87 protein-coding genes and 2 riboswitches (2 of these 89 cut by a window edge) are annotated in these 115343 nt (G+C 40.6%); of the genes, 37 read left to right on the top strand and 50 right to left on the bottom strand.

Going from position 1 to position 115343, the window contains the following annotated elements; genetic code table 11:
• The 7 genes from P4S60_RS06795 to P4S60_RS06765 form a co-directional block, all read right to left on the bottom strand.
• Positions 1-850: the 5' portion of a GNAT family N-acetyltransferase/peptidase C39 family protein gene (locus tag P4S60_RS06795; RefSeq protein ID WP_337115441.1), read on the bottom strand. The gene continues 254 nt to the left of window position 1, outside the view; only the first 850 of its 1104 coding nucleotides appear in the window; it begins with the start codon at positions 848-850; the stop codon falls past the left edge of the window.
• Positions 850-2244 carry a RimK family protein gene (locus P4S60_RS06790; RefSeq protein ID WP_337115440.1) on the bottom strand — a complete coding sequence of 465 codons (1395 nt, stop codon included), beginning with the start codon at positions 2242-2244 and terminating at the stop codon, positions 850-852. Before P4S60_RS06790 ends, P4S60_RS06795 begins: the two co-directional genes overlap by 1 nt.
• 200 nt (positions 2245-2444) lie before the next feature.
• On the bottom strand, positions 2445-2921 hold the full coding sequence (locus tag P4S60_RS06785; protein ID WP_337115439.1) for a transcription elongation factor GreAB: 477 nt from the start codon (positions 2919-2921) through the stop codon (positions 2445-2447).
• Between the two features lie 76 nt (positions 2922-2997).
• Positions 2998-3918, bottom strand: a complete 921-nt coding sequence (secF, locus tag P4S60_RS06780; RefSeq protein ID WP_337115438.1) for a protein translocase subunit SecF — start codon at positions 3916-3918, stop codon at positions 2998-3000.
• Positions 3915-5726: a protein translocase subunit SecD gene (gene secD, locus P4S60_RS06775; protein ID WP_337115437.1), complete on the bottom strand. Its 1812-nt coding sequence runs from the start codon at positions 5724-5726 to the stop codon at positions 3915-3917. Before secD ends, secF begins: the two co-directional genes overlap by 4 nt.
• Positions 5727-5799: 73 nt before the next feature.
• Entirely contained in the window at positions 5800-6171 is a 372-nt protein-coding gene (locus tag P4S60_RS06770) for a hypothetical protein (protein ID WP_337115436.1), read from the bottom strand.
• Between the two features lie 198 nt (positions 6172-6369).
• Positions 6370-7416, bottom strand: coding sequence for an NAD(P)-dependent alcohol dehydrogenase (locus P4S60_RS06765; protein WP_138600590.1), 1047 nt, complete (start codon positions 7414-7416; stop codon positions 6370-6372).
• 210 nt (positions 7417-7626) lie between these two features.
• Between P4S60_RS06765 and P4S60_RS06760 the strand changes: the two genes are divergently transcribed.
• The 3 genes from P4S60_RS06760 (at position 7627) to P4S60_RS06750 (ending at position 11484) form a co-directional block, all read left to right on the top strand.
• On the top strand, positions 7627-9369 hold the full coding sequence (locus P4S60_RS06760) for an ABCB family ABC transporter ATP-binding protein/permease (RefSeq protein ID WP_442961500.1): 1743 nt from the start codon (positions 7627-7629) through the stop codon (positions 9367-9369).
• Between the two features lie 74 nt (positions 9370-9443).
• The gene (locus P4S60_RS06755; RefSeq protein WP_337115435.1) at positions 9444-10157 is read left to right on the top strand and encodes a YebC/PmpR family DNA-binding transcriptional regulator; all 714 of its coding nucleotides are present in this window, start codon (positions 9444-9446) and stop codon (positions 10155-10157) included.
• Positions 10158-10209: 52 nt separating this feature from the next.
• Positions 10210-11484 carry a protein kinase gene (locus P4S60_RS06750; RefSeq protein WP_337115434.1) on the top strand — a complete coding sequence of 425 codons (1275 nt, stop codon included), beginning with the start codon at positions 10210-10212 and terminating at the stop codon, positions 11482-11484.
• Between the two features lie 35 nt (positions 11485-11519).
• Here the strand turns inward: P4S60_RS06750 and P4S60_RS06745 are convergent, their stop codons facing one another.
• The 7 genes from P4S60_RS06745 to glk all read right to left on the bottom strand — a co-directional run bounded on the left by P4S60_RS06745 (position 11520) and on the right by glk (position 19323).
• Entirely contained in the window at positions 11520-12641 is a 1122-nt protein-coding gene (locus P4S60_RS06745) for a sterol desaturase family protein (protein ID WP_337115433.1), read from the bottom strand.
• A gap of 189 nt (positions 12642-12830) precedes the next feature.
• Positions 12831-13172, bottom strand: coding sequence for a hypothetical protein (locus P4S60_RS06740; RefSeq protein ID WP_105174040.1), 342 nt, complete (start codon positions 13170-13172; stop codon positions 12831-12833).
• Positions 13173-13328: 156 nt separating this feature from the next.
• Positions 13329-14333 (bottom strand): type I glyceraldehyde-3-phosphate dehydrogenase, encoded by a 1005-nt coding sequence (gap, locus tag P4S60_RS06735; protein WP_337115432.1) that lies wholly within the window; start codon positions 14331-14333, stop codon positions 13329-13331.
• A gap of 18 nt (positions 14334-14351) precedes the next feature.
• Entirely contained in the window at positions 14352-14972 is a 621-nt protein-coding gene (locus tag P4S60_RS06730) for a bifunctional 4-hydroxy-2-oxoglutarate aldolase/2-dehydro-3-deoxy-phosphogluconate aldolase (RefSeq protein WP_063705675.1), read from the bottom strand.
• A 34-nt stretch (positions 14973-15006) separates the two neighbouring features.
• Complete coding sequence (edd, locus tag P4S60_RS06725; protein ID WP_105174039.1) at positions 15007-16857, bottom strand: phosphogluconate dehydratase; 1851 nt, start codon at positions 16855-16857, stop codon at positions 15007-15009.
• A 431-nt stretch (positions 16858-17288) separates the two neighbouring features.
• The gene (locus P4S60_RS06720; RefSeq protein ID WP_105174038.1) at positions 17289-18302 is read right to left on the bottom strand and encodes a LacI family DNA-binding transcriptional regulator; all 1014 of its coding nucleotides are present in this window, start codon (positions 18300-18302) and stop codon (positions 17289-17291) included.
• A 22-nt stretch (positions 18303-18324) separates the two neighbouring features.
• Positions 18325-19323, bottom strand: a complete 999-nt coding sequence (gene glk / locus P4S60_RS06715) for a glucokinase (protein ID WP_105174037.1) — start codon at positions 19321-19323, stop codon at positions 18325-18327.
• 415 nt (positions 19324-19738) lie between these two features.
• On the opposite strand from glk, the gene P4S60_RS06710 reads away from it, so the two are divergent.
• The 3 genes from P4S60_RS06710 to P4S60_RS06700 all read left to right on the top strand — a co-directional run bounded on the left by P4S60_RS06710 (position 19739) and on the right by P4S60_RS06700 (position 24040).
• Positions 19739-20758, top strand: coding sequence for a LacI family DNA-binding transcriptional regulator (locus P4S60_RS06710; protein ID WP_337115431.1), 1020 nt, complete (start codon positions 19739-19741; stop codon positions 20756-20758).
• A 193-nt stretch (positions 20759-20951) separates the two neighbouring features.
• Positions 20952-23138, top strand: coding sequence for an OsmC domain/YcaO domain-containing protein (locus P4S60_RS06705; RefSeq protein WP_337115430.1), 2187 nt, complete (start codon positions 20952-20954; stop codon positions 23136-23138).
• 182 nt (positions 23139-23320) lie between these two features.
• Positions 23321-24040 carry a hypothetical protein gene (locus tag P4S60_RS06700; RefSeq protein ID WP_337115429.1) on the top strand — a complete coding sequence of 240 codons (720 nt, stop codon included), beginning with the start codon at positions 23321-23323 and terminating at the stop codon, positions 24038-24040.
• Positions 24041-24048: 8 nt separating this feature from the next.
• Here the strand turns inward: P4S60_RS06700 and P4S60_RS06695 are convergent, their stop codons facing one another.
• The 9 genes from P4S60_RS06695 to P4S60_RS06655 form a co-directional block, all read right to left on the bottom strand.
• A complete protein-coding gene (locus tag P4S60_RS06695) occupies positions 24049-24468 on the bottom strand; it encodes a hypothetical protein (RefSeq protein WP_337115428.1) in 420 nt (139 codons plus the stop codon).
• Between the two features lie 22 nt (positions 24469-24490).
• Positions 24491-24895 (bottom strand): hypothetical protein, encoded by a 405-nt coding sequence (locus P4S60_RS06690; protein WP_063705687.1) that lies wholly within the window; start codon positions 24893-24895, stop codon positions 24491-24493.
• Between the two features lie 199 nt (positions 24896-25094).
• Positions 25095-25988: a sialate O-acetylesterase gene (locus P4S60_RS06685; RefSeq protein ID WP_337115427.1), complete on the bottom strand. Its 894-nt coding sequence runs from the start codon at positions 25986-25988 to the stop codon at positions 25095-25097.
• Between the two features lie 60 nt (positions 25989-26048).
• Positions 26049-28448 carry a glucan 1,4-alpha-glucosidase gene (locus P4S60_RS06680; protein WP_337115426.1) on the bottom strand — a complete coding sequence of 800 codons (2400 nt, stop codon included), beginning with the start codon at positions 28446-28448 and terminating at the stop codon, positions 26049-26051.
• A 12-nt stretch (positions 28449-28460) separates the two neighbouring features.
• The gene (locus tag P4S60_RS06675) at positions 28461-29945 is read right to left on the bottom strand and encodes an MFS transporter (RefSeq protein ID WP_337115425.1); all 1485 of its coding nucleotides are present in this window, start codon (positions 29943-29945) and stop codon (positions 28461-28463) included.
• Positions 29938-31812 (bottom strand): alpha-amylase family glycosyl hydrolase, encoded by a 1875-nt coding sequence (locus P4S60_RS06670; RefSeq protein ID WP_442961499.1) that lies wholly within the window; start codon positions 31810-31812, stop codon positions 29938-29940. Before P4S60_RS06670 ends, P4S60_RS06675 begins: the two co-directional genes overlap by 8 nt.
• A 94-nt stretch (positions 31813-31906) precedes the next feature.
• On the bottom strand, positions 31907-33757 hold the full coding sequence (locus P4S60_RS06665) for a glycoside hydrolase family 13 protein (RefSeq protein ID WP_337115423.1): 1851 nt from the start codon (positions 33755-33757) through the stop codon (positions 31907-31909).
• Positions 33758-33759: 2 nt separating this feature from the next.
• On the bottom strand, positions 33760-35250 hold the full coding sequence (locus P4S60_RS06660) for a tryptophan halogenase family protein (RefSeq protein ID WP_337116833.1): 1491 nt from the start codon (positions 35248-35250) through the stop codon (positions 33760-33762).
• A 110-nt stretch (positions 35251-35360) separates the two neighbouring features.
• A complete protein-coding gene (locus tag P4S60_RS06655) occupies positions 35361-38150 on the bottom strand; it encodes a TonB-dependent receptor (RefSeq protein WP_337115422.1) in 2790 nt (929 codons plus the stop codon).
• Positions 38151-38832: 682 nt separating this feature from the next.
• On the opposite strand from P4S60_RS06655, the gene P4S60_RS06650 reads away from it, so the two are divergent.
• Complete coding sequence (locus P4S60_RS06650) at positions 38833-40458, top strand: alpha-glucosidase family protein (protein WP_337115421.1); 1626 nt, start codon at positions 38833-38835, stop codon at positions 40456-40458.
• 61 nt (positions 40459-40519) lie between these two features.
• Here the strand turns inward: P4S60_RS06650 and P4S60_RS06645 are convergent, their stop codons facing one another.
• Positions 40520-41068, bottom strand: coding sequence for a TIGR00645 family protein (locus P4S60_RS06645; RefSeq protein WP_119851937.1), 549 nt, complete (start codon positions 41066-41068; stop codon positions 40520-40522).
• 238 nt (positions 41069-41306) lie between these two features.
• On the opposite strand from P4S60_RS06645, the gene P4S60_RS06640 reads away from it, so the two are divergent.
• Complete coding sequence (locus P4S60_RS06640; RefSeq protein WP_063705707.1) at positions 41307-41549, top strand: hypothetical protein; 243 nt, start codon at positions 41307-41309, stop codon at positions 41547-41549.
• Between the two features lie 65 nt (positions 41550-41614).
• Here the strand turns inward: P4S60_RS06640 and P4S60_RS06635 are convergent, their stop codons facing one another.
• The 4 genes from P4S60_RS06635 to P4S60_RS06620 form a co-directional block, all read right to left on the bottom strand.
• The gene (locus P4S60_RS06635; RefSeq protein WP_337115420.1) at positions 41615-41800 is read right to left on the bottom strand and encodes a YrhK family protein; all 186 of its coding nucleotides are present in this window, start codon (positions 41798-41800) and stop codon (positions 41615-41617) included.
• 9 nt (positions 41801-41809) lie between these two features.
• Entirely contained in the window at positions 41810-42265 is a 456-nt protein-coding gene (locus P4S60_RS06630; protein WP_119851939.1) for a carboxymuconolactone decarboxylase family protein, read from the bottom strand.
• A 135-nt stretch (positions 42266-42400) separates the two neighbouring features.
• Complete coding sequence (gene topA, locus P4S60_RS06625) at positions 42401-45061, bottom strand: type I DNA topoisomerase (protein WP_337115419.1); 2661 nt, start codon at positions 45059-45061, stop codon at positions 42401-42403.
• 308 nt (positions 45062-45369) lie between these two features.
• Positions 45370-48795, bottom strand: a complete 3426-nt coding sequence (locus tag P4S60_RS06620) for a hypothetical protein (RefSeq protein WP_337115418.1) — start codon at positions 48793-48795, stop codon at positions 45370-45372.
• A 192-nt stretch (positions 48796-48987) separates the two neighbouring features.
• Between P4S60_RS06620 and P4S60_RS06615 the strand changes: the two genes are divergently transcribed.
• The gene (locus P4S60_RS06615) at positions 48988-50319 is read left to right on the top strand and encodes a dicarboxylate/amino acid:cation symporter (protein WP_063705719.1); all 1332 of its coding nucleotides are present in this window, start codon (positions 48988-48990) and stop codon (positions 50317-50319) included.
• A 74-nt stretch (positions 50320-50393) separates the two neighbouring features.
• Here P4S60_RS06615 and sohB read toward each other — a convergent pair whose 3' ends face one another.
• Both sohB and P4S60_RS06605 read right to left on the bottom strand, forming a co-directional pair.
• On the bottom strand, positions 50394-51410 hold the full coding sequence (gene sohB, locus P4S60_RS06610; protein ID WP_337115417.1) for a protease SohB: 1017 nt from the start codon (positions 51408-51410) through the stop codon (positions 50394-50396).
• 113 nt (positions 51411-51523) lie between these two features.
• A complete protein-coding gene (locus P4S60_RS06605; protein WP_337115416.1) occupies positions 51524-53956 on the bottom strand; it encodes a VolA/Pla-1 family phospholipase in 2433 nt (810 codons plus the stop codon).
• A 228-nt stretch (positions 53957-54184) separates the two neighbouring features.
• Between P4S60_RS06605 and P4S60_RS06600 the strand changes: the two genes are divergently transcribed.
• Entirely contained in the window at positions 54185-54928 is a 744-nt protein-coding gene (locus tag P4S60_RS06600; protein WP_337116832.1) for a YciK family oxidoreductase, read from the top strand.
• A gap of 60 nt (positions 54929-54988) precedes the next feature.
• On the opposite strand, the gene pssA is transcribed toward P4S60_RS06600, so the two are convergent.
• Positions 54989-56314 carry a CDP-diacylglycerol--serine O-phosphatidyltransferase gene (gene pssA, locus P4S60_RS06595; protein WP_105174023.1) on the bottom strand — a complete coding sequence of 442 codons (1326 nt, stop codon included), beginning with the start codon at positions 56312-56314 and terminating at the stop codon, positions 54989-54991.
• Positions 56315-56602: 288 nt separating this feature from the next.
• Between pssA and trxB the strand changes: the two genes are divergently transcribed.
• The 4 genes from trxB to infA all read left to right on the top strand — a co-directional run bounded on the left by trxB (position 56603) and on the right by infA (position 59381).
• A complete protein-coding gene (gene trxB / locus P4S60_RS06590) occupies positions 56603-57553 on the top strand; it encodes a thioredoxin-disulfide reductase (protein ID WP_063705728.1) in 951 nt (316 codons plus the stop codon).
• A gap of 105 nt (positions 57554-57658) precedes the next feature.
• Positions 57659-58375 carry a leucyl/phenylalanyl-tRNA--protein transferase gene (gene aat, locus P4S60_RS06585; protein ID WP_105174021.1) on the top strand — a complete coding sequence of 239 codons (717 nt, stop codon included), beginning with the start codon at positions 57659-57661 and terminating at the stop codon, positions 58373-58375.
• A complete protein-coding gene (locus P4S60_RS06580) occupies positions 58368-59072 on the top strand; it encodes an arginyltransferase (protein WP_337115415.1) in 705 nt (234 codons plus the stop codon). The genes aat and P4S60_RS06580 overlap by 8 nt, the downstream gene beginning before the upstream one ends.
• 90 nt (positions 59073-59162) lie before the next feature.
• Positions 59163-59381, top strand: coding sequence for a translation initiation factor IF-1 (infA, locus tag P4S60_RS06575; protein WP_002962494.1), 219 nt, complete (start codon positions 59163-59165; stop codon positions 59379-59381).
• A 173-nt stretch (positions 59382-59554) separates the two neighbouring features.
• Here the strand turns inward: infA and clpA are convergent, their stop codons facing one another.
• Positions 59555-61819 (bottom strand): ATP-dependent Clp protease ATP-binding subunit ClpA, encoded by a 2265-nt coding sequence (gene clpA, locus P4S60_RS06570; RefSeq protein WP_063705738.1) that lies wholly within the window; start codon positions 61817-61819, stop codon positions 59555-59557.
• 71 nt (positions 61820-61890) lie between these two features.
• Positions 61891-62199 (bottom strand): ATP-dependent Clp protease adapter ClpS, encoded by a 309-nt coding sequence (gene clpS, locus P4S60_RS06565; RefSeq protein WP_161804337.1) that lies wholly within the window; start codon positions 62197-62199, stop codon positions 61891-61893.
• A 209-nt stretch (positions 62200-62408) separates the two neighbouring features.
• Between clpS and cspD the strand changes: the two genes are divergently transcribed.
• Positions 62409-62624, top strand: a complete 216-nt coding sequence (gene cspD, locus P4S60_RS06560) for a cold shock domain-containing protein CspD (protein ID WP_036968098.1) — start codon at positions 62409-62411, stop codon at positions 62622-62624.
• A gap of 436 nt (positions 62625-63060) precedes the next feature.
• Entirely contained in the window at positions 63061-65283 is a 2223-nt protein-coding gene (locus tag P4S60_RS06555) for an NADP-dependent isocitrate dehydrogenase (RefSeq protein ID WP_337115414.1), read from the top strand.
• Positions 65284-65479: 196 nt separating this feature from the next.
• On the opposite strand, the gene P4S60_RS06550 is transcribed toward P4S60_RS06555, so the two are convergent.
• The 5 genes from P4S60_RS06550 to P4S60_RS06530 all read right to left on the bottom strand — a co-directional run bounded on the left by P4S60_RS06550 (position 65480) and on the right by P4S60_RS06530 (position 77650).
• A complete protein-coding gene (locus P4S60_RS06550; RefSeq protein ID WP_337115413.1) occupies positions 65480-67756 on the bottom strand; it encodes an ATP-binding protein in 2277 nt (758 codons plus the stop codon).
• 9 nt (positions 67757-67765) lie between these two features.
• On the bottom strand, positions 67766-69034 hold the full coding sequence (locus P4S60_RS06545) for an ABC transporter substrate-binding protein (RefSeq protein WP_337115412.1): 1269 nt from the start codon (positions 69032-69034) through the stop codon (positions 67766-67768).
• A 121-nt stretch (positions 69035-69155) separates the two neighbouring features.
• Positions 69156-71174, bottom strand: coding sequence for an ATP-binding protein (locus P4S60_RS06540; protein ID WP_337115411.1), 2019 nt, complete (start codon positions 71172-71174; stop codon positions 69156-69158).
• A gap of 162 nt (positions 71175-71336) precedes the next feature.
• Positions 71337-77471 carry a M4 family metallopeptidase gene (locus tag P4S60_RS06535; protein ID WP_337115410.1) on the bottom strand — a complete coding sequence of 2045 codons (6135 nt, stop codon included), beginning with the start codon at positions 77469-77471 and terminating at the stop codon, positions 71337-71339.
• A gap of 2 nt (positions 77472-77473) precedes the next feature.
• Complete coding sequence (locus P4S60_RS06530; RefSeq protein ID WP_337115408.1) at positions 77474-77650, bottom strand: hypothetical protein; 177 nt, start codon at positions 77648-77650, stop codon at positions 77474-77476.
• Positions 77651-77849: 199 nt separating this feature from the next.
• Between P4S60_RS06530 and P4S60_RS06525 the strand changes: the two genes are divergently transcribed.
• The 3 genes from P4S60_RS06525 (at position 77850) to P4S60_RS06515 (ending at position 81356) form a co-directional block, all read left to right on the top strand.
• Positions 77850-79148: a diguanylate cyclase domain-containing protein gene (locus tag P4S60_RS06525; protein WP_337115407.1), complete on the top strand. Its 1299-nt coding sequence runs from the start codon at positions 77850-77852 to the stop codon at positions 79146-79148.
• Between the two features lie 90 nt (positions 79149-79238).
• Complete coding sequence (locus P4S60_RS06520; protein WP_062564533.1) at positions 79239-80132, top strand: TIGR01777 family oxidoreductase; 894 nt, start codon at positions 79239-79241, stop codon at positions 80130-80132.
• 81 nt (positions 80133-80213) lie between these two features.
• Positions 80214-81356, top strand: a complete 1143-nt coding sequence (locus tag P4S60_RS06515) for a GGDEF domain-containing protein (protein WP_337115406.1) — start codon at positions 80214-80216, stop codon at positions 81354-81356.
• A gap of 17 nt (positions 81357-81373) precedes the next feature.
• On the opposite strand, the gene P4S60_RS06510 is transcribed toward P4S60_RS06515, so the two are convergent.
• On the bottom strand, positions 81374-82324 hold the full coding sequence (locus tag P4S60_RS06510) for a LysR family transcriptional regulator (protein ID WP_337115405.1): 951 nt from the start codon (positions 82322-82324) through the stop codon (positions 81374-81376).
• 109 nt (positions 82325-82433) lie between these two features.
• Between P4S60_RS06510 and P4S60_RS06505 the strand changes: the two genes are divergently transcribed.
• Together P4S60_RS06505 and P4S60_RS06500 are read left to right on the top strand one after the other, a co-directional pair.
• On the top strand, positions 82434-83375 hold the full coding sequence (locus P4S60_RS06505) for a sodium-dependent bicarbonate transport family permease (RefSeq protein WP_337115404.1): 942 nt from the start codon (positions 82434-82436) through the stop codon (positions 83373-83375).
• An 83-nt stretch (positions 83376-83458) separates the two neighbouring features.
• The gene (locus P4S60_RS06500) at positions 83459-83878 is read left to right on the top strand and encodes a hypothetical protein (protein ID WP_147386602.1); all 420 of its coding nucleotides are present in this window, start codon (positions 83459-83461) and stop codon (positions 83876-83878) included.
• Positions 83879-83890: 12 nt separating this feature from the next.
• Here the strand turns inward: P4S60_RS06500 and P4S60_RS06495 are convergent, their stop codons facing one another.
• The 3 genes from P4S60_RS06495 to P4S60_RS06485 form a co-directional block, all read right to left on the bottom strand.
• The gene (locus tag P4S60_RS06495) at positions 83891-84271 is read right to left on the bottom strand and encodes a hypothetical protein (RefSeq protein WP_337115402.1); all 381 of its coding nucleotides are present in this window, start codon (positions 84269-84271) and stop codon (positions 83891-83893) included.
• A gap of 113 nt (positions 84272-84384) precedes the next feature.
• Positions 84385-84972, bottom strand: a complete 588-nt coding sequence (locus P4S60_RS06490; RefSeq protein WP_337115401.1) for a hypothetical protein — start codon at positions 84970-84972, stop codon at positions 84385-84387.
• A 72-nt stretch (positions 84973-85044) separates the two neighbouring features.
• Positions 85045-85230 (bottom strand): hypothetical protein, encoded by a 186-nt coding sequence (locus tag P4S60_RS06485; protein WP_199529728.1) that lies wholly within the window; start codon positions 85228-85230, stop codon positions 85045-85047.
• Between the two features lie 265 nt (positions 85231-85495).
• Between P4S60_RS06485 and sbcB the strand changes: the two genes are divergently transcribed.
• Positions 85496-86941 carry an exodeoxyribonuclease I gene (sbcB, locus tag P4S60_RS06480; RefSeq protein ID WP_337115400.1) on the top strand — a complete coding sequence of 482 codons (1446 nt, stop codon included), beginning with the start codon at positions 85496-85498 and terminating at the stop codon, positions 86939-86941.
• A gap of 39 nt (positions 86942-86980) precedes the next feature.
• Here sbcB and P4S60_RS06475 read toward each other — a convergent pair whose 3' ends face one another.
• Positions 86981-87862 carry an NAD(P)-dependent oxidoreductase gene (locus P4S60_RS06475; RefSeq protein WP_337115399.1) on the bottom strand — a complete coding sequence of 294 codons (882 nt, stop codon included), beginning with the start codon at positions 87860-87862 and terminating at the stop codon, positions 86981-86983.
• A 114-nt stretch (positions 87863-87976) separates the two neighbouring features.
• Between P4S60_RS06475 and P4S60_RS06470 the strand changes: the two genes are divergently transcribed.
• Both P4S60_RS06470 and P4S60_RS06465 read left to right on the top strand, forming a co-directional pair.
• The gene (locus P4S60_RS06470; RefSeq protein ID WP_063705772.1) at positions 87977-88492 is read left to right on the top strand and encodes a glutathione peroxidase; all 516 of its coding nucleotides are present in this window, start codon (positions 87977-87979) and stop codon (positions 88490-88492) included.
• The gene (locus P4S60_RS06465) at positions 88458-89441 is read left to right on the top strand and encodes a 2-hydroxyacid dehydrogenase (protein ID WP_337116831.1); all 984 of its coding nucleotides are present in this window, start codon (positions 88458-88460) and stop codon (positions 89439-89441) included. Before P4S60_RS06470 ends, P4S60_RS06465 begins: the two co-directional genes overlap by 35 nt.
• A gap of 105 nt (positions 89442-89546) precedes the next feature.
• On the opposite strand, the gene P4S60_RS06460 is transcribed toward P4S60_RS06465, so the two are convergent.
• On the bottom strand, positions 89547-90872 hold the full coding sequence (locus P4S60_RS06460; RefSeq protein ID WP_337115398.1) for a sodium-dependent transporter: 1326 nt from the start codon (positions 90870-90872) through the stop codon (positions 89547-89549).
• Positions 90873-91019: 147 nt separating this feature from the next.
• Between P4S60_RS06460 and P4S60_RS06455 the strand changes: the two genes are divergently transcribed.
• Positions 91020-91757: a 4'-phosphopantetheinyl transferase family protein gene (locus P4S60_RS06455; protein WP_337115397.1), complete on the top strand. Its 738-nt coding sequence runs from the start codon at positions 91020-91022 to the stop codon at positions 91755-91757.
• Here the strand turns inward: P4S60_RS06455 and lysC are convergent.
• On the bottom strand, positions 91734-93113 hold the full coding sequence (gene lysC / locus P4S60_RS06450; protein WP_337115396.1) for a lysine-sensitive aspartokinase 3: 1380 nt from the start codon (positions 93111-93113) through the stop codon (positions 91734-91736). The two genes, P4S60_RS06455 and lysC, sit on opposite strands and share 24 nt — an antisense overlap.
• 81 nt (positions 93114-93194) lie before the next feature.
• A riboswitch (Lysine riboswitch) is annotated at positions 93195-93367 on the bottom strand.
• 88 nt (positions 93368-93455) lie between these two features.
• Positions 93456-94706: a sodium:proton antiporter NhaD gene (gene nhaD / locus P4S60_RS06445; protein ID WP_105173999.1), complete on the bottom strand. Its 1251-nt coding sequence runs from the start codon at positions 94704-94706 to the stop codon at positions 93456-93458.
• Positions 94707-94854: 148 nt separating this feature from the next.
• Here nhaD and P4S60_RS06440 point away from each other — a divergent pair, with 148 nt between their 5' ends.
• From P4S60_RS06440 to P4S60_RS06420, 5 genes are all read left to right on the top strand, one after another.
• Positions 94855-96129 carry a hypothetical protein gene (locus tag P4S60_RS06440; protein WP_337115395.1) on the top strand — a complete coding sequence of 425 codons (1275 nt, stop codon included), beginning with the start codon at positions 94855-94857 and terminating at the stop codon, positions 96127-96129.
• 2 nt (positions 96130-96131) lie between these two features.
• Positions 96132-96677 (top strand): condensin complex protein MksE, encoded by a 546-nt coding sequence (locus P4S60_RS06435; protein WP_063705788.1) that lies wholly within the window; start codon positions 96132-96134, stop codon positions 96675-96677.
• A complete protein-coding gene (locus P4S60_RS06430; protein ID WP_337115394.1) occupies positions 96677-99463 on the top strand; it encodes an ATPase in 2787 nt (928 codons plus the stop codon). Before P4S60_RS06435 ends, P4S60_RS06430 begins: the two co-directional genes overlap by 1 nt.
• 122 nt (positions 99464-99585) lie before the next feature.
• Positions 99586-100140 (top strand): DUF4136 domain-containing protein, encoded by a 555-nt coding sequence (locus P4S60_RS06425; RefSeq protein ID WP_063705792.1) that lies wholly within the window; start codon positions 99586-99588, stop codon positions 100138-100140.
• A gap of 163 nt (positions 100141-100303) precedes the next feature.
• Positions 100304-102142, top strand: a complete 1839-nt coding sequence (locus P4S60_RS06420; protein WP_337115393.1) for a TonB-dependent receptor plug domain-containing protein — start codon at positions 100304-100306, stop codon at positions 102140-102142.
• Positions 102143-102311: 169 nt separating this feature from the next.
• On the opposite strand, the gene P4S60_RS06415 is transcribed toward P4S60_RS06420, so the two are convergent.
• On the bottom strand, positions 102312-102560 hold the full coding sequence (locus P4S60_RS06415; protein ID WP_054562006.1) for a YkgJ family cysteine cluster protein: 249 nt from the start codon (positions 102558-102560) through the stop codon (positions 102312-102314).
• 158 nt (positions 102561-102718) lie between these two features.
• Between P4S60_RS06415 and P4S60_RS06410 the strand changes: the two genes are divergently transcribed.
• The 6 genes from P4S60_RS06410 to P4S60_RS06385 all read left to right on the top strand — a co-directional run bounded on the left by P4S60_RS06410 (position 102719) and on the right by P4S60_RS06385 (position 112222).
• On the top strand, positions 102719-103891 hold the full coding sequence (locus P4S60_RS06410; protein WP_337115392.1) for an efflux RND transporter periplasmic adaptor subunit: 1173 nt from the start codon (positions 102719-102721) through the stop codon (positions 103889-103891).
• Positions 103892-103894: 3 nt separating this feature from the next.
• Positions 103895-107047, top strand: coding sequence for an efflux RND transporter permease subunit (locus P4S60_RS06405; protein ID WP_337115391.1), 3153 nt, complete (start codon positions 103895-103897; stop codon positions 107045-107047).
• 158 nt (positions 107048-107205) lie between these two features.
• Positions 107206-108822, top strand: coding sequence for a L,D-transpeptidase family protein (locus P4S60_RS06400; protein WP_337115390.1), 1617 nt, complete (start codon positions 107206-107208; stop codon positions 108820-108822).
• Between the two features lie 8 nt (positions 108823-108830).
• Positions 108831-109694 (top strand): D-Ala-D-Ala carboxypeptidase family metallohydrolase, encoded by an 864-nt coding sequence (locus P4S60_RS06395; RefSeq protein WP_337115389.1) that lies wholly within the window; start codon positions 108831-108833, stop codon positions 109692-109694.
• Positions 109695-109803: 109 nt separating this feature from the next.
• Positions 109804-110757: an alpha/beta hydrolase gene (locus P4S60_RS06390; RefSeq protein ID WP_337115388.1), complete on the top strand. Its 954-nt coding sequence runs from the start codon at positions 109804-109806 to the stop codon at positions 110755-110757.
• Positions 110758-110779: 22 nt separating this feature from the next.
• Positions 110780-112222: a serine hydrolase domain-containing protein gene (locus P4S60_RS06385; RefSeq protein WP_337115387.1), complete on the top strand. Its 1443-nt coding sequence runs from the start codon at positions 110780-110782 to the stop codon at positions 112220-112222.
• A gap of 50 nt (positions 112223-112272) precedes the next feature.
• On the opposite strand, the gene ribB is transcribed toward P4S60_RS06385, so the two are convergent.
• Together ribB and P4S60_RS06375 are read right to left on the bottom strand one after the other, a co-directional pair.
• Entirely contained in the window at positions 112273-112926 is a 654-nt protein-coding gene (gene ribB / locus P4S60_RS06380) for a 3,4-dihydroxy-2-butanone-4-phosphate synthase (protein WP_288345980.1), read from the bottom strand.
• Positions 112927-113032: 106 nt separating this feature from the next.
• Positions 113033-113180: riboswitch (FMN riboswitch) on the bottom strand.
• A gap of 47 nt (positions 113181-113227) precedes the next feature.
• Entirely contained in the window at positions 113228-114166 is a 939-nt protein-coding gene (locus P4S60_RS06375; RefSeq protein WP_337115386.1) for a LysR family transcriptional regulator, read from the bottom strand.
• A gap of 102 nt (positions 114167-114268) precedes the next feature.
• Between P4S60_RS06375 and P4S60_RS06370 the strand changes: the two genes are divergently transcribed.
• Positions 114269-114925: a nitroreductase family protein gene (locus P4S60_RS06370; RefSeq protein WP_138625179.1), complete on the top strand. Its 657-nt coding sequence runs from the start codon at positions 114269-114271 to the stop codon at positions 114923-114925.
• Between the two features lie 37 nt (positions 114926-114962).
• Here the strand turns inward: P4S60_RS06370 and P4S60_RS06365 are convergent, their stop codons facing one another.
• Positions 114963-115343: the 3' portion of a S66 family peptidase gene (locus P4S60_RS06365; RefSeq protein ID WP_337115385.1), read on the bottom strand. The gene runs 663 nt beyond the window's last position; 381 of the gene's 1044 nt are visible here — the last part of the coding sequence; its start codon lies off the right edge, out of view — the gene reads right to left on this strand; its stop codon occupies positions 114963-114965.

Below are 115343 nucleotides of genomic sequence, written 5' to 3'. Positions count from 1 at the left end.
CAATGGAGACCAAGGTTAACTCTTGATACCTCACAGGCAGTTTTGCAGCGATTGCTTCAGCCACAAACTGATTGTGTACGGTATGCAAAATGGCTTTTTTCTTTTCGCTTCTTACCCCGTCAATAAACAAAGTATCACGGGTATTTAAAACTACATCAGCTTTAAAACCACGTTTCATTGCAGCAAGTGCTAACCCTAGAGGATGGCAACCGCCATGCCCTGAAGTCATGAAGATAGTCGTGGCTTCACGCCATATATCCAGCTCTTTGAGTTGGCTCATTGCGGTATCATTCAAGGATGACATTGCCATTAATAGCGCCGCAGGACCACAGGTAAACTCGGTTGTTTGCTGATACCAAGGCGTGTGCTTATCGGCATTAAATTCGATATTACGACGAATGTTTTTTTGCATTCGATGGGCATCACTATGGTCATCATAATAATCACTATAATGACCAAACACCTGGTAACCCAGTTTTTCATATAAACGAATTGCTGATTGGTTGTTTACCGCAACTTCTAAACGCATGTATAAACGACCCCGTTTAGCCGTTTCATTTTCAAGCGCAAGTAGTAACTTTGAAGCAATACCTTTACCTTGCTGAGATTGCAAAACCGCCAGTGAATATAACCGAGCAAGGCGCGTCCCTTTGTGGCACCACACTAAACCATAACCAACCAGTTGATTATCTACCTCAGCCACCATCAATAAGCCGTGGCTTGCGCTGATCCAGCGTTTTAAACTACGGCTACTTAATCTATCTTGGCTAAAGCTTTGCTCTTCAATGGCGACAAGAGCCGTCAAATCCGTTGCATTGGCAAAGCGGATTTGACAAACAGATGCGTTCATTAACCGCGGCCTCGTGCTTCAAGGCGTTGTTTAAACTCATCCATAATGATCATATAAAGCTCATCACCTAAATAGGCATCTTCGACTTTGTGGTCGATACTCGGGTTGTCATTCACTTCTAACACGTATGCTTTACCTTGATGCTCTTTAACATCAACACCATACAAACCTTTACCTACCGTTTTACAAGCTTTTAATGCTGCATCAAGTACCACTTTAGGTAGCTCAAACGTTGGCAAGGTTTCAAAACCACCTGAGAAAAAGCGTTTTGCATCATGGTTGTAAATTTGCCAGTGATTTCGAGCCATTAAATAACGACACGCATAAATTGCACGGCCATTTAACACCCCGACACGCCAGTCGTATTCGGTGTACATGTACTCTTGTGCAAGCACAAGTGCACTAAACTCAAACAGTTCTGTTAACTTAGCAACTAACTCATCACGATTAGCAACTTTAAATACGCCTTTTGAGAAAGAGCCTTCTGGCATTTTTAATACCAGTGGATAGCTGAAGTTTGCTTCTAAACTTTCAATTGTCTCTTTACTTGTATCAGCCACAACGTGAGTTTTTAAACTCGGCACTTTTTGATAATTAAAGGCATCGTGCAAATATACTTTATTACAACAGCGCAGTATTGACTCTGCATCATCAATCACCACTAAGCCTAAGCTTTGTGCTTTACTTGCTAAGCGATAAGTTGGATGGTCGATGGCCGTTGTTTGACGAATAAAAAGCGCATCAAATTGCGCAATACTGGTAATTTCATCAAATGTAAGAGCTTGAGCATAAATACCATGTTTAGCGGCAGCTTTAATAAATTTTGCAATAGCATCTTTATCACTTGGCGGCACTTTTTCTTGGTGATCAACCAATATAGCCATATCCCAACGGTAACGACGTTTTTTATCGTGAATGCGCCACACTGACTCGGTAAAGCTACTGAGTTGCTTTACAAACTCTGTAAAGGCAGTGTCATCTAATGATGCAATCGTACCTTGCTTCACAACTCCTTGCTCATCACACACCAAAATAGGCGCAGGATATTGTGAGAATAATACTTTGGTTGCTTTACTTTGCTGCTCTTGATCTGTGTGACCAAAAAAGACAGTGCCACCAGCGAGCTCTTTATGACGCGTGCTGTGCTCATCGCTACGGAGCGCATTAATTGTTTTTACACTCGGTAATACTTGATGCTTTCTCGCTTCAGCAAGCAAAGAACAATAATAACCTTTACTTAAATACTGCCCTGTATCACACAAGTTTAAAATGCGCGTTTTTGGCTCATTATGTTTTGGGTAATCACGTAAGTAGGTGTCAAAGGTAATGACATTTTCGAAATTTTGAGCAATACGTTGCTCATTGTTATCAACCACAATCAAGGTTTTAAACACGACTTTTCCTAAATTAAGTCTTATGAAAAAAATGAAAACACCCAACCAATTAAGTGAACGCATGAGGCTAAACTTCACTTAACTAGATGGGTGCTTATAAGCATTAAGCTTGATGTGATTTATAGAGGTTTTTTTACTTTGTGACCAACGAGATATTTTTTACCTTAAGATGAAATTTATTAATTAATAAACTTTCTATATCAGAGTATTTCACTCACGTTGTAAAACTGCTTATTTCCTGCAATAGTCAGTGTTACTTCATCATCAATTTGCTTGCCAATCAGTTGTTTACCTAACGGCGCTTCTCGGGTAACAACATAAATCGGTTGCTCTTTTACGGTGACCACTAAGCCACCAGCACTTGGGCCCATAAAGAACCACTTTGCGTTATCTTTCTCATCGATAAGACACACTAATGCACCTTCACGAACCTTATTAAATTCGCTTTCTTTAAACACCGTATTGAATGCCTGAATATCACGGTAGCACCCATTAACTCGCTCAGCTTGCCCTTGCGCTAAATAAGCGGCTTCTAAACCCAAGGTATCGTATTGAGTTTCAGCAACACTTTCTTCGTGAGTTGCTGCATCATGGGCCGCTTTTGCCGCTGCTTTAGCGTTTTGCAGTTGTGCCTCAAGCGCAAAGCGAAAATGTTCAATTACGTGTGTTTTATTCATATCAAAGCAGTTAAAACAGAAAAGCCGCTATTCTATGGAAAAATAGCGGCTGATGAAAGTAAGTTATAAAACTGACTTACGGCATCTCCATATAGGCTTTGGTTTTATCATCCAGTGTTTGGGTGTAATTTTCTGAACTTAACCCCAATAACTGCGGCAAGGTCGCGGCGATACAAATCGATGAGAATGTCCCCACCACAATGCCCACAAATAACGCGATAGCAAAACCCGTTAATGCAGCCCCTGCAAGCAGCCAAATACAGGCAATGGTCGCAAGTGTTGTGCCTGAGGTGATCAATGTACGCGTTAACGTAGAACCAATTGCATCATTAATCACAACATGGGTATTAATGCGTTGATTGTCAGGCTGAATACGTAAAAGCTCTCTGACTCTGTCGCCAACAATAATTGAGTCATTTAATGAATAACCAATAATAGCCAGTAAACTCGCCAGCACGGTTAAATTAAACTCAAGCCCTAGCAAGGAAAACAAACCAAGCACTAAGATTAAATCATGTAACAGTGCAACCACTGAACCTACTGCGAGTCGCCATTCAAAGCGCACGGCAAGATAAACCATAATTGCAATCAGCGCCGCAAATAAAGCTAAACAACCTTGTTCAAAAAGCTCATCACCCACTTGTGAGCCTAAAAATGAGCTAGATAATACGCTATACTCTACACCTTGCTCATTCAGCTCTGCTTGCCAAGTACTGGCTTTACTAGCCTCTGGTGTTTCTCTTAAAACAAAGTGATATTCTCCCGCTTTACTGATGGTTAATTTACTCGCAACCTCAGAGCTTAACTTTGCTTTTAAATCAGCAATTGACGTGACTGACGTTGTGTTAATTTCACTGATGTAGCCACCTGTAAAATCAAGGCCAAAATTTAGCCCTTTTACAGATAAAACACCTAAGCTCACGATGACTAAAACACAGCTTAGCAATAACCCTAAAACGCGTGCTTTACTCGCTGCTGTTAATGTTGACCAACTCATGCTTTAGCCCCCGTCAAATTGGTTAGTTTAATGTAGAGTGTTTGGCTAAGCGCTTTTGAAATATAAACGCCAGTAAAAACACTGGTTAATAGCCCAAGCGCTAACGTGATTGCAAAACCTTTCACCGGTCCATATCCAATGGCGTATAGGATAATTGCTGTGATCATGGTTGTTACATTGGCATCAAAAATGGTCGTAAATGCTTGGTTATAGCCTTGTTCAATCGCTTGATAAGTGTGTCGACCTTTGCGTTTTTCTTCTTTTATTCGCTCAAAGATAATTACATTTGTATCCACTGCCATACCTATCGTCAGTACTAGCCCTGCAATACCCGGCAATGTCAGCACAACACCCGGCAATAAAGACATTAAACCGACTAAAGCCGTTAAATTAAGCAGTAAAGCAATATTGGCAATCAGCCCTAAGCGACGATACCAAAGCGCCATAAAGGCAAGGGTAATACCGATACCCAACATTAATGCAGCTAAGCCGTGCTCAATGTTTTCACTGCCTAAGCTTGGGCCTATGGTTTGTTCTTGAACGATTGTCACTGGCGCTGTGAGCGACCCTGCGCGCAGTAAAAGCGCTAAATCGTAGGCTGCTTGCGGGCTTTTCATGTTAGTAATGCTAAAACGCGAGCTTAAATGCTGGGCAATGTTTGCCACATTGATCACTTCGCTTTTTTTCACAACGTCGCCATTTGCATCCCGTGAGTATTCAGAATACACCGTGGCCATAGGCTTACCTATGTTGTGCTTAGAAAAAGCAGACATCGCATCACCACCTTGCGAATCTAAACTAAGCTGAACTAAAGGCTTGCCCCATTCATCTTTGCCAACACTGGCATTATTGATGTGATCACCTGAAAAAATCGCAACAGGGTTTAAATTAACAACGCCACCGCCTTGTACATTAAACGCTTTACCACCTACTTCGACGACCTGGTAAAAATCGAGGGTCGCAGTTGCACCAATAATACGTTTCGCTTCTGATGGGTCTTGCACACCGGGTAACTCAATGCGAATGCGCTGCTTACCTTGTCTTTGCGTTACCGCTTCAGTGATACCAAGCTCTTCAATGCGACCACGCAGGGTTGTTATGCTTTGCGCCATAACTTGTTTATTGAATTCGCTTTGGCTTTGCTCATTAAAATGCAGTAATACCGTGGTTAGGTTATTCGTTGTTGATTTAGTTTGCATCAGGCCTTTGAATTGACCTTGTAACGTTGAAACGAGCCCTGCAAGTTGCCCCTCACCACTTGGTAAAATTTGTAGCTCAACCCCTTCTTTTACAACACTTGTCCGAATACCACGGATTTTGTCTTTGCGAAGCGTCAATTTAGTTTGTTGATACACGCTATTTAAGTGCTCTTGCATTGCCTTATCTAGGTCAACATCAAGCACAAATAACACCCCACCATTTAAGTCGAGTCCCAATTTAATCGGTGAAAGCCCAAGCTGCTGAAGCCATTGTGGGCTTGTTGCATGCTCAACAATTTTAGCCTCTAGCTGTGGATATTGCGTTTTAATAAAACTCAGCGCATTGGCACTTTGAGTCGGCTCAGCTAATAATATAGCCAGTTGTGCTTGGCTATCATTGGCTTCAGTCACTTCAAAACCATGTTGATTTAGTGACGTTGTCACACTTTGCAGCGTCACTGTTTGATCTGGCAAGCTAATGTGCAACCAAGATTTGTTAGGGTAAAGGTTAGGTAATGCGCTAACTGCTAATAAAATACACGCCGCTATCATAGCGACATAACTCATTTTTAGACGACGCCATAGCGCCGGCTTTGATTGATATGACATACATGACTTCCTTCCGGCATTGTCAGCCGGTAAAAATTAATTCCAAAAAATAAAAAGTAACGAAGGAAGTCGTTTAACTATGGTAGGTCGTATTGGCTTTGTACAAGAGATTAGCGTCTTTCCAGCCACTAATGCGGGATTTACGTTGAGTGGCTAACGCATACCACGGGAGCACACGCACAGCACCTGACGGCGCTAAAAAGTGCTCTTTTCCCCAATCTTCAGCAAAAAACTCGATTAATAGCTCGTAATCAGGATCAACCTGACTATGATAAAGAAATAATGATGAATTACTGGCAGTTAAACGCGGCACTAGGGTATCAAACCCCGATGGTTCTACCGGCTTAGGATGTTCGACTGTATGAGTTTGGGAAATAACTGGGGTTTTAGTCAGCTCGACTTGGAACAATTTAGTCGCAGCAAAGTGTGACTGAGTGTCAGGCATAGCCATACTCTGTGCACTAAAGAACACAGTAAATAGCAAGATAATGACTGAGAAAAACCGTAACAAGAACTGACCAATAAATTAAGTGGATAACATGACTATAATGAGGACAAAAAAATAAAACACAAGTTATTACTTAAATAAAAGTGACTAAAACAAAAGCGGGCCTAATTAAGCCCGCTTAGTAATTTAACTTTGTTAAACTTCTAATGATGACATGTCGATTACAAAGCGTGAGGCCATATCACCTTGCTTTAATTTATCGAATGCGTCATTAATTTGATCCATTTTGATCATTTCAACTTCAGGTAAAATATTATGTAACGCACAGAAATCTAAGATTTCTTGGGTTTGTGCAATACCACCAATCAATGAGCCTGCAACACGGCGACGCCCCATTAATAATGGCACTGAGTTAGACTCAGCAAGCTCACCTACTTGACCAACCAATACTTGCGTACCATCAATATCCAAAAGCGGAATATACGGCGTAAAGTCGTGTTTTACAGGAATAGTATTAATGATCACATCAAATTGATTAGCATGCGCTTGCATGGCAGCTTCATCGCTCGATACCAATAAATCTTTTGCGCCATAAGATAAAACCTGCTGTTTTTTCTTATCACTACGGCTAATTGCCGTAACATGTGCGCCCATTGCAGCTGCGATTTTAATTGCCATGTGGCCTAAACCACCAAGCCCAATCACACCAACACGGCTACCAGGGCCCACATTCCACGTGCGTAGTGGCGAATAGGTTGTGATACCAGCGCATAGAATTGGTGCACATTTAGCAAGGTCTAAGCCTTCTGGCACGCTCAATACAAACTCTTCACGCACCACAATGTGTTTTGAATAACCACCTTGAGTGAGCTCACCACTGATACGGTCTTGTCCTGAGTAGGTGCCTACCATCCCTTCGCGACAAAACTGCTCTTCACCGTGATGACACTGGTCACAGCTTAAACAGCTATCAACCATACACCCTACAGCAACATTATCGCCTACTTTATATTTTGTAACGCCACTGCCTACTTCAAGAACACGGCCAACAATTTCATGGCCTGGTACGACAGGATACTGAGTCCAGCCCCAATCGTTTTCTGCGGTGTGTAGGTCTGAATGGCACACGCCACAATACAGAATTTCAATTGATACATCTTCATCACGAAGTGCACGACGTTCAAAATGATACGGCTCTAATGGTTTTTCAGAATCATGTGCTGCATAACCGACGGTTTTCATGCTTACTCCTTAATTTTCTTCGTGTTTAACTCATGCATTTAACTAATTTGCTAATGCGCTGGTGTATACTGCACTCAGTATAGAGGTAAATTAGCAAATTACACTTGCCTAAAACACGAAAGCTTTTGCCTATTTTTATCAAATTGATTTAAAGAGAACCCCATGCGTGGAATGAGCCGCAAAGAACAGGTGACTCGATCGCCTGATGCAATGAACTTATCACAAAGCATCAAAACACTCTGGCCCTATTTAATGACCTTTAAAGGCCGCGTTATATTAGCCGTTTTAGCGCTTATTGCTGCAAAAGGCGCCACATTGCTGATGCCTTGGGCACTAAAAGAAATAATTGACGCGGTTGATGCGAGTATCAACCCGCTTTTAAGCGTTCCTATTGCCTTGCTGATCGCCTATGGTTTGCTGCGCTTTGCTAGTGTATTTTTTGGTGAAGTACGCGATGCATTATTTGGCCGTGTTACAGAGCATGCAATGCGCCATATTGGCTTAAAAGTTTTTAAACATTTGCATAATTTAGAGCTTGCCTTTCACCTTGATAGGCAAACAGGAGGTATCAGTCGCGATATAGAGCGTGGCACAAGTGGCCTCAGCTTTTTAATGCGCTTTTTGATGTTTAACATCGTGCCAACACTATTTGAAATAATCACTGTAGCGATTATTTTTGCGACCTTGTTTTCGCCTTGGTTTGCATTAGTCACCGTGATCGCAGTTGCTATTTACATTGCTTTTACTGTGATTGTAACGCAGTGGCGTAACCGATTTATTCGTGAAGCAAATGCTGCCGATAACAACTCAAACACCCGTGCAATCGACAGCTTACTAAATTACGAAACCGTTAAGTACTTCAACAATGAACACTATGAAGCGAGCACCTACGACGGCTTTTTAGCTAAATGGGAGCAAGCAAGGCTTAAAAATCGTTTATCGTTACTGGCACTTAATTCAGGGCAAGCACTTATTATTGCCGCGGCTATTACAGCACTAATGTGGCTAGGTGCCAGCTCAGTGGTCAATAAAGAGCTGACAATAGGTGAGCTTGTGATGATCAATGCTTATATGATCCAGTTATTTTTACCACTTAACTTTTTAGGTTTTGTTTATCGTGAGATACGCCGAGCGCTGACTGACCTTGAAAACATGCTGGGGCTGTTGAATCGAAAAGCCGCCATTAGCGATGACAAAGATGCAAAACCATTAAAAACAACCAAAGCAGCTATCCGATTTGAAAATGTGTCGTTTAGTTACGACAAACAAAGACCAATATTAAATAAATTAAGTTTTGAAGTTACTTCAGGTAGCAAAGTGGCGATTGTGGGTGCCAGTGGCGCAGGTAAAAGCACTCTAAGCCGCCTACTCTACCGCTTTTATGATGTTGATGCGGGTAAAATTTATATCGATGAGCAAGCAATCAACACAGTGACCCTTGAAAGTTTGCGCCAAGCTATTGCCATCGTACCGCAAGATACCGTGCTATTTAACACCAGCATTCGCGAAAACATCGCCTACGGAAATCCAACGGCAACCGAAGATGAAATTGATCAAGCCATAAGCCTTGCCCATTTAGATGGATTTATTGCCAGCCTAGATAAAGGCGATAAAACCCTTGTTGGTGAACGCGGTTTAAAAGTATCAGGCGGTGAAAAGCAACGCATTGCAATCGCCAGAGCCATTTTAAAAGGTTCACCCATTTTATTATTTGATGAGGCCACATCGGCGCTAGATTCGCATTCAGAGCAAGCTATTTTGAGTGCGATGCGTGAAGTCGCACAAAGACATACCAGCTTGGTTATTGCTCATCGTTTATCAACAATTACTGACGCAGACAAAATTATTGTTATGAAACAAGGACAGGTCGTTGAACAAGGTCAGCACCAACAGCTACTTGCGGCGAATGGTGAATACGCACGAATGTGGCAGTTACAGCAAAGCGATGAATAAACACTGTTAACTAGTAGGTTAAATGATTAGAATAACCGCTTTATTTTTATCTATAACAAAAAGGCAACACGCAGATGGGCAGAGCTTATCAAAACAAAAAAGACTCAATGGCAAAAACTGCGGGTGCAAAAACCAAAGTTTATTCAAAGTACGGAAAAGAAATTTATATCTGCGCTAAGAATGGTGGTGTTGATCCCGATGGCAACTTAGCGGCGCGTCGCTTAATCGATCGTGCTAAAAAAGACCAAGTACCTACGCATGTAATCGAGCGTGCAATCGATAAAGCCAAAGGTGGTGGCGGTGAAGATTACGTAGCAACTCGCTATGAAGGTTACGGCCCGGGTAACTGTATGATTATTGTTGACTGCTTAACCGACAACAACAAACGTACATTCGCTGACGTACGTGTTTGTTTTACTAAAGCGAATGCAAAAATTGGTGCGCAAAACTCAGTATCACACTTATTTGATCACCTTGCTATTTTTGTGTTTGATGGTGATGATGACGAAGCTGTTTTAGAAGCACTAATGATGGCTGATGTAGATGTAACTGATGTAGAAGTTGAAGACGGTAAAATTACCGTATTTGCTCCACACACTGAATACAACAACACCCGTACAGCACTTGAAGAAATGGGAATTACTGATTTCCACGAAGATCTAATTGCTTTTGTGCCGCAAGTAGAAGCACCCATTGAAGGTGAAGACGTTGAAGTCATGGAACGCTTTTTAGCCATGCTAGAAGACTGTGACGACGTACAAAACGTTTACCACAACGCACAGTTTTAATAAAAAAGGCCAACCAAGTTGGCCTTTACCTTTTAGCCCAAAGGAATCAACATTGAATACCCTCGAAGAGTTAAAAGCCGGTTCTCTACAAGGTTGTACACGGCTTCAGCTTGTTGCAAAACTAACCGAATTCCCAAAAGAAATTTATACCCTAGCCGATACGTTAGAAATCCTCGATTTATCTAATAATCAGCTAAGTGATTTACCTGACGATTTTTACAAACTAAAAAATCTCAAACGGCTGTTTTTATCATTTAATCAGTTTAAACATATTCCAGACGTACTAAGACAATGCCCAAACATAATCATGGTGGCATTTAAAGGTAATCAAATTACTGAATTTAAAGCGCACTGTTTGCCAACGCAGATTGAATGGTTGATCTTAACGGATAATCAAATTCCCGCTTTACCTGATTCATTTGGTCAGTATAGCAAGCTAAAAAAGCTCGCACTGGCAGGTAATCAGTTAACACATTTGCCAGGGTCAATGGCTAATTGTAAAGAGCTTGAGCTAATACGTTTAAGTGCCAATAAGCTTACACAAGTTGAAGATTGGCTTTTAGCTTTACCGAAACTTGCTTGGCTTGCCTTCTCTGGTAACGATTTAAATCGCTCAACTAGCTTGCACTGTGAGCTGTTTAGTCAAATCGCCCTGAATGAAATCGATGTTAAACAGCAGATTGGCCAAGGCGCATCTGGGGTTATTCATTTGGCCAATTGGCATCAACAGCCTGTTGCCCTTAAGTTATTTAAAGGCGACATCACCAGTGATGGCTATCCACTTGATGAGCTAAATTGCTGTTTAAAAGCCAGTGAGCATCCAAATCTCATTAAAGCATTGGGCTATGTTGATGAAGAGTCACAACTTGGATTAGTGATGGAGCTTATCAGTAAAGAGTTTAGTAATCTTGGTTTGCCACCTTCCCTTACAACTTGTACCCGTGACACATTCGAAGACAACTGCCAGTACGCGCCAGAAATGGTGCTAAAAATTGTTAAGCAAATGGCCAGTACCCTCGCTCATTTGCATCAAAAGCAAGTAAGCCATGGTGACATTTATGCCCATAACAGCATGATCAATTCACAGGGCGAGTTATTATTTGGTGACTTTGGTGCTGCAACAGACTTATCAATGCTGACGCCTGATCAACAGCGGCTATTAGAAGGCATTGAAGTGCGCGCCCTTGGTTATTTCATTGATGATCTACTGACTGTCGTGAGTGAAAAAAACGACATTACCAAGCTGCTTTCTGACATAGCTCAAGAGTGCTTGGTACTCAACTCAGACAAACGCCCTCGCCTTTCTGAGCTAGTTTCGCGATTATGAGTATAGGTAATAATAAATAAAGCCTCTATGAGGCTTTATTTTTGCTTTTTAAACGGGAACACCTGCTGCTTTAACATACCTTCGGGCATGTTATCGCCAACCACACCATATTTATCAGGCCACTCTGCTTGACCTTTGACAGCAGTGCCAAATAGATAATCTAAAAAAGAAAAATGCGCAGCATAGTTACGGTCAATGGCCGCTTTATCAGAGGAATGATGCCAATGATGAAACTGAGGCGTGACCAGCAAATACTTTAGCCAACCAAACTTCACCCGAACATTAGCGTGGTTAAACACGGCCTGAAAGCCAACAATAATGACATAGAGGCTAATAACATCCGATGGAAAGCCGAGCACAAAAATAGGCGTGAGCACTAAGCTGCGCGTCACGAGTATTTCTAAAATATGCTGACGAGAGCCTGCAAGCCAATCCATCTCTTTTGCACTATGATGCACGGCATGAAAACGCCAAAGCAGATGCACTTCGTGATAAGCCCTATGCACAAAATATTGCATTAAATCTGCTACTAAAATGATTAGAAATAGCTGCAGTAAAAATGGCAGTTGAATAATAAAGCCTTGTACTGTATCAGACACAGCCCAGCCAAATGCATGATGCACGAACTGATTGGTTGCCAGCAACACAAAACCAATAATTAAGTGATTAACAAAGAAATGATTTAAATCCCCCTGCCACTCTGAGCGGAGAATTTTTTGTTCTTTTCGGTGCGGCAGAAGCTTCTCAATTAGAATAAAAATCAGTGTGGAGCCAAGTAAGTCAAGGATGAACCAATCAAGCCCCAAGTACGGTGTATTATCTCTAAAATCGCCCACTTCAACATTCGGCCCACCAAATGCAATTGCCACAACTATAAATACCCAAGCCGTTGCACCCAGCCGTTTATTAGTATTACGAACAAAGTTCAACAACCCTAAACTACCTGAAATAATCAATGCCACAAACATCAGCTGGCGTAAAAACTCTACACTGTAGTTTTGCCTAAGCTCTGGGGTCGTTAAGTACTCTGGAAAATGAAAAGCTAATACCCCTAAACAGGATAAAACAGCTAAGAAACAAGCAATATAACCGCTAATATTGCCTTCACCCACTTGAAACTGCTCAGCTCTAAATAGCCGATAATATAGACGTGTCATGGTATAAAAATCCATTTATCAATTTTTTGCAGCATAACACAGAAGAATTTAGGAACAAATATGAACAGAACCATGATGATATTAGCTTTACTACAAAATTTTTTTATTTTTAAATTGCTATGTAATAAGGTAGGAACAGATTGCGCCATTGGAGGTTGCGGAAACCACAAAATTCTTCCGCAAAAATATCTAAGTTCTTGGTGAAGAGTTAATTTCTAAATCATCATTGATAAAACTAGAGTCACCGGGATCATTTGGATCAGCATTTCCCATAGCTGAAACACCTTGACCTTTTATAACCTCACCATCTAAAGTAAGTTGTATTCCCCAAATTCTAATTCCAGTTTGATTATCAAATACTACCCACAAATAACAGAGGTTACCCATCCATTTTTCTCCCCACTTAGCTGAAGTTGATTGCCCTCCAACATTATAAGTAGCTGATACGTTGTCAGAAAAAACTAACTGTCCTTGTGAACCAGTATTGTCATGAAAAACATAAACAGTTTTTCCTTTTAGTGAATTTGCCATTTAATTTTCCTTTAAGGTTAAATGTAATCATATATTCGTTACAGCACATACAGATTAGTTTGCTTATAGGGAAATTCAATGTGGAATTATATAAAAACCAAAAAAGCCACGATAAACGTGGCTTTGTTGGATAAAGCTTAAACTTTTACTGTTCTATTATAAGAACTGACCTAACGCTTTAACTTGGTCTAACATGCGGTTTGAGAACCCCCACTCGTTATCGTACCAAGCCATCACTTTAACAAGCTTACCATCTACTTTAGTTTGGGTAGAATCGAAGATTGAAGACGCTGGGTTGTGGTTAAAGTCGATAGAAACAAGCGGTAGTTCGTTGTATTCAAGAATACCTTGCATTGCACCTTCTGATGCTGCTTTAACGACTTCGTTGATTTCTGCAGCAGTTGTTTCACGCTTAGCAACGAACGTTAAGTCTACTAAAGAGACGTTGATTGTTGGAACGCGCACAGCCATGCCGTCAAGTTTACCCGCAAGTTCAGGAAGCACTAAGCCAACTGCTTTAGCCGCACCTGTTTTAGTTGGGATAATAGACTGAGTTGCGCTACGTGCACGGTATAAGTCTGGGTGATAAACGTCAGATAAGTTTTGATCGTTTGTGTAAGCATGAATTGTCGTCATGCTACCTTGCTCGATACCTACTGTGTCGTTGATTGCTTTTGCAATCGGTGCTAAACAGTTTGTTGTACATGATGCATTTGAAATGATGTTGCTGTCAGCGTTTAATACTTCGCTGTTAACACCGTGAACAACTGTTGCATCCATGTCAGTACCAGGCGCAGAAACGATTACTTTTTTAGCACCTGCTTCAATGTGTTTAGCCGCTGCTTCACGTGAAGTGAATAAACCAGTACATTCTAAAACGATATCGACGTTTAATGCTTTCCAAGGAAGGTTTGCAGGATCACGCTCTTGAGTAAGGGTAATTTCATCATTACCAATTAACATGGTGTTTTCAGCAAGTGTTACTTTTTGAGAAAATTGACCGTGTACAGAGTCAAATTGAGTTAAATGCGCGTTAACATTTGCTGGTGCTAAATCGTTGATAGCAACAATTTTGATTTCGTTGTTTTGAGCTGACTCATAAAGAGCACGTAATACGTTACGACCGATACGTCCATAGCCATTAATTGCAACATTAATCATTCTAATATCTCCCGTTAATTATTTTACTTCACTTGCTTGGCGAGCAAGCGCTTCAATGGCTTGCCAGTCTTTGTTTTCAATAAGTTGTTTATCTAACATCCAAGTACCACCTACACAGATTACGTTTTTAAGTGCCAGGTAGTTAGGTGCTGTTTCAAGGCTAATGCCGCCTGTTGGGCAAAATGTTACTTGTGGTAATGGGCCACCAATCGATTTAAGCATTGCAGTGCCACCCGCTGCTTCTGCAGGGAAAAACTTTAAAAACTTAAAGCCTTGGCTTGCTAATTTCATTACTTCACTTGGTGTCGCAGCACCTGGTAAAAATGGAATATCAGACTCTTTAGCCAGTGCTAATAATTCGTCGTTTACACCTGGGCTCACCATAAAGTCAGCACCGGCTTCAACAGATGCATTAAATGTCGCTTTATCAATAACAGTACCTGTGCCAACGTATGCTTCTGGTACAGCTTCTTTCATTAGCTTTACAGCTTCTGCCGCAATTGGCGTACGTAAAGTAATCTCTAATGCTTTTAAGCCACCGTTATAAAGCGCACGTGCAAGGGGTGCTGCATCTTCAAGTTTTTCGATAACAACAACCGGTACCACAGGTGCCGATGATAAAATTTTCTCAATGCTCATTGTATGTTCCTCATAGCCCAGTAACGGCGTATTATTATTCTAAACCGAAGGCGCTAGCGCCAAGGTCTGCACTACTTACTATATTTCTGAAACCTGCGAATAACTCTCGGCCTGTACCATATGTTTGACTTGGTTGGCTAAGTTGTAATTCACGTTTTGCTAATTCGTCATCGCTTACGTGTACTTTCAATACACCCGCTGGTGCGTCAAGTGTCACTAAATCACCTTCGTGAATTTTAGCGATTACACCACCTTCAACCGCTTCTGGTGCTAAGTGGATTGCAGCAGGCACTTTACCTGATGCACCCGACATACGACCGTCTGTCACAATCGCCACTTTGTAGCCTTGGTCTTGTAGTGTTGCCATTACTGGCGTCAACTTGTGAAGCTCAGGCATGCCTTTCGCTTTCGGACCTTGCTCTTTAATTACAGCGATAAAGTCTGTGTTTAATTCACCGCGGCTATATGCTTCTTGTAACTGACCTTGTGAGCTAAATACTTTAGCTGGTGCAGAAACAACTTGGTGAGACTCAGCCACTGCTGATACTTTAATAACTGCCTTACCAAGGTTACCTGTAAGAAGCTGTAAACCACCTTGCTTGCTAAACGGGTTATCAATTGGGCGTAAAACTTCTTCATCGTGTGACTTTTCAGGACATGCAACCCATTTAACTTTGCTTGGACCTGTGCTGTTAGTCATGATCACTGAAGTGTCTTTATCTAGCATTGGCTCTGTGGTGTATGCCTCTAGGCCATCACCTACAATCGTTTTCACGTCGTTGTGTAAGTAACCTTTGCTAAGCAGTTGCTTCATTAAGAAGCCCATACCGCCAGCTGCTTGGAAATGGTTCACATCAGCTGAGCCATTTGGATAGATACGCGTAAGAAGTGGCACAACTTCAGATAAGTCAGCCATGTCTTTCCACGTTAGGATCACACCTGCTGCTTTCGCAATAGCCACTAAGTGGATTGCGTGGTTTGTTGAGCCGCCTGTTGATAACAAGCCAACTAAACCATTAATAATTGTTTTTTCACTCACTACATCAGCAAGACAGTTAGCATCTTTTGTTTCGATTAGCTGCTTTAACATGGTTTCTACAGCATGACCTGTTAAACCATCACGTAGTTCTGTGTAAGGGTTAATGAAAGAGCTACCTGGTAAATGTAGACCCATGATTTCCATTAACATTTGATTCGAGTTTGCTGTGCCGTAGAAAGTACACGTACCCGCACTGTGATACGATGCGCTTTCTGCTTCTAAAAGCTCTTCGCGACTTACTAAGCCTTGTGCAAATTTTTGACGTACACGGGCTTTTTCTTTATTCGGGATACCCGATTGCATTGGACCTGCTGGTAAGAAATACGTTGGTAAATGACCAAATGATAAGGCACCAATTAAAAGTCCAGGGACAATCTTGTCGCATACGCCTAAACAGAAAACACCATCGAACACGTCGTGCGATAAAGAAACCGCTGTAGACATTGCAATCACATCACGAGAAAACAATGACAGTTCCATACCATCACGGCCTTGTGTCACACCGTCACACATTGCAGGTACGCCGCCAGCAACTTGTGCTGTTGCATCATACTTAGTTGCAAGGTTTTTGATAATTTCTGGATAGTCTTTGTAAGGCACATGCGCAGAAAGCATGTCGTTATATGAATTGATAATCGCTAGATTTGGTTGCTCGTCTGCTTTTAAACGAGCTTTGTCATCGCTGCTACAAGCAGCCATAACGTGTGCAATATTACCACAGCCTAAACCAGCACGAACTCTTGTTTGTTTTTTTGCGTGCGCGATTCGCTCTAAATAAGCTTGGCGGGTCTCTTTACTGCGTTCAATAACGCGTTCGGTGACTTCTTGGATACGAGGATGCAACATATAAATTCGACTCATCTCTATAGTTAGAGGATAAAGGCTCAGTAACAATTACAGACTCCACGAAAATAATTGTACTGAGCAACTTTGATTTACCCGTTCAAAGGTACGCTGACAGGCTGTCTCTCACAACCAACCTGACACCGGTGTCACTGTATTAACTCACGACTGTGACACCGGTGTCAACCTTATCTGTTAAATTTAGTTTAATTTTTTTAAATGACCAAATAATGAACAATTTTATTTTAGTAGAATATGAGTAGAATTCATGTGAAGTGCCACTATTAAAGGCCTATAGACAAGACAAGCTTTGGGGTTTATTTTATTTAAAAACAGAAACTTATAGCGTTTTTATGAAATTTTTAAGCCTGAAATAAAAAAGCCCGAGAACGCGTCACTCATTCTCGGGCTACTGTGAAAAAACAAGATGAAATTTATTTAATTGCAGCTGTCGACTCGCGAGTAATCAATTTTGCCTCAAGGGTTACTTGATAAGGAGACTCTTGTGGGTCGCTAATATGTGTGATCAGTTGCTTAACCGCTTGCTGGGTCATTTCTTCTACTGGTTGTGCAATGGTCGTTAACCCAGGCCAAATATGACGAGCAATAGGTGCGTTATCAAACCCAGCAATAGAGATATCATCAGGCACTCTTAATTGCATTTGCGTAGCAAGTTTTAGCACCGCCGCTGCCATGTAGTCATTTGAAGCAAATACTGCTGTTGGGCGAGGGTTTAAATCTAGAATAGTACGCGCACTATCAACACCAGAGTGATAACTAAAGTTACCTTCTTCAACTAAGCGTTCATCAAACTCAATACCATTTGAGGCAAGTGCTCTGCGGTAACCTTTAAAACGCTGCTCTGTCGCACTGTGATCAGGGTGACCTTTAATGAAAGCGATTTCTTTATGACCAAGCTTAATAAGATGCTCTGTTATTTCAAAAGCCCCCTGCTCGTCATTACTTCTTACCGAAATAGAGTCGTCTTCAAGTACCGCTGATGCGACACGAGCATACGGGATCTTTTTCGATTTTAAAAAGCTGACAAGTTCAGGAAAATCTGAAAATGGAGGGGTAAGTACAATACCGTCTAAGCGAGAAGTTTGAATTAAATGTTCAATGTTGCTAATTAATTCTTCGCCGCGTAACTCGCAAGGGTGGATCAATAAGTTGTAATTAAGCTCGTGACACGCAGCTAAAGCACCGGTTTGCACACGGGTAATATAGCTTTTACTCGGATTATCGTATAAGCAACCAATAATAAAACTACGGTTTTGAGCCAAACCTCGAGCGATTGGGTTTGGCGTGTAATCAAGCTCTTTAAATACCTTAAGTACTTTTTCGCGCGTTGCATCACTCACGTTAGGCTCATTGTTGAGTACGCGAGATACTGTTTTTTTCGATACACCGGCATAGCTGGCGACACTGTTGATGGTTACTTTCTTCATCCGCTCTACATCCAACTGCTAGTTACGCGTTACTATTTACATGTAAACACGCAGCAGCACCAATGAATGGAATGTTGTCTTGTGTTACAAGCGTAACGGGGATCTGTGAAGTATATTGCGACATAATGCCTTTGTCTGCAAATCGCTCAACAAATCGACTAGATAATAGACGTTGTTGCATGCGAGGTAAAATACCACCACCAATAAATACGCCACCTAAAGCACCGAATGTCAGGGCTAAGTCCCCTGCTACGCTGCCGATCCAATCACAAAATTGATTAAGTGTTGCATCACACACTTCGCATTGACCAGTGGTTGCAAGCTCGCTAATTTGTGCTGCATCTAAATTTTTTGCTTCAACACCTTTTACCGCTGCCATAGCACGATATAAATGTGCGATCCCTGGGCCCGAGAACACAGTCTCAACAGATACATGATTTAACTGTTTTTTAAGCTCAGTGATTAACAAGCGGTCTAATTCTGTCACTGCCGCAAGAGAAATATGCCCTGCTTCGCAGCTAAGAACAGCGCTGCCTTGTGATGTGCGAACTAAACACGCAGCACCAAAACCAGTGCCTGGTCCCATAACCGCAATGTTCGCATTTTCATCAGCCTGACCGGCTTTAACAGCCATATTTTGCGAATCATCTAAATACGGTGCCGCATAAGCAAATGCAGCAAAGTCGTTGATGACTTCAAGTTGCTCGAATGAGAATTCTGCTTTTAAATCCGCAACATTAAAGTGCCAACCTAAGTTTGTTAAGTGAACTTGACCTGCTTTAATTGGGCCTGCTACTGCTAAACATGCACGGCTTGGCTTTGGAGATGAAATTTGGCTGAAGTACTGGTTAATTGCACTTTCTAATGAGCCAAAATCAGCACTTGGGAATGTTAAATTGTGCTCGATAACAAACTGGTTAGTTTGTGCATTAAAGTCAGTGATTAAAGCGAAACGAGCGTTAGTGCCGCCGATATCGGCAACAAGAATAGGAGCAAATTCTGTGGTTGTCTGTGTGTTCATGATGTTTTCTCTATTTGTCTAAGCTAGTTGCCGCTTATTTTTCTAGTTTTCAATGGCAAAGCCACTGTGTCTGCTAAACTTTGGGTCATTGCCTCAAAGAAGCTATCTTTTGTATTAAAAAAATGCTGCCCAAATGAATGGGCAGCCAAATACGTTTTGACAACAAAATGATAAAACAGTGACATTATGACACCGGTGTCAGATTAGGATCAATAAAAATTTTCATTATTTGTGCATGCATACGTATTTATCGGAAAAACCTGCGTATTAAGTATCGAAAAAGCATTTATATACGCATAAAAAATACCTAGCTGTGTACAGAACAGCCACACACACGCCGCTTGTCACAAATAGCTTGAAAAAAATAATAAATAGCCGAAAATGGCAAATACTACTTCTGTTATTTGGTAACCATATGAAAGGTAAGGCGACATCTTTTGACATTGCACATTATGCGGGTGTGTCGCAGTCAACCGTGTCTCGCGCGTCGCGAAATAGCCCTTTGGTCAACGAAGAAACGCGTCGACGTGTTCATGAGGTAGCAAAGCAGCTCAACTATAAAGTTGATAAAAATGCCAGTAACTTAAGAACACAGCAAAGTAGCACCCTCGCCCTGTTATTATTTGAAGATCCCACTTCGGATGAATCACAAATAAACCCTTTCTTTTTAGCAATGCTTGGCAGTATTACTAGAGCCTGTGCAAAAGAAGGCTACGATTTACTGGTATCGTTTCAGTCGAGTAGCTCTGATTGGCAAGCCGATTACGAAGACAGCCACCGTGCAGATGGCTTAATTCTGCTCGGTTATGGTGATTACCTCGATTATCAACCTAAATTTAAAACCTTAATTGATCAACACACGAAATTTGTCTGCTGGGGTGCAAGTGTTGATAACCGCCCAGATTTAACGGTGAGTTGCGATAACTACGGCGGTGGTAAATTAGCTGCTGAACATTTACTTGCAACCGGTAGAACCGATTGTGCATTTATCGGCGATGCTTCTGATCATAGCCCGGAGTTTTTTGCCCGCTACCAAGGCTTTAAAGATGCATTTTTAGCAAAAGGCATCAAACTAAACGAACGTAAAATGGCGAATGCCATTTCGACAGAAGAATCAGGCTATCACGCTACTCGCTCACTCATAGCAAATAACATCCGCTTTAACTCATTGTTTGCCGCCAGCGACCTTATTGCTATTGGTGCTATTCGCGCGTTGAAAGAAGCAAAAATAAAGGTCCCTGATGATGTGCATGTTGTTGGCTTTGATAACATTGCGGTTGCCAGCTTTGTAAACCCACCACTCACCACTGTTCAACAAGACACCACCCTTGCCGGGCAAATGTTGGTCGATAACCTGCTCAAGCTTATTCGTGGTGAAGATGTAGAGAATACCCTTTTACCACCGCGTTTAATTATTCGCGGTTCGAGTGTTTAATTTTGTGGCGATAACAGCCTTGTTATCGCCTACTTCCTACTCAACCAGATACTGATTGCATTAAAATTAGTTTTTTTCGATTTACCCAAGACTATTACTTCGAAAAAGCAGATAATTACACCTATTATGATGAAAATGCTCATCTGGCATATAACGCTTTAGATGGCAACGCGCACAAAGGTGGAATTTTTTAATGGAAATTAAAGTTAATTTTCTCGACAACCTCAGACTTGAAGCCAAGTTTGATGATTTCTCTGTCATTGCAGACCAACCTATTCGCTATAAGGGTGATGGCACTGCACCAAGTCCATTCGATTACTTCTTAGCATCTTCTGCATTGTGTGCGGCTTACTTTATTAAAGTGTATTGTAATTCACGTGATATCCCGACTGACGGTATTCGTGTTGCGCAAAACAATATCGTTGACCCAGAAGACCGCTATAACCAAATTTTCCAAATTCAGGTTGAGTTACCAGAAAGCCTTTCAGAGAAAGATCGCACAGGTATTTTACGCTCTGTCGAGCGCTGTACAGTTAAACGTGTTATTCAAACTGGCCCAGAATTTAAAATCGATACTGTTGAAAGCATCGAAGCTGATGCGCAAGCAATGCTGATGGCAAAACCAGGTGATGACAGCAACACCTTTATTTTAGGTAAAGATTTACCACTTGAAGAAACCATCGCAAATATGACGGCCATCCTTGAAGAGTTAGGGATGAAAATCGAGATTTCTTCTTGGCGTAATATTGTGCCAAATGTATGGTCACTTCATATTCGTGATGCAGCTTCGCCTATGTGTTTTACTAATGGTAAAGGTGCAACTAAAGAAAGCGCACTATGCTCAGCTTTAGGTGAGTTTATTGAACGCTTAAACTGTAACTTCTTCTATAACGATCAGTTCTTAGGCGAAGACATTGCTAATAGCGAGTTTGTTCATTACCCAAATGAAAAGTGGTTTGCTCTGACTGACGATGACTCTCTACCAGAGGGCATTTTAGATGACTATACCCGTGAAATTTATAATCCAGACGGTGAGCTGTGTGGCTCACACCTAATTGATACCAACTCTGGCAATAAAGAACGTGGTATATGCTCTATTCCTTATGTTCGCCACTCAGACGGTGAAACTGTTTACTTCCCATCAAACCTAATTGAAAACTTATTCTTAAGTAATGGTATGAGCGCAGGTAACAATTTTGCTGAGGCAAAAGTACAATGTTTATCTGAAATTTTCGAGCGTGCCGTTAAGCGCCAGATCATTGAGCAAGAAATTGTTTTACCAGACGTACCAGAGGACGTTTTAAATAAATACCCAAGTATTGTTGCGGGTATTAATGGTCTTGAAGAACAAGGTTTCCCTGTTGTAGTAAAAGATGCCTCGCTAGGTGGTCAGTTCCCAGTGATGTGCGTAACACTCATGAACCCTAAAACAGGCGGTGTATTTGCTTCTTTTGGTGCGCACCCAAGCTTTGAAGTGGCGTTAGAGCGCAGCTTAACTGAGCTATTACAAGGTAGAAGCTTTGAAGGCTTAAACGATGTGCCTAAGCCGACGTTCAATAGCATGGCTGTGTCGGAGCCAGAAAACTTTGTAGAGCACTTTATTGATTCAACTGGCGTGATTTCATGGCGTTTCTTCAGCGCTAAACACGATTATGATTTTGTTGAGTGGGATTTCTCTGGTAGCAATGAGGAAGAAACAGCGAGCTTATTCGGTATATTAGAAAGCTTAGGTAAAGAAGCTTACATTGCTGAATTCTCAGATCTTGGTACTGCATGTCGCATTTTAGTGCCTGATTACTCAGAAGTGTATCCAGTAGAAGACTTAATTTGGGACAATACCAATAAAGCACTTAACTTCCGCGAAGATATCTTAAACCTGCATCGTTTATCAGAAGATCAACTTGCTGATCTCGTTGAACGTCTTGAACAAAGTGAACTTGATAACTACATTGATATCATCACCTTAATCGGCATTGAATTTGATGAAAACACTGTATGGGGTCAGTTAACGATTCTTGAGCTGAAGCTACTTATTTACCTAGCACTTGGTGATTTAGAAGCAGCAATGGAGCTTGTTGAAGCATTCTTACAGTATAACGACAATACCATTGTTGAGCGCGGCCTATTCTACCAAGCAATGCACGCAACGTTAGAAGTCGCACTTAGCGATGAACTTGAGATTGAAGATTACATTCATAGCTTCACCCGTATGTTTGGTCAAGAAACGATGGATGCAGTTGTTGGCTCAATCAACGGCGATGTAATGTTCTATGGTTTAACAGAAACTAGCATGAAGCTTGAGGGCTTAGATAGACACCTTCGTTTAATCGAAAGCTACAAAAAGCTACACACTGCTCGCGCTAAAAAAGCAGGGCTGTAATCAGGTAAATGAGCTGTAAGCAACCAACTTACAGCTCCACCCCTTTGTTTATTAAGGAAATTAATTTACATCTCAATAAAACACTTACATTTTTATGTATTTGCACTGTAAGCATCCCTACCTTGTCCAGTTCTGTTTATACTGATAAATTTCGCTCAAGTTTCACCCTATCGATTTTTTAAATGGACTTAAAAGGCTTCATTACAGCCCCTCTTATCCTGCTTGTACTGTTTTGTTCTCACCCTTGTTTTGCAAAAATAACAATTGGTGTATCAAGCGAAAATGGCGAATCATTAAAGTACTCACGTAAACACTTTCACGGTGAATTAAAATCGGCTTATAGCTGTGTGATCAATCACCTAGATACCGATTACGATGTTATCACTGTACCGCAAGCACGGCTTATCAAAATGTTGCAAAACAATGAAGTAGATATAGCCATGCCACTTTTATTGTTGCCACAGAGGGATATATTTGCGGTTCGCTCAGCAACAATTTATCAAGTTGGATATGAACTGATAAGCCAAAGTGCTGACTCAGATTTGAGAATCGAGAATTTACGCAGGCAGGCTAACTTGAACGGTATCGTGTATAAACGCGGTACAGGGGCACGTACCTTAATGCTTAAATATTTAGGCATTGATAAAAATGAATCGCTAAGCCATGAGCAGCAAGTCAGTACATGGCAGCAAGCCGTTGATTTTGTATGTAAGAATAGAGCTAGTATTACAGCCCTACCTAGTGTGATTGCAAAAGATATCGAACCTCACCACTTTAATGGCGTTACACGCATTAAAATGCCGGACCACCAATTAGGTCTTTACATGTCATCACATTTTGCCAAAAGCGCTGAAGCAACTACTATCAACGATGCATCAAAAACCTGTAAAGAAGTTAGATAAACGATAGATTATTTAGTTTTAAGCTCGGCTAAACGGCTTTCAACTTGTGAACGCTCTTGCACTGTTAGCTCGCCATAAAGCTTGGGGTATGGCCAGCCATAACCCCAACGAAAGCTGGTAGGTAAAAAAGGTGTACCACCCACTCTGACCCCAGCAAGCATCAATACTGCAATTTCTTGCTCACCTACTTTTGCAACACACTCTTTTAAATCTATATCAGCTTGCTCTCGCTGCTTGAAAGTACCGCCTTGCCAATATGCAAGGTCATGAGCTGTACAGCAAGCCAACCATAAGTTTTTATGTTCTAAGGTGCCATCAGGAAAAGAGCTGCAACCATCTGTAGTGAAGGGTTTAAGTTCAGCACTACTGGTAATAGAAACATGAAAAAGTAACATCAAACCTAGGATAACGTTAGGATAATTAGCCACGCTTCGGACCTTAAGTAACGACTTAATACTCAACTTGGTACGCAAACCCTTCACAACTCAGCGCTTTTTGGCAATCAGTATCTGCATGAGCACTGATATAACACTGTCCATATACAATCGCGTTGCCACCCCTTTGCTGTACTTTACTTTTAAGAGTATCTTGGAGTTGACTTCTAGAGCCATCAATATCATCAAACGGACCTGCTTGTGGTAAATGCATATCACTTTCTAATTGGCAATAATAGCTCGAAACCTGGCCAAGAAATGTTGCTCTATAGCTCACTAATTGGCGATCTGTAAATACTTCAACATTGTGACCTCGTACTGAAGTTTCAACATCACCAAGCACATATTCACCCACGTTTGTATTTATTGCACAAGAACACAATAAGCTAACACTCAATAAAGTAGATAAAACCCTATACATATTTGTAACTTCCCTGCATTGATTGATCGGCTTCTAACTCCGCCAAATAATAATGGCTTTTGTTAACTGAACTAAAGATAAGCAATCTTAACGTACCTATATAGGGAAATCACAATTAAATTGTAAAAAAGTGCAAAACAAAAAAACCGCCTAGATTAGTTCGGCGGCTTAATTATTTAAGTAGTTATTTAAAAGAAATCTACTTAGCTAATGTTTCGGCTGCTTTTTCTGCAAAAAGGTTACCTAGTTTTATATAGTAGTTACTTTTATAGTGCCATTTATCTTCAATGAATTCGACAGGCTCATCAAAGGCAACTAAATGAGCATTAGCATTTGATTTAACGAATTTTTTCTGAGCATCCCATACACTCTCAATATATGGCATCATGCGTGTTTCTGGTGTTTTACCAGAGTCTTCGATTCTGCCAAGGATGATTGGTAACTCTTTATTGCCAAATGTCATTTTCATATCATTCATTAGGTTTGTTAAATTAGCTAAATAAACCTTAGATGCTTGCTCATGATAGGCATCGGCCTCACCCTGCATCCAAATGATCCCTGCTGGAACTAAAGTGTCTGCTTCACCATCACCATCTATGTCATTGTTAGCTAACGCAGATCTTACTGTAGTTTGAAAGTTATCCCATTGGTTGATTTTGGTGTTGTCAGCATAGTTCTGTCCCCATGTACCAAAGCCAGATGCCCCAAGCGCAATAGATGAGCCACCACGCGCATATTTAATAATGGCTATTTTTTTACCCGTGAGCTCAGATAAACGTTTACCAAAACTCAATTCAGGACCAAACCTGTCAGATAAAATAATCGAATGCTCTGTCGATCTTGCGCCTGTACCAAAGCCCGGCATTAAATTAGTCCAAACACCTTTACCACCATTTAATGCATCATCAGCAACAGGGTTACCAAAAAAGAATAAGGTATTTTCAACTGGTTTCTTATACTGTGCAGGTAAGTCTTTATTAAAGCCAAACCCTTCCATATTTGATTGGCCGCCCATAAAGTAAAGCAAGTAATCATCCGCTTTACTTTGCGTACTCATTGCGAGTAAAGCACATAAGGCTAGTTTTTTTAACATCATTTTCCCTTGCTCCAAAAGCAACATGCCCAATAAATATTGGGCATGTCAATTACGTTTTTACTTCAATGCGTCTTCAACAACTGGGTAATGATCCCACACATGTTTATCGCTCACTGAACGGAGTAACTTGATGTATTCAGCATGAGTCCAAGCAAGTGGTGTGGCTGAATTTGTCCCCTCACCTAATTGATAGCCTGCTTTATTGTTACCTATGCCATCCCAAACTTGTTCAGGTAACATCATGCCTTCATTGGCAAATGCTTCCATACCTTTTACATAGGTGTCTTTAATCGCTTGTTGCTTCATCGCATCTAGGCTGTTGGTTGCGTTTGCAGCTGCGATTTCATAATGACCACGCTCACCTGTGAAAAACGGCCATACACGACCACGTTGACCAGGGGTGTTGTTACCACCTTCAGCGTAGTTGTTACCTGTCATTTGGTCTTCACCGTAACCATCGTTACCATAGCGGCGATAGCCTGGGAATGAGCCCGAGCCATCAGCAAAATTAAAGGTGTAACGTACTTGTAGGTTATCAACTAAGGTTTCATCATCATACTCTGGTAATGTTTTTACAATGCTTGGCGCAAGTGCATCACGTACACCATAACGTACAAGCTCTAAGAAACCACCATCAAGGATCTGCTTTTTATCAAAACCTTCACGGCCATTATTGGCATTAAGTGTGGTTGATGAGTTTGGATCTTTGTCTTGACCAATACGAATGAAATATTCACCATCGCTATTTTCAGACTTAAGGTTACCTTGAGTCGTAAACATCGTGCTTTCTATTTCACTGTTGTAAGTTTTAGCCGTTGCTAGGTAACGCTCTGCATTTTTAGTGTCACCAGCTTTTTTAGCAATATCAGCAGCCGTCACTAGGCCTGCAACAACCGCTGCAGTTGTTGATGGTGAGAAACCATTTTGTTCTTCCCAGCGCTCCTGTTGCGTTGCTGGCGGTGTGATTTGCATGTCATTCCAAAGAATTTTCGCAAGGCCACCATCAACCAAGAAATCAGCCGCTGGCTTTAACATTTTGCTATACCAATCTGTTAGCTCTTGATCGCTAAGTACGCCAGCTTGATGTAGTTTCCACGCTAACATAATTGGCATTGCTGTTTGGTCAAGCTGAACACCTACCCACTCAAGCTCACCATCAACGTGCGTCTTTTGTAAGAACCAACCCGTGTCACCACCATTGCCTGGCGTGTTAGCTGTTACTTGTACTTTTTCTAGATATTCAAATGCTGTTTTAGCGGTACGTGTATCACCCATGGCCATAAATGCCATCGCAACTTGATAGAAATCACGTACCCAAACCGCTTTATAGCCGGTAGAACCTGTTTTAGCTGATACTGTTTCACCCCAAGGGTTAGACAGTGACGCAATTAAAGCACCAGCATGCGTTTTATCTTCTTGCGCTTTCAACACCATGGCGCTGGTATAAAGCAACTTACCATTATCTGCGGTGCTGTTAGTTAATGTGCTCAAAGGTTCAAGGCTTGCTAAGTAGTCTTGCCAACCAATTGCAGCACCCTCACCGTTATATGCTGCAAGTACTTTTTGGAAACCTTGATTTAAACTTGCTTGACCTTCTTTTAAGCTTGCAGCTTCAGAGTTACCAAAACTTAACGCTAAATCAAAAGTGGTGTTTTTTGATACTTCGCCAAGCTCTGCAAGTAAGCTTACATTACCCGACTTATCACCGGTATTTTGGTAAGTCGTTGATAGTGATTGCGATGCTTTTAGCTCTTTTAAGCCATCACTCACACCTGTAAAGCCAACGCTTGCTTGCTTAAATGGTTGAGCGGCTTGTAAAGATAAAAAGTGATCATCTTGCCAAGCAACTAGACCCTTATCAGTCACTTTTGCAAAATCATCTAAGCCGTTGTTATCAATATAAGGGTTTACATTAACGTAGGCTTTCACACCTTCAAGATCGGTATTAAATATGCTACGAACAAACAATGTTTGGCCATTTGGATCTGTAAAAATATGCTTTTCTAAAGTGAAACGACCCTGCTTATCTTTACTTACTACTTTGTAAGCAAGCGATAATGGGCGACCCGCGTCGTCTTTGTATAAATAATCAATGCTTACATCGAGATCATCGTTCTCTGTAACGGTAAAGTCTTTACCAACTACAACAAACTGCATATCTTTGATTTGTGCTTGGTGAATTAAACCAAACATAGTTTCGGTGATCATGCCTTTTGCGATTGAAAACCAAACTTTTGATACTTTGCCAGTAGCAGCTGCATCGCTATAGTGGCCGTCTTGATATTGCTCGTAAGAGGTACCAATACCCGTTTTACCTGAGTAAGCCCAAAAAGGCTCAACACCCGGAGCACCTGGCGCAGACACCTGCTCAACTGCTGTATTAACTGATTGCTCTGAAGTACAAGCTGTTAAACCTAACGCTAACAAGCTTGCTGTAATGAGATTAAATTTTTTCATGGTGTGTCCTTATTATTGTTGCTTAACGCGCAGTACAGCGACCGCTGCTAGTACGAATGACACTGCACCTAGCACTAACGCATAAATCGGTTGATTATCAAAAAAGTGACGTAAAATTAGGCCTAATACGCTTGCCGCTAAAAGCTGCGGAATAACAATAAAGAAGTTAAAGATACCCATGTACACACCCATTTTCTTACTTGGTACTGAGGTACTTAACATTGCGTATGGCAAAGATAGAATTGACGCCCAAGCAAAACCTACCCCAATCATCGGCCAGATAAGTAAACTTGGATCTTTGATAATAATGAAGCTGACCAGACCCAATGCACCTAGCACTAGGTTGATAGCGTGGGCCATTTTTAGTCCCACCTTTTTAACGATAACCGGAATACACATTGCAGCAATGGCAGCAAAACCATTGTAAGCGGCAAATAACACACCAACCCAATCAGCGCCGTTGTTATAAGCAAGTGAGCTTGTGTCACTGCTGCCATAGTGGAAACTGGTTACTGCCGACGTGGTATAAATCCACATTGCAAACAATGAAAACCAGCTAAAAAATTGTACCCAAGCCAATTGCTTCATTGCCTCAGGCATTGTGAATACATCATTCACAACTTGGTAAAAACCACCATTGGTTGCGTTTTTAGCCTTTAAAGCCCCGGCAATAAATTGAATAACACCAAAACTAATCAAGCCGCCAGCAAGTAAATAAAGCTCTTTTTCAAGCGATAAACCTGTAACAATACCAAGCACGACAAGACCAAGAACCGTAAAGATTACCGCGCCTTTATTAAAGTCTACATCACTTTGAATATCACTTGCGTCATCACTTTGCTCTTGCTCATGAAAGCTTTCAAGCTCTTCTGGCGAATACTCTTTAGTAGTAAAAACGGTCCAAAGAACAGCAATAACTAGTACAACGGCACCAAAATAAAACGAGAATTTTACAGAATCTGGGATTTGCCCAGCAGGCGCTGTATTAGCAATATCGAACCAGTTAGTCATCATCCAAGGTAATGCAGAGGCGACAACCGCACCAACACCAATGAAGAAGCTTTGCATTGCATAACCAGTTGCACGTTGCTTTTTCGGTAGGTTATCACTTACAAGGGCACGGAATGGTTCCATAGTCACGTTAATTGACGCATCCATAATCCATAACATACCCGCCGCAATCCACAGGCTTGGTGAGTTAGGCATAATGAACAACGATAACGTCGTTAAAATAGCCCCATAGAAAAAGAACGGACGACGTCGACCTAGCTTATTCCATGTTTTATCACTCCAATAACCGATGATCGGTTGTACGATAAGACCAGTTAATGGTGCAGCAACCCAAAGGATTGGAATATCATCAACATTGGCACCTAGGGTTTGAAAAATACGGCTTACATTACCGTTTTGTAATGCAAAGCCAAATTGGATACCTAGGAATCCAAAACACATATTCCATATTTGCCAAAAGCTTAGCGTTGGTTTGTTATTATTCATAGTCAGCCTTTAAGGTAAATACTGCACTGCTCAAGCCGTTCAGTTGTAATTGAATTGGCGCCTTTGTTGAAGCCTCAGGAATCACAATGTCAGCATGATTTTCGAGGTTATCAGTTAACGTTAAACCACTGTGGTTAAGCTTAGGTAATAACGCTTGCTTAAGTGTTAGCTCAAAATTTTGTGGGTTTTCTGAAAAGTTACTTACTACAAGCACTAGTTGTTGACCTAGCTTGCGCGTAAAAGCAATAACTTGCTCTGAGCCTGTCAATTCAACCGCTTGCATATCGCCGCCAACAATGGCAGGAAGTGTGTTTAACGACATTAACTTCGTGTAGTAAGCGCGAAGATCAGCTTGCTGCTTTGAAAGCGCACCGCCATCGAATTTACCATTATTCATCCACGCTTGATGTGCAGGTACACCCATATAATCGAAGATACTGGTACGCGTTGGGTCACCAAAGCCACCGTCCTCAGAGCCATCTTCACCGACAGCTTGACCAAAATATAGTAAGGTTGGCGAGCGCGACATCAATGTAGACACCACCATTGCTGGCTTACCTTTTTCACTGCTACCGGCGAAATCTGGGCTAGCAATTCGTTGCTCATCATGGTTTTCTAAAAAGTGCAGCATGTGCTCTTCAATATCAGCCACTTGGCTTTGAATATCGAAAATAGTATCCGCTGATTGCTTGCCTTGCATCACTGCTTTAACTGTGTCGTAAAACCCGACTTTGTCGTACAGATAATCCATTTTACCTTGCTGAATATATGGGCGGTAAAGCGTTGGGTTATAAACCTCAGCCAAAATAAAGGCATCGCTTTTTTGCATCTTGATTGATGAGTTCAAAAAGCTCCAAAACTCAACAGGCACCATCTCGGCCATGTCATAACGAAAACCATCGACACCTTTATCTAACCAATAAAGCGCGATATCACGGAATTTATACCAGCTATTTGGCAGCTCTTTATCTTGCCAAAATGCGTAGTGCGCACGGTAATCTTTATCAGCGTAATCAGCGGGTAGCGTTGGGAAATCGTAGCTGCCATCTGGTTTCACACCGTAATTGATTTTAACTGTTTCGTACCAATCATTGATGTCAGGTTTAGCGGCACGGGCCCCATTACCCGTCCATTTTGCAGGGGTTTCGGCAAATTGATTATCTGCAAGAGGGTGCGGGTTACCACCTAACACTTGGTAGCTATCGCTGGTAGGTACTTGAAACGACTGCCCTGTTACATAGTAAAAGTTATTATCGCGAGCATAGGTTTTCGTCGTATCATCTTCAGCACCAAAATCTTTAACACCTTCAGGCTTGGCGACTGACTCGTAGTTACGCGCTACGTGATTTGGCACAATATCAATAACAACTTTCATACCGTGCTTATGAGTACGATTGATTAGCTCTACAAACTCTTCTAAGCGGCGCTCAGGGTTAATTGCTAAATCAGGATTAACATCGTAATAGTCTTTCACTGCATAAGGTGAGCCTGCACGGCCTTTTACAACATCAGGGTCATCTTGTGACAAACCGTATTCGGTATAGTCAGTTACTAAAGCATGACGCGGTACACCAGTGAACCAAACATGTGTTGTTCCTAGCGCTTTTATGCCTTGTAATGCTGCATCATTAAAATCAGCGAATTTACCTACCCCATTTTCTTCTAATGTGCCCCACGGTTTATTGGTGGTGTTAGTGTTACCAAATAATCGAGTGAATACTTGGTAAACCACAGGCTTAGAGATAGCTGCTTGGCTAGATTCTGATTGCTGCTGTTGCGTGTTCTGCTGTACTGGCGCATCGTTACCACAGGCAGTTAAACCTAAAACCGAAGCCACTACTAACGCAGTTAGTTTGTATGTTGTCATCATTACTTCATTTTTCTGTAAATATCAGTTCATACTAATGTTAAGGGCTGCATACGGACAGTAAATGCATACGTATTCAGCCTATTAGTTGCAATTATTCAAGCTCGATTAAGCGTGCTTGCATAGCTTTTATGCGGATTGGCGCTGCAAGATCAACGCGTTTTTCACTGATTAAATCGCGTCCTTTATTATTGCCTTTCAGCACTTCTTGCATGTAGCTTAAATCCCAATCAATGGTTTGTTGGTTTTTGTTAAGAACAACCAATACAGTTTGGCCATTGTGCTCCCTCACATAGCTGTAAACGCCTTGCTTGGGTGAAAAATGCATTAAACGACCTTCGCTTAACGCTGGTTTTTCTTGGCGCAGCTTAAGCAGTTTTTTCATGCTAGCTAACATCTCTTGCTGATCAGCTGAAAGCCCCTTACCTGTGAAGGCATTCGCATTTTGACCTTTAAACCCACCTGGGAAGTCAATACGAATATCACCGTGGTCATTGCTTGGCGTGTTATCGAGCAGCAGCTCAGTGCCATAATAAATTTGTGGAATACCACGAGTTGTTAAAAGCAACGTCATGGCTAATTTAGTTTTTGCGAGGTCTTGACCAAGTTCAGTGTAAACACGGCTCATGTCATGGTTATCTGCAAACACTAAAATGTTATCTGTATCAGCATACAAAAAGTCATTCGCCAGTGATTGATATACTTTTACCCACCCAGTATTCCAGCTTTCCTCTTCGTTAAGTGCTTGGATTAATGCCTCTTGTAATGAAAAGTCCATTACACTTGGTAAATCAGAGGTATAACCATCTTGATTAACTTTGCCGCGTTGCCAATAAGAAGCAATTGCCGGGTTGGTTGTCCACTCTTCACCAACAATATTAAAGTTTGGATACTCGGTCATAATCGCTTTAGTCCAATCGGCTAAAAATGCTTTATCTGAGTATGAATAGGTGTCTACACGAATGCCGCTTAAGTTGGCGTATTCAATCCACCAAATGGCATTCTGAATCAAATACGTTGATAGTAACGGCTGGCGCTGATTTAAATCAGGCATCGACTCAACAAACCAACCATCATTAAATTGACGTTTGTCGTATTGGCTCGCATGAGGGTCTTGAATTGTTTGTCTGGCGTGACTAGTGGCATTTTTACCGTTTTCAAACTTGCCATCAAAGTTAACCCAATCAGCTGTAGGCATGTCACTCATCCACTGATGCGATGACCCAAAGTGATTAAGTACCATGTCCATCACTAAGCCGATACCATGCTCTTTCGCTTCTGCAGATAAGGTTTTATAAAGCGAATTACTGCCCATACGCGGATCAACTTTGTAAAAGTCAGTAATAGCATAACCATGATATGAATAGTTTGGCATGTCATTTTCAAGCACCGGTGTTAACCAAAGTTGAGTCACGCCTAAGTTCTCAAGATAACCTAGGCTATTAATAACACCTTGAATGTCACCGCCATGACGGCCACCTTTAAAACTTGGGTTTGAAGCCTCCTTCATACCAGCAACGGTGTCATTGCTTGGATCACCATTTACAAAGCGATCAGGATTGATTAAATAAAGCGTATCTTTATTTGTAAAGCCATGACGATTGGCACTTTGCTTATTACGGGCATTTAATGGGTAAGTAAATTCTGTGCCATCTTTAGCTTTAAAAGTCAGTGTTCCCGCCTTTGCATTATCGCTAATGGTTAAATCTAAAAACGCGTAGTTAGGGTTATTCGTTGTAGTTACCCCTTTAAACTCAACACCTTTATAGGGCATCATTTGCCATGTTTTGTTAGCAATTTTGTTATCGTAAAGCATGACTTGTAACGAGTCATTTTGCATCCCTACCCACCAGTTTTCTGGTGACGCGGTAATTGCAAAACTTGCTGTCGAGTTGAAAAGCGTAAACGCGGTTGTAAGCGCTAAAAATGTCTTTGTTGTTTTCATAATTAATTTTGTACTTTTTCTAAGAATTGACTGTGACTCGGCAGCTGCTCGACAGTGCTATTAATCAAGGTTTTTAAATTGCTAAATAACTCATTTAATTGCTCATCTGATAACGCATCAGTTAATGGATGGTGATCTTCTGCAATAAGCCCTTGCCCTATCATCACTTGCTGCCATGCAACTTCGGCAAACAGTTCATCGTCTTCTCGGACAATTTTGCCGCTGGTTTTAAATAGCTCAATTTTCTTTTTAAGACTGCTTGGAATATCCATGCCTTTACAAAAACGCCAGAACGCACTGTCTTCACGCTCAGTAAGCTTGTAATGAAGAATAATAAAGTCACGAATTCGCTCAAATTCTGTTTTACTTTGTTTGTTAAATTCATTCACAAGGTTTTGCTTAATACCTTGATGAGGAAAAAACTTAATTAAACGAATGGCTGCACTTTGAATTAAATGAATACTGGTCGATTCTAATGGCTCTAAAAATCCGCTCGATAAGCCAACCGATACCACATTTTTATTCCATTGCTTTAAACGGCGACCTGTTTTAAATTTAATAACGCGGGGCTCTGTCAGTGGTTTAGCCGGTAAGTTATCCAAAAGCTGTTGCTTTGCCGCTTCGTCTGATAAGAAACGAGAAGAATATACAATGCCGTTTCCTACACGATGCTGTAATGGTATTTGCCACTGCCAGCCTGAGTCTCTTGCAATTGAACGTGTATAAGGAATTGCATCAGCAGGTGATTCACTTTGCACAGCAATCGCACTATCACATGGTAACCAATGTGACCAATCTTCAAAGCCAGTATTAAGAGTTTGTTCTATCAATAAAGCACGTAAACCGGTGCAATCAATAAATAAGTCGCCATCAATTTGCTCGCCATTTGTAAGCAGCAAAGAGCGAATATGCCCGCTCTGATGACATTGATTAACCGATTCAATTTTGCCTTCAATGCGTTTTACGCCCCGTGATTGCGCTAATTCTTTTAAGAATTCGCCATATCGAGTGGCATCAAAATGGTAAGCATAATGTAAGCCCGCTAACTGGGTGTTAGGAATGTGTTTAAGGTGGGCAAACTTATGTGCTTTGGCAGCTTGATAGTTAAGTGAAAAATCCCAAAAGTCAGGTGCATTGTTAGCTTGATGTGCTTTTAACCAAAAATGGTAAAATTCACAAAACGGAAAATCTTTACCTATCTCACCAAAGGCATGCATGTAGCGGTGGCCTTGGCTGCGCCAATTCTCAAACTCGATACCGAGCTTAATCGTTGCACCAGTAGCCTTAATAAATTCTTTTTCAGAAATGCCAAGCGCACCATTTAGATGCAAAATAGGTGGAATGCTCGCTTCACCTACACCAACAGTGCCAATTTCTGCTGACTCAACCAGGGTGATCTCAATCACTTTACCCAGCACTTTATTGAGTAACGCGGCGGTTATCCACCCTGCTGTGCCACCACCGGCAATCACGACCTTGGTTATTTTTTTGATTCCATAGTACACCTAACACTAAATTTAATTCATTGAGTGTAGCTCACTGATATAAAAAAGCCCTTGTAAAACAAATCACAAGGGCAATTTTCTATCACTGTTTTAGCTAATTACAGCTTGTAGCTGAAGCCTAACAGGAATGTACGACCGTAGTCTTGGTAGTCACGTACTTGAAGTGAGTTATCACCTTGTAGTGAAGTAAACGGCTCTTCTGTGATGTTCTGTACTTGGAAAGTTACAGATAAACCGTCAAGGCTTTCTACACCGCCTTCGCTAAAGTCATAACCAATTTGAGCATCCCAAATTGTTTCGCCTTTAATATCAACTTGTGTAGTCGCAAAACCTAAACCGTATACGTCACCTTTAAAGTCGCTACGTTTACGCATGCTTGTACGTGCTTGGAAACCGTTACGCTCAAAGTAAACTGTTAAGCTATCGATTTGGTCAGATAGACCAGGAAGCTCATAGTCGTTACCATTTTGGTCAGTAATATCTTGCTCAACAGCAGTGTGGCTCGCGATTAAACCAAAACCATCAAGTGATTCACTAAACATAGTGAATGGTAGTGTTAATGAAAGCTCATAACCCCATAGGTCACCAGAGCCACCATTTACTTTACCAGAACCTGTACCGGTTGAAGTTGCAGGGATCTCACCAGTCGATGGGTCAGCTACGCCGCTCATGTCGATTTCGTAAGAACCATCGAAAATCCACTGAGTGATATCTTTATAGAATACAGCTGCAGCGAAGTAACCTTCTTCATGGAAGTAGTTTTCGTAGCTTAAATCAAAACCTGTTGCTTCTTTAGGCTCAAGCTCTGGGTTACCGCCTGATACACTCCAGTAGTTACCATTGTTATCTGGTTGCTGATTGTAAGACGCATTAACTGACGCGTTCATTTCGTCTAAGCGAGCACGAGAAATCGTTTTCGCTGCACCAAAACGTACAGTTTGCTCTTCATCAATGGCAAACGATAAGTTGATGCTTGGTAAGAAATGGCTGTAGTCATGGCTTACATCTGTTGGAGATACAACAACTAAACCATCCACTGTGTTAGCAGCATAGCCCTGTGAAGACTGTTCAGTTTTCACATAACGCACACCAACGTTACCTGTTACAGGAATTGAACCGATTTCAGCATTAATATCAGCTTGCGCAAAGAACGCTGTCACTTCTTCTTGTACAGTCCAAGACTGTGTCTTGTGTTTTGAATCAGTTAAGCTTTCTTGAAGAAGGTTATAATAACCATCGTTTACTAGACCGTTTGTATCGTAAGCAACCATGTTGCCCATACCAATGAAGTCAAGGCTCGCTGACCCTAAACGGTATTGCTCAGGGATTGATAACATACCCGGGTTAGATAAAGAGAAATCTTTTAATGTCATGAAGTAACCTTCAGACACTTTGCTCTTCTCACGGTCACGGTAAGACATACCAAATGACACACGGCTGATATAGGCGTTATCAAGTACTTTGCTTGCAGCAAGTTTCAATGTACTTAGTTCATCATTGATTTCTGGTGCATTGATAAAGCCATCTTGTGCTGTGTTTTGATACTCAGTACCTGTTAAGCCGTATTTATCGTTAAGTGCAGCACTTGCACCCCATGATAATGGACCACCCAGTTGAATTAGGTCGTAATCACTGTAATCAAGATTGTGGCTGAATTGCGCACCTGTGTTACCACCGTCAAATTCATAACCAATTGTGTCTGCAACACCATTCGCATCACCACGGCCTGTACCTGAGTAGCTTTCGATACTCCAGATTTGACGTTCAACTTCAGAGCGACTTACATCAAATTCAACTGACCAATCATCGCTGATGTCATATTTTGCATTGAAACCAAACTGAGTTAGCTCAGCGTTGCGCTCTTCGTAGTCATTACGAACAACAACACGTTGTCCTTCTGTTACTGCGCTTGTGATAAAACCAGAATCTGCGTCAACAACAGCTGAACTTGGGTCAATTGAACCTTGGCCCCAAGCAAATGGTACTTCAATACCACGTAAAATCTTCTCATCAGAGAAATCTACATATAAGGCATCAAATGTCATGTTTAGACGGTCATTCGGCGCAGCTTCAATTACTAGCATTGCTGAATCACGCTCAAGAGTCGATGAACGAACGAATGGTTTAGCACCACCTAAAATTGAATAAGTATTACCGTCATCACCAGTAAACTCTGGATAGCCCCAAGAATTCCAACGTTTTTCTTGGTTTGGAGAGCTCATTGTGTTGTAAGCAAATGCAACACCGATTGTGTCATCAGCAAATTGATCAATGTATGAGAACGTACCACGGAAACCGCTATCGTCACCGTCTGGGTTTAATTTATCAAAACCCGTTTGCTCGTATTGACCGTTGAACATGATAACTTGTTCACCTTTACTTAAAGGTTTAACAGTTTGCATGTCGATAACACCCGCGATACCTTCAGCATCAATGCCTGCGCTCGGTGTTTTGTATACCGTTACGCCACTCATAATTTCTGATGGGTAAAGGTCAAATTCAACGCCACGGTTGTCGCCGATTGATACTTGCTCACGACCGTTGAATGTTGTTGCACTTTCGTTTTCGCTGAAACCACGAACACTTACACGACTAGCTCGACCGTCTAGACGTTGGGCTGTTAAACCAGGAAGGCGTGCGATTGATTCTGCAATTGATGAATCAGGTAATTTACCGATATCTTCTGCTGAGATTGATTCAACGACTTCAGGCGTGAAGCGTTTAGTATTAATAGATTCTACAACACTGCCACGAAAACCTTTTACTTCGATAACTTCAACGTTATCGTTTTTTGCTTTTTGGTCTTCTTCTGCAGCATACGCTACAAAGCTATTTAAACCTGCGGCTGTTAAAGCCAGAGTTAATATACTTGGTTTGAACATAGACATGATGTTTTCCCATTACCCAAATTGTAATGCCAACGTGTTGCAGTTATTCATTTACATAATAGCTGTAATTCGCTGACTGATTTTGTTGTCGAATTGAATATTAACGCTCTGATTATTTTCTTAACAAATTTATGCATACGTATTCAGCGTAGTCGAACATCACAAAAATTAACAACATCTTTACAAAAACACCAGCTAAGCAATTGAATATAAATAATTTATCAATTTTACAGTGTGAATTAATAGTAATGAAACATTTTCGCTATATTTTTGCCCCTATTTTGGCTACATAGATAGGTGCTAAGTCATTTATCTCGTTATATTGGCGACTTAACGCATCAACAATAGGTACAAGGCTATACCAATGATAATTGGTCTTACCAATAATAACGTTGCACCATTGTGGTGTAAGCCAGCTATATTATGCACCAAGCTGGCATTTTGCATTGTAATGCGACGGCTATATTACTAATTGGTAAATTTTAAGATGCTAAATTCGTGTTGTTTAATTTTAAATCAAGCTAATAAATTTTACTGAGGTCAACGATGAATTTGGCGTGCATACGTATGCAGAGTTTTTACAGTATCTCACCCTTCACGTATGCTTTTGACATTCCGGCAACATATACAGTAGTGGTTGCCTAACAGTTTACACACACTGAGTGTCACGATGGAGAAAAACATGGCTCAAAAGCAGTGGTATAAAGGTGCGGTTATTTATCAAGTTTATCCGCGCAGTTTCCAAGACACCAATGGCGATGGCATTGGTGATATCAAAGGTATCATTGATCGCATTGATTATATTAAAAGCCTAGGTGTTGATGCTATTTGGGTTTCACCTTTCTTTAAATCACCAATGAAAGACTTTGGTTATGACATCAGTGACTATCGTGATATCGACCCATTGTTTGGTAATCTTGATGATTTTGATGAACTTATCGTGCAAGCGCACCAACGTGATATTAAGATCATTATTGATCAGGTATTGAGCCATACCTCAGATCAACATCAATGGTTCCTTGACAGCCGTGAAGACAAAACCAACGACAAAGCCGATTGGTACGTGTGGGCAGATGCTAAACCAGACGGTACACAACCAAATAACTGGTTATCTATTTTTGGTGGCCCTGCATGGCAATGGGAGCCGCGCCGTGGTCAATATTACTTACATAACTTCTTTGCTGAGCAGCCAGATTTAAACTTCCATAATCCTGAAGTTCGTAAAGCTGTATTAGATAATGTTGAGTTTTGGCTTAAGAAAGGCGTTGATGGCTTCCGTTTAGATGCAATTAACTTTTGCTATCACGATGCTCAATTACGAGATAATCCTGCTAAGCCACCTGAAAAGCGTCAAGGCCGTGGCTTTAGCGAAGACAATCCATATGCGTTCCAGTATCACTACTACAATAATACGCAACCTGAGAACCTGAGTTTTATGCAGGACATTCGTGCCCTACTAAACAAGTACCCTGGCACAGTTGCATTAGGTGAGATTTCATCTGAAGACTCACTTGCAACCATGGCTGAGTACACATCAGGTGGTGACAAACTTCACATGGGTTATAGCTTCGAGCTACTGACTAACGACTATAGCGCTGAATATATTCGTACAACAGTTAGTACTCTTGAGCAACGCATGACTGAAGGCTGGCCATGTTGGGCATTCAGTAACCACGACGTAGAGCGTGTTGCTAGCCGCTGGAGTAAAGATAACACTATCAATCCGCAGCAATGTAAAATGCTTACAGCCCTGTTAGCGTCTTTACGTGGCAGCGTGTGTATGTACCAAGGTGAAGAGCTTGGTTTAGGTGAAGCTGAAGTCGCATTTGAAGACTTACAAGACCCATACGGCATTACATTCTGGCCAAACTTTAAAGGCCGTGACGGTTGTCGTACACCAATGCCATGGGATGCAACGGATCCTGAACAAGCAGGCTTCTCTACAGTAAAACCTTGGTTACCTGTAGGCGATGCACACAAAGCCGTTGCTGTTAGCGCACAAGATCAAGATAAAGATTCAATTTTGAATGCGTATCGTGAATTTATGGCATGGCGTAAAGATAAGAACGTATTGTTAGAAGGCGATATTGAATTTATCGAAACGCAAGAGCCAGTGCTTGCTTTTTATAGAACGCTTGACAGCGTTAAAATGCTTTGCGCTTTCAATTTAAGTGCTGATACTAGCGAGCTAACACTCTCTGATCCTGTGTCTTCACAGCATACTGAGATTTCTCATCACACAGCTGATTTAAACAATAATACAGTCACTCTGCCCGGGTTCGGTTGTTTTTATGCAACCCTGAATTAATCATCAGTTGTTAAACAACAAGCCCTGCAATTGCAGGGCTTTTTTATGACTAATCGTGGTGTTAGTGGTTCATGGTTTTACTATTAATGTAATCTGTTAGTGCAAATAACACACCCGACACCACAAATGTGACATGAATGAGTACCTTCCAGAGTAATTCATCCGTTGAATGACTGTTTGAGCTGATGAATACCTTCAAAAGCTCTACAGCAGAGATGGCAACAATGGCGCTTATTAACTTCATCTTAAGACCTGAGAAACCAACCTTCCCCATCCACACTGGTCTGTCTTCGTGATTTTCTATATTCAACTTTGAAACAAAGTTTTCGTAACCACTAAAAATAATGATCAGCAAGAGCCCTGCTAAAAGCGCAGTATCAACTAAAGTTAAAATTCCAACCAAAAGCTCTTGATTTGACGCTGTAAACGTATTTAAGGCCATACTGTACAAGTATTTAAAAAACTTTAGCAGCAGTAATACCACAGCGACTAATAAGCCAATAAAGAATGGTGCTAATAACCAACGCGAACGAAAAATAAAACTCTCAACAATTTGCTCTAGTTTGGTTGGTACTTTCTTTACTTTTGAATGAGTCACTTGTTCAGACATAACTAAAATCTCTTTCCTTTAAAATTAACGAGATAATACGTGGAAACAAAACGCTATTACCAGCATTGTAGGTTAAAACAACGCTGATTTTTTGCTTATCTTTACGATAAAAAAATTTCGTTATCTTTTTTAGAGATTTAGTTTATAAATTCACTCAAGCAAAGTGAGATACACATTGCGCACCATTACTGTGCAATTTAGCCGGTAATAATTAATTTTGTTGATTAGGAATAATTAAATGAAAAAAGCATTGCTAGCACTAATTTTGGCACCTGTTTTAAGTGTGTCTGCAACAAATGCAATCGCTAACGAAGCACCTGAAGCATCAGCTGAAATGATCAAAGAATACACTGAAATGTGTTTAAACTGGGCGAAAGATGATGACATCAGCAACGAAGAATTAAAGCCATATGTTTTAAAATGTGTAAACGATGAGCTTGAAGCTGAAGGCTATAAAAAAGTAACAGACGTACAAATCTAATTAGACGTTTGAAAGAATAAGAAAAAACCGGAATGACACAATGATGTGCGCTCCGGTTTTTTATTTTAATGGCTATTAAAATCTGCCACAGCACTTAATAAAAATAATAACGAACCTATCATGAATAACACCACACCGACTGTGGCGTACTCTATAAATGCAGGTAAAAATAAAGTACTGCCGAAGAAAAACGCACATGCTGATGTGATATTGACTAACGCGTTGACCTTAGGGGCAAGTGTAAACTTCATATTCATTTCCTATTCTGTTAATTCAGGGATAAAGTGAAACGCTTTAACTATACGATTCCAGCTGTTTATCTCTAATACAACCGTCGTTAGGGCCACGATATCTTTTTCGCTAAAGATAGCCGACACTTGATTGTACACATCATTTTCAACATGCTTATCAATGATATTTGTTAATGACTCAGCCCAGGCGAGTGCAGCTACTTCTTCTTGTGAGAATACTGGTACTTCTCGCCACGCTGCCAGTACATCTAGTCGCTGTTGACGTTCACCATGGCTTCTGAGCTCTGCTGAGTGCATATGCTGACAAAAACCACAGCCATTAATTTGCGATACTCTGAGTCTGACTAAATCAGCGAGCTTCGCGGTTATATTTGTACCTTCTGGCAGTGTGCTCAGCCCTGTTAAGTGTTTAACGAGGCCGGGGTTAAGTGAATATACTTGCTGTTGTGATAAACGTGTTTGCATTTTAAATCTCCTGTCTTGATGTTGATGACACAATAACAACAGCCTAAAAGCAAAGATTGGTAAAAAACGACATTCGCAGGAGATAAAAACAAAAAAGGGATTGCAACTGCAATCCCTTTCGATATGAAGGTAAATTTACTTCTTAGCCGGGGCTTTTTTCTTAGCTGGCGCTTTCTTTTTACTCTCTTCTACCCACTTACCACTTTGATAGTGAGCGGTCCAACCTGTCGCTTTGCCATCAACTTCACTCATTACATACTGCTCTTTATTTTTGCGGCTGTAACGAACAATTGATGGGTTGCCATCAGGATCTTGTGTTGGCGCATCAGCTAGATAATAAAACTTTTCAGAGATACGGTCTTTAAATCGCTTCAGCTCTTCCACTTTAGGTGCGCGTGTCTCACGTGATTTAGGGAAGGTATTTGCCGCTAAGAAAATACCTGACGCACCATCACGCAGTACAAAATATGCCTCTGACTTTTCACACTCAAGTTCTGGTAAATGAACTGGGTCTTCTTTTGGCGGCGCGGCTTCACCGTTTTTAAGTAATTTACGTGTATTTTTACATTCTTCATTACTACAGCCAAAGTACTTGCCAAAACGACCTGATTTTAACTGCATATCTGAGCCACATTTATCACATTCGATAATTGGACCATCGTAACCTTTAATTTTAAAGGTACCTTGTTCAACGATATAACCCTTACAAGCAGGGTTATTACCACACACATGCAATTTACGCGTTTCGTCAATTAAGTATGAATCCATTGCCGTTTCACAGATTGGGCAACGCTTCATTTGCATCAATGATTCTGTTTCAACATCTTCAACATCGGCAGCAATCGCTTCATCACCAGGCACCAAATTCATGGTTGTTGTACAACGCTCTTTAGGTGGTAAGTTATACCCCGTACAACCTAAGAACACACCCGTTGAGGCGGTACGAATACCCATTTTACGGCCACAGGTTGGACAATCGATATCTGTCTCAACCATTTGGTTTTGACGCATACCCCCTTGCTCTTCATCACCTGAAGCAATTTCCAACTGAGTTGAAAAGTCTGCATAAAATTTATCGAGTACTTGTGTCCATACGCGCTCACCTTCTGCGATATCATCCAGGCGACCTTCCATCTTAGCGGTAAAATCAAAGTTCATCAGATCTTCAAAGTTTTCGACTAAGCGGTCTGTAACAATTTCACCCATTTTTTCAGCGAAGAAACGGCGATTTTCAACGCGTACATAACCACGGTCTTGAATCGTTGAAATGATTGATGCATACGTAGAAGGGCGACCAATACCACGTTTTTCTAATTCTTTAACTAAGCTTGCTTCACTAAAACGTGCAGGTGGTTTTGTAAAGTGCTGTTTAGGGTCTAACTCCACTAATGTGAGTACTTCACCCTCTTTAACCGCAGGCAGCGACTGGTCTTCTTCATTCTTTTTACGAACAGCTGGCTGAACTTTTGTCCAACCATCAAAGCGAAGTACACGACCTTTTGCTTTTAACTGATAATCACCTGCGCCTACCGTTAATGTGGTTAGGTCATATTCAGCTGGTACCATTTGGCAAGCAACAAACTGACGCCAAATAAGTTCATACAGTTTTTTAGCATCCGCTTCAACGCCGTCTAAATGACCAGACAACACGGTAACGCTTGAAGGACGAATCGCTTCGTGCGCCTCTTGCGCATTGCCCTTAGAGCTATAACTAATTGGGGCTTTTGGTAAATACTTTTCACCAAATTGCTCTGTCACGTAATCACGACACATTTCAACAGCATCTTTCGATAGGTTTGTTGAGTCGGTACGCATATAAGTAATGTGACCCGCTTCATATAAGCGTTGTGCCAACATCATGGTCTTCTTAACACCATAACCTAGGCGTGTACTTGCTGCCTGTTGCATGGTTGAGGTAATAAATGGTGCACTTGGTTTACTTTTACTTGGCTTTTCTTCAACGCTAATGACCTTGTACTGGGCTTTTTCAAGTTCATTAACGGCAGACATTGCCTGTGCTTCATTTACAGGCTTAAAAGCCTTATCAGCGTGTTTAGTCACTTCTAAGCGAAGTGAAGCTTCGCTATTTTTTACATCGGCATGCACATCCCAAAACTCTTCTGGAATAAATGCTTTAATTTCGCGCTCACGCTCAACAAGCAAACGCACTGCTACCGATTGCACTCGACCTGCTGATAAACCACGAGCAACTTTAGCCCACAGCAATGGCGACACCATAAAGCCCACAACACGGTCAAGGAAACGTCGCGCTTGCTGCGCGTAGACCATGTCAGTGTTTAGCTCACCCGGTGTTTCGAATGCCTGTTGAATTGCATTTTTAGTTATTTCGTTAAAAACAACTCGCTTATACTTTTCAGGTTCGCCACCGATAATTTGTTCGAGGTGCCATGCAATCGCTTCCCCTTCTCTATCCAAATCGGTTGCGAGATAGATTTTATCGGCGTTTTCAGCAAGTTTTTTTAATTCTTGAACAACTTTTTCTTTGCCCGGTAAGACTTCGTAATGCGGTTCCCAACCTTTTTCAGGATCAATACCCATACGGGCAACAAGATTTTTATAATCGCGTTGCTTTTTATAGGCAGCTTTTTCTTCTGGTGACATTTTTCGAACTTCTGCAGGCGTTTTTGTTGCTGCAGTTTTCGTTTTGCCCGAACCTGAAGTTGGTAGATCACGCACATGTCCAACGCTGGACTTTACGATGAAATCGTTACCTAAGTATTTATTAATTGTTTTTGCCTTTGCTGGAGACTCTACAATTACAAGTGATTTGCCCATAGTTGCCTATTTCTGACCGAATATTTTAAAAGTTTTTTGCCCTTATAAATGTATATCCATCACATTAAACAAATAAGTATGATTTTTTAACATTGGAGCACGAATATTTATAGGTATATCTACAAACACCAATTGTTACAAGCTTTTAATCGAAACTTTTCTTCATTGAGTGAATAATTAAACAATTTTTGTTGCTAATTTAGTCAATGTGGTGTTTTGCGGTAATTTCAAGAGGAATATATAGAACAGCAACAAAAATGCCAACCTTCTGGTTGGCATTTTTTTAAATTTAAACAAATAACTACTTATTAGCCATCGTCACTAATTGCTATTGTAGCAGTTGAGACATTGTCTTTGCCTGTAGTGAATTCAACTGTTAAGAAACCATCTGTTTTATCATTTGGATCAGCTTCACGGCTGATAGTCAGTGAAATCCCTGTAGCCACAGTTTGACTTGAATTACCAATGTCAAAACCAGAGGTGCCACTGTAATCACCATTATCAGAACTTACAGCAACCGTTGTACCCGATGGCATTGGATTGTTATAAATATCAGAGAAATAAAGCTCAAAGCTCAGTGCTGCTAACTGATTACCCGAATCAGCAGTAGTAATGTTAATTGAGCCTAAATCACAGTAGTCAGTATTCGCTGTCGCTTCTAAACGAGCGATAATTGCACCTGACTGAGTATCTGCTTGTCGATAAATAGTACTACAGTTCTCAATATCCACAGCAAGTTGCATCGCATTATCTGTGAATACAGTTGGATCGTCCTCTGTTGTTTCAGCGAGTGCTTCAGCAAAGCGATTTCGAAGCTCATCTTTTGTTACCACGAAGCGACTGTATGCAAAGCTCCCTGACATAATGATCTCAAACGAATCACGAACATCAATTAGCTCTTTTGTACATAAGCTTTCAAATGTTGCATCTTCATCAGGTGTTGTCGCATCTTCAGAACACTCAAGGCCGTTATACTTGCCATCAGCAAGTGTATACATCTCATTTAAGTCAATATCGAAGTTCTCTTCAGTATGACCTGCATTTGTGTTCGTTGCGCTACATGGGTCGCTTGCATCACCTTCTTGGCAGTTTTCAGCAGCCTTTGTAATCGTAGCTGTAACAGGATCATAAATTGCCGCTAAGCCATCATAAACACCATTTTCATTATGATCGACAAAGGCTTCTGGTAAGTCATAACCACTATAATATTCGTTTTTATCAAAACGACCATTACCATTAATGTCGATAAATGACTCTTGACCTTTGGCTGTCACAAGCACTGTTGCACGGCCACCAAGCGGTACACCATCATCATCAAACGCGGCATTTAAAATGCCCGCCATACAAGGTGCTGCCACACCAAAATAAAGGTCGCAGTTAATTGCACTTGTTTTTGGATTAGTGCTATTAATTTTGTTGCCCCATTTATCCTCGCTAAATGGAATCGGATTTTGTGAACGCCACTGTGCAACGCACGCACCATCAACAGTATTACATTCAAGTTGAGGATTAAACTCCTCACCATCTAGTGTCCCTACAGCGCCACCTTCTGTCGTTAAATAAACCGACGTGCCATCTGGTACTGGGTTATTGAAGTGGTCTGCAACATAAACCGAAATATCTGTGGTATCACCAATATAATTTAATGCTTCAATGTTGATGACTTCTGGGCCAGCGGTAAAGCTATTACCATCTGGTAATCCAGAGCTGATAGAAACAAGATCTGAAACGCTGGTTACTTGCTCATCAAGTGCAACTAACGAAAGTTCCCCTGTCGGACATGATACATTGCTATCACGGTCTGCTTCATCTAGAAGACATTCATCATAAAGCTCTTTCCAACAGGTCACATTGTTGTTTTGATCCGTTGGGATTTGATCATCAGGAATATAACAAGCTTGTACACGCACTGCTTGCGGCACAAAACCAGAGTTAATTTGGATGCGCGCTAAGCCTTCTGAGTCAGTTGAGACACTAGCATGCGAGTAACCGCTTGCATCAGTTACTTCAGAGAGAGAAATACCACCATTGGTCGAACTTAAACGAAAATCTAAACGTTTTTGTTTTGCTACATTACCAATCGCATCAGTAAGTTTAAATGTAAGTTGACTTGTTTCCTGGCGTGACACACCACCCGTGCCTTTTAATGCAAGCACATTAGCAGACGCTTCAACAAATTCGATTGCGCTTACTTCAGCAGCCGATACTGGCACATTTACTGATACCACTTTTGGCGTACCACCAGTTAATACTGTCGCCGTTACTGTATCGCCCTGCGAAGTGTTACAGCCGTTGCTTCTGTAAGTTGCTGTTGCAATGCCGCTAATACTGGTTGCGGTTTCATCCATTACAGATAAATCTGACTCAACACACCCTGAAGTGAACTCAACATCAAGAGGCGAAACATATAAATCACCTGATGCATCGTAAATTGTAACCGTGATGACAGTTGTCGCACCTGCAGCAAGCGGCACAAATTCGTCATCAATAACATTACCTGAGTCATCTAGCTTGTTATACAGACCATTTGAAATTTCAACGCTCAACTCAGCTGTTGCAATTTCAAATGCTTTTGAAGAAGTCACAGACTTAGCAGTCACAGTAACCTCGCCCGCACCACTATTTGCGCCAGGCTGTAATTTTAAAATGGCAAAACCAAAGTTATCAGTTAGCGCTTTACCTGATTCTGGTAATAAACCACCAAGATCAGTCGAAAGCTCAGCAATAATACCGTCGATACCGTCACCCGAGCTTGTATCAGTTACTTTGACCATGACATCGATAAGTTCGTCAGATGAGAACTGATTTACAACCGTACAGCCTGACGTTAAGTAAGTCGTTTCAAGAGATGTTGTACTGCGATTAGCGTCCCAATCAGTCGCACAACCTTGAAGTAATTTAATATCAAGTTCAGCTTCAGCACTTTCGACAGGAGCATCATCACCATTTGAAATAAACCCAGCTACTTTTGTAATGCTGTTACCACTTTCATCTGTGTAAGTAGCCACAACTTGTCCTGCACCTTTAGAGTCGCCACTACTAAGTGTAACGTATGCCTCACCGTTTTCGTCCGTTAAAGCAGTGCCCAATACAGGCGTGATTTTACCTGTATAGTTCGTAGTAAATGAAATAAGTTGCCCATCCAGTGGCGTATCATCATCAAGTAAAGTCGCAGTAACCGTACCTTTGTTATCTTTGCTTACTGGGTTATCAAGGGAGAATGGCTGGCCTGAACTATCTACGATGTTCAAGCTAAGAGTCACACTACCACTGACACTTGAGTCATCGGTTTCAGAACCATCAGAAGTAAATCCAAAGGTATCAGTGTAGGTTTCACTGTCGATTACATATGTAGCAGTAACAATCCCCGCACCAGCAGTATCGCCCGCAGTTAACGTAATAGATGCCACACCGTCTGTATCGGTTAGGTCGGTACCAGAAACAGGATCTAGTAAACCGATATCGCCATTGAGGCTAAAGTTAATTACAGCACCAACTACGGCTTCATCATTGTTAGTGAGTGTTGCCGAAATGGTTAACGGTGCGTCTGCTGTAACTGCATTCGCTGTTTCCGTCGTTGATTGGCTGTAACCCTGAACAGACACAACATAGTTTGTCTCTACGGTTGTGCCATCATCTCCGTCTGATGAATCACTGTCTAATGATCCACCACCGCCACAGGCGGCTAACAATGAGATGAAAACTAAAACACTTAGCCATCGCAATAAAGGCATCGACCTCTCCCTAGTTAGCTATTTTTTACTTATTTGATTGTTTACCTAATATTAACCTAAAAATTAAACGAAGATCATAATTTTTTTCCTTTAAAGGCAACGAATTTATTTCACTATTTATCGAATTTTTCTGTATAAAAATCTTCATGCTGGTAGTCTATGACAAAATTTATAAAAAAATAGTCTGGGTGTATGTCAAAAGTACGATCTTTAAGCCTTACATCTCGTATCATGGTAGGTATGGTACTAGGTGTAATCGTTGGTTTTATCTTCCAAGCCATTTTAGCGGGTGAAGACGATTTCCTTATTCCACTAGGGTTATTCTCTTTACCAATTAAAGCATTTTTTGTTGATGGTATTTTCCATGTTGGTGGTCAAATTTTTATAGCAAGCTTAAAAATGCTTGTCGTGCCACTGGTTTTTGTATCATTAGTCTGTGGTACTTGTAGCTTAAGTGACCCTAAAAAATTAGGCCGTTTAGGTGGCAAGTCTATTTTGCTTTATTTAGCGACAACAGCAATCGCCATTACTGTTGCTATTACTTTAGCCTTATTAGTGAATCCTGGTGAGGGCATTAACTTACCTTCTGATGCTAACTACAGTGCAAAAGAAGCACCAACCCTTGCACAAGTCATTATTGGTATGTTCCCAACAAACCCTATTGACGCTATGGCAAGTGGTAACATGCTACAGGTTATTGTGTTTGCATTACTGTTTGGTGTTGCTATGGCCCTAAGTGGTAAAGCAGGTCAACGTGTTGCAAGTGTATTCGAAGACTTAAACACAGTAATCTTAAAACTTGTTACCCTGCTAATGAACATTGCACCTTATGGTGTTTTCTTCTTAATGGCTAAACTATTCACTACCATTGACTTAAAACTTATTAAAAGCCTTGCTTTATACTTTGGTGTAGTAGTATTCGCGTTGTTGTTCCACGGTTTTGTTAATTACAGTGTGCTGTTAAAAATGTTCACCGGTCTTAACCCTGTGATGTTCTTAAAGAAGATGAAAAACGCCTGTCTTTTTGCATTTAGTACATCTAGCTCAAGTGCAACTATGCCTATTACCCTTGAAACGGCAAGCAAGAAATTAGGCGCACATAATTCGGTTGCTTCGTTTACTGTACCTTTAGGCGCAACCATAAACATGGACGGCACAGCAATTATGCAAGGTGTTGCGACCGTGTTCATCGCACAAGTATTTTCAGTTGACTTAACAATTTCTGATTACTTAATGGTTATTTTAACTGCAACTCTTGCTTCTGTTGGTACTGCGGGTGTGCCAGGTGTTGGTCTTATTATGTTAGCCATGGTGTTAAACCAAGTAGGCTTGCCTGTAGAAGGTATTGCTATCATCATTGGTGTTGACCGCTTACTTGATATGACGCGAACCGCTGTGAACGTAACAGGTGACTGTATGGTGACCTGTGTGGTCGCAAAATCTGAAGGTGAGTTTGATGAAGACGTATTTAACGATCCAAATGCCGCCAAAGATTTAGAGGATTACCATAAGTCGATTAAGTAATGACTTATTTGTAGCCAATAAAAAACCCGCTAACTTAGCGGGTTTTTTATTGGCATTTTTCTTTTGCTCATTGGTTATGGGTTTAAGCCTTTTAAGCGAGACATTAAACTAACACCCGCTTTACTGACCCCTGAACTTAAACCAACGGCGAGCTTATCGCTTAAATTCTTCTTAATACGATACTTGACTTTATAGATTTGACGCTCTTTCGCTTGGCTCAATAAAATATCATCACTGGTATCAATCTTATCAACTAAGCCTTTATCAAACGCTTGGGTAGCAAACCAATGCTCACCGGTTGCAACAGTATCAATATCAAGAGACGGACGCTGCTCACTAACAAAGGTTTTAAATAAACCATGAGTTTGTTCAATTTCTTCTTTGAATTTTTCACGGCCTTTGTCGGTATTTTCACCAAAAATAGTTAACGTACGCTTGTACTCACCTGCTGTAATTTGCTCAAAGTCCACATCATTCTTTTTCAAAATTTTATGAAAGTTAGGAATTTGCGCAATAACGCCAATCGAGCCAACAATTGCAAAAGGTGCCGCCACTATCTCATTGGCAACACAGGCCATCATATAGCCACCACTTGCCGCAACCTTATCAATCGCAACAGTTAAATGAATTCCAGCATTGCGTATGCGTTGTAGTTGAGATGCAGCCAGACCATAGCCGTGAACCACACCGCCGCCGCTTTCAAGGCGTACCAGCACGCGATCTTTTTCTTTGTCAGCGATGGTTAAAATAGCGGTAATTTCTTCTCGTAGACTTTCTACTTCGTGGGCATCAACACTGCCATTAAAATCAATTACATATAAACGTGATTTAGGCTCGTCGTTTTGCTGTTTCTTTGCTTCAGATTTTTGCTGTTTTTGGTGAGCCTTGAGCTCTTTTTTGGATAAGGTATTTGCTATAAAACTTTGTTTTAAATCATCAAGTTGCTCACTCAAATCATCAATTGTTATCTCCCCTTTCTTCGCTTTGGGTTTTACTGCAGCGCCCATGATAATGGCGACAATCACCGCAAGTGCGATGACAAATGTGAGGGTCTTTGCAAAAAATAACCCGTATTCATATAAAAATTCCAATCAAACTCTCCATTTATTAATGCATCGGCACAATTTACCACGCTTTAAAGTAAAAAAAGCCACATAAAGTGGCTTTTTACTTAATTGGTTTTACTTAATTAGTAAGGTTTCGATTATTCTGTAACAACGTCTGGGTTAGTAATCTGAAGATATTGACCACGGCTTGCTAAGAACGTCGCGATTTGCAATTGCATTTCTGTAGTTGCTGCAGCACTTTCTTCAGCAGTCGCACCAGAATCAGCGGTTGCAACAGGTGTTAACACTGAGCTGTGATGGCCTTTAGTGAATTTAACCACATAGCTCATTGCATCAGCTGTCGGGCCTTGTGTTTCAGCAACAGTTGATAAACCCATTAGGTTAGCAAGAGGTAAGCTACCAGCAATTGGGTTGCTTGATACCGTTGGTGGAATAACCATATCAGCATTGTTGTTAGCACCATCACCTACTACAACACTCATGTACACTGGTGTGCCAAGCGCTGCAACAGATGCTGCATAGTTAGAAGGGTCACCACTATCAAGTGCTGTTTGCGCAGCAAAAGCAAACTGAGTGATCACACTTTGAATATTCGCTAGTTTTGCAGTTTCACCCGCAACCGTTAACGCACCAATATACTCTTTATAAGCACATGTAACGAAGGCTGTTTGATTAGCAGCAAGCGCACCACAGTTTGATAACGCTTCATTTTGAGTATAGGCACCAAACTCAGCTGACTCATCAATACCCGCAGCAAGTAATACAGAGCCTTGTACAAATGGACCAAATGTATTTGACTCAATTAAGAAGCTTGCGATACCACCGCCACCACTGGCAAGTGCCACACTTTTCACGTTAAACATTGGATCAACTTGGTCAGCAAGCGGTGCATTAGTCACAGCAACAAATGCTGGAGCAACTACCGAGCCCAATGAATGACCTAAGAATGATACATCTTGTGCATTTAAATCAGCAGCACCTGTAAAGTTAAGACCTAAGCGTAAGCCAAGTAAATCAGCAACTGACTGACGTAAGCTATCACGCGCTACTAATAACGACTGTAAATTCATATAGCTTAATACAGAACCTGTAGAAGCATTAAAATCATCAGTACCGTCACCATCTACATCAACACCACGCTCGCCATGCATAGGGTGATCAATTGCTGCTGTTGCAAAGCCTTGCAGTGTTAGCTGCGCTGTAATTGCTAACATATCTTCTTTTTTAGAAGTAATACCGTGCTGAAGAATAACAACAGGCCAGCCTGTCTCAGGCATGCTTAATGCGTCTAAGCCAAGCTGAGCTCGCACTGCATTGATCACAGGTAAAATTGGTTTAGTAATTTGCACTGGCACATTAGCGATACTTTGTGTTTTTGGAATTGTGTTGTACTTAGTTAGGTGTTTAGTTTGATCTAAGCCTAAATCTCGTAACTTGCCACCACTTAACGCCATACAAAGGCCATCAGTTTCGCTAATAGGGTCTGTTGGGAATGAATCACCCGCTGCTGCTGCATAACCTAATACAGCTACACCACTGTCACAGAGACCTTGCCAATACGTTGCAGATAAATCGGCAATCGTTTTGCCGGTTGGTGTGGCTAAATACATAGGTAACATCACGCTACCCTTTTGATATTGCACACCACCAAATACAGGTGACACACCGGTAATACCTTGCGATGCGAATACTTGCTCAACTGTAATAACTGGTTGCTCAGGAATTTGCACCATCGGCGTTGGTAGTGCATCTTGCGTTAAACTTGCGGCAAGAAGTTGCTTTACTGTGCCAAGCACTTGACCTGCAGATTGCATAGTCATCGCAGCAGAATAGATAATTTCATCTTTTGTGATGGCACCGCCCGATGTCACTGCATCTTCATAGCTATTGATAACTGCTTGAAGTGACTTTTGCGAATCAGTAATAAGGGTTGTCTCTTCGCTCACTAGCGCATATGTTGAAGATGGCTCAATTGAACGACCTTCTGAGTCCATTAATGACGTTGTCAAAACATTAATGTAAGTACTGCCAGCTTTAAATGGTTTAAGTGGGATCACAGCTACTGCATCACCAGAACCTTGAGTGACGAAGTCTACGCCAAAGGTTAATTCAGACACTAGTTTACAAGCAATACCTGCAGGAACTTGCGAGCAAGTTTCATCTGTTTGGCTTGCACCCATTACAACTTCAAAAATACGCACAGCGCCTGGTGAAGCAGCAGATGTCATATCAAGAGAGATTCCCGCAGGGAAAGTTAAATCGATTTTAAACGGAGTTTGTGTTGACCAGCCATCAAGCGCACCCAGTGCTAGTTGCGGATCAGCATAAGCTGCGCGTTCAACACTGAAATTGTTGTCGTCTAATTCACCCGGTATGTTTAAAGTACCATCAAGGGTACCACTCATCAGTAAATCATTCGGTACTGAGATTACACTGTTCGCTGGGTCAAATTTTACTGTCGCGGTTGGGAGAACAGGAGGATTATCATTTTTAACATCTTCTAATGTTTCTCCTCCACCACAGCCAGTAATGGCTGACGCAATGGCTAGTGAGAGTAGCAGTTTTTTCATAATTTCGCTCCGCGCAAATCTTATTGTTATTGTGTGTTCAGGGTTAAAAGTAGTTATTCTACTACCTTTATTCTAAGTTAATTTAATGTAATTAGATTATTAATAAGACATTAGACCAGTTAAAGTTAACGTAAAGTTTCAATTTTCGCCACCTTAATTTGCAATAAATTCGATAACTTGGCTTTTTGCTATGGTAAAATGATGAAAAATCTAATCGATGGTACGTTTATGCATACTTATACAGCCGCAGAGAATGCGCTAAAAGACAAAGTAATTTTAATAACAGGTGCTGGTGACGGCATTGGTCGTGTTGCCGCATTAACTTATGCAAAGCATGGTGCCACTGTTATTTTACTAGGAAAAACAACCAATAAACTTGAATGTGTTTATGACGAAATCGTAAACGCGGGCTACCCACAACCGGCCATCGTGCCGATGGATTTAAAAGGTGCCACTAAACAAAACTACCGTGATCTAGCTGCAACCATCGAAATGCAGTTTGGTAAGTTAGATGGATTACTTAATAACGCAGGTATCTTAGGTTCATTAGGTCCGCTTGAGCACTTCTGTGTATCAACATTTGAAAACATCATGAAAGTGAATGTAACCGCACAAGCTATGATCACTAAATTCATGTTTCCACTGCTTCGTAAATCAGATAGTGCATCTGTTATTTTTACTTCATCAGGTGTTGGTCGCAAAGGCCGCGAACACTGGGGTGCATATGCAATCTCAAAATTTGCTGTTGAAGGCATGATGCAAACTTGGGCTTGTGAAGTGGGTAAAACTAATATTCGCGTAAACTGTATTAACCCAGGTGCTACTCGCACATCGATGCGTTCATCAGCATACCCTGGTGAAGATAGAGATAAGTTAGCAACACCTGAAGATTTAATGCCGACTTATTTATACTTGATGAGCAACGACTCTAAAGAAGTGAACGGTCAGTCTTTAGATGCTCAACAGAAGTAAAGAAGATAGCTAACATCTAAATACAAAAAAAGCAGCTTTCGCTGCTTTTTTAATTTCCGATTAAATAAAACGTTTGATAATAAAATCAACTTTCACACGTTTAGCCTGCCCCAACAGCTTTTTAACCGGTGCAGGATAATCATCCATCGTTTCTAAGTCTTGTGGACCAGTTAAACGACGACAATGCTGTAAAATAGCCTGCTTCTCTTGTTCAATTTGCTCAAGAATGTGCTGCTTAGGGTCGTCAATTAAAATACCGTTTTCAATATCTAAGCCCCATGCACGCGGATTTAGATTATGGCCACTTAATAAATGCAAACGTTTATCAGCGCAAATCCCTTTTAAGTGAAAAGAATTACTTTCATGCTTCCAAAGATAAACATTCAAGTTACCATTATTGATATGGCGTTTCTGTGACTTTAAAAATTTATACAAAATCGTTTCGTATAAATAAGGTAATGCACCAATCTTACTAAATGGTTCACTTGGCGGCAGATAAAAATCGTTTGCTGTTTTATCCCCTACCACAATAGTTACCTGCTTACCCTGTTTTAATAAACGACGTAATGAGCGCATTAAAGGCGCTGGAAAGTTAAAGTAAGGGGTATAAAGAACAAGTTCTTGCTCTGTGGTATCAAATAACGATTTGATTAAACGATTCAGTTTATTACTTCGGCGACCTAAACCTAAAAATAAGCGCACACCCAGCTCACCAGCACTCGCTTCAGCAGCACTTTCATAACTTGCCGATTTTAATTCACGCATCAATTGTTTTTGGGCGACTTTAATATCATTAAATTTAATAAGTGGTCGCGTATCAATCCGTGGGACCGCCGCTGAACTTAAAAGATGGGTTTCGATAAAATCGATAACCGAGTTACATAAGCCTGCTTGATGAACTAAAAAATAACGGTCTAAGCGATAACGGTCATCTTGTTGAAGGTATACATTGTTTAAACTTGCGCCGCTGTATAATAATGTATCATCAATCACAAAGCCTTTTAGATGCAGTACCCCGAAAAGCTCTTTCGCTTTAACAGGAACACCATGTACTTTCACATTTGATTGATACTGCTCTTGAAAATCACAATACATGCTGGCATTGCCATCAGATTTTGCTGCGCCAATTAAACCACGTTGAGCACGGTGGAAATCGACCAGCACTTTAACTTCTAACTCAGGGTTAGCAAGCGAGGCTTGATGTAATGCAGTTAAAATTTCACGGCCAGCTTCATCATCTTGTAAATACAAAGCGGTAATATAAATTCTATTTTTTGCTGAACCAATTAGACGCAATAGTTCAGTGCGATACTCTTTTGCATTTGTTAAGACTTGAACGTCTTCTGTAGTCAGCCCAAAAGCGGGCTTTTCCTGCCAAAATACCATAATTGCCTGTTCGTTTAGTTAGCTCATACCGCGAGCTAATATCAAAATTAGCTAAAACATATCAAAAAATTATTGCTTGGTCATGAATTACCGTACTTAGATCACATAACAATTCACGAACAGCTCACTTTATAAGCAAAAAGAAGCATTTAAATTATAATCAGTAAGGATTATTTGACAGCTTAGCGATTTGACTAAAAAAATAATCAGCGCTTTTGTTTACATCCGCCTTGTTTTTCTTAGAATCGGGCGCATAGACATCGTATTGAAACGTTTTTAGGAAAAACCATGAGTGACGCAAAACACTGTAAACTATTAATCTTAGGTTCTGGCCCTGCGGGCTACACAGCGGCGGTATACGCAGCACGTGCCAACCTTAACCCGGTTCTTATTACTGGTATTCAACAAGGTGGTCAATTAACGACAACCACTGAAGTTGAAAACTGGCCAGGCGATGCGCATGGTTTAACTGGCCCTGCGTTAATGGAGCGTATGAAAGAACACGCTGAGCGTTTCGAAACAGAAATTGTTTTTGACCACATTAATAAAGTTGATGTAACAAAACGCCCTTTCACTTTAACAGGTGACTCTGGCACTTATACATGTGATGCATTAATTATCGCAACTGGCGCGTCTGCTAAATACTTAGGTTTAGAATCAGAGACTAACTTCCAAGGTCGTGGTGTTTCTGCTTGTGCAACCTGTGATGGTTTCTTCTACCGCGGTCAAAAAGTAGCCGTTGTAGGTGGTGGTAACACTGCTGTTGAAGAGGCTCTTTATTTATCAAACATTGCAGATGAAGTACATGTTATCCACCGTCGTGATAGCTTCCGCAGTGAAAAAATCTTAGCTGATCGTTTAAACGAAAAAGCGACAAACGGTAATGTTGTTCTACATTACAACCGTACTTTGGATGAAGTGCTTGGTGACGAAATGGGTGTAACAGGCATCCGTATCAAAGCAACTGATTCTGAAGAGACTGAAAACCTAGATCTTGCTGGTGTATTCATTGCAATCGGCCATAAGCCTAATACTGATATGTTTGAAGGCCAGCTTGAAATGAAAGATGGCTATTTAGTTGTTGAGTCTGGCTTAAACGGTAATGCCACACAAACAAGTGTACCTGGTGTGTTTGCTGCAGGTGATGTGTGTGATCACATCTACCGTCAAGCAATTACTTCTGCGGGTACGGGTTGTATGGCTGCACTTGATGCAGAACGTTTCTTAGATAACCTATAGTTAGTTGATCTAAAGCACTAAATACTAGGGGCTGTTGCAAAACAGCCCCTTTTTTATAGCTAAAATTTTGTTAAAATCAAAGCAAATAACAATGATACCGCTGATATGATCAAGCAACTTTACCAACTCTCGCCCGAGAGTGTTGATTTTCCAGACCCAGAACTCGCCCTTGATGAGCCCGATGGCCTGTTGGCAATTGGCGGAGATTTATCAGTAGAACGAATTAAAAATGCCTACCAAACCGGCGTGTTTCCTTGGTTTAGTGATTATGAGCCCATCATGTGGTGGTCACCGAGTATGCGCGGTATTATTGAACTCGATGAATTTCATGTCAGCCGCAGTTTAAAAAAGTATTTAAAGCGTTTTCCTGTGCGTGTCACCATAAATCACGCATTTGCCCACGTTATCAATGCGTGTCGTGAACAACGTATTGATGCTGAAGGGACGTGGATCACAGAGCAAATGATGCACGCCTACATCGAAGCACATCATCAAGGTGTCGCACACAGTCTTGAAATATGGCACGAAGATGAACTTGTTGCAGGCCTGTATGGCATCATGCAAAACGGTATATTTTGTGGTGAGTCAATGTTTCATAATATTAGTAACGGCTCAAAACTGGCGATGTGGGCGTTAGTCAATTGGCTAAAGAAACATCAAGCGTATTTTATTGATTGCCAACTAGAAAACCCATATTTAATCACTTTAGGTGCAAAAGTTATCCCACGCGGAGAATTTTTAACTAGACTTAAGTTAGCGCACAGTTTTGTGCCTAAAAAAGACATGTGGCAACCGCAAGAGTTGATTAATATTTATGACTGAGCACTTACCCGCTAGGCTTGGTTTAAGCCAGCAATTTGATTGCAGTTACTTACCCGATCGTCAGGAACAGCTACTTGTTATACTCGATCCAAGTTGCTATTGCCCTGATAAATTTGAGCAATTATTAGCGCTGGGTTTTAGACGCAGTGGCGACCAAATCTATCGTCCTCATTGCCCTATTTGTAATGCGTGTAATTCAGTGCGCGTATTAGCCCAACAATTTACTCCTTCTAAATCGCAAAAGCGCAAATTAAATAAAGCAAAAAAAGTTTTCACGGTTAGTTATAGTGAATACGAGCGCGCAGAATACTACCCGTTATACTGCAAATATATCACCCAAAGGCATCAAGATGGCTCAATGTTTCCACCCGATCAGAGCCAATACGAAAGTTTTTTGTTTTGCCAGTGGTTGCCTGTCACATTTATTGAGTTACGAGATGAAGATAAGTTAATCGCCGTTGCAGTAACCGATTGTATGCATAACGCTATCTCAGCGATTTACACATTTTTTGACCCCGATTATGAACACTACAGTATTGGTAGCATCATGATAATGGAGCAAATTCAGTTTGCTAAACAACAAGCAAAACAATTTGTCTATTTGGGATATCAAATCGACGAATGCAACAAAATGAAATATAAAACCCAATTTTTGCCTGCACAAAAGCATATTGGCGATGAGTGGTTGGCGATTTAATTTACAAAATTAAGCCCTGTAGCTTTACTTATTGCTGTATTTTCGGCAAAATCTGCAGCGTTTAACTATTAAAGAGGTGTTACGCTAAACATGGCGAAAGAAGACGTAATCGAAATGCAAGGTACGGTCCTTGATACTTTACCAAATACAATGTTCCGAGTTGAGCTAGAAAATGGTCACGTAGTTGTGGCTCATATCTCTGGTAAAATGCGCAAAAACTACATCCGCATCTTAACTGGCGACAAAGTAACCGTAGAAATGACTCCTTACGATTTATCGAAAGGTCGCATCGTATTCCGTGCTCGCTAAGTTAGTGCGTTAACGAGAGATTTAGCTTTTTGCTGCTTTGAATGAGCAGATGTGTTTATTACAAAGAGCTAAAAGCGTTTGTTAAATGGTGTTCAAACTAACTTAGTTTTAATTCCATTTAATAAACAAAAAGCCCAGCAATTGCTGGGCTTTTTGTTTTCCGTAAAAACAGCTTAAGCCGTTTCTAAGCTAGTCTCAAAATCAAAGTGAATTTTCTTATCTTTCACAGATACTTTAACCGAACCGCCATCAGCGAGTTCACCAAACAAGATTGCGTTTGCTAGTGGCTTTTTAAGCTCCTCTTGAATAACACGTGCCATAGGACGTGCACCCATTGCTTTATCATAGCCTTTATCTGCCAACCACTCTCTTGCTTTAGAAGTAAGCTCAAAGTTAACTGATTTCTTATCAAGTTGAGCTTGTAATTCAACAATGAATTTATCAACCACTTGCAAGATAACTTCTTTCTCAAGGTGGTTAAACCAAATGATGTTATCTAAGCGGTTTCTAAACTCTGGTGAAAACACTTTATTGATTTCACTCATCGCATCATGTGAATGGTCTTGCTCTGTAAATCCAATCGACTTACGAACCGTTTCTTGTACACCCGCATTTGTTGTCATCACTAATACCACATTTCTGAAATCAGCTTTCCGGCCATTATTATCAGTCAGTGTACCGTGATCCATTACTTGCAATAGGATGTTATAAATATCTGAATGCGCTTTTTCGATTTCGTCTAGTAGTACAACCGCATGCGGATTCTTAATTACCGCTTCAGTTAGTAAGCCACCTTGTTCAAAACCAACATAACCTGGAGGTGCACCAATTAAACGACTCACCGCATGGCGTTCAACATACTCAGACATATCAAAACGAATAAACTCAACACCCATACACTTAGCAAGTTGCTTAGTCACCTCTGTTTTACCAACCCCTGTTGGGCCCGCAAACAAGAATGAACCCACTGGCTTGTCTTCGTTAGCAAGGCCTGAGCGCGATAAACGAATTGCTGAGGTCAATGCATCTATTGATTGGTCTTGACCAAACACCAGCATTTTCAAGTTACGGTCAAGGTTTTTAAGTGTCTCTTTATCGCTCGATGAAACGCTTTGCTGAGGGATACGCGCCATTTTAGAGACGATCAGCTCTATATCAGCCACACCAATGGTTTTCTTACGTTTCGATGCTGGCTGTAAACGTTGATTCGCCCCAGCCTCATCGATGACATCAATTGCCTTGTCCGGTAAATGACGTTCATTGATATATTTTGCACTAAGTTCAGCAGCAGCCTTTAATGCTTTTTGAGTGTAACGAATACCATGGTGCTCTTCATAACGCTCTTTTAAGCCGTTAAGAATTTTCGTGGTATCAGCCACACTCGGCTCAAGTACATCAATTTTTTGGAAACGACGTACTAATGCACGGTCTTTTTCAAAGATATTCTTAAACTCATTGTAAGTAGTAGAGCCCATGCAACGTAACTTACCGCTTGAAAGTAGCGGTTTAATTAAGTTCGATGCATCCATTACGCCACCGGATGCCGCACCGGCACCAATGATGGTATGAATTTCATCAATAAATAAAATTGAACCTGGTTTAGCTTGCAACTCTTTAAGTAGCGATTTGAAACGTTTTTCAAAATCACCACGGTATTTAGTACCCGCCAATAATGCGCCCATGTCGAGTGAATAAACCACAGCATCGGCAATCACTTCAGGTACTTCTTTGTTTACAATTCGATAAGCAAGGCCTTCTGCAATCGCGGTTTTACCCACCCCTGCTTCACCAACCAAGAGCGGGTTATTTTTCTTACGACGACATAACACTTGTACAGTGCGTTCAACTTCGTTGTCGCGACCAACTAATGGGTCAATATTGCCATCAATGGCCTGTTGATTCAGGTTAGTCGTAAAGTTTTCAAGTTTAGTTGGCTCTTCGCCTTGTACTTCTTGCACTTCTTCATGAATGTCATCGTGGTCCTCACCGCCAATGTCATCATCTGCTTTTGAGATACCATGTGAAATAAAGTTAACAATATCTAAACGATTAACGTCTGATTTTTTAAGTAAATAAACAGCTTGGCTTTCTTGCTCAGAAAAAATAGCAACCAGTACATTTACGCCGGTTACTTCGTTTTTGCCCGATGATTGCACGTGAAATACTGCGCGCTGTAGTACACGCTGAAAGCCTAATGTTGGCTGAGTTTCCCTGTCTTCCTCAAGATCTGGAATAACAGGCGTTGTTTCATCAATAAAATCTGATAATTCGACTTTTAATGCGCTCATATCTACGCCACAGGCGTTTAGCGCTTCTCCAGCAGAAGGGTTATCGAGCAGTGCAAGTAAAAGATGCTCGACAGTCATAAATTCATGACGACGTGTTCTCGCTTCGCGAAACGCCGCATTCAAGGTTAGTTCTAAGTCTTTGTTTAGCATTGGCAACCCCTTACTGAGATAATATTTATATACCGTTGTGACGGGCTAATTGGTTCACCCTACCTTGGTATTTATTCCTGCTCACAACTACATAGCAGTGGATGCTCGTTGTCTCGCGCGTAACGATTAACTTGTTCAGCTTTGGTATGTGCTACATCAGCGCTGTAAACACCGCATATCGCTTTACCGTTATGATGAACTTGAAGCATCACATCTGTTGCTCTATCGCTATCCATATTAAAAAACGTCATTAGTACTTCTATCACAAAGTCCATAGGCGTGTAATCATCATTATTCAAAATGACTTTATATTTTCGCGGTGGTTGCAATTTTTGCTTTTCACTATCGCGAACCGTTTCAATAACACCAGAATCTTTCATGCCACTCATAATTAAATATAGTCTTGTCTTTAGAACTCAAGCAAACTTGAATAAAAAAATAAATAAATTGTTAAAAAATAGTCTAAAACACTTGACTGACTGGCTAAATAAACTACAGTCAAATATAGATTGATTAATCATTAGTCAGTCTAGCAAATTACACGGTTTAGAATAACTAAATTAGTCAACTTATAGAAGGATGTAGAAGTATGGCTTGTGGAAAAGTCAAATGGTTCAACAATGCCAAAGGTTTTGGCTTCATCGTAGAAGACGGCAGCGAGACTGATATATTCGCTCATTACTCAACGATTGTAATGGACGGTTATAAAACACTTAAAGCTGGTCAAGATGTAACATTCGAATTGCAACAAGGTCCAAAAGGGTTACACGCAACGAATATTGCGCCTAACGATGAAATCTCTTAGGTAAAACCTATTCGAGTATCAAGCGAGCGACCTTGTTAAGTTCCTCGCTTACTCTTCCCTCACTAAATATATCCTTATTATTCTCTTGAAATTCCATTTCTTTACCCCAATTGTTTAATTGTTATTAGCCCTTTAGAGCCAAGCTTGTTACACTCTTGTTGCTCAAATTTAGCTTTTTCGTCATTTTTTGACGTACGGCTTTTGGCTAATTTCTTAATTAGCTCAAATGAGCTATAAGAATTTTACAGTCTGTCAGCTGTGGTTATTTTAATACGACGTATTGAGTTGCAACAGCTAACAGACTGCTTGCTGTTGTTTTATCAAGGAGCTTAAACTTGGTAATTCAAAGCTATCTATTGCATTGTTGAATATGGCTAATTAAGGGTTACTGGTAGCAGTCATTACCAAACATTACGCCAACTATCTAGGAATGATGATGACATCAAAAATTATCTATACTAAAACAGATGAAGCGCCAGCTCTTGCGACGTATTCATTGTTACCAATCATCCAAGCGTACACTAACGTCGCGGGTGTTGAAGTTGAAACTCGCGACATTTCATTAGCGGGCCGTGTAATTGCGAACTTCCCTGAGTACCTAACTGAAGATCAACGTATTGATGATGCACTTGCTGAATTAGGTGAAATGGCTAAGACACCTGAAGCTAACATTATCAAATTACCTAACATCAGTGCTTCTATTCCTCAGTTACGTGCGGTAATTAAAGAGTTACAAGAAAAAGGTTACGCATTACCTGATTACCCATCAGAGCCAAAAACTGATGAAGAAAAGAAAGTTAAAGCAACTTACGACAAAATCAAAGGTTCTGCAGTAAACCCTGTACTTCGTGAAGGTAACTCAGACCGCCGTGCTCCTGGTTCAGTTAAAGAATATGCACGTAACAATCCACACTCAATGGGGGCATGGAGCAAAGATTCTCAGTCTTACGTTGCAAGCATGGAAGACGGTGACTTCTTCGGTTCTGAACAATCAGTAACGGTTGCAGAAGCAACTGACGTACGTATCGAGCATGTTGCTGAAAACGGTGATATCACTGTTCTTAAAGCAAGTACGCCATTACTAGCAGGTGAAGTAATTGACGCTTCGCGCATGAGCGCTGCTAAGCTGCAAGCTTTCCTTGCTCAAGAAATTCAAGCAGCGAAAGACAAAGGTGTGTTGTTCTCATTACATATGAAAGCAACCATGATGAAAGTGTCTGATCCAATCATCTTCGGTCACGCTGTAAAAGTATTCTTCAAAGACGTATTCACGAAACACGCTGATCTTTTCAAAGAACTAGATGTTGATGTAAACAACGGCTTTGGTGATGTATTTGCAAAAATTGAAAGCCTAGATGCAGCTAAAAAAGCTGAAATTGAAGCTGATATTCAAGCGGTATATGACAACAACCCTGCTATCGCAATGGTTGATTCTGACCGTGGTATCACCAACCTTCACGTACCAAGCGATGTGATCATTGATGCATCAATGCCTGCTGCAATCCGTTCTAGCGGTCAAATGTGGAATAGCGAAGGTAAATTACAAGACACGAGCTTTGTCATTCCAGATCGTTGTTACTCAGGCGTTTACCAAGCAACTATCGATTTCTGTAAAGAAAACGGTGCATTCGATCCAACAACTATGGGTAGCGTACCTAACGTTGGTCTTATGGCACAAAAAGCTGAAGAGTACGGTTCACACGACAAAACGTTTGAAGTAGCAGCTGCGGGTACTATCCGTGTAGTAGACACCGCTGGCACAACTCTACTTGAGCATGCTGTTGAGCAAGGTGATATCTGGCGTATGTGTCAGGTGAAAGACGCACCAATTCAAGATTGGGTTAAACTTGCTGTTAACCGCGCTCGCGCAACTGGCACGCCAGCAGTTTTCTGGTTAGACGAAAACCGTGCACACGATGCTGAGTTAATCAAAAAAGTAAACGCGTATTTACCACAGCATGATACTGACGGTCTTGAGATCCACATCTTAGCACCAATTGAAGCAACTAAATTCTCTTTAGAGCGCATCAAAGAAGGTAAAGACACAATTTCAGTAACGGGTAACGTTTTACGTGACTACTTAACTGACTTATTCCCAATCCTTGAGCTTGGTACAAGTGCTAAAATGCTTTCTATCGTACCACTTATGAATGGTGGTGGTTTATTCGAAACGGGTGCAGGTGGTTCAGCGCCTAAACACGTTCAACAATTCGAAAAAGAAAACCACTTACGTTGGGATTCATTAGGTGAATTCTTAGCACTAGCGGCTTCTTTAGAGCACCTAGCGGTTAATACTGGTAATAAGAAAGCACAAGTACTTGCTGATACACTTGATAAAGCAACAGGTACTTTCCTAGCTGAAAACAAATCACCTTCACGTAAAGTGAAAGAGATTGATAACCGTGGTTCACACTTCTTCCTTTCATTATTCTGGGCACAAGAACTTGCTGCACAAAATGATGATGCGGAATTAAAAGCACAATTCACACAAATCGCAGCTGATCTTGAGTCTCAAAAAGACCAAATCGTTACTGAATTAAACGATGCACAAGGTCCAGCTATGAGCGTTGGTGGTTATTACCAGCCAAATGATGAGTTAGCATTTAAAGCAATGCGCCCAAGCTCAACATTTAATGACATTCTAGCTAAGCTGGTTTAATTCCTTAAACCTAATTCATTAGCTAACAAAAGGGCTACCTCTACGTGTGTTGAACACGAAAGGGGTAGCTCTTTTTTTGCTTAAGCGATTCATGAATTGAATTTTATTATTCTAAATCAGAAGTTTTTAGCTTAAATAGCGACAGGTTTTATCTCTCAAAACGATTAAGTATCATTGAGAATTGCTAGCATACCTCTCACTTATGGCATTCATTTAAACACCACTTTAGTAAAGCCGTTTTCACGCATTGGTAATCAATCGGCTTAGCAACAAAATCATTCATTCCTGCTGCAAAACATCGCTGTTTATCCGCTTCAAGTACATTGGCTGTTAAGGCAATAATCGGGGTATCTTTATATGCTGGCATTTTTCTTATGCGTATGGTGGCTTGCGGGCCATCAAGTACCGGCATCTGCATATCCATAAAAATAATATCAAAGTTATTTTGCAGGTTTTTTTCCTCACTATGTTCCTTGCAAAGCGCAACGGCCTGCTCACCATCCCCTGCTATTTTTATTGAGCTTATACCAAACTCATTTAACATCGCTTCGATAACAACCTGATTAATATCATTGTCTTCGACGACCAGTACATTTAGTGATGAAAAGTCTAGTTGTTTCTCTTCGGTTTCTTGCTTATTTACGACTTCAAACTCAGATTGCTCAATAACCTGTGTTGTTTTTAATTCAAAATAAAAACGAGACCCCTGCCCAACCTCACTCTCAACTTGCAAAGGAGCGTCCATTAAATTTAGTAATTTACTTGAGATAGCAAGGCCAAGTCCTGTGCCACCGAAGCGCCGTGTAATTGAGGTATCTGCTTGAGAAAACGCTTCAAATAGCTTACCGAGATTTTCTTTTGCGATACCTATTCCTGTATCAATCACGCTAAATTTGATGCTCAGATTATCGCTACCAAGCTCGTTAATTTTTACGTTGAGCGTCACACTGCCTTTTTCAGTGAACTTTATTGCATTCCCTAACAGGTTGATAAGCACTTGTTTTAATCGAGTTTCATCGGCAAGAAAAATACAATGCAGCAATTCATCTGCAACAGAAATATGTAATTTGATATGCTTGCTTTTTGCTTGCTCTGCAAATAGATGCTTTAGCTCATCTAACAATGAATTTAAGTGAATTGGAATTGGTGCAAGCTCAATTTTAGATGCTTCAATTTTACTGATATCTAAAATGTCATTAATAATGACCAATAGTCCAGTCCCTGAAGATTGAATAATATTGAGCATCTTCATTTGTTCATGTGTCAGCTTGGTACGCCCAAGCTGCCTTGCCATTCCTAAAATGCCATTCATTGGAGTGCGAATTTCATGACTCATGTTTGCCAGAAATTCTGACTTAACTTTGGTGGTGTGTTCTGCCGTTTTCTTCGCTTGGGTAAGATCTTGGCTTAACACCCGAAATCTATCTGCTGCAGTTGCAAGCACACCAATTTCATCGTTGCGCTTTAAATCATAAATGGGTGCTGATAAATCACCAGCTAAGAAGTATTGAAAACTTGCAGTTAAACGTGTGATTGCTCGCGATATATGCAGGTGGAAAAAGATGGCAAGCGCGATAATATAAATAACCACGCCAACAGCAAGAAAACGCAGAGTTTGATCTGTTTTTATGACTGTTTCTTGCGCTTCCCTTTTAATCTTTTGTAATTTTGCTAAAGATTGCTCCCTGAGTTTATCGGCAAGGGTACTGAACTCAATGGCATCGCCAGCCATAACAACATTAACCAAACTTAAATAGTTTCGGTTAGCCTGCACGCCTTTCGAAAAAGCCTGCTGATATGTTTTTGCATAGTCACGGTTTTTGCTTAATTCTGTATTGGTTGACGTTTTATTTGATAAGATAGCTAGAGCCTTATTAACCGAAGCTCTTTTAGAATAATCCTTTTTGGCAAGAAACAAGGAAGCATCACGATGTAATTCATGCCATACATTGAGATGCTCGGTGATAACCAGTATTGCTTCAGTGTTAGTCGCCGTTAATTTAAGGCCATTTAATTCATTGATGGCAGCTAAATAGATTTGCGGTAACTCAACGTCAGTAAGTTCTGTTTTGATTTCATAACGCTTGGCAAGCACATCTAAATTTTCACCGTACCGTGAAATCAGTTGTGTCATTGAATTTAAATACACTTGGCTTTCAAGTTCATCACTTTGCAAATCAACACTTTCTAAGCGTGTTTTTATACTTTCAAAGTTCTCTATGATTTTACTAAATACCGTTTTACTACCTGAGAATCCATAAACAGAGATATCCCGCTGCATTTCAACGATATCTTTATTTATTCGAAGAATAGCCACAGCATAATTACTGATACGGCTTATATCGTTAAAGGATGCTTCAATTCTTTGCAATCGCTTGTTCAAGACAAAGTAGCTCGCCCCCATTGCAAGTAATACTAGCGTCAATGCTAATAACACCTTGGCCGCCAAAGACCTAGAAACAATTGTTAGCAAAGTAATTCCTTATGAGTTCAATAACTCATACCATTTATCTAAACTGTAATCATAGTTAGGCATTACCGTATTCCATACCGCTATATTCGAAAAACGCCTGATATAGCTGCCTCCATCACGGACTTGACCCGCTTGCACAGATATTTTGCCGTCTGTTCCGCGTAAATCGATGGATGCTTCTTGCCCTTCATACCAATATTGCCATTCAGCTTTTGACATAAGAGGCTGACTCCGCTCTGGGTTTGAAATGTAATAGCCTTGTCTTGCTATAAACGCGCCTGGATAGCCAGAAAGCCACCAATTCATGTATTCATATGCAGCATCTTTAACATGCCCCTGTGCATTAGCAGATAAGCACATAACCCCATGCCAAGCGCGATAGCCTTCTTTTGGAGAGGCATACACAACGGGTATTCCTTGCCCTTTGCAGGCGCTGACACCGGGCGAAAACATGCTTTGAATCGTGACGCGCTTCATTTTCATAAAGTCGACTGATTGCGGTACCGAAGTCCAAAAGCCAGCGAAGTGACCTTGCCTTTTCTTTTGCAGTAAAATTGCAAATAGCTGGTCAATTTCGCTAATACTCATATTGCCCATATCTTTAAATGTCATCAGCCCCTGCGCTTCGGCAGCCAGTGCAGCATCAAAAATACCGATTGTTGGCGCATTAACAAGGGCGACCTTGCCTTTATTCTTTTCATCGAGTAACCAAGACCAAGACTCAGTTTCGTAAGGAGTACCCTGTTTTATAAATTGTGTGTTGTAGCCAAACGAGTCAACATTGTGTACATAAGGCATAAAACTTATTGCATTGGTTGGTGTAGTCGCAAGCGAACCATCTGCTTGTACGTATAGAAGTTTGTTGGGTGAGTCACCAGCGCCTAATTTAGCATCGGGTACAATTTTTCCCGTTTTAGAAAGTGGATTAATTTCCTGCCAATAAGTAAGCCGATCTGTTTCGATAGGCTGAATTGCACCTGCTTGCCAGAGAATGTTAATTGAATCTGACCATTGCTCATATAAATCGAAACTACTTGGATCTGACGCTGCTTTTTGCAACACCGCGGCACTGCCCATGGGGGTAAATTCAATATTAATACCCAGCTCAAGCATCGCTTTTTGCCTGAGCTCTTCTTGTAGAGTTACGTGGGTCCCCATGACCCTAATTGTAGGCGTGTTCTTCGCGAACACATAAGGAGCCTTGAAAGCAAGTGTTGAAGCCACAGCACCAACGCCTAATGTCTTAAGAAAGTCACGGCGGTTATCAGAGTAGTCCATTTAGCAATCCAACATTTTAAACCCATTAAAAGTATAGGTTAAATTTCGAAATTGCCTAAATTAAGTACTAATTTACCTTGCTATAATTTTTCTATCCTGAGCAGCCATACAACACGAAGGCTTACATTGAAAAATGCTCTTTTGCAGTCGCTATTGCTTGTTCAATGGCCGTGTTTTTAACAGGCTTTGAAACAAATAAATCCATTCCAGCTTGTTTGCAGGCTGCCTTATCATCTGCAGAGGTGTTGGCTGTTAAAGCGATGATATAGGTTTTATCCGTTGGGCAGATTTGCTCGCCTCTTAAAATACGGGTTGCTTCAATACCATCCATTTCAGGCATTACACAATCCATAAAAATTAGATTGTAATTGTTTTGCTTACACTTATTTATCGCATCAATACCATCGCAGGCATAATCGGCCGTTAGACCTAATTTCTCAAGATGCGCTTTCAAAACAAATCGGTTTATTTGATTGTCATCAACAACCAGTATTGATAAAGGCAAGGTTGAAAAGTCGATATCACAGGCAAGTAGCGCATCATGTGATTGTGGCTGCCCGAGCTTTAGAGTTAGTTGAATATCAAAACAACTGCCTTTTTGATATTCGCTACTGACCTGTATTGTGCCACCCATATAATCAATCAGCTCTTTGACAATAGCGAGCCCAAGACCTGTTCCGCCTTGCTTACGCTCTTTTGTAACCTCTTGTGTAAATGGTGAAAATAGCGATTTCATAAAGCTCTCGGTCATCCCTATTCCTGTATCGCTAACCTGTAAATGAAGGCTCACATCACCATCATGATGTTTAGCAGATACCTTAAGCTTTATTTCACCCTGCTCAGTAAACTTTAACGAGTTACTCAGTAAGTTTGAGGCTATTTGAGTGAGTCGAGTATTGTCACAATAAATCCAACATTCATCACTAATATCAATGTCGACGTCAAAATTGAGGTTTTTTTCCTGATATAACGGTAAATATAATGACGCAAGATCAACAAATATTGTTTTTAGTAAAAAGTGACTAGGCTCTAATTTGAGTTCACCATGATTTATCTTAGAAAAGTCGAGCACTTCGTTGATGATGTTTAACAAAATATCAGCACTTCGTAGTGCAACTTTGAGTTTTTCTTCTCGCTTTTGCTCTGACTTTTCATAAAGTAAAGTAGTTAGCATGCCTGTAATACCATTTAACGGCGTGCGCAGCTCATGGCTAATTTTAGCCAGCAAGATACTGCGATCTTCAAGTGTACGTTCAGCATCCGCTTTTTGCTTTTTAAGCTCTTCACGAAGTAACACCTCTTTCGTGACATCTTGAAAAGTACCAATTAAACGAATGCATTGCCCGTTTTCAAATTCAGCTTCGCCATACGTTGAAACCCATACAGGATTCCCTTTCGCTGTAATGAGCTCAATTTCTATATTCCAATCTTTACCCTGCTCGATTGCTTCTTGGACTACGTGTTGTATTGCATCACGACTTTCACCTTCTTTATAAAACTCAATGGCCGTTTCAAGATTGGGGGAATAATCTGCAGGGACTTCGTGGATAGCTTTAGTTTGCTTGCTCCAGTACAATTTACTGGCCAACAAATCGAGTTCCCATGAACCAATTCGAGCGACCTCTTCCACTTGCGCCAGCATGTAGTTTTTTTTCAATAACCGTTCAGATGAAGCATTTCGTGCCAATTCATTCCCTAACCACTGAGCAAATAGCTCAACATAATCATGTGACTCTTCACTAAATGGCTCTGATACATTCGGGGCAGAGAAGTTAACTGTACCAAATACTTTTTTACCAACATAAATAGGTGCACCTATGTATGACTCAAGTTGGAAATTTACATAACAAGGGTGCTGTGCAATATGGCTTTTTGATGCATGATGAAACGACAAAGCCTTGTTCGCTTCAAGAGTATGAGTACAATAGGTTCCCTCAATATCAAACTGCGTTCCAACAGCAATCGCATCATCAGGTGCAACCACATGAATGACCGTATAGAGCTTGTTATCAACACGACTCACAATCGCAAAATCGAGTTCGAAAACATCTAAACCAAATTGCAGTAACTTGACTACTTTACTCGAAAAATCAATTTCTTGATTTGATACTATATCGTGAAATTGGCGCAGAAAGTTCAACCTAGCTCCCTAGTTATACGAATTTTATTTTGCTCTAAAGAAGCATACCAAGAATTTCAAATAACAACAGCAGTAATCATAATTTTAGATTGAATTTGTATTATTAATAATGATTTTAACCTATTAAAAAAGCCCCTTAAAAAGGGGCTTTTATTAGCTATTTTAAAGTCTGTAAACTCGCCTTCTATAAACGAAAGGTAACAGGGCAATTAGAAATACAAAAACGCCACCGCTACTAGACTCAGTTTTATCACCATTGCTACTAGTAGTTACATTTTTGACAGTAACATCTATTGATTGTTCTGTTGTTCCTTCTCCATCCGAAACGACTACTTTGAATCTGATTAACGAATCCACTGAGACAGTTGGAGATTTAAATTTCAACGTTTGAGAAGTAGATTGAAGAATATCAGCTTGAAGCCCTTGCGTTTGCGTCCAATTGTAAGTTAATGACTGTGATTCTTTATCTGTCGCAGAAACAGTAATCACACCTTCTGCATTCTCATTAACTGTATAACTATTAGCAAGTTCAATTGTTGGCAATTGGTTTACATGCATGAATAAAACAGATTGCTCATGAACAAATTCCTCGTAACCATCGTTAATGGTTAAAGAAATTGTTCCCTGCTTCGACTCTAAAAGCTCAGACACTTTCAAGATTGCTATACTTTCATTCTGGTTTTCGATAGTAACTTCGGGTATAGAAATAGCCCAGTGATACGTTAATTCATCTGCGTCACTATCTGATGTGCCTGACGCATCTAGAACGAAAGTATGCAGCTCTTCTATCGTTTCTGGAATAATAAGAGATAATGTTGGTGCGCTATTAAGACTTTCTTGTGCAAGTTTTGCGACAACCTCAACAAAACCATTTTTCACGCCGTCTAAGTCAAATTCACTACCATCTTCAATCCTAATCACTGAACAATTACTGCACTCAGAACTAAACTCGCTGCTTGCAATTATCTCTACCGATTTCCAACCACTTAACGTTAGTACGCGTGCTTGTAGCTCATCGCTCAATAAAGCGTTTTCAAGCATTGGTAAAGCAAGGTCTACTGACTCTGTGCGCTGAGCGAGCTCAACATTAATGTTTATCATGTCACTCTTCAATTGGAAGTGAGGATCTTCAACCCTCATCTGCGTGAAGGCATCAAGCAACATCTCTTCAGATACATTCATATTTTCTATGAAATGCTCACTGTGAGTGCGAATAACGTCACCTGCTCTGATGATATGAAAAACATTGTTCGTATATACATAAGAGTCAGATGCGAGTACCCCCTTCGAGGTGTTTGCTGAACTATCTAAGAAATCAACAATCCCATCACCATCACTGTCGCCTATCCACTCTATAATATCAGGAATATTATCACCATCGGTGTCCGCACTTTCATCATCAAAGATAACATTATTAATTAATGGCACAGTCTCAGTTTTAGTCAGAACCGACTCTCCATTTTGTAAAATGTCATACTGTAAGGTAATGTCTCCTTGCCAAGCATCTTCAATACCAAAATAGCCACTCCAAATTGATGTGTCATACATATACACGTCAACTTCATTGATGACTTGTTCAGCAGATAATAATGTTACTTTTAGCTCTAAACTTTCATAATTTGAAAAGCCATATACTTGTATATAAAGTTCGGCGCTATTCCCTTTGACCAAACTTGCCATTTTCTTACCATTTTGTTTATAAGTGGCGCTGATAGTACGTGGAGCATCTTCATCTAAATGAATTATTTCAGATTTACTAAACTCCCCTGTATAACCGCCGTCGTATACTTCAAGCTCAATTGAATCGATTGACGATTCCACGATACTTGGGAAGACTACTTTCTTGATCCCTTCAATACTGTAGTCACCAACATAATGGCTATAATTTCCAGCACTTAAATTTAACCCCAAGTAATCATATAGCGGTTTACCTCTTACATTAAGCGCAACGACGGTCAGAGCATTTCGATAAGCATAGGTATAAGGCTGAATATCAATACGAGGATTTATATGTAGGTTTATTGTGCCTGAGGCTTTATTACCAGCATTATCGCTTGCCGTAATATCTAAAGAGTAACGCCCTGATTCAAATTCTATATCTAGCCCTGATCCGACAGTTATTTCTTTGATGCCTGATACCCTATCAAAAACAATAAACTGCTCTAGCAAGGTTTCAAACAATTGTTCTTCAGTAAATTCACCGTTCATAGCGACGACATCATTTCGGATGGTTGGAGCAGTCGTATCAGTAACAAAGAATGTTTGCACAGCTCTTGCGCTATTCCCTGCAATATCTTCAGCGACCCAAGTTACTTGATTCTCGCCAAATACTAGCGTTCTAGATAAAGGGTATACCTCAACTGCTGCTCTATTGTTATCTGTAACCTCAGGATAAAAACTTCTAGGAATAGATGTGTTTTCATAGACACCTTCAATTGTCACAGGTGTCAGATCAGAGAAAACAGGCGGTAAATTTTCTCCTAAATTTGGATCATCTGGATGACTATCCTCACTATCAACCACACCATCTGAATCAGTATCTTCAGCTGTTGGGTTTGACCCTATTTCAAATTCGGTTATGTTAGCCAAACCATCTCTGTCTAAATCTTGACTTGCATCGAATGAGTCAAGGACATTTAAGCCAAATTGATACTCCCAGAAATCTGGAATGCCGTCATTGTCGGTATCTAAACGAGTATCAACCTCTGAAATCCACATGACTCTATCAATATAAAATGGTTCATAACGGTAAAAGTCTGCATCAGCTAGATTAATTTTAATGACGTTGAAGCCATCATTGACAGGTATAAGTAAACGAGATTCACTATATTGAACAAGGAGATTTTCGTTGTTCAGTTGAACTTGAAAGTGGTCATTTTTGTTAACTTTATAGTCAACGGTGATAAAACCCTGCTCAAACAAACCAGCAATAGCAAAACCTGCATTTACTTCTGTATAATCTTCGCCATCAAACTTAGGATTGAAAGAAAGGCTATTCACTCCGTTTGTAGACCAACTATCACTTGAAATCCAGTCAACATTATTTGCTGCTAACACCGTAAAGCGGTTTGGTAACCCACCATATTCAAAACTTTCGAAAAGGTTATTTATTGCTGAAGGTGTTGAAGCGTAATCTGATGGTGAGCTTTGTGCATAATACTCTTGTACGTCTGTATAACCATCTTCATCTAAATCAGCACCAGTAACATTTGCATTAATCGGTGAGGTCATAAGTATATTTACTTCATAACCGTCAGGAAGTTCATCTCCATCACTATCAGACTGTCTAGGATCTGTTCCAATACCATACTCTTGCAGAGCTGTTAATGCGTCATTATCGTAGTCAGAAGATGCATCATTAGCATCAGTTAAATTAAGCCCATTTTCAACTTCCCAAAAATCTGGCAGCCCATCACTATCTGTATCAGCATCGCTCGTTTTAGAAATAAACTTAAAATTATCTAGCCAAACAGCATCCTCTCCTGTAGATATTGAACCATCTTTTGAATATGAAAACTCAATAACGTTAACACCTTCAGGGATTTTAACAGTTACCGACCCTTCCTTCGTTCCAGCGATCCACTCAATATCACTATTTGAACCATTAATTCTCAGCGCAAAAGAATCGCAACATTCTTCAGATTCTATTTTATAGTCAAATACAAGGTATGCTTCTACGAAGACACCTGTAGCACTGAATGAGCTCATCTGACTATCTGAGATTTTACCAGAGCGAATGCTATGCGAACCATCGGTAGCAAAACTATTATCAATGTACCAATCTGCGTTGTTCTCTGATGAATGGTTAAACCATTGAGGTAGTTGAGAGTCTTCAAATGAACTAGTTAGATTCAATTGCTCTGGAAATGACTCCGCATCTTGTGGATCTGTTTGTAACTGAAACTCGGTGTAGTTACTAAATCCATCATTGTCACTATCAAGCATTGCATCAGTAGAGTCTGTTAAATTTAGACCATGCTCATATTCCCAGCCGTCTGGAATTTGGTCTCCATCTGTATCAAGGTTATTAGGATCGCCCTGATTTAAATACTCATTGAGGTTACTCAAACCGTCATTATCATTATCCAATGATGCATCGTCTGGATTCGAAGGATCTAGTCCGTGTGCAACTTCCCAAGAGTCGGGTATTGAATCACCATCATTATCAGCAAATTCATTACTGATATAAATGTTATCAATGAAAACTGTATCTAAGCCTGATGATACAGAACCATCTTTAATGTAAGCGAATTTAAGTGTATTTAAGCCTACAGGAATAACCTGCTCGAAAGAGCGCCAATCGGTGATACCAGAATCAATAACAATTAATTGCTCGTTTAGGTAAACATACAAATGATCAAAACCAGCTTCTGTAGAAAGTTTATAAATAAAGCTTAAATACTTAGTCTGGTCTGTTACAAAGCTGTATTCAAAACTAGTTGCTTGACTATCGTCAATGTCATTATTAGCCAAAGAGAAACTATAGTTTTCATCTATTTGTGAAGTTTCCCATGGCGTAGAAGGATCTGTAAAATTAAAACTCTCAGGAACAAGATTGTCATTAAAGTTATATGAGATTGTTGCAGGTATTGTTGGCGTAGAATCAGCATCACTTGGGTCTGAACCTAATAAAAATTCAATTAGGTTAGTGAAGCTATCATTATCTAAGTCACTTTGTGCATCTGAACTATCAAGTGGATCTAAGGCGAAATTGACTTCCCAACCATCCGTCATTTTATCGTTATCAGAATCAGGGTTAGTTAGGCTCGTTTGATACACATGATGTTCTTGGTAATCAGTTAGACCATCGTCATCTGAATCAGAATCATTTGGCAAAGAATTTAAACTGTATTCTTCTAGGTTGGTCAATCCATCTTCATCTAGATCACCTGAGGCATCTGTAGGGTCTGATGAATCGAGTGAATATAACAACTCCCAATTGTCATCCATTCCATCGTTATCATTATCAATGAATTGAATATTATTACATACAACACCTACCGTATTGAATGCATCAACAACATCATTTGCCGCATAACCTAAATCAATGGCACTGTTTATTGCACCACATGCACCATCGATAAAGTCCGTTGAATTTACCCAATAATTTTGGTTTGCGTAGAGCATAATTTGAAAAGCTTTACGTGGATCCCACTCTGGCTTATTTGCTAGTAAATAAAATGCTCTGTTGAATACACCACTACTGTAATGAACATCAATTCCAGAATAAAACTGTGATGCGTGGTCTATTGAAATACCATCATTTGACGGCGTTTCAAAATAACGCAATGCAGTTCTATTTTTTGTGATGTCGGCACCAGACAACCAATCTGTAGTGCCTCTGACAAAGTATTCAGCAGTTTCACCAGCCATGTCTGAGAAAGATTCATTGATCCCTCCCGATTGGTCATAATAAAATAAATTGGAATTTTGCTCAGTAACACCATGACTTACTTCATGAGATACGATATCTAAAGAAACTAGCGGGTAAAAACTATCAGCACCATCACCAAAGCTCATCGCAGAGCCATTCCAAGTCGCGTTTTCCCAACCATCACCTTGGTGAACACGCAACAATAACTTAAAAGTCAGTGGTGCCGTGTTATACCATTGCTCATACATATCAAACACTGAGGTACCAAATGCATGGGCATCGTTTAAAGGCGAATAGGCACCATTAACCTCTTTGTGAGTATTTCGAGCACATGGGAATGAAAACGCAGCTGAAGGCTCGCTCCCTGACTCCATCGAAACAGTTTTTACTTTATCATTTTCTAAAAAACATGTTTCTCCTACTTGGGAAACAGCAAATGCGGGATAATCATCGCCATATTCATAACGGCCAACTTTCTCATTACCACCAGGTCCCATCGCCTGTGTGTGCTTGATATTATTCCACGCTTTAAACACTTCATAAGTCTTTTCACTGATAATAGCTGAAGGCCTTGATTCATGTTTTGCATTTAAAATTTCAAGTTCAATTAAATATGCGTAATGAGCTTGATCGTTTTTAACATAAATGTAGCGCTCTGATTTTACGAGCTTATAAGAAGAATCTAGTGACAGTTTAGAGGCTTTAAGTACTGCTAAAACAGCAGTCTCTAATTCAAATTGATTATTCGCTCTTAATTGCAATTGTGTTTCATTGATATCAGTCGCAAAAAAGCCACTCATATGCTGTGACTGCGCTTGAACACGAATTTGTTGGCCCCAAATTGGAATGCCAGAATAATATTGCTGTAGAATTTTGTTTGATGAATTTTTTCTTACCGCACTCGTCGAGTTAAGGTGAGGCAAAGTTACCTCTTCAAAATAAGAACCTTTTTTTGATTATTTTGAAGATTCTGATTTATTAACAGCAGGTTTTGAAGTTGTGGTTGGTTGAGGGGACTTACCCTTTCGACTGTTGCAGCTTGAAGAGAGTATGCGTTAAACATACTAAAAACTGCAGCACCTGCAATTAATCCCTTATGCATAATAGTTCCTTAAATACATTATTTACTTATTATCGGGACTAAATTACCAAAAATAAACACAATCTGCACCAATTTGTTAAGCTCACATTAATAATTTAACCAAAATTTCGACTACATATCTTAAAACTCACACTGGAAAAATACTCAATACCCATCAATACTTTATTATTAATAACTGAAACAATCCCCTACTCATTCAATGTCGCTAAGAGCTAAATTTATCCTTCTGCTATCCACAATTTTTTGTGTGGTGGTAGCCAATACTTTCATTATCTATGCATTAGATAAACAAGGTCAGGCTAAGCTTGAAGCAGTGATCCATACTCATAATGTGCTCGATGAATCAGAAAAGTTCTACAATCAAATAACGAACGCCGAAACTGGACAACGGGGTTATTTATTAACGCAAGACCTCAACTATTTAGAACCCTATTACGCGGCTCTTGAACAAGTAAAACAACATTTTTTGGCCGTTAATAAACTAACGCTGAACAACTCCGAACAACAAAATACGCTTGCTTTAATTGATGAACTAGTTAACAAAAAATTAGCTGAATTGGCATTAACTGTGACACTCGTAATGCAAGGCACACCTTATGCCCTTGAAGAAGCTAAAGCGATTGTGTTAACTGATGAGGGAAAACAGTATATGGACCAAATCCGTTGGCATATTCTACAGTTTCAAAATACTGAGCAGGCCAAGCTAGAACAGCAAAATGCTGAGTACCAAAGAAATAGGTTATTTATTACCCGGTTCGTCACTTTGCAAATCCCATTAATTGTTATTTTATTAGTATTTTGTGCTTTTTATATCAATTCTAAACTTTTCAAGCCAATGAAAATATTAATAAAAAATACCAAACAGCTTGAAAAAGGCATGCCTGCAAAAATGATGACGATTAATTCTCATGATGAAATAGGTTACCTTTTCAAACGCTTCATACGTATGAGTAACATAATTAATAAGCGAACAAGTAAATTAAACTTTCAAGTAAGTCACGATCATTTGACTGGTGTTTTAAATCGAACGGAACTAGAGCCTGCATTAAAACACGCTACTAATCTTTGTTCTGAAGATAATAAACTGGCTGTAATCTTTATTGATATTAATAAATTCAAGCAACTCAACGATAACTACGGTCATTTAATCGGTGATCAAGTTCTTATTGAAACCGCAAAACGAATTACGTCATCAGTTAGAGCTGATGATGATGTCTACCGTTATGGAGGGGATGAATTCGTTATTGTTGCCCACAACATTGCAAAAAGTTGCTACATAAATGCCATGCTCAACCATCTAATTGAACGATTTGATAGCCCTTTTATATTCGAAAAACACACAGTTACGGTGTCACTTAGTATTGGTGTAGCCCTAGCACCTGATCACAGTCAAGATCCACAAAAACTGCTCAAGCTTGCTGATCAAGCAATGTACCAAACTAAACAAGCGTCAAAAAATGGTTATCATCTTTACCAGAATAGCACTCAAGAAGACTAATCTAAATTACTGCTTTATCCGTATATATTTGCAAAAACCCTCATCACTATGTATAAAATTTACACAGCACTTTTAACTTAAGGCAACACTATGCATATTTTATTGACAGGCGGAACGGGCCTTATTGGTAGGCATTTGTGTCCTTTTTTATTAAACCATCACAAGGTGACTGTACTTACACGAAACCCAATTCAAGCTGCTGTCATTCTGACTCATCAAGTACACACAGTTAAGTCACTCGATGAAGTCAATTTTGAAGAGGTTGACGCTGTCATTAATTTAGCAGGTGAACCAATAGTCAATAAACGCTGGAGCGAGTCGCAAAAGCGCACCTTACTGAATAGCCGGATTAATCTTACTTTACAGATATCTAAAGCCATTAGCCGCTGTGAATCGCCGCCTCATACCTTTATTTCTGGCAGTGCGATTGGCTTTTATGGCCGCCAAGAAAACCAGCCAATTGATGAAAGCTTTAATGATATTTATCCTGAATTTAGCCATGTTCTTTGCCGTGATTGGGAGCATGCAGCGACGAAAGCACAATCTGACCAAACTCGAGTATGCTTACTTCGTACAGGTATCGTATTAGCTAAGCAAGGTGGTGCTTTAGGTAAAATGCTGCCTGCTTTTAAATTTGGCTTGGGTGGACCAGTAGGCCATGGTCAACAAGGAATGTCTTGGATCCATATTGACGACATGATACAACTCATCCTTTTTGTGCTTTCACATCAAGAGATACACGGGCCTGTCAATGCCACTGCGCCAAACCCTGTCGATAATAATGAATTTAGCCAAACACTCGCAAGTGTTATCTCACGCCCAGCTATGCTACGCATGCCCAGCTGGGTATTAAAGTTGATGATGGGAGAGATGTCTGATCTTCTGCTTCATGGTCAATTTGTGCTTCCGAATAAACTACTTAGTCACAATTATCGGTTTCACTATCCAACATTAAAACCAGCATTAGAGAGTTTAAAATTATAGTTACAATGTACGGGTTGCTAATATCAAACTAATACATAATAATTAAATAGATTTTAGTCGAGTGATTCTTCAGGGAAAGTCATGATGCATTTACCCACCATAATCAGCATTTCAATTTTATTGAATGTGATTATTGGGTCGTTCTTATTGTCTTTGTATTTTTTAAGACAACAATCAAGTTATTTATATTGGGGTAGCTCGTGTCTAATATTTGTATGCGCCCAAATTGCAGCCTCTCTGCGTGTTTTTATCGACTTCCCTTTAATTACACATTACTTAGCTGATTTACTGATAATTTCAGCTCCCTTAGCAGCGATACTAGGTATTCATGCTTACAGTCAATCAGACAAAAAATGTCAAAATAAATGTGCGTATGTGTTAGTTGCATCTGCAGTAATATTACTCCCTGTTTATGATTCACCATTTAGCCAGTTATTCACAACAGCCATAATTGCAGCATGTTTTAGCTATGCAGCTTTCGCGCTAAGGAAGTTGCATGTTAAACGCATCATGCATTTAGTATTACTCAAGTTGTGTTTCGTCATTCACGCTTTGATTATGGTAACCCAATTTTCACTACTACTTAGTGATTACCTAGGTTTGTTGCAAACAGACTTGAAACAAATATTAGCTGTTATTCTCATAAGCCATATTGTTATTACCACACTAACCGCCATGATCTGGCCATTAATGATGTTCTTAGAGCATGAGCAGGTACTGAGTGACCTTGCTAATCGTGATTCGCTAACCGGTTTATTGAATCGTCGAGCGTTTATTAGCGTTAGTAACAATTATTTAGAACAAGCAAACAACAACCTAACAAAACTTTGCGCTTTGATGATAGATATCGATTTCTTCAAGAGAGTTAATGATCAGCATGGCCACGAAACGGGTGATGAAGCACTTAAGTGGGTTGCTAAAAAGATTAAAAGCCAGCTACGTGAGCACGATCTCGTGGCTAGGATTGGCGGTGAAGAGTTTGCAGTGATACTACCCAATACTAGCCAAGCTCAAGGGGAAATCTTATCAGAGCGAATTCGTTTAGCCATTCATAATGATAGCTTTGTGCACAATCACCATGAAATAAACCTGTCTATCAGTATCGGTATCATCACCCATAAGTCGGGCACAAATAATGTTAACGAGTTACTGGCAGAAGCCGACAAAGGCTTATACAAAGCAAAATTAAATGGCCGTAATCAGGTTGTGACCATGGCATTTTAACGCAACAACTTGTTAGTTTAATTTAAACTTTCATTTAGCTGACTCAATTCATTTGTCACCCACTGTTTATCTAAGCATTGCTCTAAGTTAAGTTGGGCAAATTTTAAAAAGCTGCGCGCCGCATGTGACAAATGGCGATCGGTACGCACCACAAAATACCAATGACTGGCCAAATTCACATCTTCAACATTTAGCATGCAAAAACTCGTATCGTGAGGTGGCAAAACATGGCGCGAAACCACCCCCAGCCCCATTCCTGAGCCAACTGCAACACGTATTGCCTCGTTACTCGCCATTTGTACAGTGTTACTTAGCACAAAACCTCTGCTTTGCAGTTCACTTTCAAACAACATTCGCGTTGCAGAGCCAGGCTCTCGAAGCAAAAAACGTTCACTCACTAAGTCATGTAAAGTTACATGATTTTTACTCGCAAGCTTATGGTTATTTGGCGCAATAAACACCAAAGGATTTTGTAAAAACCGCCCCGCTTTTGCGTGTTCTAACGAAGGCGGATGACTAAATACATAAATATCGTCCTCGCCTCTTTCAAACCGGGCAAGCACCTCAGCACGATTGCCAATCTCTAGTGGCAATTCAACATGCGGATGTAAATTACTATACGGGCCAAGTAACTTAGGCAAAATATATTGTGCGGTGTTAACCATGGCTATTTTACAGCGCCCGCGCTCCCCGCCTCTAAGCTCAGCTAAATAATCTTGATAATCATCAAAATGACCAAACACCTGCTGACATGTTTGAAACAACGCAAACCCCGCTTCTGTAACATGAATACGCTGCTGATTAACCATCACTAATGGCTCATTCACTGTTTCTTGCAAGCGTTTAATTTGTTGTGAAACCGTTGGTTGCGTTAAATGTAATTGCCTTGCAGTCTCACTGATAGAGCGTGTTTTTACCACACACATAAACACTTCAAGTAAGCGAAAAGAAATATGCCTTAAGTCCATTAACATTAACCCATAGATAAAAACCTATAAGATACTATCATTTATTTAATTATTTACTATGTGATTTTTTATCTAGAATAGCGGCGCTTTTAACCAAGAGGAGAACAAAGTGCCTGATATTGTTGTAATGTTTTTTGTTTTAGGACTCACTGCTGGATTACTTCGCTCTGATCTTAAAATTCCGCAAGCAACCTATGAAACCCTTAGCCTATTGTTAATGCTCACCATTGGCTTAAAAGGCGGCATGGTGCTGCATGGCAATTTGCATTGGCAACTTCTACCCGAAATGGGTGCTGTGTTACTGCTTGGCGGCTTAATACCATTATTGCTTTACCCAGTTTTAAACAAACTGCTAAACCTCTCTGTTGCTAATAGCGCAAGTATTGCCGCTCATTACGGCTCTGTTAGCGCAGGCACATTTGCTGTTGCTTTAGCGTATGCCGAATCAAACTCACTTAATGTGGGTGCTGAAGTCACACTTTATTTAGTAATGCTTGAGTTACCGGCCATCATCGTTGGTTTATTACTATTCCGCCGTCTTGGAAATGGGTCTGGGCAAAACCTATCACTTAAAGCGCTATGGCATGAAACACTGACTAACAAAAGTGTGATCTTGCTTGTGGGTGGTGTGATTATCGGCATGATGTACGGCACACAACAAGGCAGCCAAGTAACCAGCCTTCTTACCAGCAGCTTTAAAGTTGTATTAGCGTTATTCTTACTAGAAATGGGTTTAATGGCCGCACAAACACTGCGCCCTATTCCATGGCATCATTGGCGTTTAGCGTTATTCGCTGTTATAACTCCAAATCTATTAGGTGCAATCGGCGTCTGTGTTGGTACTGCCCTTCAACTCGAGCTAGGCTCGGTAGTGATATTAGCAAGCCTAGTTGCAAGTGCCTCTTATATTGCAGCTCCAGCCGCTATAAAAGCAGCTATTCCTGATGCTGATATAGGCTTAGCCATGTTATGTTCTTTAGGCATAACCTTTCCTTTCAATGTATTACTAGGAATTGGCTTGTATCATCAAATAGCATTGTATATGAGTTAAAAAATTCGCTAACTATCACTTTATGCATGAGATTTTTTAAAAAGTCGTTTAATATAAATAAAAAAGCAGTGCAAGGACATGCGATGTTCAATCAAACGCTCAGCACCGAGCAACAGCATGTAAGTGATATTTTTATGCGCTTATGTACGCTTTGTCAGGTGCAAAATAATTTAGAATTAGAGCAACATTTATCATTACAACTTGGCTTTTGTGAGCAAAGTATTGAGCTTGCAACTGTGCCATATGAGTTAATTGATAAACTAGCTAAAGCTTCTGAGGTTAGTTTTGATTCACTACTTAATGGTAGTAACCAAACCACAGCTGCACTTGATGGTCCCGTATTACAAGCAGTCAGTAACGGTATTATTAAGAGTATAAAAAAGCTATCAATGGCGGGATTAATAAAGGGTGAAAACCAAACGCAAGAAGCACTTAGTCAACTTGCAGATATTCAGCTAAAACAAATAGCAAAAGAGCTCAAAATACAAAGCCAGGTTAAATAACCTGGCTTTTTACTAATTATTACCTTTGTACATTTTCTCGTAAATGTCAGATATATTGTTTTGCTTATCGTAGTATCGCTGCAGCTCCCCAAGCGATAAGTCCTTTATTTTATCGCTATCAAGCCCGGCAGGTTCTGCTAATTTAAAATGAGCAGTTTGCGGCGAGTTGATCATTAAGGTCGCAATTTCGCTCTTTAGTTGTTCAGCTTTATTGAATAGTTTAATTGCTTTGCTGATATCTGTTTCATGTTCGGCTTGTAACGTGCACCAAACCACCTCAACAGACTTAGATCTTATTTGATCTTCAAAGATATTTTTGCGCGCAATCAACCACGTACTTGCAATCAGCAATATGGCTAAAACGGCAATGGCTATGTAAATTAGTTCAAGCATTACGATCCCTCGGTAAACTAAATGTTACTATACACCCAAACTTGGTCCGTAATATATCAGGAAAAAGCATTATAAATGCTAGTATGAGACTGAAAATCATCTAATAATTAATGTTAAGTTTTTGTTCCAAACGGCCAGCTTGGACTAAGTAATAGTTTTAATTTGGTTTTCAAAAGACCCGGAAACAACATCACAACAGCAAGCACAATACTAATGTAGAGCACAATAAAGCTATACATGTAGTGTATATAGGCGTGTTCAGTTTGTATGTCTAACACAACAAACTTAAACCAAAGAATAAAGTGAGCTATAGAAAGGCCAACTGTTAGCTTAATAACACAAAAGAATAGCAAGCCAAATTTATAGCTGAATTTTGTATGCAATAGATAAAGAATGAAAATACTGACTAAGTTTATCAGACAAGCTACAAGATAAATATTTTGCGTATTTCCAATACTTTGATTTTCGGCAATAAAGATTAATACATATTCCATCAATAATGATGTTAATGCATATTTTGTGACAACTGTCGCAATTGATAAAAAATCACTAAATAGTTCTCTATTTCCGATAGCTCGGAACAACGATATAGCAAAAGCTAAAACATACATAGCTGCAATAATTGCTTGCATTGAAATCACTTGATGATTTTCTGTAGCAACCATTAACTCTCTATATAAATTTTGAATAGATTCAAACATTTCTTACCCTTACACGAAGCTATAAGGGTAAGATGTAATTAAGAAAAAACCAGCCAAATTGGCCTTTGATTTTTAATTTTCTTTCTTTTTCTCTCTTACAATTACAATTCCACCTGTACCGTTAAGTTGTTGCTCTTCTTTTTTCTTTTCACGAATAATAACAATCCCACCAGTACCTTGAAGTTTTGTAGTATCAAAGCTAGGAGCTGGTGCTGCGTCGAATGCTAAAGTAGATAGTAATAAAGCTGATAAAGTCATTTTTTTGTTCCTTCATTGTTAAAGATAGTTTTCGTTAGCAAATACCGAGCCACTAAAATACAAATTTGGGTAAAAACTAACGACTAGACCCTATATAAGCATAAAATTAAACCGTTAGGCCATTTTTTATACTAACCGTGTATGCAAAACGTACGCTGAACAGCATCAAACCGTTTAGCTCTATAAACTAGCTAGGCTCTATGCCATAATTCTGTTAATTCAAAAAATAAGTCAAAGCGGTCCTACGCTTAGCAAGGTTTAATGCATGGCATATCCAGAACAACAGCAACCAACAATTTATTGGCACGACTACGAAACATTTGGCGCAAGCCCTCAAAAGGACCGCCCGAGTCAATTTGCAGGTATTCGTACCGATCTCGATTTGAACATTATTGGTGAGCCGTTAATTGAGTATTGCAAGCCAGCTGCCGACTACTTACCACAACCTGAAGCGTGTTTAATAACGGGTATTACCCCGCAAGTTGCGATGCAAAAAGGGCTAGTTGAAGCTGAGTTTATGGCAAAGATCCATGCTGAATTTAGTCAACCTAATACCTGTGTTGCGGGCTATAACAGTATTCGTTTTGATGATGAAGTTACACGTTACAGCTTATACCGTAACTTTTATGACCCATACGAGCGTGAATACAAAAACAATAATAGCCGCTGGGATATTATTGATTTAGTGCGTGCCTGTTATGCACTGCGCCCAGAAGGCATTGAATGGCCGCTTAAAGAAGACGGTACGCCGAGCTTTAAACTCGAGCACTTAACCGTTGCCAATGACATTGAACACGCTGCTGCTCACGATGCTTTAAGTGATGTAACGGCAACCATAGCGTTGGCAAAACTAATAAAACAAAAACAACCTAAGTTGTATCAGTTTTTCTTTAGCTTACGCTCTAAAAAAGCACTGGCTGATTTAGTTGATGTGTTTAACATGACACCACTGGTGCACACCTCGTCACGAATTCCGGCAAGCCAAGGCTGCACCAGCTGGATTGCACCAATGAGCTTTCACCCAGTCAATAAAAACGCCATTATTTGCTTTAATTTAACTGAAGATCCGCAAGTGCTATTAGATTTGTCTGTTGAAGAGCTACGCACGCGTCTTTACACAAAACACAGCGACCTTGGTGAAGACGAAGCACCGGTTGGCTTAAAACTCGTGCATTTAAACAAGTGCCCTATTCTTGCACCAGCAAAAACCTTGTTACCAGAGAACGCAGCTCGATTAGGTATTGACCGCGAAAAATGCTTACAAAATCTCGCTGTTTTAAAAGCCAACACTGAGCTTCGCGACAAAGTAACCGAAGTGTTTAACGAGCAGCGTGATTATGGCGAAACCACTAACCCTGATTATCAACTTTATGATGGTTTTACCAGCCACGCTGATAAAGCTAAATTTGCCATTATTCGAGATGCAAGCCCTGAGCAACTAGCATCAATGCAGCTTGATTTTGATGATAAAAAGTTTTCAACCTTGTTATTTAGATACCGCGCTCGAAACTGGCCACACACACTAAGCCAAGATGAATTAGCAAAATGGCGCCAGTATTGCCAAAACAAGCTAATGCACGGTGAAGACAGCCCGTCGATCAGTGGCCAAGATTTCATGATCACCCTGGAAAATTTCGCTCATGAAAATGATGATAACGAGAAAAATCTGCATATATTAAAAGCGTTGTACAATTACGCACAAAGCATGTAATAAAAAACGCGACAATTATTGTCGCGTTTTTTAGGGATATTACTTTTTATGTAACGCTTCAATGCGCGCTAATAAACTAGAGGTGTCGTAACGGCCGCCACCTAAGGCTTGTACATCGGCGTAATATTGATCAACTGTTGCCGTCATCGGCAAAGTTGCGCCGTTTGCCTTTGCCTCATCCAAAGCGATGCCTAAATCTTTACGCATCCAGTCAACAGCAAAACCAAATTCGTATTCGCCAGCCCACATTGTTTTGTAGCGGTTTTCCATCTGCCATGAGCCTGCAGCGCCTTTAGAGATGGTTTCAATTACTTTTTCACCATCAAGGCCAGCTTGTTTTGCAAAGTGTAAACCCTCAGCCAAGCCTTGTACCACACCCGCAATACAAATTTGATTTACCATTTTACACAGTTGACCAGAGCCTACTTCACCTAATAATTGGCTAAAACGGCTAAAAGCAGCCATGACAGGTTGAACAACATTAAAATCAGCTTCGTCGCCACCAACCATCACGGTTAATACACCATTTTCTGCACCCGCTTGACCGCCAGAAACCGGCGCATCTAAAAATGCGATGCCTTGTAGTTTCGCTTGAGCACCCACTTCACGTGCCACTTCAGCCGACGTTGTAGTGTGGTCAACTAAATAGCTGCCCTCATGCATGCTTGCCAGCACACCCTGTTCACCATAAACAACTGAACGTAAATCATCATCATTGCCTACGCACATGAAAACGATATCAGCCCCTTTTGCTGCTTCACTTGGTGTTTCAGCGTATTCACCTTGATACTCAGAAACCCACTTTTGCGCTTTAGCCGTTGTGCGGTTGTAAACTGTCACACTGTGACCTGCGTTGGCAAGGTGACCCGCCATTGGGTAACCCATTACACCTAATCCGATGAAGGCGACTTTCATTGACATAAAACTGACCTATTTGAGTGATAAATTAGTAACAATTTCATTATCTCAACCGAATAACTAAAAAGCGAATGAAAAAAAGTTCATTTAAACCGTTTAAAAACACACAGGTAAAACATGGATAGTATATATCGTTTCAATGCCCAGCTTGCATCTGGTGAAAACTTCAGCCTTGAATCGCTACAAGGAAAAACAGCGCTTATTGTCAATATTGCCAGCAAATGTAATTTTTCAGTGCAAATGGCAAGCCTTGAAAAACTCTATCAAGAATATAAACAGCAAGGATTTACCGTACTCGGTTTTGCCTGCAATCAATTTGGCCACAATGAGCCACTTGAAGGCAATGAACTTAAAGCCTTTTATCAGCAGCACTTTGATGTCAGCTTTCCTATTTTTAACAAGGTGTTAGTCAACGGCCCAGACGCCCACCCATTATTTAATTATTTAAAGTGCCATACCCGTGGAATTGCGCAAAACCGCGCAATTAAATGGAATTTCACCAAATTTCTTATAAACTCAGAGGGTCAACTCGTTGCGCGATATGCCCCGCGCACCAAGCCCGAAACCCTCAAAATGGTGATAGAGAGTAATTTAAATGATGAAACTGGCCTTATTCAGTGCGCAAAAGTATGAGCAACCGTTTTTTGAAAGGAATCTAACTGAATACGCTGAGTCTGTTTCGCTCAGTTATTTTGAGCAATCCTTGAACAGCAATACCACACCCCTTTGCCAAGGTTTTGATGCCGTGTGCGTGTTTGTAAACGATACGGTCGACAAACACGTCATTGCCGATATGGCGGCTATCGGTATAAAGGCAATCTTATTACGCTGTGCAGGCTTTAATAATGTTGACCTTGATGCTGCCAAAGAGCATAACATCAAGGTTTGCCGCGTGCCCGCTTACAGCCCAGAAGCAGTAGCAGAGCATTGTATTGCACTCATGCTAACGCTCAACCGAAAAACCCATAAAGCCTTTAACCGCGTGCGTGAAGGTAATTTTGATTTAAACGGTTTACTTGGTTTTAATCTGTTTAAAAAAACTATTGGGATTATAGGCTGTGGCAAAATCGGTTTAGCACTGGTTAATATCTTAAATGGCTTTGGAGCTAAGGTGCTCGTGTGCGACCCAATGGCTGGTGAAGGCCCTTACACCCTATGCAATTTAGACACATTGCTTACCCAAAGTGATGTCATTTCATTGCACTGCCCGCTCAACGAGCACACCCATCATTTAATTGATGCTAGCGCATTTAAGAAAATGAAAGACGGTGTCATGCTGATTAACACCTCTCGTGGTGCACTTCTTGATAGCCAAGCATGTATTCAAGCACTTAAGTCTAAAAAGCTCGGACACCTAGGCCTTGATGTGTACGAGCAAGAGTCAGAGTTATTCTTTAAAGATCACCGTGAAGAAATCATGCAAGACGATATTTTTTCACGCCTTATTAGCTTTCCAAATGTGTTAGTGACAGGCCACCAAGGCTTCTTCACCCAAGAAGCACTTAGCGAAATAGCCTGCACCACATTGCAAAGTGCCAATGAAATAAGCCAAGGCTTACCATTAACTAACGAAGTTATTTAAAGCAAGCGCACCTTAAATTAAAAAAGGCATGAGGTTTAAACCCCACGCCTTTTACTTTTTTCTTTCACCTTGAAACTAGAAACTTGTAACTAGCAACTCGAGTTTCTATTTCAACAACGCCACGTTCACGAATACCGCCGTCATTAATAACGGGCAGACAAAGCGAATGTACTGGGCAAACCAATAATGAGGGCCGCTCGATACTTGATGCAATTTATTACCACGCTGCCATAACCAGCCAACAGTAATGAAATAAAACAGTCCCATTAAAGGTAATTGGTACTGTGTAAGTACCATAATGACTAAACCAAATAACCAGTCAAAGTTTAAGATAATCAGTGATGAGGCAATAAACACGATTAGGGTTACAAATAAGGTTGCTTTTTTGCGCCCTACACTGTGATTCTCAACCAAAAATGCCACTGGAATTTCAGTCGATGAAATAGTTGATGTCACTGAGGCAATCGACATTAATACAAAGAATAATAAGCCAACGAGTAAACCCACTTGACCCATCGTGCTAAACAGTTCAGGTAAAATCGCAAAGATTAACTGCCCTTCACCGACCAATTTACCGCCACTAAATACCTCTACACCGTTATGTTGAGCAACAAAAATAGCCGGAATAATCAATAAACCCGCTAAAAAGGCCACACCGGTATCAAGCAGTGCCACTGTGCCAGTTAGTTTAGGCAGGTTGGCATCTGGTTTTAAATATGAGCCGTAGACCATCATACAACCAACACCTAACGACAATGAAAAGAACGCTTGTCCCATTGCCGCAATAATTAAGTTGGCATCAAGAATTTGACTAAAATCTGGCACTAAGTAAGCTGCAAAACCATCCATCGCACCATCTAGGGTCGCGATATAAGCAATTAACGCCACTAATAATACTAGCAATAATGGCATTAAGCGGCGTGACCAAGTTTCAATACCTGATTTAACACCTTTTAAAATAATACTCGCAGTAAGAATAAGCATCAGTGGCGTAAACAAAAAATTGCGCGCCATCGAGTCACTGTGTAAAAAGTTACTTAACTCAGTAAAACCAAAGAAGCTTGCGACTGGCTCGAGCGCATAAGCGAGCATCCACCCTGCAACTATCGAATAAAAGCTCAGCATCACAATCGCACCAAAGAGGCCAATATAGCCAGCTGCGGCCCCCACTTTTGGCGCAGTGTCTTGCCATGCACTAGATAATGCTTTTACCGGATTAGCTTGCGCTTGGTGGCCTAAGTACAGCTCTGTATAAAGAGCTGGAAGCGCTAATAAGAAAATAACAATGAAATAAACAAGTAAAAATGCACCGCCGCCATGGTTTGCCGCTTGTGTTGGAAAGCCCCAAATATTACCTAAACCTACCGCCGCGCCAGAAGCTGCTAAAACGAAACCTAATCGGCTTTGAAAGCCGTCACGAACTTGTGCCATACATCTACAAATCTGTTATTATTTTTCCTCATTAAACCATAATTACAGTCAACTGCGTAAACTATTTGCGTTTGTTCATGCCTATAAAAGTGCATTTGCTGTAAAAATAAACAAAACTAAATTCAAGCCCCGTGTAAGCGTTAAACCATGAGCAGTCACTACTTTTCGAACACTCTTATCATCGAGCAGCAAAGCCAAACAACGGACAAAAAAATTATGCTGATGGATGCAGAACGTATTGATGTTGCAAGTTTACCCCTTAATAAATTACTCAGTGAGTTTGAATTAAGTGTGCTTGAAAAACGTAAAGTGCCTAGCGCCAAGCAGGAGTACTTAGCGACTCGCCTAACGTTAAAGTATTTGTATCAACATGCTTACCCTCATGACGATTTAGCCCTCAATGAAATATCGAGCCAGTTTGATGAAAAAGACAGTAAGCTCAAATTACATACAAAACGCAGAGAACCTGTGTGGGCCTGTTTGTCACATTCAAATGGTTTAATTGGCGCAGCCCTTAACCCTGAACAGCAGCTATTTGGTTTTGATATTGAACAAAGCAGTAAGCCTCGCCCTTTTATCAAACTCGCCAAGCATTTTTATCATCACGATGAAGTTGACTTAATTAGCCGTTTTGACGCATCCGATAAACAGGCACAGTGCTTTTTTAGAATTTGGACATTAAAAGAAGCGCTTGCCAAAGCAAGTGCTCAGCCGATTGCGAAACTACTTGCTCCTAATGTATTTGAAGAATTGAGCAAACATAATTTCAGCGCGAGTAGTAACTCTATTGAAGGGTTTGATATAAGTGTTGTGGCACAAAAAAGCACTGACTGGCAGTGCTCTTTTATTAACTTTAGTGACTTACGCCGCGACTTGGCTTTCTAATAGTCGGCTGTGGATAGCCTGAACTACATAATCTGACTCGCTTTGTTCAACTAAGAAGCACAGGTTATGTTTACTTGCACCGTGGCAAATTAAACGAATATTAAAATCGCTTAATACCTGCATTAAGTTCATTTCTTGCTGACGTAATTGAATTTCCGAACCAATTAAAGCCACCAGCGTTAAGTTATTTTCAACCGATACATGACAAAACTCAGAAAGCTTATCTAAACAGGCTTGATCAAGCTCTGGACGTGATGCATTCGGTGCGTTATCCAAAGTAATTGCAACACTGATCTCTGAGGTAGTAACTAAATCAACCGAAATATTAAATTCGCTTAAAATGGTGAATACACGGGCTAAGAAACCGCTCGCAAGGAGCATTTCTGGGCTTTTAACCGTTAATAGAATTTGGTTTTTACGCTGTGTTACCGCACGAATACCTGGTTGCTGAGACTTTTCTTTTTCAATCAATGTTCCACCTAATTGCGGCTCACGGCTTGAACCAACAAACACACTAATGTGACTACGGCTTGCCGGTAAAATAGTAGCAGGATGCAGTACTTTTGCACCAAACGTTGCCATTTCTGCCGCTTCATCAAAGCTTAAGCGTGCAATTGGGCTTGCTTTAGCGCATAAACGCGGATCAGTACTGAAAATACCGACTACATCGGTCCAAATATGCACGCTTTTTGCGTTAATTGCTTCAGCGAGTAATGCAGCACTGTAATCTGAACCACCACGGCCTAAAGTGGTCGTTTGATTGTGTTCATTGCTACCAATAAAGCCTTGGGTTACCACAACCTGATCATCAAGTAGCGGTACTAAATGCTCTTTAGCCGCTGCAGCGGTTGCTGCAACATTTGGGGTAGCTTTAGCAAATTGGTTATCTGTTTTCAGCACTTTGCGAACATCAAAACGCACCGCATTAAGACCTTGGCCACGTAACACTTGAGTAAACAAATACGATGATAAACGCTCTCCAAAGCTCAGTAGCTCATCTTGCTCTGCTACTGACTTTGCGCCTTCTGACGCTAGATTTTGAAAAGCCTTAAGCGTTTCATTAAAACCATGTGCTAAATCAGCATCAAGCGACAGCTCTGCCAAGATTGCTTCTTGAATGGCGACTACGCCAGTAATATGTTCATCACGCTCAGCCGCGCTCAAATCACGTTTACACAATGCAACTAAATGATTGGTCACGCCAGCACTGGCACTCACTGCAACAATACGTACTTGATTATCAGCACAAACGATTTCTGCACAGCGGCTCATAGCATCAAAGTTAGCTACACTGGTGCCACCAAATTTTGCAACAACGTAATCTGATTTTGTGTTGGCGGCTAATTGGGTATTCATGTCGTCTCCTTTTGTGGAAAACTATCCACAGTAAATCAAGAAGAACTCGGCAAGGGGGTGCTTTGAAAATAAAGAGTAGTCCATGCCAGAAGCTCTCCACCTAGTTTGGTGACAGTTTTGAGGATTCAGCCCCATAAACCGAAAAATAACCGTGACGTCCGATTAATTTTCTCGGCGAGTACTTCCCTCATTAATGGTCATCGGCGTTCGTCACCTCACATTAATTACCTAAGTATCGCACCTCTTCTGAATGTTAAGTTAACACCTGGTTAAAATAACAAAGCCTGCTGTTAAAAGCAGGCTTCGAAAGTTAACGTTTAGACGTCTAGCTGTCAAGTTGTTTTATGAAATTAAACTGCCCGCTAAGTGCGAACCGTAATAACCTACGGTGTAGGCAATTAATAAATAAACCGACATTCTAAGATAGCTCATAAAGGTCAGTGCTTTTACCTTACTCATGGCAATAATACCTGCCGCAGAGCCGATAATAAGCATTGAACCACCTACCCCAGTTGCGTAAGTAAACGACAGCCATTGCTGTGGACTCATTACAATATCTGCTTTTAATAGTGCTGCAGTGAGAGGTACGTTATCTACTGCCGCAGATAAAAGCCCCATTAAATAGTTGGCATATTCCGGTGCCATCAATTCATAAAGGTGAGTAAATTTAGCAAGCATACCGACTTCTTTTAATGCACCAACGAGTAATAATACACCGACGAAGAACAATAAAGTGTCGTATTCAATCTCACGTATGTAATCGATGATTTTTTTGTTGACGTCTTTTTTGCGCATTAAAAATTGTGCAACCAAAAACATCAGTGATAAACCAAATAAAAAGGTTAATAGCGGTGGTACACTGTAAAGTACGCTTAAAGTTAATGTGGCTATGATGGTAGAGAAGAAGATAACCGCAATGGTTATATCTGTTTTTTCAATTCGACGCGCGGTTTGTTTTTCAAATACTACATTACCCGACATACCCACCGATAGCATCGCTGCTAACAGTGCCACACTTGAAAGCGCAGGGACAATCAACAACAACAGGTGTCCTATCGTCACTTTTTCATCTAAGAAAATCATCAAGGTCGTAACATCACCGGTGATCAGCGATACCCCACCCGAGTTAACACTAAATACAATTAAGGTTGCATATTTTATTAATTTTTTAGGATCTAATTTCAGCGACATCACCACCGCAAGCGAGATTAAAGTCGCGGTTATGTTGTCTGATATTGATGAGAATAAAAATGCAAAGCCACCAATCAGAAACATCAGCTTTCGTTCACTGATTTGATTTGGCATAATTTTATGAACAATATTCTGGATAAAGCCTTTAGAGTTTAAATACGCTACAAAGGTCATTGCAGCCATTAAAAACAGCCACAAAGTCGCGATCTCTAAAATGTTGTGATCCAGTTGGTGTTGTATGGTTTCTGGGCTTTGCCCATGAATTGGAGAGATAAATAAGATAATCCAGCATAAAGTGCCAAAAAAAAGCGTCGTTTTGGCCTTGTTTACATGGATAATATCCTCTATAACGATAAGCAAAAATGCCACCGCTATCAGGGTTAGGATAAGTGGGGTTACCATGGTGTTTGAACAACCTTTATAAAAATGTAAAAATTGTAAGTCGAGTGTTTCGGCGCGGATTCTAGCAGCATAGAAAGCATAAAACTATTCTCAATTACATAATTTACTACTAATCGCTAACACCAAAGTCTGAATTTACTGGAGCCTTATGATCCCAGCTAAAAAGTTATTAAATACCCTTACTGAACATTGGGGGGTGTTAGAACTGCTATTTAAACGTTTTAAGATGGCTGATTTCAGCTTGAAAGACGTACAAAATGCGATAAAACAAAAACAACCTTCTTGGTCAAATGAACGCATTTATAAAGAAACAAATCGTTTATTGAATCAAGATATTATCATTCCACTGGCAAAATCATCGCAGTTAGAAATAAACCGTGCAATCGCCGATTTTGCAACTTTCTTACTACAAGAAGAACACCTAGGTCTTGCCCAAGAAATTAGTGTGCTTGTTGATGATTTAGCTCGCCTTGGTAATCGCCTTGCTAAAGCAGGTGAAATTGAAGATTACGATGAGCTTCGTCGCTTCAGCCGTATTATGGATGATCGGGTACGCAAAATAATGAAATTGTTTGCCCACAATGAAAACGCGATTTTAAATATTGTTGAGCAAGCGAAAGCTGACAACGCGGTACAATCACTGCAAAAACGCTATAAAGCAGTGATTGAAGCGTTTGATGAATACATCGAGCCTATGCTTGAAATGGTGGATATTCGTGGTGACTTCCACGCTTGCTTTAATACCATCGAAGAACAAATTAGCGCGCAAATAGAGCAAATTGATCGCCTAGGTAAGTCATATCAAGACAAGCGCATGCTTGAACAATTACGTACTCGTATTCTAGAAATGCATTTAGTTGGTCGTGAAAGCTTACGTAAAAGCGCCGATATGCTGATGCCGCTACGTGAAGAGTTACGCCGCAACAACCTAATTACTCGCCAAGCGGCTAAAGTGCTGGGTTTAGTGCGTAAAAATGGCGTCGATAACATGTTAAGTGCAGTACAGCCTAACTTTGTTTCAGACGCGCAACGTTTTTCACTTGGTCAGCAACGTCATATCGTGGCCTATATGGCAGGCTTAGTTGACTTTGAGCACGATGAATATCAGCTACCAGAACATGATGATGTGCCCGCCTATCAAAGCCCGCATATTCCTGATTACAACGATGTTAAAACACAATTTAGAAAACGCTTTAAAATAGCCAGCAAAAAAGCTCAGCCGCTGCTTAGTTTCTTAGATGAAAGCTACCCAGATCTAGAGGCTGACGAAATGCTGTTCTTATATCAAAAATTGATTAGCGATGGCGACCTTGAAATCAGCCAAAGCCAAGAGAAAGTAAAAATAAAAATTGCCCAGCAACACTTTTCTCTTTACCCATTTAACTCATCGATTGCTGACGATAAAAAAGCAACAGAGCAATAACCATGACAGATATTAATTTAGATGATTTAACGCATCTGCAAGCTATTAATAAAAAGCTCACATCAGGCTACCACATTAGCGAACAAGACACGCTGATGTGGCAAGAGCTTGATCAACACATTGATGCTTATCGCGCGTTATTTAACGCCCTAGGCCATGACCTACAACATGATAGCCGTGGCTTTTACTATTTTGGCAGCGACGAAAGCACCCCAAATATGGGTAAAATTTCGCGTGCCATCGCACTGACTATCTACATCTTGATTGAGCACTATGCCAATACTGGTAAAGATCCAATGCGGGCCTTGTTTGACGAAGTAAACGACCTTGAACTAATGCAAACCTTAGTGCAAATCAACAAGCACCTGTTTGATCAATTAGAAATCTTTTCAGGCTCAGATTTACGCAAAGACGTTTACCTTCGTATGGTACGTTTAGGTCTTGCTCGCGAAGTAGAAAATGGCTTTATGCTGCAAGCACCTATTTATCGTTATATCGATGCATTAATGGAAGTAAACGAAGAAACCTACCTAGGAGATGACGAATAATGCAAAGCCAAAGCCTATACGGACTCAGCAAACTTGCGCTTTTAAATACCGCTGGCTATGCAAAATGCGTGATCCCGCTGGATAAAAGTAGTTCAATCTGTGCACCTAATAATACCGGTAAAAGCTCGGTAATTAATGCCCTGCAATTTCCATTGATCAATGATTTACGTCTAACAGAATGGGATGGCCACGATTTAGACGAAACCCGAAAATTCTACTTTTCGTCAGATCAATCCTATATTTTACTCGAAGCTGACCTACCTAATGGCCCTGTGGTGATTGGTGTTGCTGGCCTTGGTAAAATTGCTGGTTACGCGCATCAGTTTTTTTGCTACCAAGGTAAGTTAAACCTTGATCACTACACTCAAGGCAAAACTATTGTAAAATTCACCAAGCTTTTTAATCACTTAAAAGAGCAAGGTTTCAATCCAATTGAATTAAAAGCGCAAGAGCTAAACGCCCTACTCACTGGCGGCGCAACCCCATTTGATGGCGATATCAACTTAAAGATGATCCCCCTCAATAACGTGCAAGACTCCGCGATTTATAAAGAAATTTTCCGCCGTATCCTTAACTTGCATAAGTTAGGTGCCAGTGATGTTAAACGCTTTATGCTACGCGTATTTGAGCGCCATATGTCAAACTCACGGGTTGATTTTTATGAAGTATGGCGACGTTCATTTGATAAAGTGAATCGCGCTAAACGTGAATTAAAAGCCCTTGAGTCAATGCAAGAGCCAATCGCAGCTCTTGAATCTATGCTTGAAAACCAAACAGTTTTAAAAGGTAAGCTTGCTGCCTATGCGCCAAAAATTGACCAAGCACTGATTGACTTTGAAACCTATCAACAAGAGCAACTCACTGAGCTAAATATTGCCCTTGAGGATATCGAACACGAAAAGCACGAGTTCGAACAAAAGCAGCAGCTGTATATTCAGCAATCCCGTGATATTGAGCGTAAACAAACTCAAATTGAACAATGGTTTTTAGATTATCGAGCGCTTAAATCTGAGTTTGAATTGGTTAATAAAGCCACCTTAAAAGTAAGCCTTACGCAGCTTAAACAAGATTATGAATCGCTATCGCATTCATTAAGCAGTGCCCAAGGGCAAAGCTTGCACACGCTTGATTACCGTATTAGCGAAACACAAAAGCAAATTAAGAGCCTAAAATTACAGCTGAAGAACCTTGAGTTCAATTTATTCACCCGTATGCGTGAAGATTTATCTTTAAAAGAAGTCGAAGAGATTTCGCGTATTCTAAACCCTGATATCTTATCGTTTGCCACCACCAGCAATGGTGATGTTGAGATCACAGACGAAGATGCCTTTGGTGAGTTCTTAGAGCAGTTATCAGCAAATGTGAAAGGCGGTGTACTAACTCTTCCTGGCGCGACGATTAAACTTAAAAAGCTAAGCCCAGTGCAAATGCAAACGGGCGAAAATAAAGAGCAATTAACCGCGCAACTCGCTGCCCTAGAAAACTCACTAAAAGAATTTAAACAACAGCGCGAAGTCGCTGCTAATGTCGCCGAAAAGCAAAAAGAAAAAGATGCCTTATATGATGAGCTAATGGCCTCAGAAGAAGCATTAAAACGCTTTGAACAATTTGAAGTGATGCAGCAATCTGTCGATGCACAAACCATGCTAAAAGAGCAATTAAATGCAGAGCGCGAACAAGTTGACGACTACCTGCAAGACATTCAAAAGAACAGCGGCTCAATCAGCGACCGTCGCTCAATTATCAAGTCGAAAAAAGATTTGCTTGCGCGCCAAGCTGACCGTTTACGCCAAGTTAAATCTGAACGTATCGATCACACCCTTGATGTTTATTCAGGTAAAGTGACTCCATACATGATTGAAATCACTATTGATTTTGATAACTTGAGCGATCTTATTCACCACTTCAATAAAGACTGCCAAGAGTTACGTAACTTTGATATCAACGTACGTAATACCTACCTGCATATTTACAATGCGGGTATTACTAAATTTGATAACGAGAACGATGAGTTTACTAAATACGAAAAGCTTATTAGCGCGTTTCATAACATTGATAACGAGCGCGATGCCGTTGAGCGTCAAGGCCGAGTTGCGTTAACCGAAGTAGCCGCCACCATTAAAGGCTTGCGCGAAGATCTAGACCGCCTACGCCGTGAAATGAATAGCTTTAATAAAGGAATTAGTCAGCATCGTATCTCTAATCTTCAAGCATTCAAAATTAATGTTATTCCGCGCAAGATGCTGGTTGATAGCATTGATACCATTATCAGTACCTCAAATCAGTTTGAGCAAGGCGATACCCTCGACTTATTGAGCCAAGAGCCTTATAGCGAGTCTGCGGTAAACGAGGCAAAAGATCATTTAATTAAGCTTGCCTCTGAAAAAGCTGGTTTAACATTGACCGACTTATTTGATATTCGGTTTGAAGTAGTAAACCGCGCTGGTGAAACTGAGCACTTCGAAAAAATTGACTCAGCCGGCTCTAACGGTACCCGTATCACCATTAAGCTACTTTGTGGCATGCTGTTTATTCGTTATTTATTAAGCGACCAAGAACAAAACTTGTATCGTATTCCGATTTATATCGATGAAGCAGCCGATATCGACCCACAAAACCAAAAAGCAATTATCGAAACCGCGCTTAGCTTTGGCTTTGTGCCGATTTTTGCCTCAGTTAAACCACAAGTTAGCTGTGATTACATCGTCCCTATTCGCACTGTTAAAGATGGCGCACAAAACTGGGTCGATGAAAAAGATTGGATAGAAGTGGAACACACTGCTTAATTACAAACTATTACAATACTTTTTTGTAAATGTGCCATAGTCTTTAAATAATCATTCGGTTGAGTGTTTTTTGTGTTATGTTATCAATCAAGTAGTGGAATTTTTGCCAAGGAGCAAACAATATGAAGAACTTATTAATCGCGACGGCTGTATTATTTTTAGCGGCTTGTGCTAAAACGCCTGATTGGGATTACGACAAATCAGCAGATTTTAGTAATTATAAAACCTTCTCTTGGGTACCTAATGCCAGCTTGACTAAAAACGTAGCGAACTACCAAATTAGTCCTTTAATGGAAAAACGCGTTCGTGAAGCTGTTAATGCTGAACTTGAAAAAAGCGGTATGAAGCTAGTTGATTTAGCACAAGCAGATGTACTAATTAACTATCATGCCTCAGTTGATACAAAAATTGATGTTGATACCTTTAACGTAGGTTACGGTGCACGCTGGAATTACTGGGGTATGGGTTATAACACGCAAACCACCACTCGCGAATATGAAGTGGGTACGTTAATCCTAGACGTAGTTGACCGCGCTTCTAACCAATTAGTTTGGCGTGGTGCTAAAGAAGGTCGTTTGCAAAAAAATCAATCACCTGAAAAGCGCACTGAAGTTATCAAAGAAACGGTTGCTAACATTCTAAGTAACTTCCCACCGCAATCTATTAATCAAAACTAAACACTATTTTAGTTAAAAGACCGCGCAATTAGCGCGGTTTTTTATTGCCTGCTGAAATCTGGTTGGAGTGGTATAACTCAGTGATTCAGATACAATACCCGCAATTTTCAGTGCGCCTAACTAGCCCACTACCCCAGATTAAACAAAATCAAGAGAGTTTTAGATGGTACGCGCAGTACAGCTTACACTTCCCGCATTATTCGTCACTTGCTCAGTGCTAGCAGAAGACACCAACAATATTGAACAAATCACCGTTGAAGTTTCAGCAACCGCAAATAAAGAACCGGTTGGTACCTTTGATGCGCCGGTATCAAACTTAGAATATGACCCACGTGTCGATTTGCAATCGCGTAATATGGCTGAAGCACAAGCTGATGTCACCATTCGTGGTGGTATCTTCGAAAATACTGGCTTTCGTGTTGGTAGCAGTACGTTATTCGATCCGCAATCTGGTCACTACTTTGCTGAAATTCCCATTGCGCCGCAGATGCTAACAGGCCCTTCAGTGCTTACAGGTGCTGATAATGCCCTTTATGGTATGAATAGCTCGGTTGGCACGGTTTCATTTGGCTGGCGCCCTATCACAAGCACTGGCAGCGTTTCACTTGGCGCAGGTACAAATGGCTTTAATTTACAAAGCATTCATGCTGCCCATAGCCAAACGCTTGATAGCAAACCTGATTGGCGATTAGGTTTTGAGGGTGAATACTCGCACTCAAAAAGTGATGGCTCAATTGATAATGGCGACCACGACTTTGAACGTGCTACAGCGCGTGTTCAACTTGCAAGCTCTACTTCGCAAACTGATTTAATGTTTGGACGCCAAGAGAAGTTTTTTGGTTGGCCAAACCTATACACGCCATTTAACTTTAACGAAACCGAAGACCTTGAAACCAAGCTTTTCATGCTCAATCACAAACAAGTGTATGGTGAGAGCAATACCTTTGAAGTGACTGGTTATTATCGTAAACATAACGACCATTACGTATTATCTCGTGAAAACCCAGCTATTTTTGAAGCGTTTCACGAAACCACGGTTAAGTCATTGGCACTCTCTGGACGTCACCGTTTAAATGATCACTATGCAATTAATTATGCTGGGCAATTTATTTCTGATGAAATTGAATCAACATCTCTTGAAAACAACTTTACATCACGTAATTACACTAAGCTAAGTATCCTGCCTGAGTACAAGACAGCCCTTGCAACAAACAAGGAACTTACTTTACGTGTTGGTGCTGCATTTGATGATACGAACCGTGATAGCTCAGCGACTTCCTTTATTGCTGATGCAAGTCTGAAAGTAGCTAATCAAAATGGCAGTGAGCATACTTGGTATGCGTCATACGCCGAAGCAACACAAGTTCCCGGTTATACCGCCATAGGCGGCAGCGAAACGGGCGGATTATTCAGAAGTAACTACAGCCTTGAGCGCGAAACAACCGATAACCTTGAGCTAGGTTTACTGATTGAACAGTCTTCGTGGCGTTTAGATTCAGCTATTTTCTACCGTAGAGATAAAAACCTGACAGATTGGACATATCGCTTTGATGCAACCTCAGCTCGTTTTGCAAACCCGGTTGATATAGACACCTTAGGTGTTGAATTTTTAGCGAATAAATCGTTCGAAAGCACTGAGTTGATTGCCAGCTACACCTATTTAGAAAAGTCAGAAGACTATGGCACTGCAGATATTGATGCGAGCTTTTATGCGCTTAACTACCCTGATCACCGTGTAACACTGGGTGCAGTATGGCAACCAATGGATGTGCTTGAGCTGCGTATTGATAACGAATGGCGTAAGCAACACAGTAACCGCCTACGTAGCTCTGATGATGAAGCCTTCTTTACTCAATTAACGCTAAAATTTACCCCAGCCCAGCTTGATAATGTATTTGTTACCTTTGCAGCTGACAACATTTGGGATGAATCATTCGAAGAAGTCCCGGGTACCCCTGGTCGCGGCGAGCAATATACTCTTAGCGCTACCTACACGTGGTAAGCAAAAACAACAATGCCAGTCAATTGACTGGCATTGTTGTGTCGCGTCCATTTCTGTGATTTTTAAAACACCTTAGTCGAAACAATTTTTAAATGCTCTGGTGAAACTTTAGCTATAAAACACAACTGATCCCAGCAACCGTTAAAAAGTGTTAAAGGTTTAATCTTTTTTAAGTCATCTGTTCAAGTTCAGTAATTAAATACAGTGCTTGTTCGTTAGTGGTGCCACACACATCAATAGTGGCAGAAAAGTCGCTACACACCTTAGGCCTTGATTCATCACCAAATAATTTACATAGGTTATTATCGTCAAGTTGAATACAGCGCTCTCCCGCCGCTTTCCCGTTTGGCATTCCTGGTATTGGTGAGCTAATACTGGGTGCAATACAACAGGCGCCACAGCCTAATCTACATGCCATTTTATCTGTCATTGAGTACCTCTTATAGAACCTTTGTAGCGTCTTTGTAATATGTGTAATGGTTTGTTACATCTTCAAACGCCTTGTAAACACTTTATTGCGTATGCTTAGCCTAACAAATTTATTTTTAATTACCGTCAACCGTGAGGGACTATCCCGTGGCTAGTAAAAAACAAATCATTCTCCCTATCGCCGTATTAGTCGGCGGACTTGGAATGGCATTCGCATTTGCCTCAATGAAGCAACCGCCAGTCGAAAAACCAGAACAAGATCTGCGACCGCTTGTATCAATTAAACCGTTAACCTTTGACGCCATTACCCTCGATGTAAAATCATACGGTATCGTTAAACCTAAAAACCAAACTGAGCTTGTTGCGCAAGTGAGCGGTCAGGTTGTGTCGTTATCAGAACAATTTGTACAAGGTGGATTTGTTAAGCAAGGCGACATTCTAGCACGAATTGATCCAAATGATTACGAAGCTGCACTCATTGAAGCAGAAGCGGGACTAGCGCAAGCAAGCTCAGCACTTGAGATTGAACGTGCTCAGGTGTCAGTTGCACAAGCCGAATGGGACCGCATCAAAGGTGACTCAAACCAAGTTATTCCATCTGAGCTTTATTTACGTAAACCACAACTTGCTGAAAAACTTGCAAGTTACCGTGCTGCACAAGCCAGTGTGAAACGCGCTAAACGTAATCTTGAGCGCACTTACATTAAAGCGCCTTATGATGCGATTATCGACGAGCGCTTAATTAGTTTAGGCAGTGTGGTAAACCCAGGTAACAGTTTTGGTAGCCTAAGCTCAACGTCACTGGCTGAAATTCGTTTACCTGTAGCAGATAAAGATCTGCAATACCTAAATAATCAAGGTATTGGCGCCAGCGTATCAATTAACGCTGAATTTGCGGGTAAACAAACTACATGGCAAGCGACTATTGTTCGTAGCGAAGGGGTTGTTGACCAACGCAGCCGCATGAATTATTTGGTAGCACAAGTGGCAACACCTTATGAGCAAAAACAACCACTACGTTTCGGTTCATACATTAATGCAACCATTCAAGGTCGTGCGCTGGACAACGCGATTGTGGTACCACATCACTTAGTAAAAGACAGCAAAGTCGCCGTGTTACAAGACGGTGAAATACTCTCGTTTAAAACACTCAATATAGTGCGTGAACAAAATGGCATGGTGATCGCCGACAATGGCCTTGCTAATGGTGAGCAACTGATTACCTCTGCACTTGAATACCCAACTGAAGGCATGGCAGTCAAGCTTGATAACGCAAAGCTTAATGCGCCAACAACGCAGTTAGCGTTAAAAGAGGAATAAGCCATGACCACGCACAGAGAAAAAGGGCTTATTGCCTGGTTTGCACGCAACCCGGTTGCTGCAAATTTGCTTATGATTTTTATCTTAGTGGGCGGTTTGTTAACGGCAATGTCTATCCGTAAACAAATGTTCCCGCAATTTGAGAGCAACTGGATCAGCATTCAAGCTGTTTATCCGGGTGCAGCGCCGCAAGAGGTTGAAGAAGGGATCACCATCAAAGTCGAAGAGTCTTTAGAGGGACTCGAAGGCATTAAACGCTTAATTACCTATTCAAACCGTGGTTTTTCACAAGCTTGGATCGAAATCGAAGAAAAGTACGACCCTCAAGAAGTACTTGATGAAATCAAGATGCAGGTTGATTCAATCAATACCTTCCCAGCTGAGATGGAACGCCCTATTGTACGTCGTGATAAGTACGAGCAAGAGGTAATGATCTTAGCCCTTTATGGCGATATGACAAATTACCAACTAAAAGAGCTTGGTAACGACATAAAAGATGAATTACAAGCCTTACCTCAAATCAACTTGGTTGAATTTCATAGTGGTTTAAATTATGAAATTGGCATCGAAATTAGCCCAGATAAACTTCGTGAGTATGGTTTAACCTTCCGTGATATTGCTACAGCCGTTCGTAGCTTCTCTGCCAATATGTCAGCAGGTCAAATTCGCTCTGAAAATGGCTACATTTCGATGCGTGTTGAAAACCAAGCATATCGTGGTAAAGAGTTCGAAAATCTACCTTTATTACACTTACCTGATGGCGCACAAGTGTTTTTAGGCGATGTGGCCACTGTGCATGATGGCTTTGAAGAAGGCCTGCAATATTCTAAATACAATGGTAAAAATTCACTAACATTTGAAGTTAATGCATCAAAAGATCAAGACATCACGAAAGTTGCAGGGGTATTAAAAAACTACCTAGCAGAAAAAGCACCGCAGTTACCAGCAGGTGTAAAACTATCACCGATTGTTGATTTAACTTACTACCTTGAAGGTCGTCTAAACATGATGATCGACAACATGGTATGGGGTGGAATTTTAGTCATGGTGGTACTGGCGCTATTCTTACCACTTCGTTTAGCATTTTGGGTGATGATGGGTTTACCTGTGTCATTCCTAGGTGCATTTTTAATGATGCCAATGGGCTTTTTAGATGTCACTATCAACTTAGCCTCGTTATTCGCATTTATTCTGGTACTCGGGATAGTCGTTGATGACGCTATCGTAGTGGGTGAGTCAGCCAGTTCTGAAATTGAAAAGCACGGTCATAGCCTTGATAACGTAGTACGCGGCGTAAAACGTGTTGCTATTCCTGCAACCTTTGGTGTGTTAACCACGATTGCCGCATTCTTGCCGCAAACACTGGCATCAGGCCCTGGTTCTGCGTTTTCGAAAGCCATAGGCGGTGTGATCATCTTATGTTTAGTGTTCTCATTGATCGAATCAAAACTAATCTTGCCTGCTCACTTAGCGGCAATGAAAAATAAACCAGCGAATCCTAAAAATCCTTTACATCGCTTACGCTTAGGAATGGATAAAGGACTTAAAAACTTTGTCGATAATTATTACACTCCATTCATTGGTCACTGTATTCACTATCGTTACACCGTTATTGTTGGTTTTATTTGTGTATTGATAGTCAGTGGCGGTATGTTCGCGGGTGGTTTAGTGAAGTTTGTTGCGAACCCTAAAATTCCACATGATTTCCCGCGTATCTCAATTGAAATGAATTTATCGTCATCTGAGCAAGCGACTCTTGAAACAGCGCAAACAATTGAGAAACTGATTCTAGATGTCGATAAACAACTTGAAGAGCAATATGGTCAACCGATGATCCGCGATTTATCGGTTAGTCTGCGCGGCAGAACGAGCGCACGTATCATGGCAATTTTAGTTGAACCCGATTTACGCCCTATTGATACATTCCAGTTAAGTGCTATGTGGCGTGAGCAAATGCCACCATTACCAGGTGTAAAAACGCTAAATATTGAAGACAGTATCATGAATGGGGGTCGCGATGACGGTGACGTAAGCTTCCGCCTTGAAGGTAAAGACATCAACAAACTTAAAGAAGTGGCTGCGCTATTAAAAGAGAAATTAAATAGCATGGAAGGTGTGGGTGATGTTAATGATTCACTCCAATCAGCAACCGATGAAGTACAACTTGAACTTAAACCGCTTGCTTACAGCTTAGGTTTAACCCTCTCGGATGTAGCATCACAAGTTAGCTTTAGTTACTACGGCCTAGAAGCACAACGTATTTTACGTGACGGTGAAGAAATTAAAGTAATGATCCGCTACCCTCGTGAATCGCGTAACGCGGTAAGTGACATCACAGATGCACGTATCATTACGCCAACAGGTGTTGAAGTGCCGTTGGCAGAAGTTGCTAAAGTAAATATTGTTGATGGTGTAAACCGTATTCGTCGTGAAAATGCTAAACGTACGGTAAATGTGTGGGCAGCCGTTAACACAGACCAAGCTGAACCATTTGCCATTGCAAAAGAAATCCGTGATGAGTATTTACCTAGCCTACTGAAAAGCTACCCAGGCGTAGAAAGTAATGTAGCGGGTCGTATTCAAGAAGAAATGGACAGTGTGGCAGAACAAGTGCGTGACTTTGCTCTATCAATGCTGATCATCTTTGCACTGTTAGCGATTCCACTTCGTTCATACTCACAGCCGTTTATTATTATGTCGGTTATTCCATTTGGTGTGATTGGTGCAATGTTCGGTCATATGATTTTAGGTATGACAATGAGCAGCCTGTCTGTATTTGGTATTATCGCGGTTGCTGGTGTTGTGGTAAATGACTCGCTAGTAATGGTCGACTTTGTTAATAAGGCCCGCGCAGAAGGTGTTGCAATTAAAGACGCTGTAATGCAAGCCGGTGGTCGTCGTTTTAGAGCTATCTTACTGACCTCTGTCACAACCTTTATTGGTGTGCTACCAATCATTATGGAAACAAGCTTACAAGCAAAAATTGTTATCCCTATGGCTGTATCACTGGCATTCGGGGTGTTATTTGCAACGGTCATTACGCTTATTTTAATCCCTTGTCAGTACGTCGCGTTAGAAGACTTTAAACGCTTAATTGGCAAGCTAAGAGGTAAAAAAGCAGCGCCAGAAGCAAAATTACAAACAACCAATCATTAAACTTCCTTTAAAATCCCAACCGATCGCTTGGCAAACTTATTTGCCAAGCGTTTTTATTTAAAAATATGTTCCTATAAATTGCATTGCTTTGCTAAGCTTAAATGAGCAAAAAAGAAACAATGTACGCAAATTAAAAAATACGTTATAAGGACATAGCTATGAAAATTCTTCGCTACACAGCTTTGGTGAGTTGTTTATCCATTTGCATGCCTGTGCTGGCTGAAAATCAATACTTACAACAACAGCTTGAGCCTATTCTAATTGGTGAATCGCACAGTATTGAAAAACAACAAATTCATTCCCCCGAAATGACCATTGCCACCTATAAAGCAAACGGCTTTGAACGGGTATGGGATGACAGTAAATATGCTAAACAAGCGCTCAACTTAATTGCCCAAGCAGAACTTGAAGGCCTCTCCCCTAATGACTATCACTTTGATACTTTAATGGCACTAGCCAGCGAGATAGATAAACGCGGAGCCGATGCCGTTGAAGCCCAGTTTGATGTACTGATGACAGATGCTGTCATGACCTATGCAAAACACCTAATACGCGGGAAAGTTAACCCGAAACAACTCGCAGCCACATGGAACTATGAACAATTTGATGTCAGCCCTGATGCCGCGGCCGCCTCATTACTTAAACATGTAAAATCAAAAAGCCTTGATAAGGGACTTGAAAACCTCAAGCCTGTTTTACCACATTATCAACGTCTTAAAGACGCCCTCGTGTTTTACCGAGAGCTTGATGCCACAGGTGAATTACCAGCCATCGCATTGCAAAACAATGTTTTAAAACCGGGGCAATCAGACCCAGCTGTGCCGCTTTTAAGGCAAAAGTTAAAGCAATTAAACTATTTTGAAGGCAGTGAAAGTGACGCCACAGATTATGACGATGAGTTGGTGGCAGCAGTTAAACGCTTTCAAAATGCGCATCAAGTTACTGATGATGGTGTGATTGGTAACGCGACGTTAAAACTACTCAACAAAGATTACAGCGAATACGTTAATGATATTTTAGTGAACCTAGAGCGTATTCGTTGGGTTGACAATACCCTTACAGAACGCTTCTTAGTGGTAAATATCGCAGGTTACCTGCTGTATTTATTTGAAGACAATAAATTAAAATGGCAAACCAATGTAGTTGTAGGCAGAAACTACACCAAAACGCCAATATTTAAAGGACAAATGAGCTATATCGTGATGAATCCAACATGGACAGTACCGCGGAGTATTTCAGGTGGCATCATCAAAAAAATGAAAGAAAACCCAAACTACTTAACCGAGAAAGACTTTGTTGTGGTTGATAGTCGCCGTAACCCAGTGGATAGTGAGAGTATTGATTGGGCAAATGCTAGTCGCAAAAACTTCCCGTATTGGTTTGTACAACAGCCTTCAGAGAATAACTCATTAGGGCAAATCAAGTTTATGTTCCCAAATAAATACTCAATCTATTTGCACGACACCCCTGCAAAAAGTTTATTCCAGCAAGACCAACGTGCATTTAGCCACGGCTGTGTAAGAGTTGATGATCCATTCACTTTAGCTGAGAAAATCTTAGAAACGTCAGATAATTGGAGTCGTAGCGAAATTGATGACACCATTGCGGCAAAAGAAACTAAAAAAGTCAGCTTGTCAAAACCGCTGGATGTACTTTTAATGTACTGGACCGTTGCAGGTAACGACGAGGGCTTGCAATTTTATACCGACGTTTATAATCGCGATGGCGCGTTATTAAAAGCACTCACCACGCCATTAGCAAACAATACAATTTAGAGGTCACTATGTATTTCAGCCGTATTATTTTAAGTGCGTGCTTAGCGTTAACTACATGCTCTGTTGCTGCCATTGAATTAACAGACTCGCTGCACAGCCTTGTATTTGATGCGAAACAAGTGCTAACACTTGATAACACGGCTGATTTTACAGCTACTACAGTATCAGATGTTGAGACAGAGCGATTAGGGCCAAATAGTATTGCCGTTTATGCCCCAGAAAATGCAGGGTTTTATAACCTAGTACTGAGTAACAATATTACCCGCAAACACTTACTCGTTATAGTGAAAACACCATTCAATACCAACAATAAGCAATTGAATAATTACCAAATCGGCCTCTACCCTGCACCGTATAAAAACTACCCACAGTACAGTGCGCCAAACGGATTTATTGAAGTAACACAGGAAGACTTAACTCGCCAACTGACTCCTCATGTGCAAATTAAAAATGTGATATGTAAACAAGTAAGTGGCTTTCCAAAGTATCTTTATGTCAACAACGATGGCTTGTTGATGCTCGAAGAACTGCTCACGTTTGTACAAAATGAAGGGATTAAAGTTAGCAAGTTTGCTTTTATTAGCGGCTATAGAACACCCCACTACAATCGCTCAATTGGTAATGGCAAACACAGCCGACACCAATATGGCGATGCCTTTGACTTATATATAGACGAAGATGGTGATGGCCGAATGGACGATTTAAATGGCGACGGCAAACTAACGATTGCTGATGTTGACGTGCTTTATAAAGTGTTTGAAAAATTCCAAAAACAGAGCCGCTATAATGGCGGTATTGGCCGCTATAAACCCGCCTCCCACCACGGTGGTTTTGTTCACATAGATAACCGAGGATTTACCGCAAGGTGGTAATACAATCCTCTTACAACCCTTGTTCAAATATTATCCGATTGCATTATTACTGCTTGATTGCTAAGTTATTGTGAAAAATGGGAATACTACAATAACAACAAAGGGAATTATGCGCTTTATCCTCTGCATTTTTTATATTTTAGTCCTCAGTGGTTGTCAGAGTTTTATTGCTTATCAAATCACTCAACCGGCACAAGAAGTATCATTTGACGGTATGGAAAACATGATCATATTTTCCGGAGCCCCAAGACACTCTTGTATCACCGATTTGCAATGCCTAGATTTTCGATTATTTTCACAAAGCGACTTAAATAAGCATTTTTTGGAAGTGGGCAATCTCAATTTAAGTTTAGTTTTAAAGAGTAACAATAAAACGGAAGAGTTTAAATCTGAACTGGATTTGAGTAATCAAGCAACCTCAAACTCCTCAAATGTAATTGTGCTATTCCCTGGTTACGGTGTAAATAGCATGGGTTACAGCTTTCAAGCCCGTTGGCTTAGCCATTTTACTGGCAAAGATGTCATCCTTATGCCTGCGAGCAATCAGTATAATGAATTCAAGTTTGGTCTAAATAGTCTAGATGTATTACAACATTATTTAAATAACAACCAATACCAACAAATTGATATTTTAAGTTATTCAATGGGCAGTATTGCTGCTATGCAATTTGCAAAGCAGATGTCTAATGTAAAGCAACAGATAATGGTTGCACCAATTGTGCATTTTGACACCGCATTAATGTCCGTAGCTAAAAATTATCACCCAACCTTAAGCTACTTTGTCAAAGATAATGATTTTAAAAACGCAGCAAAAAATGTAATTCAAAACAGTGGTATTGATGAAACACAGCTTGATTTAATCGCCCTACTGAACGGCAAACAATCAGCTAATAGAACCACACTCTATGTTAGTAACGCAGACCCAATAAGCCCTGCTGATTATTGGCAAGCACTTCAAAATAAGAGTGTATCTGTTGTGCATTATAGTAATTGGAACCACACCAGAATGGTCAGCCTTATCAATCAAGTCATGCGCAATGAGGTTTTACATAGACTAATGTAACCAACAAATAACAAGGACAGCAATGAACATATTCTTTAAGAATTTAAGACTACTTGTAGTTTTTTATCTACTGGCAATTTCAAGCCTCGCACACAGCCAAAACATGCAAGCAGAAATGGCTGACTTTATTAATGGCTTTCATAACTTTAAGCAGTTTAATGGCAATGTGTTAGTTGCAAAGGATGGAAAAGTACTGTTTGAACAAAGCGTTGGCTATGCCAACTTTGAATGGGATATAAAACATAGTAATAAAAGTAAATTTAGAATTGGTTCAATTACCAAACAATTTACTGCCATGTTAATTTTGCAATTGGCACAAGATGGAAAACTTAAACTCGATGATCACCTTGCAACATACCTCCCTGATTACAGACAAGATATAGCCACTAAAATCACCCTTCGCCAAATACTTAATCACACCTCTGGTCTTGGTAATTATACTCAAGCAAAATCGTTTCGTGATGAGTACAGTCGAAACCCCTACAGTGTTGATGAATTTATTCGCTTACTATGTAGTGATGATCTCGTGTTCGAGCCCGGCACTGACTTTCGTTATAGCAATTCTGGCTACTTTATTTTGGGTGCGGTAATCGAAAAGGTAACAGGTCAAAAATATCAAGACTTATTACAGAAGAATATTTTAGATCCACTCGATATGAAGGATACAGGCTATGACTCTCACAATAAAATCATTAAATTTCGCGTATCAGGTTACGACAATGGCCTAGCAGGCTATAGCAATACTGATTATTTAGATATGTCTATCCCGTATGCTGCTGGGTCTATGTATTCAACAGCACGAGATTTATTAAAATGGGATCACGCTCTCTACACGGATAAGTTATTGAACAACGACTATAAAAAGCAGATGTATCACGTTTCTGAGCAAAGAAATTATGCACTTGGTTGGGAAGTAACAAGCCTTGATGAAAGTACCTACGGAAAACCCCTGACCCGTATCCAACATGGCGGTGGTATTAATGGTTTTAATGCATTTATAAGTAGAATCATCGAAGACAAATTACTGGTTATTATTTTAAATAATACCGGTGGTGCGCCACTCACTCCCATGACTAATGGCTTACTTGCAATTTACTATGGCAAACCCTACGAAAAAGCGACAGAGCATGCAGATAGTAAACTTTTCAACGCATTTAAACGTGAAGGTATTGCAGGGTTAAAGAATACCTATCAGCAAATGGTGAGTGAGGGTAATACGCCGAGAGAAAGGTCGCTAAACTACTTTGGCTATGAATTAATGCAGATGGATGAGCTAGACGCCGCAATCACAGTGTTTGAACTCAACAATCAATCTTACCCGGATTCCGCAAATACGTTTGACAGTTTAGGTGAAGCATATTTAGCAGCTGGTGATAAACAAAAAGCATTAGCAAGTTACAAAAGTGCACTAAAACTTAATCCTGACAGTGAAAGTGCTAAACAAGCTATTGAGAAATTACAATAAATAAAGGCCACTAGAGTGGCCTTTATTTATTTACTTACGGCTTAACGCTTTTAACAAGCCTGTTTTTGCGTTGCTTGGAGGTAGGCAACTAAATCTTCAATCGATACAACAGGCATGTTGTGCTCATTGGCAAACTTGCTTACTTCAGGCAAGCGAGCCATTGAACCGTCTGGATTCGTTAATTCGCAAATAACACCAAACGGTGTTAAACCCGCTAACTGCATTAAATCAACCGATGCCTCAGTATGGCCACGGCGCACTAATACACCACCCGTTTGTGCTCGCAGTCCAAACACATGTCCTGGACGAGACAAATCTTCAGGCTTTGCATTGTCAGCTGTTGCCGCTTTAATGGTGGTTACACGATCAGCTGCTGAAACGCCGGTTGTCACACCCGTTTTAGCTTCAATGGTCACTGTATACGCTGTTTTGTTCTGACTGGTGTTATGCTCAACCATTTGTGGTAAATCAAGCTGTTTAACACGCTCATCGCCCATGCAAAGACACACAATACCGCTGCCTTCACGGATCATCATGGCCATTTGCTCTGTGGTCAGGTGCTGTGCTGAATACACAAAATCACCTTCGTTTTCACGGTTTTCGTCATCTACTACAAGCACGCCTTCACCCTGTTGCAAAGCAGCAATAGCACGTTCAACGCGTTCAAGTGGTTCGCCAAATTGGCTAAGTAAAGAAGACTGAATCATCATTTTTAATACCTATTAAATTAAATATGAAAAGATTCAGGACATTGAAAGGCACAGCAAAAAAGACCACCCGCAGGCAGCCGATTACTGTTTTATAGATTAACTATATTCTCTTTCATCCGGACTATCACCGTCGGCTCTGGCCTCTCACCAGATCTGCTGACCTTTAACCAACGTTAAAGCGCTCGCGGGCTCACTTCAATTTAAAGTATACCGCCGGTGGGGAATTTCACCCCGCCCTGAGAATGTTGCTTAATCAATAAGATGAATAAGCCAAGCTATTCTATACCTAAAGTAATTAGTTATCGAGTACCCGCTTATCTAATATGCTTTTTTCAATCAGTTGATTGAGAATTGCCTTGGTTTTTGCTCGGCAAATATCACGCACTAGACGAACCGCGGGTGTAATGGATTGTCGACTTGGGCAAATTAACCAAAGCTCTGCACATAAATGAGGGTAATTTTGCATTACTGGCACTACCCGCCCGCTTAGCAAATCATCACTGATATCAATGCAAGATTTAACTGCTAGGCCTTTTCCAGCCACACACCAACGCCTTACCAAATCACCATCATTCGATGCTCGACGGCCTTGCATTTTTACCTTAAAACGCTCGGTTCCATCGGTAAATTCCCAAACATTATTGATAATATCTTGCAGTTGATAAAATAGGCCTTGATGCTGATTTAATTCATCGGGATGAGTCGGAGAGCCATACTCAGCAATATACTCTGGGGTTGCACATAACAGCCGCGGAACATTACAAATTTTAAAGCCATATAAATTTGAGTCGGATGGCGAGCCATACCTAAGCGCAAAATCAACGGAGTCTCGGTAAAAGTCGACATTACTATCGCTAATATGCGGGCGCATACTCAGCTTTGGATATTCATCAAGTAACTCATCTAACCAAGGAATAATAATATTGCGACCTAAGTCTGAAGATAATGCGACTCTTAGTTCTCCTTCGATTTCATCATGCTCACCTTTTAACGCGAGTGTCGCTTGCTCAAGCATGAGCACCGCTTGCTGACACTGAGGTAAAAAGCGCTCCCCTGCCGCAGATAAACGTAAATGGCGAGTAGTTCGAACAAATAACTCAGCACCCAGCGCTGCTTCAACACGTTTAATTGCCGCACTGGCGGTAGCGGCTCGCATGTCTAATTTGGCTGCCGCGGTTGTAATACTGCGAAACTCAGCCACCTTGAGGATTAATTTGAGATCTTCAACCAACATATTAACTAAAATTTTTTGATAATGTTTATTCGATTATGCGCTTTATCGTAAAGTATGCAAGGCGTAAACTGCACCTAATTGTTATACATGCGGGAGCAAACCATGACACACCCAATCATTTCTGACTTACAACGCCGTTACACAAGTAAACGTTACGACGCTTCAAAGCACATTAGCCAAGCAGACTTAGCTGTAATTTTAGAAGCATTACGCTTGTCGCCATCGTCTATTAATTCTCAACCATGGAAGTTTGTGGTCATTGAATCAGAGCAAGCGAAGCAACGTTTACATGATAGTTTTGCAAATAAGTTTCAATTTAACCAAGTACATGCAAAAGCGGCTTCGCACACTATTTTATTTGCTTATAACCCAAGCTATCAACGTGCTGATTATGAAAAAGTAATTGATGCGGATATTGCGAATGGCCGCACTAAGGCAGAAAACAAAGAGCAAGCATTTGGCGCATTCGCCTTCGTTGATTTAAATACTGACGAGCAAGGTGTTAACGCCGCTTGGACTAAAGCTCAAACCTACATTGCCTTAGGCAATACTATGCACACGGTAGCTCGTTTAGGTTTAGACTCAACACCGATGGAAGGTGTCGATAAAGACTTACTTGGTGAACTATTTGCCGATGAATTAGGCGGGTATGTTTGTGAAGTAGCACTCGCTATTGGTTATCACGAGCCAGAGCAAGATTATAATGCTGCATTACCAAAATCGCGTTTAGACAAAGACGCAGTAATTACTGTGGTTTAAACGCTTAGAAATTATGCAGGCTTGGCCTGCATAATTGTTATTTTAGGTCAGTCTTCATAACCACATTACTCGCCATTCCCTCACACAAATCTGCTGTTATTGTGGCAACAGCTCCATTTATTAGTGCTAAATTAGGGGCTACGTGGCCGATGTCAGCATCAACGATAACTGGGAACAAATTGCCATTAAATGCAAGTTCTATTGCTTGGTATTCATCGAAGTAGCAGTCGTTATTAATTGCAGGGCTGCGGCCAAATACCACCGCATTTACATCAGTAAAAACATCATTCAACTTTAACGATAACAAACAACGTGCAAGGGCCATTGGACTGAGCTCTGCATTTTCGAGGTATAAAATTAACCCCTCAGGCGCATACTGCTTTTTAAATTCATGCAATGCATAGTAATTTGAGGGTAA

The organism is Pseudoalteromonas sp. Hal040 (assembly GCF_037162425.1).
Lineage (GTDB): Bacteria > Pseudomonadota > Gammaproteobacteria > Enterobacterales > Alteromonadaceae > Pseudoalteromonas > Pseudoalteromonas gelatinilytica.
The sequence above is the reverse complement of the archived record's forward strand: the minus strand, read 5'-3'. Positions and strand labels throughout refer to the sequence as shown.

Bases quoted from the DNA above. Each gene is read 5' to 3' on its own strand.
- P4S60_RS06545 (WP_337115412.1), bottom strand. From the start codon at position 69,034: ATGGACTACTCTGATAACCGCCGTGACTTTCTTAAGACATTAGGCGTT.
- P4S60_RS06490 (WP_337115401.1), bottom strand. From the start codon at position 84,972: ATGTTTGAATCTATTCAAAATTTATATAGAGAGTTAATGGTTGCTACA.
- topA (WP_337115419.1), bottom strand. From the start codon at position 45,061: ATGGGCAAATCACTTGTAATTGTAGAGTCTCCAGCAAAGGCAAAAACA.
- glk (WP_105174037.1), bottom strand. From the start codon at position 19,323: ATGAACACACAGACAACCACAGAATTTGCTCCTATTCTTGTTGCCGAT.
- cspD (WP_036968098.1), top strand. From the start codon at position 62,409: ATGGCTTGTGGAAAAGTCAAATGGTTCAACAATGCCAAAGGTTTTGGC.
- secF (WP_337115438.1), bottom strand. From the start codon at position 3,918: ATGAGTTGGTCAACATTAACAGCAGCGAGTAAAGCACGCGTTTTAGGG.
- P4S60_RS06680 (WP_337115426.1), bottom strand. From the start codon at position 28,448: ATGAAAAAATTTAATCTCATTACAGCAAGCTTGTTAGCGTTAGGTTTA.
- P4S60_RS06605 (WP_337115416.1), bottom strand. From the start codon at position 53,956: ATGAAAAAACTGCTACTCTCACTAGCCATTGCGTCAGCCATTACTGGC.
- P4S60_RS06745 (WP_337115433.1), bottom strand. From the start codon at position 12,641: ATGACACGTCTATATTATCGGCTATTTAGAGCTGAGCAGTTTCAAGTG.
- nhaD (WP_105173999.1), bottom strand. From the start codon at position 94,706: ATGGTAACCCCACTTATCCTAACCCTGATAGCGGTGGCATTTTTGCTT.
- P4S60_RS06370 (WP_138625179.1), top strand. From the start codon at position 114,269: ATGACACACCCAATCATTTCTGACTTACAACGCCGTTACACAAGTAAA.
- P4S60_RS06785 (WP_337115439.1), bottom strand. From the start codon at position 2,921: ATGAATAAAACACACGTAATTGAACATTTTCGCTTTGCGCTTGAGGCA.
- P4S60_RS06720 (WP_105174038.1), bottom strand. From the start codon at position 18,302: ATGAAGAAAGTAACCATCAACAGTGTCGCCAGCTATGCCGGTGTATCG.
- P4S60_RS06710 (WP_337115431.1), top strand. From the start codon at position 19,739: ATGAAAGGTAAGGCGACATCTTTTGACATTGCACATTATGCGGGTGTG.
- P4S60_RS06600 (WP_337116832.1), top strand. From the start codon at position 54,185: ATGCATACTTATACAGCCGCAGAGAATGCGCTAAAAGACAAAGTAATT.
- P4S60_RS06495 (WP_337115402.1), bottom strand. From the start codon at position 84,271: ATGCTTGAACTAATTTACATAGCCATTGCCGTTTTAGCCATATTGCTG.
- P4S60_RS06400 (WP_337115390.1), top strand. From the start codon at position 107,206: ATGAAAATTCTTCGCTACACAGCTTTGGTGAGTTGTTTATCCATTTGC.
- P4S60_RS06475 (WP_337115399.1), bottom strand. From the start codon at position 87,862: ATGTCAATGAAAGTCGCCTTCATCGGATTAGGTGTAATGGGTTACCCA.
- P4S60_RS06700 (WP_337115429.1), top strand. From the start codon at position 23,321: ATGGACTTAAAAGGCTTCATTACAGCCCCTCTTATCCTGCTTGTACTG.
- P4S60_RS06675 (WP_337115425.1), bottom strand. From the start codon at position 29,945: ATGAATAATAACAAACCAACGCTAAGCTTTTGGCAAATATGGAATATG.
- P4S60_RS06755 (WP_337115435.1), top strand. From the start codon at position 9,444: ATGGGCAGAGCTTATCAAAACAAAAAAGACTCAATGGCAAAAACTGCG.
- P4S60_RS06615 (WP_063705719.1), top strand. From the start codon at position 48,988: ATGTCAAAAGTACGATCTTTAAGCCTTACATCTCGTATCATGGTAGGT.
- P4S60_RS06520 (WP_062564533.1), top strand. From the start codon at position 79,239: ATGCATATTTTATTGACAGGCGGAACGGGCCTTATTGGTAGGCATTTG.
- P4S60_RS06760 (WP_442961500.1), top strand. From the start codon at position 7,627: ATGAACTTATCACAAAGCATCAAAACACTCTGGCCCTATTTAATGACC.
- aat (WP_105174021.1), top strand. From the start codon at position 57,659: ATGATCAAGCAACTTTACCAACTCTCGCCCGAGAGTGTTGATTTTCCA.
- P4S60_RS06705 (WP_337115430.1), top strand. From the start codon at position 20,952: ATGGAAATTAAAGTTAATTTTCTCGACAACCTCAGACTTGAAGCCAAG.
- P4S60_RS06685 (WP_337115427.1), bottom strand. From the start codon at position 25,988: ATGTTAAAAAAACTAGCCTTATGTGCTTTACTCGCAATGAGTACGCAA.
- clpS (WP_161804337.1), bottom strand. From the start codon at position 62,199: ATGAAAGATTCTGGTGTTATTGAAACGGTTCGCGATAGTGAAAAGCAA.
- P4S60_RS06470 (WP_063705772.1), top strand. From the start codon at position 87,977: ATGGATAGTATATATCGTTTCAATGCCCAGCTTGCATCTGGTGAAAAC.
- P4S60_RS06415 (WP_054562006.1), bottom strand. From the start codon at position 102,560: ATGGCATGTAGATTAGGCTGTGGCGCCTGTTGTATTGCACCCAGTATT.
- P4S60_RS06405 (WP_337115391.1), top strand. From the start codon at position 103,895: ATGACCACGCACAGAGAAAAAGGGCTTATTGCCTGGTTTGCACGCAAC.
- P4S60_RS06465 (WP_337116831.1), top strand. From the start codon at position 88,458: ATGAAACTGGCCTTATTCAGTGCGCAAAAGTATGAGCAACCGTTTTTT.
- P4S60_RS06555 (WP_337115414.1), top strand. From the start codon at position 63,061: ATGACATCAAAAATTATCTATACTAAAACAGATGAAGCGCCAGCTCTT.
- P4S60_RS06385 (WP_337115387.1), top strand. From the start codon at position 110,780: ATGAACATATTCTTTAAGAATTTAAGACTACTTGTAGTTTTTTATCTA.
- P4S60_RS06460 (WP_337115398.1), bottom strand. From the start codon at position 90,872: ATGGCACAAGTTCGTGACGGCTTTCAAAGCCGATTAGGTTTCGTTTTA.
- P4S60_RS06665 (WP_337115423.1), bottom strand. From the start codon at position 33,757: ATGAAAACAACAAAGACATTTTTAGCGCTTACAACCGCGTTTACGCTT.
- P4S60_RS06395 (WP_337115389.1), top strand. From the start codon at position 108,831: ATGTATTTCAGCCGTATTATTTTAAGTGCGTGCTTAGCGTTAACTACA.
- P4S60_RS06485 (WP_199529728.1), bottom strand. From the start codon at position 85,230: ATGACTTTATCAGCTTTATTACTATCTACTTTAGCATTCGACGCAGCA.
- edd (WP_105174039.1), bottom strand. From the start codon at position 16,857: ATGTTGCATCCTCGTATCCAAGAAGTCACCGAACGCGTTATTGAACGC.
- trxB (WP_063705728.1), top strand. From the start codon at position 56,603: ATGAGTGACGCAAAACACTGTAAACTATTAATCTTAGGTTCTGGCCCT.
- P4S60_RS06455 (WP_337115397.1), top strand. From the start codon at position 91,020: ATGAGCAGTCACTACTTTTCGAACACTCTTATCATCGAGCAGCAAAGC.
- gap (WP_337115432.1), bottom strand. From the start codon at position 14,333: ATGATTAATGTTGCAATTAATGGCTATGGACGTATCGGTCGTAACGTA.
- P4S60_RS06525 (WP_337115407.1), top strand. From the start codon at position 77,850: ATGTCGCTAAGAGCTAAATTTATCCTTCTGCTATCCACAATTTTTTGT.
- P4S60_RS06425 (WP_063705792.1), top strand. From the start codon at position 99,586: ATGAAGAACTTATTAATCGCGACGGCTGTATTATTTTTAGCGGCTTGT.
- P4S60_RS06690 (WP_063705687.1), bottom strand. From the start codon at position 24,895: ATGTATAGGGTTTTATCTACTTTATTGAGTGTTAGCTTATTGTGTTCT.
- P4S60_RS06630 (WP_119851939.1), bottom strand. From the start codon at position 42,265: ATGCAAACACGTTTATCACAACAGCAAGTATATTCACTTAACCCCGGC.
- P4S60_RS06440 (WP_337115395.1), top strand. From the start codon at position 94,855: ATGATCCCAGCTAAAAAGTTATTAAATACCCTTACTGAACATTGGGGG.
- infA (WP_002962494.1), top strand. From the start codon at position 59,163: ATGGCGAAAGAAGACGTAATCGAAATGCAAGGTACGGTCCTTGATACT.
- P4S60_RS06500 (WP_147386602.1), top strand. From the start codon at position 83,459: ATGTTCAATCAAACGCTCAGCACCGAGCAACAGCATGTAAGTGATATT.
- P4S60_RS06580 (WP_337115415.1), top strand. From the start codon at position 58,368: ATGACTGAGCACTTACCCGCTAGGCTTGGTTTAAGCCAGCAATTTGAT.
- P4S60_RS06430 (WP_337115394.1), top strand. From the start codon at position 96,677: ATGCAAAGCCAAAGCCTATACGGACTCAGCAAACTTGCGCTTTTAAAT.
- P4S60_RS06730 (WP_063705675.1), bottom strand. From the start codon at position 14,972: ATGAGCATTGAGAAAATTTTATCATCGGCACCTGTGGTACCGGTTGTT.
- P4S60_RS06765 (WP_138600590.1), bottom strand. From the start codon at position 7,416: ATGAAAACCGTCGGTTATGCAGCACATGATTCTGAAAAACCATTAGAG.
- P4S60_RS06655 (WP_337115422.1), bottom strand. From the start codon at position 38,150: ATGTCTATGTTCAAACCAAGTATATTAACTCTGGCTTTAACAGCCGCA.
- P4S60_RS06435 (WP_063705788.1), top strand. From the start codon at position 96,132: ATGACAGATATTAATTTAGATGATTTAACGCATCTGCAAGCTATTAAT.
- P4S60_RS06770 (WP_337115436.1), bottom strand. From the start codon at position 6,171: ATGCCTGACACTCAGTCACACTTTGCTGCGACTAAATTGTTCCAAGTC.
- P4S60_RS06740 (WP_105174040.1), bottom strand. From the start codon at position 13,172: ATGGCAAATTCACTAAAAGGAAAAACTGTTTATGTTTTTCATGACAAT.
- P4S60_RS06530 (WP_337115408.1), bottom strand. From the start codon at position 77,650: ATGCATAAGGGATTAATTGCAGGTGCTGCAGTTTTTAGTATGTTTAAC.
- P4S60_RS06420 (WP_337115393.1), top strand. From the start codon at position 100,304: ATGGTACGCGCAGTACAGCTTACACTTCCCGCATTATTCGTCACTTGC.
- P4S60_RS06640 (WP_063705707.1), top strand. From the start codon at position 41,307: ATGAAAAAAGCATTGCTAGCACTAATTTTGGCACCTGTTTTAAGTGTG.
- lysC (WP_337115396.1), bottom strand. From the start codon at position 93,113: ATGAATACCCAATTAGCCGCCAACACAAAATCAGATTACGTTGTTGCA.
- P4S60_RS06635 (WP_337115420.1), bottom strand. From the start codon at position 41,800: ATGAAGTTTACACTTGCCCCTAAGGTCAACGCGTTAGTCAATATCACA.
- P4S60_RS06620 (WP_337115418.1), bottom strand. From the start codon at position 48,795: ATGCCTTTATTGCGATGGCTAAGTGTTTTAGTTTTCATCTCATTGTTA.
- sbcB (WP_337115400.1), top strand. From the start codon at position 85,496: ATGGCATATCCAGAACAACAGCAACCAACAATTTATTGGCACGACTAC.
- secD (WP_337115437.1), bottom strand. From the start codon at position 5,726: ATGTCATATCAATCAAAGCCGGCGCTATGGCGTCGTCTAAAAATGAGT.
- P4S60_RS06510 (WP_337115405.1), bottom strand. From the start codon at position 82,324: ATGGACTTAAGGCATATTTCTTTTCGCTTACTTGAAGTGTTTATGTGT.
- P4S60_RS06375 (WP_337115386.1), bottom strand. From the start codon at position 114,166: ATGTTGGTTGAAGATCTCAAATTAATCCTCAAGGTGGCTGAGTTTCGC.
- pssA (WP_105174023.1), bottom strand. From the start codon at position 56,314: ATGGTATTTTGGCAGGAAAAGCCCGCTTTTGGGCTGACTACAGAAGAC.
- P4S60_RS06650 (WP_337115421.1), top strand. From the start codon at position 38,833: ATGGCTCAAAAGCAGTGGTATAAAGGTGCGGTTATTTATCAAGTTTAT.
- P4S60_RS06390 (WP_337115388.1), top strand. From the start codon at position 109,804: ATGCGCTTTATCCTCTGCATTTTTTATATTTTAGTCCTCAGTGGTTGT.
- P4S60_RS06670 (WP_442961499.1), bottom strand. From the start codon at position 31,812: ATGACAACATACAAACTAACTGCGTTAGTAGTGGCTTCGGTTTTAGGT.
- clpA (WP_063705738.1), bottom strand. From the start codon at position 61,819: ATGCTAAACAAAGACTTAGAACTAACCTTGAATGCGGCGTTTCGCGAA.
- P4S60_RS06645 (WP_119851937.1), bottom strand. From the start codon at position 41,068: ATGTCTGAACAAGTGACTCATTCAAAAGTAAAGAAAGTACCAACCAAA.
- P4S60_RS06515 (WP_337115406.1), top strand. From the start codon at position 80,214: ATGATGCATTTACCCACCATAATCAGCATTTCAATTTTATTGAATGTG.